This window comes from uncultured Parvibaculum sp. (assembly GCF_963975745.1).
Taxonomy (GTDB): Bacteria; Pseudomonadota; Alphaproteobacteria; order Parvibaculales; family Parvibaculaceae; genus Parvibaculum.
Genome location: NZ_CAXBIB010000015.1, coordinates 1 through 93,749, shown reverse-complemented (window position 1 = coordinate 93,749; position 93,749 = coordinate 1). Strand labels below are relative to the sequence as shown.

The following is a 93,749-nucleotide window of genomic DNA, read 5'->3' as shown; positions in this document are numbered from 1 at the left end:
TACAGTCCGTCCCCTTTAGCCACTCGGGCACCCCTCCGTGTCCGATGTCAAATGTTGTGAAATCCCAATAAGTTCGCGGATGTGACTGATCTTGCGGCCTCGTGGGACACGCGCGGCTTTATTCAGGTTTGCCGCCGCTGTGTCAACTAAAATCCCGGTCCCGAAAGCGTGAACACCCCCGCAGCGCGCCTTGGGCCGTTTCGTCCGGCAAGGCGTACTGTCTGGGGGCGATTGCATGAGCCCGAGAGCCGAAATATAAGCGCGGCCATGAGTAGACGCAAGCAATCCTCCCATACCCGCCCCACCGGAGCGTCTTCGCATGGCCCCCGCGCACAAAAACATGGCCGCGGGCAACCCGGAGGCAAGGGAACTCGCCCGGGAGACGACAGCTATCTATATGGTTTTCATGCAGTTCTGGCTGCCCTGCGCAATCCCGCACGCGCAGCCGAACGCCTGTGCCTGACCCGAAACGCCGAAGCCGAACTGGCGCGGCAGGGCGCCGACCTGGGCAAAGACCTTACCGTCTCGCCAGACATTATGGGTAATGATGAGATCGCCGCCCTGCTCCCGCCGGGCGCGGTCCATCAGGGCATTGCGTTGCGAACCTCCCCCCTGCCCGACCGCGACGTCGCCGAGGTCTGCGAGGATGCCAAGCATGTCGTCGTGCTCGATCAGGTCACCGATCCACACAATTTCGGGGCGATTCTCCGGTCCGCAGCCGTATTCGGCGCCACCGCCCTCATTACGACCGATCGCAACAGTCCGCCTTTTGGCGGCGCGCTGGCCAAGGCCGCATCGGGCGGCCTCGAGCAGGTTCGTATTGCCCGCGTCACCAACCTCGTTCGCGCCATTGACGAATTGAAGGAGCTGGGCTTCGAGGTGATCGGCCTCGACGGCGATGGCGAAGCTTCCCTGCCCGACCTTGAGCTCTCGCCCCGCGTCGCACTGGTGCTTGGCGCCGAAGGAGCGGGCCTCCGCCGCCTGACACGAGAGCATTGTGATCTGCTTGCCCGCCTGCCCGCAGCCGGACAGATGAAGAGCCTCAATGTCTCCAACGCCGCCGCTGTCGCCCTTTATGAACTGTTCCGCCGCACCACATGACACTCGCCATCCCGGCTAAATCGACGGCGCCCTCAGTCCATTTTCAGTCAAATATTCTGCGAGCGCATGAATGACCGGCGCCACGGCCGGCCGTGCCATCATCCGCTTGCGCCACGCCGTGAGATGCAGCAATTCCGGATCTGGCGCGCCTCCCATGAACGCGGTGAAGAAGCTGGCGCAGATGAAGGCGATGTCGGCATAGGTGTAGTCGCCGGCAATGTAGTCACGATCCGCCAGCAAGGCGTCCATTTCCCGATAGTAGGCGGTGATCTTCGCCAGGGCCGATTGCGTTTCCGGTTCCTGTGTATCGCCAAGCGCCTGCAGCAGAACGGCAAAGGACGGAAAGAAAACCTCGTCGGACTTCAGTTCCATCAGCCGCGCAATGGCGCGCGCCTCAACGCCCGACGGCCACAGTGCCGGCTTCGGAAACTTGTCTTCGAGGTATTCGAATATCTGCGTCGAATCGAAAATCTCGACCGGCCCGTCGATCAGCACCGGGACCTGCTTTTTCGGATTTACGCGCAGCACATCGGGATGAAGCGGCGAGTACCGATCCTTGAGGGTGAAAGACACCATCTCGATCTCGCAGTCGATGCCCTTCTCGGCAACGGCGATCTGCGCCTTGGCGCCGAACATGCTCAACGGACCCGACAAGAGCTTCATGGCTTTCTCCGGAACCTATCGGCCCGCAGCGAGACGCAGCAATTGCATCCAGCCCCCCAGACTTCGCCGCGCGCGCCGCAAAACCACGCCTGAATCCTGAAAGAAAGCAATGCGTTCAACGGCCTGCCCGTCCTTGAAAAGGAAACGATCCACGCTGTCCCACGATAGCGGCATACCGCCTACCGTCGCCGTGAATGTGAGTTCGATGAACAGTACGTCGCCCGATGCTGCCCAGCGCTTCGATTTCGCCGTGAGATCGGGAAAAGCCTCGAAGGCGCGCTGGAAAGCTCTACGGCCCGCAGCCTTGCCACGCGAAACGGGCGGTCGCGTCGGCGCTTTGAGCACGATATCTTCGCTAAGAAGCGCGAGAAGACGCTCCAACCGTCCCCGCGGCGCTTCCCATACCTCGTCGAAAACCTGCACCCATTCGGCAACGCTGCCGCGCTCGCCTGTTCGCACATCCAGCACCACCGTTTCGGTTCCGCCCATGGCCACCTCCATTCGATTGAAAAGCCGGGTCATACTTGGGCGCGGTGCAGTCCCTTTGCAGGGTCCAATTCCGGGAACAGATACATACCAAGTCGGGCGGGCCACCGAGGCGCCGCTTGCCGCCGGGCCGCGGCACCACTATCTTGCGCGCACGGTCGCCCTTGTAGCTCAGTTGGTAGAGCACCTGATTTGTAATCAGGGGGTCGCGGGTTCGAATCCTGCCGGGGGCACCGTCACCCTCATGTCTCGTTTGACGGCGGACCGCTGCTGGCCGCAATGCCGCCGCGTCTCAATTGATCGGCACGTTCATTTCGGCGAGAAGTCCGCGCGCCTGAAGCATTTGCCGCATCGTCGTGCCGACAGCCTGGGGCGAAAAGCGGTCGATCATGAGTTGCCGGCCACGCAGGGCCTTGGCATGCGCCGCATCCCGGTCCGCCTCGATTGCGCGCAGCAAGCGGGCCGCATCGTCGATCCGCGGCTCCGCCCAGACCTGATCCTGCCAGTCCACGTAGTGCCCTTCGGCGACCGGCACGAGATCATAGGCCACCGGATACCCGGTCGATGCCGTCACGAAATCCGTACTGCCGGAATAGTCGGTGGCAACGACGGGCTTGCCGGCCGCCATGGCCTCTGCCGGCCCGAATCCGAACCCTTCCGAGCGGTGCAGGGAAACAAAGACATCGCAGTCGAAGATCAGACGATCCATCGCTGCTCGATCAAACGTCTTGTCGATCGGAACGACACGCCTGTCCGCTGCCGCAATCCCGGCAAGCCACTCACGCCCATCCTCATTTCCGCCCCCACGCACCTTGATGACCAGGCGGACATCCTGTCGCGACGGCGGGAAGGCAAGCTGGAAAGCCGCCACAACGGCCTCGGGATTCTTCCGTGCCCTGAAGGAATCGAAATCGAGATAGGTCAAAACCGTGAACGGCCGGTCGGCAGATCCAGACATCGCCACATCCGCCGGGATGCGAACAGGCTGCGGCAACAGCGCGACCGGCCGGCCGGTCGCCGCGCGGAACGCTTCCTGCACGAACCGTGACGGCGCCCAGATCTCGTCGAACTTCTCGATGGAAGAAAGACACTGATCCGGAAGCCGGCCAAGTTCCCAGAACGGGTAGAGTATATTGACTCCAGCGGAACTCAGCCGCTCTTCATGCCGCGAAAGCCAGAAAGCCGGTAGAACAAGAATCTGCACGAAGCGATCCATGCGGATGCCGCACCTGTCGGAAAAAGTCGCATCCGACGCACGTCCCGGCAGATGAATATCGAGAAATGTCGCTGGAATGGACGCCGCCTCGCTCGCATAGGCAAGATTGCGTGCCGCCTGTCCGAGCCCGATCTCCGACCTGAAATATCCGGTCAGACACACGCCATCGTTCAGCAATACACGATTGCGATCGAGCGTCCGCCCATGACCGGACTGCAACACGCACAACAGACCGGCTGCGTCTTCGTCGTCCATGCCGGCAACAAGCGACAATGGGCTTTCGGTATCGGTGTAGTCGGGCCGCAGGGTACGAAAGTAGCTGAGAGAGAACCAGGGTGTCGGCTTCCGCTGCTCGCGCCAACCCGACTTCATGTAGTGTTCAAATGGATCGAGACCGTGATCGGCGACATCCTGATAGAAACCGAGATACCAAACGGAGTCGAATGCCCCCAGGTCTTCGAGGCGTCGTCGCAAACGGAGGCGCGCCTGTCGTTCCGAACCGCCCCAGCTGACCCGCCGGCGCAGACGTTTGCGAAAGCCGTCCTTCCATATCGCGACTATCCGATCAACGGACCTCATACAGTCCCTCCCGGAGACTCATTCTCCTGCGTATCTGCAAAACAGCGGTTTTCTGCCTCTTTTGTCTGACACCTTGTTTGTCTGCATCACTCACCGGAGCACGTCCACCCTAAAACGCACCGTCCGGGCTGATCCGGATACCGACGATGCATGCGGCACCCGCGACACGCCGCTTGCCGCCGTGTAGAGAGGCAATTACCTTGCGCTGCGTTTTTCATCAGGAGCTCTTCCCATGACCATGCCGTCGGAGATCAAGGCGCGCGCGGCAGCATTGATTGCGGTTGAACGTGCACGCTTTGTCGAACGGCATCCGGCTTCCCGGCAAATGGCCGCAAATGCGGGGACTCACTTCCCGGGCGGCGTTCCCCTGCACTGGATGCTCGATTGGGAAACACCCTTCCCGATCTTTGTCCGAGAGGCCGCCGGCTCCACTGTCACGGATGTGGACGGCCATCGCCATGCCGATTTCTGTCTGGGCGATACGGGCGCCATGTTCGGTCATTCGCCGGAACCAGTCGCCCGCGCGATCGCCAAACAGGCCCGGCTTGGCCTGACCGCAATGTTGCCATCCGACCTGACAGCCGAGGTCGGCAGCCTGCTCGCAGCGCGTTTCGGGCTGCCTTTCTGGCAGGTGACGGCGACGGCAAGCGATGCCAACCGTGCCGTTGTCCGCTGGGCCCGCGCCCTGACGGGACGTCCGAAAGTTCTTGTTTTCGATGGCTGCTATCACGGCCAGGTCGAGGACGCCTTCGTGAGACTTGAGGGCGACCGGACGGCCATGAAGGCTAGCCTGCTCGGACAGGTAAACGATGTGGCACGCACGAGTGTCGCCGCGACCTTCAACGACCTCGACGCCGTCGAGCGCATGCTGGCGGTCGGCGACATTGCGCTGATCCTGACCGAGCCGGCCTTGACCAATACGGCGATGGTGTTGCCGGAACCCGGCTTCATCGAAGGCCTGATCGCGGCCGCACATCGCCACGGCACGCTGATCTGCCTCGATGAGACGCACACGATCTCCGCCGGCCCGGGCGGCTTCACCCGCGCGCATGATCTCTGCCCCGATTTCTTCGTACTTGGCAAGCCGGTGGCAGGCGGCCTTCCTGCCGCCGTTTTCGGCTTCACGGCGGAGGTCGAGGCCGACATGCGTCGCGTGCTCGAGACGAAAGTACCTGGCTATTCGGGTATCGGCACAACGCTTTCCGGCAACATGCTGGCGCTGGCCGCCATGCGCGCCTGCCTCGCCGAGGTCATGACGGAGGCGACATATGCGCATATGACCGAACTGGCAACAGGACTTGCGGACGGCCTTCGGACCGCTGTCACGCGTCGGACCCTGCCATGGACGGTGACGCAACTCGGTGCCCGTGCCGAACTTGTCTTCAGCCCCCGCCCGCTCCGCAACGGTGCCGAGGCAGCGGCGGCCATCGACCACACGGTCGAACGCGCCATCCATCTCTACCTGCTGAACCGCGATGTACTGGTGACGCCCTTCCACAACATGACGCTCGTCGCGCCGTCGACGACAAAAGCCGATGTCGACAGGCTGGTGACGCATTTCGATGCGGCCCTGTCCCTGCTTTGCGGCGAAAAGGAGATCGCGGCATGACCCGCGCCAATGAAAGGGAGGCGGTCGATTTTCTGGCTGCCCATCCGGAGGTCGTTCAGATTCAGGCCTTCCTGACCGATCCTTCGGGGATCGCGCGCGGCAAGGTTTTGCGGCCGGAGGAGATTCTGACCGCCTATCGCGACGGCCGCCCTCTCCCCTGCTCGATCCAGTCGCTCGACATGCTGGGCGCGGACGTCCTCGAAACCGGCCTCGTCTGGGAAGAAGGCGACAGCGACCGCCCCTGCTTTCCGGTCCCGGGAACATTGACCCACGCACCCTGGCACGCGACGCCGACGGCGCAACTGATCCTCGCCTCCTATGAGCGCGATGGCGCGCCGACACCGGCGGACCCGCGCCACGCACTCGCCCGGGCCGTCGCCTCGCTGGAGGGCAAGGGTCTGAAGCCCGTCGTCGCGATCGAACTGGAGTTCTATCTGGTCGACCGGGCAGCGGCGCAGGCGGGAAAGCCGAAGCCGGCGGCCGCGCCCAACGGATTTGCGCCCGCACATCTGCAGGCCTATCTGATGCAGGACGTGGAGGATTTCGCGCCGTTGCTCGACGAAATCTTCGCCGGCGCGAGGAAGATGGGGCTGCCGGCACGCACCCTGATTTCGGAATATGCACCCGGTCAGTTCGAGATCGTGCTGGCTCATCGCGACGATGCCTTGCGCGCCGCCGACGACGCAATCCTCTACAAGCGCCTCGTCAAGGGCGTCGCCGATCGTCACGGCTACATCGCCACCTTCATGGCAAAGCCCTATGCCGAAACATCGGGCAGCGGCATGCATGTTCACATCTCGCTCGCCGACGACAGCAACCCGAATCTTTTTGCAGGCAATGATCCGGCGCTGACGCCGCTGCTGCGCCACGCAATCGGCGGCCTCGAAGCGACCATGGCCGATGCCATGGCACTATTTGCACCAAACGCGAATTCCTTCCGGCGCTTCCGCCGCAATTCCTATGCGCCGCTGTCACCGGCCTGGGCGATCGACAATCGCTCGGTGCCGCTCCGCGTAACCTCGGGGCCCGCCGAGACACGCCATCTCGAACATCGCGTCTGCGGCGCCGACGCCAATCCCTATGTCGCGCTGGCGGCCGTACTGGCGGGAATCGAGGAAGGAATCGACAGGAAGCTGCAACCCAGTGAGCCGATCGTCGGCGATGGATACGCGCGACGCAAAGCGACGCTTCCGATGAATTGGTGGAAGGCACTCGAAGTCGCGCGCCGCTCCGACTTCCTGCGCGAAAGACTCGGTGAAAAATTCGTCGATATCTTCCTGACCATCAAGGAAGTCGAATGCGACCGCTTCTTTGCCGAAATCAGCGATGTCGATTTCGACTGGTATCTACGCAACGCCTGACAGGGTCGATCTATTCTTCACAGGGATAATTGGCTGCCAGCGTCCGCGCGCCCATCTCGAAGGCGGTGCGGCTATACAGATCCGGATGTTCCGGTGCGAAGGCGATGACTTGCTGTGCGAATGTCTCGAAGGCCAGTTGGTCCGGCAGTCGGAAGCAGACTTCTTCGTCCATGCCGGGCCCCAGGCGACGCACGATAAGCGGCGCGCCCGCCTCGACCGACGCATAGACCCCGGCCGCAAGGCCGGCCAGAAACTGGTGGCAGGATGCCCGCGCGATGCGATCATCGGCATCGGCCCCGATACCAGCTGCAATTGTACAGGCCGAGACAAGTTCGGCCCCGGTTGTGATGCGAGGCGATTGCGCCAAGGCGAACCCCGACGGAAGCATCGAAGCCGCAAGTGCCAGGGCCGCAATCCTGTTGATCTTCGTCATGTGGGTCTCCCTTTCCCGATTATTGTTTGATTATACGCCAGATCTTCGGGGAATGCATGGCGCCCAATGACGCATGCGCAACCGGTTCCTGGATGCAAGGCGGCCCACCAGCCGGCCCTGCCGGAATGGCACCATCAAGCGCCGGCTAGTCTTTGCTCCTGGCCTGTTTCAGCGGATCTTTGAGCGGTACCTGACTTTGCTCCGAAAAGCGCTGTCGCGCCTTCTGCTGCTCCGCAGAGCCGCCCTGATCGACAATCTGGCGGCCCAGCGCCACGACATTCGGAATCTCGTCGTCGCTGAGTTCCTTCATGAACTGCTTCCGCTTCATCGCCTTCTCGACATAGGGCGCAAGTTCCTCGGCCTTCTTCTTCTGGCGTTCGTCCTCATGCTCCTTGAATTCGGGCATGACATCGCTGGCGAACATTTCAAGCGCCTCGCAGATATCCTCATGGCGGTTGCGCCCGCCCTGCTGGATGAACGACACCTGGTCGACACCCGCCTCGGCAAACCCGCGCAGATGTTCGCGCATCTGATCCGGCGTCCCGATACCGCGATTGCCGCCTTCCTCGGGCAGATGCGGCCGCGCCTTCTCGAAGGCTTCCCAGATGTTGGTCCGGCCCGGCTTGTGCTCACCGAAAATGTAGTGATGCCCCAGCGCGTAGCCGAAGAAGCGGAAACCGTCCATGCCGCGGCGCTTGGCTTCCTCGGCATCCTTGTTCAACGAGAAACCCGTCACCATGGCGACATTGGGATTGCAGGCACGGCCGATCGGCACGGCCTCTTCCTTGAAAATGCGATAATAATCGTCGACCCATTGCTTGGCCTCCGCCGGATCGACAAAGGCGAAGGTGAGCGCCCCGATGCCGAGCCGTGCCGCAAGCTTGATCGTCTCGCGGTTCGAGCAGGCAACCCATAGCGGCGGATGCGGTCGCTGCACAGGCTTCGGCACGACATTGCGGCAAGGCATCGAGAAATACTTGCCTTCGTAGCCGGGATAGGGATCCATCGCCATCATGTTGGCGCATTGTTCCACGGCTTCGCGCCACTGATCGCGCTTCTGATCGACCGGCACGTTGTAGCCGCCAAGTTCGAGCAATGCCGAACTCTCGCCCGTGCCCCATTCGACACGCCCGTTCGAAACGAGATCGAGCGTCGCAATGCGCTCGGCGACGCGTGCCGGGTGATTGTAGTTCGGCGGCATCAGCGTGATGCCATGTCCAAGCCGGATATTCCTGGTCCGTTGCGAGCACGCGGCCAGAAAGACCTCGGGCGCCGAGGAGTGGGAATACTCTTCGAGAAAATGATGCTCGACTTCCCAGGCGTGATCGATGCCGATCCGGTCGGCAAGTTCGACCTGATCGAGGGCATCCTGAAAAAGCTTCAACTCATCGCCGTCGTTCCAGGGCCGCGGCAACTGATGCTCATAGAAAATGCCGAAACGCATGACGCATCTCCCTTGTTCTTGCTTTTCTTCAGTCGAATACCTTGATCTGATCGGGTGTCTTGTAGACCGCACCGGCAAGGGCCGGGCTCTCGCTGGCCCGCAAGAAAGCGGCTTCGATATTGCGGGCACGCTCGGCGAAGAGCGGCGCCATGTCGGGATGCGTGAAGATATAGAGTTCGCCGGCTTGCACCGCCTCCACCACGCGCGCACCAACGCGTTCGGGGTCGAGGCCGCCGAGAATGAGTTGTCTGGCCGCCTCGACACGTTCGGGATCGCGCTCGTCAGCGGCGGGCCCGAAGCGATCCTGCCGCGCCCTGGCACTTTCGTGAATGCGCGTCCGGACGAAACCGGGACACAGCACCGACACACCGATATTCTCCGGCGCCAGTTGCCCCGCCCACCCTTCCGACATGCCGACGACCGCATATTTCGACGCCGTGTAGGGTTCCATGCCGGGAATGGAAATGAGTCCGGCCATCGATGCCGTGTTGACGAAATGACCGCCCTCGCCATGGGCACGGATATGCGGCAGGAACGCTTCCGTTCCGTAAACGACGCCCATGAGATTGACGGCAATCGTCCAGTCCCAGTCGCCGGGCTTCAGCGTGCCGATGGCACCGCCCGCACCGACGCCGGCATTGTTGCAGACGACGTGAACCTTGCCGAACGCCGCAACCGTTTCGTCGGCGGCCTGCTCCAGCGACTTGCGGTCGGCGACGTCGCAGCGAACGCCGGCCACCTTGATCTGCCGCTCCCTCAGTTCGTCGACAGCCGCACCGAGATCGTCCTCATTGATGTCGGCCAGCACGACATTCATGCCCGCCGCGCCAAAGGCCCGCGCCATTGAAAATCCGATGCCGCTGGCGCCGCCGGTAATGAAGGCGGTCTTCCCTTGCAGCTCCTGCATCACGCGGCCCTCGCGATATCGTCGAGCGCATCGAACTCGGCAAAGAGCCGGGCACCCTCCGGCACCTTCGTCAACCCGGTGCGAATCGCTTCCCGCGTCTGTTCGCGCGAGAAATCGGCCTGGGTCACGGCATGCCAGTACACCATGCCCTCCCAGATCGGGTCGATCAGGTCGCTGCCCTTGACACGCGACCCGTCGACACCCTTGAAGGTGAAGCTGCGCATCTCGGAGATTGCCGTCTGCAGGTAGCCGACATGAATGGCTTCATCGGTCCGGATACGCTCAACCATCTCGGCGGCAAGTGCCGCCGCTTCGCGGCGGTCGGGGAAAGCCGCCGGGTCGCGCATGATCTGACAACAGAACGAGAAGAAGCTTTCGGCTCTCACCTCGATCATCAGCACGTTCATCAGCAGCAGGATCAGCTGCTCGAAGCCGGCCGGAAGCTGTGGCATCAGGCGGCCGGTATCCGGTCGTCCGATACTCTCGGGAATCTCGGGCACGGGATAGCGGTCCTTGCCGAAACAGAGGTCGCGCGCGGCAAACCACATCTGGTCATGCGCACCGAATTCGGGCGCGGCGGGATCGCCGCCCTCATCGGCGCCATGCGCATAAAGCAATCCCTTGTGCAGATGCCCGGTGCAGGTCTGCGAAATATCCTCTTCGATGATCGTCTGGAAATCGGGTGCCTGAAGTTCGCAAAGGAGTTTTCCCCGCGCCTCGATCACGCCGGTGATCGTCAGCGAGTTCCAGAACGGTTGGCCGATACCGTGCGCGAGGAGGAGCTTCTCTTGCGGGATGTTGGGGTAGTTGCCGCGCTTCAGAAGTTGCACCGTCGCGTCGATCAGCGGATAGCCGCGCGCTTCCAGCGCGGCGGCCCATGCCCGCACAGCCGGCCAGCGATGCAGCACACGTGGCGAGATATAGGTGCCGGTGGCATCGAATCCACCATGCAGCCTGTAGCCGACCTCTTCGTGCGGCCGCGCATATTCGTGCGAAGCCATCAGCTCGTCTCGCGTGTATGAGAGCCTTGTCATTTCGCCTCCTCCGGTCCGGCCTCTTTTGCGGGCCGCTTTCATGTTGTCGCTATTTTTTCAGGGCACGAATGAAAAGCCGGGCCATGCCGTCAATCAGCACATCGCGTTCGAGCTTCTGACGGAAGCCATAGGCCCCGCCCTGCTTGATCGCACCGACAATGAGATATCCGGCAAGCCTTGTGTCGAGATCGGCAACGGCCTCGCCATCCGCTTTCCAGTGCTCCAGCGCTGCGATCCAGCCCTCGGCCCAGCGGTCGGCCGGCATCTTCCGGCCCGTATCGCCCTTCGAGAGCACGCTGACATCGGTCAGTGTCGCCGCCAGAACGCCGGGATTGGCATCGGAATACTCGAAGATCGCCAGCAGGATTTCGCGAATGCCGTCCTCGAGCGAGCTGGCACGGGCAAGGTGATTCTGCAGAAAGACTTCGAGCTCGTTGGCGGCCTCCTCGGTGAAGGCCAGGAAGCAATCGAGCTTGTCTTCGAAATGGAGATAGAACGTGCCGTGGCCAACACCGGCCTCGCGCGAAATATCCTGCGGGCGCGTCTCGTGATAGCCGCGCTCGACAAACAGCTTGCGCGCCGCGGCCATCAGCTTGCGGCGGCTTTCAAGCTTGCGCCGCGCGGCACCCGACACACCGCCCTCCGCCTTCCCGGCAATGGGCGCCTGCATCTTTTCGTCATCTCCCAGGACGGCCGCTTCTGCGGCTTCTCGGGTCCCGGAACCCGTTTCCTCCGTGATCATGGAGAAAGCGTTGCCCCGAAATGACAAAATGTCAATAAATCCGGACGCTCTTTGTGGAGATTTTGTGCCGCCGCCCGGCCTACTCCGCCGCCTTGCGCCCGCCTTCGATGATCTGCCAGAGCTTCAACGGCGTCACCGGCATGTCGATCTCCTCGATGCCGTAAGGCTTCAGCGCATCGATCACCGCATTGATGAAGGCTGCCGGCGCGCCGACCGTGCCGGCCTCGCCCGCCCCCTTGACGCCGAGCTCGTTCGATAGCGCCGGGAACTCGTTGTAGCTGACATCGAATGACGGCACATCGTCGGCCCGCGGCATCCAGTAATCCATGAAGGACCCCGTCACGAGCTGCCCCGATGCATCGTAGAGCGCATGCTCGCCCATCGCCTGGCCGAGCCCCTGCACGATGCCGCCATGCACCTGTCCCGCCACGATCAGCGGATTGATGATCTGCCCGAAATCGTCGACTGCCGTGAACTTGACGATACGGAATTGCCCGGTTTCGGCATCGATCTCGACCTCGCAGATATGGGCGCCGTTGGGAAACGTGTTCTTGTCCTGCTTGTATTCGCCGTCGCCCGCAAGCGCACCGAGATCGGCCTGTGTCGCCGCGATGCGCGCCACCGCAAAAAGGTCGATCGTCTTGTCGGTTCCCGCCACCGCGAAGACCGGCTGGCCATCGGCACCGCGATATTCGATATCGGCCTTCGCCGCCTCGAGCTCGTTGGCCGCGATCTCGCGCCCCTTCTCGATCAGCTTGTCGGAAGCATCCGCCATCGCGCCATTGGCGAGATAGAGCGCCTTCGAGCCGCCAGTGCCGGCACCGCCTGGCAAGATGTCACTGTCGCCGAGATGCACCTTGATCTTCTCGGCATCGACGCCGAGCCGCGACGAAATCAGCTGCGTCCAGACCGTCTCATGGCCCTGCCCGTTGGTCTGCTGGCCGGTCCAGACATGCACCATGCCGTCCGCGCCATCGACGGCGATGCGCGCATAGTCGCTCATGCCGGCCGCCGTACGCTCGACATAGTAGCTGATGCCGATGCCGCGCAGCTTGCCGTCTTTCGCCGCCGCCGCGCGTCGCGCCTCGAAGCCCGCATAGTCGGCGCGCTTCATCGCATCGTCGAGATTGAATTCGAAATTTCCGGAATCGAAAGGCAGCGATGGCGGTGCATTGAGCGGCATCGCGCTTTGCGGCACGAAATTGCGCTTGCGCAATTCGGCGGGCGACATGCCCATCTCTCTTGCCGCCTTTTCCATCAGCCTTTCGATGACATAGGAGGCTTCCGGCCGCCCGGCGCCGCGATAGGCGTCCACCGGCACGGTGTTGGTGTAGACGGCGCGCACGTGATTATAGAGCGCTGGCACCATGTAGACGCCGACATGCATGCCGCGCGGCGCGAGCGAGGGAATGAAAGGCCCGAACTGGCTCTGATAGGCACCGAGATTGGCGATGGTATCGACCTCGACGGCGAGGATTTTCCCGTCCTTGTCGAGCGCCAGCGCCGCTTCGGTCACATGGTCGCGCCCCTGGCTGTCGGTGACGAAACTGTCGGAGCGGTCGCCGACCCACTTGACCGGCCGCCCCAGCATCTTCGAGGCGAACAGCACCAGCGGATATTCGGGATAGACGAAGGTCTTCATGCCGAAGCCGCCGCCGACATCCTCGGTGATCACGCGCAGCTTCTCGACCGGGATTTTCAGCGAATGCAGCGCGATATTGTTGCGCATCCCGTGCACGCCCTGGCTCGCCGTATAGAGCGTGTAGTGATCGCGTTCCGCATCGTAGTTCCCGAGCGCCGCGCGCGGTTCCATCGCCGCGACGACGATCCGGTTGTTGACGAGCTTGATGCGGGTCACATGATGCGCCGCCTTCATCGCCTCTGCGACCTGATCGGCTTTGCCGATCGACCAGTCATAGGCGAGATTGCTGCCGTTCTCCTCCCAGATCACGGGCGCCCCGGGCGCAATGGCCCCCGCCGTATCGGCAACCGCCGGCAGGTCCTCATAATCGATGATCAGAAGTTCGGCTGCGTCGCGCGCCTGCGCCGCCGTCTCGGCGACGACGACGGCCACCGTGTCGCCGACATGGCGGACATGGGTTCGCGTGATGAGGTTGCGAACCGTCTTGAAGATCGGCGTCCCGTCCCTGTTCTTCAGCATGTCGGCCGCCGGCGAATAGACGGTGCCGAGCCCGGCCGCTTCGGCATCGGCGCCGGTATAGACCGCGAGCACACCCGCCGCCGCCTTTGCGTCGGTCGTGTCGATATGCGTGATCAGCGCATGCGCGCGTGGAGAGCGCACCATATAGGCATGCGCCTGTCCCGGCAGCGACACGTCGTCCGCATAGCGTCCCTCGCCGGTGATCAGCCGCAGATCCTCGACGCGACGCGCCGGTTGTCCCACACCGAACTTGACCATGAACGGACCTCTTCTGATACCGATTGATGAAGCGGCGCCGATGGCCTGCCGGCATCAGCCCCGCAAATGAAATTCGCCAATGCGCGCGCGGGCCGGGTCAGTGCCGGTAGGACGGATCGATCCGGTCGAGCGTGCGCAGCAGCGCCGGCCAGGCGAGATTGCCGATGCCGTGCTTCTTGTGGAACATGCCCTGCTCGGCGGTCTTCTCCGGCACGCCCTGGTTCGGCATGGTGAGCTTGACGCCGCCCGAAAGCGCGCGCACCTGCATCGTGCAGGCCCGCTCCAGGAAATAAAGCCTGAGGAAAGCGTCGGGACAACTCGCGCCCGCCGCCAGCAACCCGTGATTGCGCAGGATCATGCAATGCTTGTTGCCGAGATCGCGCACCAGCCGCTCGCGCTCGTCATGTTCGAGCGCAATGCCCTCGTAATCGTGATAGGCGAGGTCTTCGAGCACGATCATCGCGGTCTGGCTGAGCGGCAACAGCCCGTCCGCCTGCGCCGACACCGCGACGCCGTCATCCGAATGCGTATGGATCACCGCATTGGCATCCGGCACCGACATATGCACCGCGCTGTGAATGGTGAAGCCCGCCGGATTGACCGCATAATCGGTCGGCATGACGATATTGCCGTCGAGATCGACCTTGACGAGGCTCGACGCGGTGATCTCGTCGAAGCTCATGCCATAGGGATTGATCAGGAAGTGATGTTCGGGCCCCGGCACGCGCGCCGAAATATGCGTGTAGATGAGGTCGCTCCAGCCGTAATGCGCGACAAGCCGGTAGGTCGCGGCAAGATCGACGCGCACCTGCCATTCCTCCGCCGACACCTGCTTGCGCACCGAAGCGCCACTGAAATCTTCCGCCACCGACATGGGGCCCGCCTTCCTTCGCATGCTTGAAAAACCGGATTCTCTGTTCCGGTCAGTCTGCCATGCAAGGCGGCACTCCGCAAACGCGACCCTATTCCGCCGCCTTCGCCTGTGGAACCGGCGCCAGCACCTTTCCGGGATTGAGGATGTTCTTCGGATCGAGCGTGCGCTTCAAGAGCCGCATCAGCGCCACTTCTTCCGCGCTGCGCGACCAGTCGAGATAAGGCCGTTTCTCGAGCCCGATCCCGTGTTCGGCCGAAACCGATCCGTCCCGCTCGCGCAACTCGCCATAGACGATCGCCTCGACGCCGCGCCGCGTCTCGGGGCCCGCATCCGGAAAGCGCCCCGGAATGACATGCAGATTGCCGTCGCCCAGATGCCCGAACACCATCAGCGAACTGCCGGTCCATTTCGCCGCCAGCGCATTCTTCACCTCGCCGATATAGCTCTCCATGTCGGCGATCTTGAGGCTGACGTCGAAGGTGAACATCGGATAGGTGTGCACCACCTGCCCCACATCGTCGCGCAAGGCCCACATCGCATCGCGCTCGGCCTGGCTCTTGGCGATCACGGCATCGGAAATCATGCCCTCTTCCAGCGCCGCCATCATCGCGGCCTCGAAGCGCGCGCTGTCGGCTTCCTGGTCGCCGCCCAGCGACTCGACCAGCACATAATAGGGATGCCCATGCGCGATCACCGGTCGCCCCTTGGCAGGCTCACTGGTGACGAGCTTGTAGAAATCCTCCCACATCACCTCGAAGGCCGACAAGGCCCCGCCCAGCGCCCGCTCCATATGCCGCAGGAATTTCGGCAGCGCCTCGAAACTCTCGACCGCGACAAACCCCGTATCCTGCGACGACGGCTTCGGCCGCAGCCTGAGCACCGCCCGCGTCACGACGCCGAGCGTCCCTTCCGAGCCGATGAACATCTGCTTGAGGTCGTAACCGGCATTGTTCTTGATCAGCTTGTTCATCGAGGTCATCACCGTGCCGTCCGCCAGCACAACCTCGAGCCCCAGCACCATGTCGCGCGTCATCCCGTAGCGGATCACGCGGTTGCCACCCGCATTGGTCGAGATATTCCCGCCGATGGTCGCCGAGCCGCGCGCGCCGAGATCGAGCGGAAACATCAGGCCCTTCGCGTCCGCCGCCTCGCAGACCGTCTGCAACACGCAGCCCGCCTCGACGCTCATCGTCCCGCCGACAGCGTCGATCTCCTCGATCCTGTTCATGCGTTCGAGCGACAGCGCGATATGTCCCTGCGCCTCGCCGCCCTCGACAAGCCCCGTCTTGCCGCCCCACGGCACCACGGCTTCACCGGCCGCATGGCAAAGCTTCAACGCCTTCGACACGTCCTCGGTCGATGCGGGCCTGAGCACCGCCGCCGGCACGCCAAGCTTGCTCCAGCCGCCCTGCGCCTTCTCCTCGGCGTCCTTCCCCGTCAGCACGCCCTGCGGGCCCAGCGCCGAAGTCAGCTTTTGAATGAGTTCATCCGAAGCCATGTCATCCTCCCGGGATCACGTTCTTGCGCAGGACTATAGCGCGAAAGCGGCCGCCGCGCGCCTCACCCGATCACCCGCTTCACACTGGCCTGCCACCGCCCGTAGCGCTCCGCCCGCTCGCTCTCGGCCATCTCCGGCTCGAAGCCGCGTTCGCGCCGCCAGTGCTGCGCCACATCTTCCATGTCGCCGTAAAAACCCACCTGCATGCCCGCCAGATAGGCAGCCCCCAGCGCCGTCGTCTCGGTCACTTCCGGCCGCTCCACCGGCCGCCCGATAATGTCGGTCAGGTTCTGCATGAACCAGTTGTTGGCCACCATCCCGCCATCGACCCTGAGCGCCTGCGGACTTGTCAGTCCTGCCGCCGTCATGTCGGCCCCCATCGCGTCCATCAGGTCGCGCGTCTGGAACGACACGCTTTCAAGCGCCGCCCGCACCACTTCCTTGGCGCCCGTGTCGCGCGTCATGCCGAACAGCGCCGCCCGCACATCGGGCTCCCAATAGGGCGCGCCGAGCCCGGTGAAGGCCGGCACCAGCACGGCCTGGCTGTTGTGATTGGCCTCGCGCGCCATCTCCTCGCTCTCGGCCGAACTGTCGACCAGCTTCATCTCGTCCCTGAGCCACTGCACGATGGCGCCGGCCATGAAGATCGAGCCTTCCAGCGCATAGGTCGTCTTGCCGCCGATCCGGTAAGCGACCGTGCCGAGCAGCCGGTTCTGGCTCTCGACGCGCCGCGCGCCGGTGTTGACCACCGCGAAACAGCCTGTGCCATAGGTTGACTTCATCAGCCCCGGCTCGAAGCACGCCTGCCCCACCGTCGCCGCCTGCTGGTCGCCCGCGACCCCCGCCACCGGAATTTCGGCACCGAAGAGATCCTTCGCCGTCACGCCGAAATCGGCGCAGCAGTCGAGCACCTCCGGCAGCACTGCTTTGGGAACATCGAACCAGCCGAGGATTTCGGCGTCCCAGTCCTGCCTGTCGATGTTGAAGAGCAGCGTCCGCGAGGCATTGGTCGCGTCGGTCACATGGCGCTTGCCGCCGGTCAGGTTGAAGATCAGCCACGAGTCGATGGTGCCGAAGCAAAGCTCGCCCTTGGCCGCGCGTTTGCGCGCCTCCGGCACATTGTCGAGCAGCCAGGCGAGCTTGGTGCCGGAGAAATAAGGGTCGAGCAGCAGCCCGGTCTTGGCCTGCACGACCGGCTCCTTGCCCTCGCCTTTGAGCTTGGCACAGAGCGCCGCGGTCCGCCGGTCCTGCCAGACAATGGCGTTGTAGAGCGGTTTACCGGTCGCGCGCTCCCACAGCACCGTCGTCTCGCGCTGGTTGGTGATCCCGATGGCCGCGATATTGGCCGCCGTCGTGCCGCCCGTCAGCACGCCGCGGCAGACCTCCAGCACCGCCGCCCAGATTTCGGCCGCGTCATGCTCCACCCAGCCGTCCTGCGGAAATATCTGCCGCAATTCCTTCTGCCGGACCCGCATCGGCGAGCCCGACGCATCGAAGAGCAGCGCCCTGGTGCTGGTCGTCCCCTGATCGATCGACAGAATGTAACGCACGTCTTCCGCCACCATCGGCCGCTCCCCTTGATCTTCCGGACCGGGAGGCTACCCCGCCCGGCGACCCCGCAAAACCCCTTGCATTCAGGGGGCGAAATCCGACTGACCCGATGCTATATTCCGGTCATGGACCTCGACCGCCCTCTTTCCCCGGCCGCACCGCCGATGATCGACCCCTTCGGCCGGGCAGTCACCTATCTGCGCGTCTCGGTGACCGACCGCTGCGACTTCCGCTGTGTCTATTGCATGTCGGAGCACATGAACTTCCTGCCGAAGCCCGAATTGCTGACGCTGGAAGAACTCGACCGCGTCTGTTCGGCCTTCATCCACAAGGGCGTCCGCAAGCTCCGCCTGACCGGCGGCGAGCCGCTGGTCCGCCGCGATGTGATGACGCTGATCCGCGCCCTCGGCCGCCATCTCGAAACCGGCGCGCTCGACGAACTGACCCTGACCACCAATGGCAGCCAGCTGGCGCGCTACGCGGACGATCTCCACGCCGCCGGCATCCGCCGCATCAACGTCTCGCTCGACACGCTGAAGCCCGATCTCTTCGCCGACATCACCCGCTGGGGCCGCCTGCCCCAGGTGCTTGACGGCACCGAGGCCGCAAGGCGCGCCGGCCTGAAGATCAAGATCAATACGGTCGCCCTGAAAGGTGTCAACGAGGCCGAAATCCCCGCGCTGATCGAATGGGCGCATGGGGAAGGCCACGACATCACGCTGATCGAAACCATGCCGATGGGCGACATCGACGGCGACCGTACCGATCAATACCTGCCGCTCTCGCAAGTCCGCCGCACGCTGGCCGCGCGCTGGACGCTCGACGAAACGGATTTCCGCACCGGCGGCCCCGCACGCTATCTCCGCGTCAGGGAAACGGGCGGCCGCCTCGGCCTGATCACGCCGCTCAGCCACAATTTCTGCGAGAGCTGCAACCGCGTCCGCCTGACCTGCACCGGCACGCTCTATATGTGCCTCGGCCAGGAAGACGCCGCCGATCTGCGCGCGCCGGTCCGCGCCAGCACCGCCGACGATCTGCTCGGCGCCGCCATCGACGAGGCGATCTCCCGCAAGCCGAAAGGCCACGACTTCGTCATCGACCGCGACCATCGCGGCCCGGCCGTTGCCCGCCACATGTCGCTGACCGGCGGCTGAAGATTCCGCCGCAGTCCTTTCTTCCCACCCGCCCCTTGGGGGAGGGTCAAAATTTGCAAGGCAAATTTTGGGGGTGAGGGGTGTTTCGCAAAGCGAACAAAAAGGTCCGATGGACCTTTTTGAACCCCGAACGTAAGCGTCGAATCTCAGCGCATAACCGGATTCACCACGCTGCACTTCCCCTCACCCCTTCGTCTGCCGCCGCGCCCAGTCGAGATAATCCGCATTGCCCTGAAGGATCGGCAGCACCAGCAGCGCCGGCACTTCATAGGGGTGCAGCTTGCGTGCCGTCGCCATCACCGCGTCGGCCAGCACGGCCCGCGTCTTGATGAAGACCGCCGCCTCGTCCTCCACCACCACCTCCTCGCCCCATTCATAGACCGGCCGCAGTCCCGGATGGATGTTGACGCAGGCCGCCAGCCGCGCCTCCACCAGCGCCCGGCCCAGCGTCTCGGCCGCCGCCGCCGATGGCAGCGTCGTGTAGACAAAGACGAATTCTCCTTCTTGCGTATCGGCGCTCATGGGCTTACCTCCTTGTCTCTGCGGCCATTATGCCGCCTCATCGGACAAAAGCCTCCGGGATAGCGCGATGAAATTCGAAAAGATCGCCTTCGTGGCGACCGACATGCCCGAGGCCCAGGCCGCACGCCGGGCGCTGGCCGCCCGCTATGGCGACGTCTCCCCCGACAAGGCCGATGTCATCGTCGCGCTGGGCGGCGACGGACTGATGCTGCAGACGCTGCACGCGCATATGGCGCGCCGCCTTCCGATCTACGGCATGAACCGCGGCTCGGTCGGCTTCCTGATGAATGAATATCGCGACAACGATCTGCATGAACGGCTCGAGGCCGCCGAGCTTGCCACGCTGCACCCGCTGCGCATGAAGGCGACGCTCGCCTCGGGCGAGAAGCGCGAGGCGCTGGCCATCAACGAAGTCTCGCTGCTGCGCGAAACCTTTCAGGCGGCCAAGATCCGCATCTCGATCGACGGCAAGACGCGCATGGAGGAACTGATCTGCGACGGCGTTCTGGTGGCGACGCCGGCGGGCTCCACCGCCTACAACCTCTCGGCCCAGGGCCCGATCGTCCCGATCGACGCGGCGCTGCTGGCGCTGACGCCGATCAGCGCCTTCCGCCCGCGGCGCTGGCGCGGCGCCCTGCTCTCGCATCGCGCGAAGGTCCGCTTCGAGATTCTCGAGGCCGACAAGCGGCCGGTCAGCGCCGTCGCCGACCACACCGAATTCCGTTCGGTGCGCGACGTCGAGGTCGAGGAAGATGCCTCGATCGACTTGCTGATGCTCTTCGATGCCGACCACTCGCTCGACGAACGCATCCTGACCGAACAGTTCTTGTACTGAAGTCCTGACGATTCCTTTTCTTCCCACCCACCCCTTGGGGGAGGGTGGAAGGTCAGTGACGAGCGAAAACCCTAAGCCTTCGGCTTGGCCACATTGGCCACCGCTTCCAGCGGTTCCTCGGTGACGGGATAGCCCGCCTCCGCCGGAATCCGCAGCACCGGCTTGCCCGCCTCGTTCTTGGTCACCACCGGCTCGACCGTGACCACCGGCGCGCCCCGCGCCGCCTCGATCGCCGCCGTGACGTTCGGGCTGTAGCCGAGCTTGGCCACATTCATCCGTGTCGGGAAGATGATGGTCCGCGTCCCGGCCTCGGCTTCCTTCAGCGCGATCTCGGGCCGGATCCACACCGAGTCGACCGACTCGTGCCCGTCATGCACGGCCAGGTGATCCTCCGGCGCCGCCGCCACATAGAAGCGCGTGTCGAAACGCTTCGGCATCATGTTGGGTGTGATCCAGTGCGCAAACGGCGTCAGCATGTCGCCGGCCAGCCGCAAGCCCTCGCGTTCGAGAAAATCGGCGATCCCGATCTCGCCCCGGTTGAGCGGATCGCGATAGGGATCGAGCGCCTTCAGCCGCCCCGCGTCGACGACCTTGCCGGTCCGCTCCTCGCGCGCCAGCAGCACCGAGGACTCCTCGAAAGCCTCGCGGATGGCCGCCACCCGCATCGAGAATTCCCAGTCGTCCAGCCCCTCGCCGCCGTCGAAGCGCCCGCGCACGCCTTCGGCACGGTCCAGCGCGTCCACCTTGCCGCCGGGAAAGACCAGCGCGCCGCTGGCAAAATCGATCTGGTGATGCCGCACCACCATGAAAACCTCGATCCCCTCCGCGCTGTCGCGCACAAGCAGGATCGTCGCGGCCGGAATCAGCCCGTTTGCTGCCGGTTGGGTCATTTTCGCACTCCCATTCGCTTCAATTCGAAGCATTGTTTTTATCTTTTGGCGACCTTGTTGGCCGCTCGCCCGCGCCGGTTAAGCACTCGGAAAGATACACCCTGCGAGGCTGGACATGACGCAGAATGCGCACCGTCCGGGAATGAGATGTACAGCAGTTCCTTTCGCCTGACCAACCGCGACATCGACCTCGCTTTCGAGGCCCGCCATCTTTTTCTGGTCTGCCAGCCGAAGATCGCGCTCGAAACCGGCGCGGCGCTGGGCGCAGAAGCCTATATCCGCTGGAATCATCCCGACTTCGGTCTCTTGCCGCCCGGACTCTTCCTCGCCTTCTTCGAACGCCGCGAACGCAGCGGCGAACTGACGCGTTACGTCGCGTCAGCCGCGGCCGATGCGATGGTCGAATGGCAGGCGGCCGGCTGCGACTGGCCGCTCTCGATCAATCTCGGCGCAGCCGACCTCGCCGACCGCCGCCTGCCTGGCGATCTCGACGGCATCCTGGGCGAGCGCGGCATCGACCCGTCGCAGCTGACGCTCGAAGTGCCGGAAGGCGCCTTTGCCCGTCATGGCGAAACCGCCGGCGACATCATCCGCGAATTGCGCCGCCTCGGTTTCCGCACCGCGCTCGATGGCGGCGGCGCGGTCATCGTCCCCGACGATGTCGTCAACCGTGACTGCTTCGACGAGATCAAGATCGGCGGCACCGCCATCATCCAGTTCGCCGGCCGTCTGCGTCATGCCGGCCTCGGCTTTGTCGGACGCCGCGTCGCCCTGGCCGCCTCGCGCGGCCTCGAGGCAACCGCCGTCGGCGTCGAGGACGAGACGACCCTGGCCGCTCTGCCCGCGCTCGGCTTCACCGCCGCGCAGGGCGCCCATATCTGCCGTCCCGTTCCGTTGGCCGAGCTGACCGGCTGGACCGCGCCGAAACGCCGCCCCGTCGTCGAACGGCCCGCCGAACCGGAAGCGACGCCCGGCGACGACGGCGCAGCCGACGAGGATGTTCTGCTGCTGACCAACCCGATCGAGGAAGAGCCATCCGCCATCGCCATGCCCGCGGAAACGCCGGCGCCGGAACCGGTCACCGATACGGCGCCGCAAGACATGGCGATATTGCAGGCCGAGGCGGCTACGCCCGAACCTCCGGAACCGGCCGCCGAAACGGCGCCGGACGAGACCATGACACTGCAGGTCGAACCGGCGGCGCCCGAAATCCCGGAAGAAGCGCCGGCTTACGCCGCCATGCCGACAGCCGACACCGGCATCCTGATGTCATGGGACGAACTCGACTTCCATGTTCCGGGCGAGGAAGTCCGCGCCGTTGCCTGGCGCATCGACCGGGTCTGTCTTTCCCCCGACCGTCATCTGGTGGCGAAGCTCCGCAAGCCGCGCAGCCGCAAACCCCGGCCGGCGGCAGCGAAACCGGCACCGGCAAAAACCGCAGCACCGCCGGCCCCCGCGCCGCGTCCGCGCCGCATCCGCCGTCCCCGCGCACCGGCGGGACTCGTCACCCGGCCGAGCTTCGTCCAGCTGGCGCTGGGCTTTTAGCGCAACAGCCTGGCCACTCTTCCCACCCGCCCTGGGGGGCGGGTCGAAAAATTCGAGCGAAAGCGAAGAATTTTTCGGGGCGGGGGAAAGCGTTGCATGCAATGCGCACTGCCGACGAAGGAACCGACCGTATGCGTCGCGACCCCGCCCGAAATTCTCCACGCTGCGGTCCGCAGATTTCGTCCCTCCTTCAGGAGGAGGAAGAGAAAGCCGGTTCACAAAACGTCGTTCACACCCGTTCGATCACCATGGCGATGCCCTGCCCGACGCCGATGCACATGGTGCACAGCGCATAGCGCCCGCCGCGCTTCTCCAGTTCGTACATCGCCGTCGTCACCAGCCGCGCCCCGCTCATGCCCAGCGGATGGCCGAGCGCGATTGCGCCGCCATTCGGATTGACATGTTCGGCATCGTCGGCGAGCCCGAGATCGCGCATCACCGCAAGCCCCTGGCTGGCGAATGCCTCGTTGAGTTCGATGACATCGATATCGCCGATATTCAGACCGGCCTTTTCGAGCGCCTTGCGGCTCGCCGGCGCCGGGCCGATGCCCATGATGCGCGGCGGCACGCCGGCCGTCGCCATCGCGACGATCCGCGCACGTGGGCGCAGCCCATGCGCCTCGGCCGCATCCGCTGAAGCGAGGATCAACGCGCAGGCGCCGTCATTGACGCCCGACGCATTGCCGGCCGTCACGCTGCCGCCCTCGCGGAAGGGCGCGGGCAATTTACCGAGCGCCTCGAGCGTCGTCTCGGGGCGCGGATGTTCGTCCCGGTCGACCACCGTCTCGCCCTTGCGGCCGGCGATGGTCACCGGGACGATTTCCTGCGCGAAACGGCCCTCTTCCATGGCGCGGCCGGCCTTTTGCTGACTGCGCCACGCAAACGCATCCTGATCGGCGCGGGAAATCTGGAAATCCTCGGCCACGTTCTCGGCCGTCTCCGGCATCGAGTCGACGCCATATTGCCGCTTCATCAGCGGATTGACGAAACGCCAGCCGATCGTCGTGTCGTATATCTGCGCATCGCGCGAATAGGCGCTGGTGGCCTTGCCCATCACGAACGGCGCCCGCGACATGCTCTCGACGCCGCCCGCGACCATCAGCGCGGCTTCGCCGGACTTGATCGCCCGCGCCGCCGTACCGACTGCATCCATGCCCGACCCGCAAAGCCGGTTGATCGTGCTGCCCGACACTGTTTCGGGCAGTCCCGCCAGCAGCGACGACATCCGCGCCACATTGCGGTTGTCCTCGCCCGCCTGGTTGGCGCAGCCGAACACCACATCGTCGACCCGCTCCCATTTGACGTCCGGATTGCGTTCGATCAGCGCCATCAGCGGCACCGCGCCGAGATCGTCGGCGCGCACGCCGGCAAGCGATCCGCCGTAACGTCCGATCGGCGTCCGCACCGCATCGCAAATGAAAGCGTCGTTGATCTGATGGCTCATCGGCCGGCCTCCGTTGAAATCGAAGGCCGCAAACTAGTCGATTTCGGGAGAAAGGAAAACGTTGCCGTTCAGGCGACGTGCTGGCGGCGCACCGCCGGTACCGGCGCGACGAGGCGGCCGAGCTTGTCGATCATCGCATCGAGATCATCGGCTTCGATCTCCTCGAAGGTCTCGCGCAGGCCTTCCAGCACATGCTGCCGGAAGAACGGCAGGTCGAGCGTCCCGTCGCTGCTGCGAACGGCATGAAACGTGTCGAGCATGGCACGGAAGGCCGGATAGAGGGCCTCCGGCATCCCCGCCCGCGCATAGACGGCGCGAAAGCCCAGTGCGCCGACATCGTGAATGAGCCGCCAGATGCGCTCCTGCGGCACGCTGGTCAGTGCGGCAAACGCCTCTTCGACGAAGCGCATGTTGCCGGCACAGGCCGCCCGCAGGATCAACGTCGCCGTCAGGCGCTTGTTCTCGATCAATTGGGCCACAAGGGCTTGAATGGCCGCATCGCTCATCTGCACGATGGCGTCCGTTGTCGTGCGCTCGCGCGCCTGTTCTTCCAGCGTTGCGGCAACGCGGCCGTCCATTTCATGATGTTCGATCAGATAGTCGCGCATCTGTTCCGACACCATCGCGATCAGCCGCTCGACCAGCGTTCCCGGAAGTTCCGGCCGCTGCACCAGCGGCGCAGCGATATCGGCATCGTCGGCATAGCGCTCGACCAGCATCGTCGCGGCTTCCTCGTTGATCACCGCGCCGGCATTGGCGATCAGCCGCAGCACGGCCGCGCGGTCGCCCTTCAGCGCAAGCGCCTCCGAAACCGGCGCGGCGACAAGCGGCCGCCCGGCAATGGCGGATTGCTTGGCCGGACTGCCGTAATAGACCAGCCCCACCAGATCTTCGTCGGTCAGCACCGGCGACATTTCGAGAACCGGAATGGCAACCGCGTCGATGTCGCGCGCCAGTTGCAGCACGATGTTGCGTGGCGCATTGGGCACGTCGTTGAGGCAGCGCGACAGCGCCTCGCGCACATTGACGGCGACGTCATGCACCAGATAACCGAGAATTTCATGAGCAAGCTCGCGCTCGCGCGGCGCAAGTGCGATGTCCGTGAACTGGGTGGCGACCTTGGCGGCAACTTCGGCCCGCGCATCCTCGGAAGGATCCGAAAGCAGCCGCTCCACATCCGCGATTGTCAGCTTCTTCTCGCTCATCCGGCCCCCCGGGCTCCATATCGGCGGACCGCCCGGCCCCGTTCGGGGCCGGCACAAATCCACCCCCGAGCCTAGGCGGAACTGGTTACCGGGCGGTTTACGTTAATGCCTGTGGACAATGCAAACGGGCATGATCCTGCGGGTTTTTGACTCCTTCGCCGTTTCATGGATGATCCGGGCCAATCGAAAAAAGCAGAAAACGGGGATCGCAAGTCATGCTGGAGGGCCTCAAGGTCATTGAAATGGCCACCTATATCGCCGCACCGGGCGCCGGCGGCATTCTGGCCGACTGGGGCGCCGAGGTGATCAAGATCGAGCCGCTGGCGGGCTGCCCGATGCGCTACACCATGGCCAATATGGGCGCCGACCACCTCAAGGGCAGCCCGATCTTCGATCTCGACAATCGCGGCAAGAAGGGCCTGGCCATCAACACCGCAACGCCCGAAGGTGTCGAGGCCGTGAAGCGCCTGGTCAAGGACGCGGATGTCTTCATCACCAATGTCCGCCCCGGCGGCCTCGAACGCGCCGGCCTCGATTACAGGTCTCTGGCCGCCGTCAATCCGCGCCTGGTCTATGCCAGCGTCACCGGTTATGGCCTTGAAGGCCCGGACCGCGACCGCCCCGGCTTCGACATCGCCGCCTTCTATGCCCGCTCCGGCATTGGCTGGCTGCAGACGGTCAAGGGCGCCGAGCCGACCACGCTGAGGACCGGCATCGGCGACCACACCACCAGCATGGCAACCGTCGGCGGTATTCTGGCCGCCATCTTCGAACGCCAGAAGACCGGCAAGGGCCGTCTCGTCGAAGCGTCGCTGCTGCGGGCGGGCGTCTACGCGGCCGGCTCCGACACCGCGGTGCAGTTGCGCTACGGCAAGCTCGGTTCGACCAAGCCGCGCCATGAGACCATTGCCCCGCTCAACAATTTCTTTCACACCAGGGACGGCTGGATCGTCATCGTGCCGCGTCAGGGCACGGTCGACTGGACCGCGATCTGCCGCGCCATCGGCAAGCCGGAACTCGAGAAGGATCCGCGCTTCGACAATCCGAAGGTCCGCCGCGCCAATGCCGCCGAACTGGTCGACATCCTCGATGCGGCCTTTGCCGCGCACGACACTGAATACTGGCGCGCAAAGCTCGACGCCGAAGACATGATCTGGGCACCGCTGATGCGCCCCGCCGATGTCTATGCCGATCCCCAGGCCCATGCGGCCGGCGCCTATGTCGAGGTGAAGGAGGAAGGCGGCGAAGGCACCTATCTCGCACCCGCCTCGCCGATCCGCTTCCCCGGCGCCGATCCCGAAGGCCCGCGCGCCGCGGCGCCGATGCTCGGCGAACACACCGTCGAAACCCTGAAGGCGGCCGGCTTCGCCGACGCCGAAATCGAAACCCTTCGCAAGGCCGGCGCCATCGCCTGAGCTTCGGCCCGCGCACAATCGGCGCCGCAAATCGCGGCAACCGGACACAAGGAAACCTGTCGATGACCGACACAGAATACACGCCGCCGAAAGTCTGGACCTGGAACCGGGACAAGGATGCTGGCCGCTTCGCCGCGATCAACCGACCCGTCGCCGGTCCGACGCACGAAAAGGAACTGCCGGTCGGCAAGCATCCGTTCCAGCTCTATTCGCTGGCGACGCCCAACGGCGTCAAGGTGACGGTGATGCTGGAAGAGCTGCTGGCCGCCGGCCACAAGGGCGCCGAATACGACGCCTGGCTGATCAACATCTCCGAAGGCAATCAATTCGGTTCCGGCTTCGTCGCCGTCAACCCGAACTCGAAAATTCCGGCCCTCATGGACCGCAGCACCAACCCGCCGACGCGCATCTTCGAAAGCGGCGCGATGCTGCTCTACCTTTCGGAAAAATTCGGCAGCGCCTTCATGCCGAAGGAACTCACGAAGCGCGCCGAAGTTTATTCATGGCTGATGTGGCAGATGGGATCCGCGCCCTATCTCGGCGGCGGCTTCGGCCACTTCTATGCCTATGCGCCCTTCAAGAGCGAATATGCAATCAACCGTTTCGCGATGGAGGTCAAGCGCCAGCTCGACGTGCTCGACCGCCGTCTCGCCGAAAGCGAATACATCGCCGGCCCCGACTACACGATCGCCGACATGGCGATCTGGCCCTGGTACGGCGCGCTGGCGAAAGGTCTGCTCTACGAAGCGGGCGAATTCCTCAGCGTCCATGAATACAAGCACGTCAATCGCTGGACCGACCAGCTCGCCGAACGTCCGGCGGTGAAGCGCGGCCGTATGGTCAATCGCGGCTGGGGCGATCCGGCAAGCCAGCTCCCCGAGCGCCACGACGCGTCCGATTTCGACAAGGTGGGCAAGACAGGCGACGCTTAGCCCCCGAGAGGCGGAGCCTCAATGGCAGGACCTGCAAGACGGCGGCCCCTCGGCCGCCGTTTTTTCGGCCCAATCTCATGACAGACAACGGCGCCCTGGCATCGGGTCCGGCGGCACAGCGAACGGGATTTCCTCCTTCATGAGTTCAGCGGCTTTCCGTTCCGACATTCAGGGGCTGCGCGCCGTCGCGGTTCTGCCGGTTCTGGTCTTTCATATCTGGCCGCAGGCCATGCCCGGCGGCTATGTCGGCGTCGACGTCTTCTTCGTCGTCTCGGGCTTCCTGATCACCGGTCTTCTGCTGGGCGAGCTGGAGCGCGAAAACACCATCCGCATTGCGCGATTCTATGCGCGCCGCGTCCGCCGTCTGCTGCCCGCCTCGACGCTGGTGCTGGTCGCGGTCGCCGGCCTGACGCTGACGCTGCCGCCCTCGCAATGGCGCGGCGTCGCCGCCGAGATCGTGGCAAGTGCCCTCTATTTCGAAAACTGGTGGCTTGCCGCCCAGGCCGTCGACTATCTTGGCGCCGAAAGCGCACCGAGCCCGCTGCAGCATTTCTGGTCGCTCTCGATCGAAGAGCAGTTCTATTTCGTCTGGCCCCTGATGATGGTCGGCACGGGCGCGCTCTGTCTGCGCCGCGGCTGGCGCCTGCGCCCGGCCCTCGGCGCAGCCCTCGGCACGGTCTTTGTCGTCTCGCTTGCTCTCTCGGTCCATGAAACCATCCATGCGCCGCAAGCCGCCTATTTCGTCTCGCACACGCGCTTCTGGGAACTGGCGCTGGGCGGGTTGCTGGCCGTGGCGGGAACCCGCGCATCGATCGCCGGCGAGACCGCGAAGATCCTTGCCGTCACGCTGGGTCTTGCCGCCATCGCCGTCGCCGCGATCTTCTATTCCGGCGCCACGGCCTTTCCAGGCTACACCGCCCTGCTGCCGACGCTCGGCACGGCGCTGGTCATCATGGGTGGCGGCGCGGCGGCGCGCTTCGCCCCGCACCGTCTGATCGAAAGCCGCCCGGCCGTCTGGATCGGCGATCTTTCCTATTCGATCTATCTCTGGCACTGGCCGTTGATCGTGTTCTATCGGACATGGACCGGGTACGTGCCGGGTCTCTGGGACGGTCTTGCCCTTGCGGCGGTGTCGATCCTGCTCGCCGCCCTCTCCAAGCGCCTTGTCGAAGACCGCTTTCGCGACCGCGCTGGATCGCCGGCCATTGCACGCAGCCTCGCCGGCGGCCTCGCCTCGATCCTGCTCTGTCTGGCGGCCGCCGGTGTCGTCTTCGCAGTCATCGCCGCTCAGCGTCCCGGCGAACTGACGGCAGCCACCCATCCGGGTGCCGCCGCCCTCACCGATGCGGTGCCGGTGCCCGCAGGCATCCCGGCGGCGCCGCCGCTGGCCTTCGTGCTGGACGATCTGGCAGCGGCCTATGGCAATGGCTGTCATCTCGATCTCGACGAGGACGCGCCGCGCCCCTGCCGCTATGGTGCCGCCGATGGCAGGTTTCACCTGATGCTGATCGGCGACTCCCATGCCGCGAGTTGGCTGCCGGCGCTGGAAAGCCTCGCCGAAGCGCGCCGCTGGCGCATGACGGCGCATACGAAATCGGCCTGTCCCATGGTTCTCGGCAAGCTGGCCAAGGACCCCTCCTGCCCGCGCTGGGGCGAAAACATGCTGGAAGAAGTCGCGCGTGAAAAACCCGACCTGGTGCTGCTGGTCATGTCGGCCGACAACATGATCGCCGGCGCCGGCACGCGCGAGGCGCGCTTTCCGCAGCTCGTGGCGGCGCTGCGCCGGACGGCGGCAGCGCTGCATGACAAGGGAACCACGGTCGCGGTGCTGCGCGACACGCCGCGCTTTCCCTTCGACCCACCGGAATGTCTGGCGCGCGACCAGGACTGCCAGGCACTGGAAATCGAAGCCTTTCCGCTGCCCGATCCGATGTCGGCGGCCTTCGGCAACGATCCCGGTGTACCGGTGATCGACATGACGCATGGTTTCTGTGCCGACGGCGTCTGCCCCATGGTGATCGGCAACGTCACCGTCTGGCGCGATTACCATCACTTCACCGCCACCTATGCGCGCACACTGGCACCCGCCCTCGGGCGCGAACTCGACAGGATCACGGCAAGACTGGAGACCGGCGCCCGTTGACCCGTCACTGAACGGGACAGGCACCCCTGCGTTCCGGATCGTGCAGGACCGGCTTGAAGAACATGCCCATCTGCAGGCTTTCGGCAATACGGCCAGCCTTTTCGGCGAAACGGTCGGCGGCTTCGGGCGCACAGACCGCGTCGGCCGTCTCGCGGAACAGTTTCAGCCAGCGCTCGAAATGCGCCGGCGTCACCTGCTTGAGCTTCAGATGGGCGCGCATCGGCTGACCCTTGTAGCGCCCGGTCGTCAGCATCACCGACGACCAGAAGTCGATCATCTTGAGAAGATGCGGCTCCCAGTCATCCCCGATGACGCCGTCGAAGATCGGCCCGAGCACCGCATCGGCGCGAATGCGCATGTAGAACGTCCGCACCAGCAAGGCGATCTCGGCCTCGTCGGTGACGGGCGCATCGCCATCCTTGTGCGGATTGCCAGGATTGTCCGTCATTGCCGTCTCCATAACATGCATTCAAGATGCATATTAAACTTGGACGCTGCGGCCTCCGAAGACAAGACATGCCCGAGCGCCGCGGCTGCGGCAAATCGTCGGCGGAAAGACGGGAGGAAGGACTCAGCCGTAGCTGAAACCGGAATGCGGCAGCAGCCGCGCCCGCTCGCGCCGCTCTTCGGCGCGCGCCTCCTGGCGCCGCTCCTCGCTGCGCTCGCTGTCGCGCAGCGTCGCGCTGCCCTGCGGGATCGGATCGAGCGATGCCAGGATTTCGACGACGGCCGGCGTCAGCTTCAGCGGCGCACCATAGCGCGATGCGCCGCCCGACGCGGCAGCCGGGGATAAACCCGGGGACAACACGGCCGCGCCGCGAGTCGCATAGCCCTTCTGAGCCCGGTTCGAGGGTCCCTCGAAATGGCCGTCCGGACGATTTATGACAGTTTTGTGACGGTTGCGTGACAGAGGGGGGGGTACGGCTGTCGCCTGCTGCTGTGAAGCATCGGTATTTTCATGCTTGCTGACCAGGTTTTGATAGACCTCGGCGGCACTCCGCGCCTGTCCGGAGCGGTCGTAGAAGATCGATTTATTGGCAGCCGCCGCGGCCGGAAAAAGCATGTCAGCACGGGCACTTGGCGTCTCTTCCGCAGCCGAGATCAGCTTCGCCGCGCCGCCCGCGCCAAGGAAATGTGCGATATAGAGCTCGCCCTCGCTGGTCGACCGTCCGAGACGGTTTTCCAGCACGCCCGCACTCTCCTGCGTATAGGCCCCCGCCATCAGCGCCGATGCCTTGGCATCGAACCGCAAGGCAAGAATTTCCTGCCGTTCGGCAGCATTTTCCACGACATAGCGGCCACTTGGCGTCTGGCTGATCGCCGCCGCGTGCTGCCCGAGCCCGAGTTCGGCACCGTATTTCTTGAGCGTACCGAGCCAGCTTTGCTCGGTGAACTGGAACAGCCCGGATGCGCTGGAAGTATTTGATTTCGCTTGATGATCCAGGCTCGACTCGCGCATGGCGGTCTTCAGCAGATAGTCGAAATCGGCGCCCGTCCGCTCGCTTGCATGAACAAGCGCGGCATGGATCGTCTGCGGTCCGCCAATGATTTCGACAAGGCTCATAAGGCCGTTCCCTTCACGTCTCGCAGAACGGGTCGCAAGGGCCGTGCCATCGCTGTTTTGGCAGAACTCCGGCTTTTTCACGCGCGCGGATCACGGCAATAGCGTTAAGCTTGTTCAAAAGCGCCGAAGGCGCATGAAGGCACTGCAAAGGGAGGGGATGAGGAATGGCCGAGGTCGACGTCGCGGCGGAAGTCGAGGAGGAACTTCACCATCCGAAAAAGGATGTGGTCGAAAAGCCTTATCCCAAAGCCATTTACGGCTGGTACGTCGTTGCCGTGCTGGTCCTCGCCTACACCTTCTCCTTCATCGACCGTCAGATCCTGAGCCTGCTTGTCGGTCCGATCAAACGCGATCTGGGCATCTCCGACACCCAGATGAGCCTGCTGCAAGGCTTTGCTTTCGCTGCCTTTTATTGTGTTGCCGGCCTGCCCATCGGGCGCCTGGTCGACCGCTATCACCGCGTCAATATCATCGCCCTTGGCGTCTTCATCTGGAGCGTGATGACGGCGCTCTGCGGCACCGCGCGCGGCTTCTGGCAGCTTTTCATCTTCCGCGCCGGCGTCGGCGTCGGCGAAGCGGCGTTGTCGCCAGCCGCCTATTCGATCATTGCCGACTATTTTCCGCCGAAACGCTTGGGTTTCGCACTCGGCGTCTATGGCATGGGCGTCTATATCGGGGCCGGACTCGCACTGATCATCGGCGCCGCGGTCATCGCCCTGGTCTCGGAAGGCGGCAGCATGACCCTGCCGCTGTTCGGCGAGGTCTTTGCCTGGCAGATCACCTTCTTTGTTGTCGGCCTGCCCGGCATTCTGGTCGCGCTCTGGGTCTGGACGCTGCGCGAACCTGATCGCCGCGGCCATGTCAGGCAGGAGGTCGGTACCGACGGCATCAGCCGCCGGGTCGAGGTGCCTGTCGCGGAAGTCTTTGGGTACATGGGCAGAAACTGGCGCACCATGGTGCCGCTCAATCTCTGCTACGCGCTCTCGGCCATGATGGCCTATGGCGTCGCGGCCTGGATTCCGACCCTCTTCGTCCGCACCCATGGCTGGTCCTACCCCGAAGCCGGCTTCTGGTACGGCATCATCATCGTGATTTTTGGCACCTCCGGGGTCATCGCCGGCGGCTGGATGGGCGATTTCCTGACCGGCAAGGGCATCCGCAACGGCCGTATGATGGTTTGCGCCTTCACCGGCCTGGCCGCGTTTCCCTTCACGGTCGCCTATCCGCTGCTCGACGATCCCTGGATCGCCCTGCTGCTCCTCTGTCCCTCGACCTTCTTCGCCACCTTCACGACCGGCGCCGGCCCGTCGGCCCTGCAGGAGCTGATGCCCAACCAGATGCGCGGCTTCGCCTCCGCCGTGCTGATTTTCGTCGTCACGATCATCGGCCTTGGCCTCGGACCGACCTCGATTGCGCTGGTCACCGACTATGTCTATGGCGATGAGATGATGCTGCGTTACTCGCTGGCCGTCGTGCCGGCCATCGTGCTGACGCTGGCAATAACGGCAGGATTGTTGGGCCTCAGGCCCTATATCGGCAGCCTGGACTACCTGAAGCGCTGGAGCTCCGAGAACGAGAAATAATTAACGAAATCAGTCGATTGAGTTAATTGTTCAACGTGAAACATCAACATATAGGTGACCAAGGCCACCCCATACAATATCAAGGGCCATTAACAACATATAGTATTGTCAATGACTTGCCGGCTGATAGCGGGTAATCACATTAACCAGCAAGGCCAACAGACCGAAATCGCAGGACCGGCGCCGCGTTGCGCGAATTGTCCTGCACCAGCCGGGGCTTGTCCTCCGGCGGCCGTAGCCGCCGCCTTGTCCGCGCCTGCGCCAGCTTGAAGCGCAGCAGCGAAATATCGAAAGGCCTCACCAGATAATCGTCCGCGCCGGCGTCCATGGCCCCGCGCACCCCTGCTGCGCCGCCATCGGCGCTAAGATGAATCAAACAGGCATCTGAGATCCGGCGGATAGCGGCGATCGCCAGCGCCCCATCGGCTGTTTCGAGCCGGGCATCGGCCAGCACCAGATCGGGCGCGAGCTCTTCCGTCAGCGACAATGCTTCAGCGGCGGCAGCGGCCGTCACGACCTGAAAGCCGAGGCTCTCAAGCATTTCGGCAGCAGCTTGCCGCGTGGCAGTCGAGGGATCGGCAACAAGGGCGATGGACAAGGGTCCGGCTCCGGCATGAATCGCTTGCGTTCGCCGGAAGACTAGGACCCGAGTCTTAAACCAATCGTTAACCGTGAAGCGCCTGCGCCAGCTTCGCCGCCAGCGCCGCCGCCTCGGTTTCGGCATAGGGCTCCGCTGTCCCGACACCCCAGACCGGCGACGGCCAGGCCGCATCGCCGGAAAAGCGGGCGATGACATGCACATGGAGCTGCGGCACCATGTTGCCCAGCGCCGCCACGTTCATCTTGTGGGCAGCGGTCGCCTGCCGCAGCACCGCCGAGGCCAGGTCGATCTCGGAATGGAAATGCGCCTTCTCGGCCGCCGCCACATCGTCGAAATCGCGCAAGCCCTCGCGTCGCGGCACCAGGATAAGCCAGGGAAACCGCCGGTCGTTCATCAGCAGCACCCGGCACAACGTCAGATCTGCGACCCGATACGAATCAGCCGTCAGCCGTTCATGAAGTTCAAAGACCATGTGAGGCGCCTCAATAGGATTTCGGCAGGTCAAGCACCCGCTCGGCGATGAAACTGAGGATCAACTCGCGGCTGACCGGCGCGATTCGCGCGATCATGATTTCGCGCATATAGCGCTCGACATGGAACTCCCGGGCATAACCCATGCCGCCATGCGTCATCACCGCGGTCTCGCAGGCCCGGAAGCCGGCCTCCGCAGCCAGATATTTGCCGGCATTGGCCTCCGCGCCGCAATTCTCGCCGGCGTCGTAAAGCGCCGCCGCCTTGAACACCATCAGGTTCGCGGCCTCGAGCTCGGCCCAGCACCGCGCCAGCGGATGCTGGATCGCCTGGTTCTGCCCGATCGGCCGACCGAACACCTCGCGTTCCCGCGCATAATCGGTCGCCTTCTTCAGCGCGATGCGCCCGACACCGACCGCCTCGGCACCGATCAGCACCCGCTCGGGATTGAGCCCGTGCAGCAGATAGTGAAAGCCCTTGCCCTCCTCGCCGATCAGATCTTCCTTCGGCACACGCAATCCGTCGAAGAAAACCGCGTTGGAATCGACGGCCTTGCGTCCCATTTTCTCGATCTCGCGCACCTCCGTCGCGCCGCCGCGGTCGAGATCGGTATAGAAGAGCGACAGCCCTTCTGTCGCCTTTTTGCATTGCTCCTTCGGCGTCGTCCGCGCCAGCAGCAGGATCTTGTTGGCGGTCTGCGCGGTCGAGGTCCACATCTTGCGGCCATGCACCACATAGGCCTTGCCGTCCCACTCGGCCCTGGTCGAGATTGCCGTTGTGTTGAGCCCGGCATCGGGCTCCGTCACGCCGAAACAGCAACGGTCCTCACCCTTGATCAGCGGCGGCAGGTTCTTCTGCTTCTGTTCGTCGGTTCCGAACACCACCACGGGCATGGGCCCGAAAAGATTGATATGGATGGCCGAGGCGCCGGAGAGGCACGCCCCGGATTCGGCAATGGTCTGTGCCACGATTGCGGCCTCGGTCACGCCGAGGCCCGCGCCGCCATAGGCTTCCGGCATGGCGATCCCGAGCCAGCCGCCGCCCGCGATGTCGCGCACAAAATCGTCCGGGAAGCCACCCTCCTTGTCGCGCTTCAGCCAGTAGGCGTCATCATAGCGTGTGCAGACACGTCCCACCGCGTCGCGGATCGCCTGCTGCTCCTCGCTGAACCTGAAATCCATCCCTTACCCTTATGCGCTTTTCGTTTTCTGGATCGACGGCGCTATAACCTAACCCAAGGGCGGGCAGCGAGACAGTCCGCGAAAACAGGACAGGAACGCACGATGCCGGGACTCTACTACGAGGAATTCAAGGAAGGTCAGGTCTTCAAGCACGCCATTCGGCGCACGGTCACCGAGACGGACAACGTGCTCTTCTCGACCATGACCATGAACCCGGCCGCGCTGCATCTCGACCACCACTATGCCGAGACCGAAACCGAGTTTCGCAAACCACTGGTCAACAGCCTCTTTACCCTTGGCCTGATGATCGGAATCTCGGTGCATGACACGACGCATGGGACGACGATTGCCAATCTCGGCATGACCGATGTGGTCTTCCCGAAACCCGTCTTTCAGGGCGACACATTGAGAATGGAAACGACCGTCATGGCCAAGCGCCGCTCGAAATCGCGCGCGGGCGCCGGCATCGTGACCTTCCAGCACAAGGCCTTCAACCAGCGTGGCGAGGAAGTGGCCTCCTGCATCAGACAGGCCTACATGCATGCCAGCGGCACGGAAGAGGCGTGAAACATGAGGTCTTTTCTCTTCGTCCCGGCAGATAGCGAACGCAAACTGGCCAAGGGCGCAAGCTCCGGCGCCGATGCGCTGATCCTCGACCTGGAGGACTCTGTTGCTCTATCCAACAAGGAAGCGGCACGAAAATCGGCCGTGGATTATCTGAAATCGGCCGATCGCAATGGCCCGAAACTCGTCGTCCGCATCAACGCACTCGACACGCTCTTCTGGCGTGCGGAACTCGAGGCCGTGATCCCGGAAAGGCCGGACATGATCCTGATTCCGAAGACATTTTCGGGCGAATGCGTAAACAGGGTCGGACAGGTCATCGACATGCTTGAGCGCGATGCCGGCATCGCGCCCGAAGGACATGTCGGCATCGGCTGTGTCGCGACGGAAACGGCGGCCTCGCTCTTTGCACTCGGCACCTATGCCGGTGCGCATCCACGCCTGACCTTCTTGACCTGGGGCGCCGAAGATCTTGCTGCTGCCCTCGGGGCACGCGACAACAAGGACGAAAACGGCGTTTATACTGGTCCCTACCAGCTCGCCCGCACGCTGACGCTGCTGGGCGCTGTGGCCGCCGGCGTCGCACCGATCGATGGCATCTGCAAGGACTTCAGAGACGAGAAAGGCCTTGAAGCCGAAGCGCGTGCGGCGGTCCGCGACGGCTTCACCGGCAAGGTCGCGATCCATCCCGGTCAGATACCGGTCATCAACGCGGTCTTCACCCCGAGCGAGGACGACCTAGCCCATGCCCGCGCTGTGATCGAGGCATTCGAGAAGGCCGGCGATGTCGGCGTCGTCGCGCTTGACGGCGTCATGCTGGATATCCCGCATCTGAAACAGGCCCAACGTCTGATCGACCGGGCGGCCGCTATCCGCTCATGATAGCAGCTTGATCGCAACGCCGAGCACGGCGGCAATGCCGAGCACCGGCATCATGCCGACATGGAAGCGCAGCATGGCGACGAGTGCACCGACGCTCAGGAAAAGTGCCCAAAGGTCGATCGTTATGAGATCGGGTACCCAGAGCCGGAACGCCGAAACGCGCACCTCGTCGACCGTGCCGAACAGCACATGCAGACCGAACCAGAGCGCGAGGTTGAGAACGACGCCGACAACGGCCGCCGTGATGGCAGCGAAAGCAGCGTTGAGCAGCACGATCTTGCGCAACCGTTCGACATAGGGCGCACCGAGAAATATCCAGAGAAAACAGGGAGTGAAAGTGACCCACACCGTGATCAGCGCGCCGATGATGCCGGCAAGCACCGGATCGAGCCCGCCCGCTTCGCGATAGGCCGCGAGATAGCCGACAAACTGCAGCACCAGAATGAGCGGACCCGGCGTCGTCTCGGCAAGCCCGAGCCCGTCCAGCATCTCACCGGGATTGAGCCAGCCATAGAACTGCACCGCCTCCTGCGCCACATAGGCGAGCACCGCATAGGCCCCACCGAAGGTGACGACGGCCATCTTGCTGAAGAAGACCGCCTGCTGCGCGAACACGTGTCCCGCCCCGAGCGCCAAGACCAGCGCTGTCACCGGACCGAGCCACACGAGGCCTCCAACCAGAGCAACGGTGATGGTGCGCCGCGCCGAAGTCCGCGTATGCGCCGGCGCCACAGTCGCTCCTTGACCGCCGCCGTCGTCCGGCGTTGCCAGCAACGAACCGAAAATCGCTGGTGCCATCCGGGCCGCAATCAACCCGAATACGGCGGCCGCGCCGACGACCAGCGGAAAGGGCACGTCAAAAAAGAAGATCGCAGCGAACGACGCGAACGCAAGAGCATAGAGTGCGCCGGATTTCAGCATCCGTTTCGAAATCCGGACAAGCGCCTCGATGACGACCGCGAACACGGCGGCCTTGATGCCGAAGAACACAGCTTCGACAAGGCCGAGATCGGCAAAGGTGACGTAGAGGATGCTCAACCCCAGCATCACGGCAACGCCCGGCAGAATGAACATCAATCCCGCCGCAAGCCCGCCCTTGATGCCGTGAAGCAGCCATCCTGCATAGGTGGCCAGCTGCTGCGCCTCCGGTCCCGGTAGCAGCATGCAGAAGTTGAGCGCGTGAAGGAACTGCGGCTCGCTGAGCCACTTCTTTTCTTCGACCAGTATCCGGTGCATCAGCGCGATCTGCCCGGCCGGACCGCCGAAGCTGAGCAGCCCGATCCGCGTCCAGACACGAAGGGCATCGGCAAAGGCGACGGCGGGTGCGGCACTCATATCGTTAATCGGGCCTGAATCGCGTTGTTTCGGCGCATCGCGCGACTATGCCACCTCTGTCCGGAAGGTCCAGCATTGACGGCCAAGGTCCGGCTGTGCAGTTTGAGGACCACATCGCCCATATTTCAGAGAAAATCGGATTCAAATTGGCCAACGAAGCACCCGCCGTCCCCGAAATTCCCGAGCGCTACCAGCAGGTGCTCGACCTGATGAAACAGGGCAAACGGGCGATCGCCGAGAAGAAGGCGCGCGAAATGCTGGCCGCGACGCCCGAAGACGGCGATACGCTGACCTTGCTCGCTTCGATCATTGTAGAACGGGGCGCCTTCGACGAAGCCGACCGGCTGCTGAAACGTGCGCTGCAATTGTCGCCGATGGAGCCGACGCCATGGCTCAATCTCGGCCGGCTGTTCCAGCAGCGCCGGCGCTGGGGCGATGCGCTCACCCATTACGAAACCGCGGTCAAGGTCTTCCCCGATCACCCGGCCATTGCCGCGACCTATGGACAGCTTCTGCAGCGGGCCAACCGCTTCGCCGAGGCCGAAACCCAGTATCGCCGCACCATCGAATTCGACCCACGCCCGGTTCACCAAGTATCGCTTGGCATGGTCCTGCTGAGGCAGGAGCGCGTCGATGAAGCGATCGAGGCATTCCAGACGGCCATCGCCGGCGATCCGAATCTGTCGGCGGCCTATGGCAATCTCGGCAATGCCGAGCAGAAACGCGGCAACATCGAAGCGGCGTCGGCGGCCTATGAAAAGGCTGTGGCGCTCAACCCGCAGGACGTTCTCTCCTATGTCAGCTTCGGTCTGACACAGCTGCGCCTCGGAAGGTCACGCGAAGCGGCGGAGATTTTCGAACGGACGCTGGCGCGCATGGGACCGGAGCGGCGTGCCGCCGCCTGGTTGCCTTTCGCGCGCGCGCAGGAATTCGGCGAAATGCCGGCCGGCTACCGCGCCGAACTGGGCAAGCTCGTGACACGCACCGCCCTGGCGCGGCCCGAGGGATATGACAGCATGGCCGCATTCAATGCCGCGCTCGCAGCAGCCCTGCAGGACGACACGTCCCTTGTCTGGGAACCGCAAGGAAAGGCAACGCGCAAGGGCGGACAGACAGGCTTGTTGCTCGACAACCCGCGCGAACCCTTCATCGCCTTCGAGAAGATCCTGCGCGCCGCCATCGATGCGCATTTCGACAGCATCAAGCGCGAACCCGGCCACCCCTATCGCGGCCAGATTCCGCAAACCTATCAGCTCGATCTGTGGGGCACGGTACTCTCGGAAGGCGGTCACCAGCATTCGCATATTCATGTCGGCGGATGGATGAGCGGCGTCTATTACGTGGCGCTCCCGCCGACCATGGGCAAGGGCGAGACGCATGACGGCTGGATCGAGTTCGGTCATCCGCCGCCGGAGTTCGAGGCGAAGTTCGAGCCGCAGACCCTACTCTACGAACCGCGTGCCGGAGATGCCTTTTTCTTCCCGTCCTATCTCTTCCATCGGACCCTGCCCTTTTCGGGCGATGCGCCGCGCATCAGCCTTGCCTTCGACGTCAAGCCGACAAGCTGGCGCGACTGAAGGCTAGCGCGGTCGCCTGAGCGTGAAGACCTCCTCGACCACGGCATAATCGTGATAACCGAGGCGGGCGATGGGCTTCATGGCGGCGGTATCGACCATGCCGTCTGCAACATAACGATCGTCGATGTGAATGCCGACGACTTCGCCCAGCACCATGTAATAGCTGTGTCGCCCGTCGCGCGCGACCAGCGGAACGGTCCTGAGCCAGACACATTCGAAATGCGCCGGCGATCCCTTGACCCGCGGCGGCTTCACCAGCTGCGATGCTTCGGTTTCCAGCCCGGCCAATACGAACTCGTCGACCTCGGGACCGACTGTCGCCGAACTCGCATTCATCGCCTCGCGCTGGTCCCAGCTTGCGAAATTGCAGACGAACTCGCCTGTCGCCTCGGCATTGCGCTGGCTGTCCTTTCGCCCGGCGCTGGCAAACATCACGATATGGGGGTCGGTCGAGACACCGTTGAAAAAGCTGTAGGGCGCCAGATTGAGCACGCCATCGGGACCCAGGGTCGAAATCCAGCCGATCGGCCGAGGAACGATCAGCGCCTTGAAGGGATCGTGCCGGAGCCCGTGATCGTTTGTCGCGGCATCGTAGAACATGAACGGATGAGCTCCGGGATATGGACGACGGGAGCCGGAAGCGTATCATGCCGGACAAGACAGAAAAGACAGACCGGAAGCGAAACATGAACCAGGAAGACCAGGCCCGCCACGTCGCCGCGATCGAGGCGCAGGGATACACGATCGTCGAAAATGTGCTCGAACCCGAACTCGTCGACGAGTTGAACGCAACCCTGCTGCGTCTCGAGCGCGAGATGAACGTGCTGCCGGCGAAGAACACCTTCGAAGGCCACCGGACCGTGCGGATCTACAATCTGCTGGCGCTGGCACCAGTCTTCCAGCGCATTCCGGTCCATGCCGGTGTGCTGCCGGTCGTCGAGGGCGTGCTGGACGAGGGCTGCCTCGTCTCGTCACTGTCTTCCATCTCGATCGACCCGGGCGAAACCGGACAGCCGATCCATGCCGACGACCAGGCCATGCCGGTGGCAAAGCCCCATGCCCCTTTCGTCTGCAATTCGATGTGGGCGCTGACCGACTTCACCGAAGAGAATGGCGCGACGCGGATTATCCCCGGCACGCACAAATGGGACCATTCCCCGGTCTATGGTCAGCACTATGACAGCATTCCGGCCGAAATGCCGAAGGGCTCGGTGCTGATCTGGCATGGCAGCCTCTGGCATGGCGGCGGCGCCAACAAGTCCGACAAGCGCCGCGTCGGCATCGCCATGAACTATTGCGCCGGCTATATCCGCCAGCAGGAGAACCAGCAGCTCGGCATTCCGCTCGAACTTGTGAAGTCGTTCGAACCGCGCCTGCAGGAGCTTTGCGGCTTCGGCGCCTATCGCAACCTGATCGGCCACATCGACAAGAAGACGCCGGCGCAACGCCTGCTGGGCGCCAAGCGCGACTTCAGGTCGATCTGGGATCGCTAGCGCGCGATTTCATCAAGCAGCGCCGGCAGGTCGGCAATGCTGTCGATCACATGATCGGCGAGCGGCGCAAGGTCGCCACGCGCACTGGTGCCGGTCAGCACACCGATTCTGAGCGCGGCACCGGCGCGGCGTCCCATCTCGAGATCGTGACTGTTGTCGCCCACAACGGCGATCCGGTCGGGCGACAGGCCGAGCGCCGAACAGAAGGCGAGCGCCATGCCGGGTCCCGGCTTTGCGCCATGACCGCTGTCATAGCCGGCCGCAAAATCGACCAGGCCGTCGATGCCGAAGCGCGTCAGCGTTGCGCGGGCGGAAGCCTCGACATCGTTGGTGGCGATGCCGAGCGAAAGCCCTCGCTCCTTCATGCCGGCGAAGAACAGCGGCAGGTCGGTGACGGGCAGCGACCGCTCCGGCGCAAGCCGCACGAACAACCGGTCCATTTCGGCGATCAGCGCCGCCCGCTCCCATCCGCCGGCGATCGCGCCCCAGGCATCGGCAAGACCATGCGTGTCGCCGCCGCCTGCAATGCTGCCGGGCCCGATCCGGCCGGTGGCCGTATCGAAACCGATCGCCTCCAGCATCGCCGGGACCAGCCCCGGACGTCCGCGCGCTGCGACCTGCGCGGCTTCGACCAGGATCGGCCCCCAGGTACCGTGATATTCGAACAGCGTACCGTCCTTGTCGAACAGGATGCCCAGCAACGCCCCGTCCCCTGTCGCGCCCTGCCCGGTCACGGCGCCTCCGGCATCCAGTCCGAGACGATATCGGCAAGCACCGGCCGAGGCCGCTCGTCCTTGGCGACGCTCTCGCTGCCGAGATAGATGAAACCGGCGACGCGCTCGTTTTCGCCGAGGCCGAGCGTCCGCCCGATCTCCGGATCGAACGCATACCATTCGGTCAGCCACTGCGCGCCGAAGCCAAGCGCCGTCGCGGCGACCAGCATGTTCTGGCAGACGGCGCCGGCCGAAAGAACCTGCTCCCATTCGGGGATCTTGATCCCGGGAGTCACGCGCGAAATCACCGCCACCACCACCGGCGCCCGCAGAAAGCGATTGGCTTCGAACTCGAGCTGATCGTCGCCCGCATTCGGTTGCACCCTTGTATAGACCGCACTCAGTATCGCGCCGAAGGCACGCCGCGCCTCGCCCCTGAAGACGATGAAACGCCAGGGCGCCAGCTTGCCGTGATCGGGAACCCGGGCCCCGATCCGCAGGACCGTCTCGAGCGCCGCCGCATCGGGACCGGGCTCGACCATGGTCAGCGCCTTGGCCGAGCGCCGCGTCAGCAAGAGGTCGATGGTTTCCTGGGAACGGGGCAAGGCAGATCCTCTTTTTGGCGGCAGCGCCGGAAATAGGGCAATCGGAGCCTCTGGTTAGGCCCGGCACTTTACACAAACAAGCCCACGCATCACCATCGGGCGGGATGACGGAGGGGGAAGATTGCGGCAGGGACACCCGCGAAGCCAACGAAATTTCGCCTGGGCGGCATGTGCCATCGCCCTGTTCCCGATGGCCGACCATGCCGGCGCAGGCGGCTGGCCGCTGCCGCCGGGCGACGGCGAGATCATCGCCACATTGTCGCGGATGCAGGCGAATGAGAGAACCGAAGACAGGATCGACCCCGCCACCGGGGTGCCGTCGCCCTATCGCTACAGGAAAGTCGAATTGTCCGTCTACGCTGAATACGGATTGACGAAGAACCTGACGGCAATCGGTGAACTGGCCTTTGTGAACGAAAAGACCGATCTCAGCGTCGGAAGTTTCAGGAACATCGGCCTCGCCCGCATCAAGTCCGGTACGCGATATGCGATCGGAACCTGGGAAGAGACGCTGTTCTCGGTGCAGCCTCTTCTCACGCTGCATCTCGAAGATGTCAGCGACAATCCGGCCATGATCCAGCGCGGCGATGTCGACATCGAATTGGCCCTTGTTCTCGCCCGCAACGAGAAACTCTTCGGACGCGACATCTTCGCCGTCCATGAAATTGCATGGACCCATACGGACAGCGGCCGGCCGGATGAGATACGCGCCGACATAACCCTCGGCACGCGGCCCCGGCCCGGCACCATGCTTCTCTTGAAGAGTCTCAACACCGCCGCACTGGATCCGGTCGCCAGCGAAAAGGCCTACCGCGCCAGCAAGCTGTCACTCTCCGTGGTCTGCGAATTGTCCGGAAACAGCCGTCCCGGAACCGCGCTTGAAGCCGGCGTGGAGCGCCTGATCGACGGACAGGGCACCATCGAGGACACGGCCTTCCGCATCGCCCTCTGGTATCGTTTCTAGATCAGGGGAGCGCCGGCGAAACGGCCTCCGCCGCCTGCACCGCATCTTCGGTCAGACCGGCCGTCGCGAGAAGCGCGCCCATGACATCGGTATCGGGCGGCGCGTCCCACCCGCTGCCCGCAACGCCGCGCTGGAGATCGGCCAGGGTAAATCCCATCGCCGCATCATAGGTGCGCTCGGTCTGGTTGCGCAGCCGCTGCTGCGCTTCGTACCAGGCGCGTTTGACGTCGCCGTCGGGACAAGTCGCAAGCTCCTCGGCCGAACGCGCGCCCCAACGCAGCTCGGGACAATGATGGGGATCGAAGGAAAAGTCGAAGACCCGCTGCCGGGCCTCGTCGAAACTCAGCACCCGCTCCGAACCGTCGCTGGCGACATAGGCAACCCTGCAGGCGCCGGCTTCCTCCCGGTAAGCCCGCTTCAGATCGCCGGCGAGGTTTGTGCCGGCATGATCGAGCTTTGCATCGCCGGCTTCGGCCATCGCCACGAAGCGCACCACCTGATCGCGCAACTCGGCAAAGGAGGCTTTCAGCCGCGCATCGCGCGACGGCGTGGAATAGGTCTCCCAGTCGCCATGGGTGCCGTAGATATTGTCCGGCAATCGCGCCGGTTGTGCCCGCCGGTGCAGCCCGGCCTTGACCGCGATGTCGACCGAGATGGCGCGATAATAGAGATCGTCGCAGAGCTCGCGCACCATAGCCCGCGTTTCGACAACCGGATCGTAGGTCACGTCGCGCCCGGCCACCGCTTGCCGCACATAGTCGTAATAGTCGAGCCGTTCGCCCTGATGGACGAAGGCTGCCGCCGACCAGCTCGCCGGACGCGGACTTTCGGTGCCGTAGAACTGCTCGTCCGACCAGTCGGCAAGCTCGTCGTCGCCGGCCAGCACGACACGGCCACCATGCCAGGTGCCGTCGGCGCCCTGTTGCGCGCCCACGAGCTTCATAGGCCGCCAGTTCTTGAAGCCCGCCCCCATCGGCGGCGAGGCGCGCACGAAGCGCTTGCCATAGCTGCCCCGCGTCAGCGAATTGTCGGGATGCGTGTCGATGAAGCGGATGCGTCCGTCGTCATCGACGCTGTAGACGACCGCAACATGCCCGTTCGGATCGTAGATCACGGTGCCGGGCCGGATGCTCTCCTTCTGCAGCTTGACCGGATAGAAGTCGAAAATCTCCCCGCGCCTCGGCTCGGGCGCAAACCGGAACATCGCCGTCGAAACCACATTGTTGATTGCATTGAGCGCCGTCCGCGCATTCGGAAACGCGCCTTCGGCCTGCGGCACCACATCGCTGCGGCGCACCGCGTAGTTGCCGTGGCGCGAATAGCGCAGGTCCCGGGATTGTCCGACCGGCGCAACGCCGCTGACATAGGAAAACGGCAAGCCGTTCTTCCAGGCGAAATAGGCCCTGAGCGCATAGGGCAGATCGGCGCAATCGGCATAGAAGAACATGCCTTTGGGATCGCTCGCCCGGTAGATGTTCCACGGGCCTTTGAGGCATTCGTCATAGGTACGGCAATTGCTGTTGCCGATCGCGGCCACGAATTCGCCGAAGGCGCGTTCGTCACTTTCGGTCCAGGCGAGCCGGGTCACGCGCCAGCGGAATGCTTCCGGCGTCACCGTCAATGCCGGGTCGACATGTTCGGCGCCGCTGGCAACCGGTGCCATGGTGGCCGTGTCGCCCGAGGCATGGATCTCTGCCGCTGCCCCGCTTGCCCAGAAGACCAGCCCGGCCGCGGCCAGCGCGCCCGGCACCCATTTCCGAAAATTCATTCTGGAGGCTCCACCGGCGTCCAATTCAGCACCTCGCCACCGAGTTTAACCATAAGGCGCCCTCCTTTGTCAGGAGACCCCGTCGATCTTTAATTTTCGTCTTGACTTAATTAAGTATATTGGCAAACTAGAAGCCATGGAAAGCTTCACCGCCCTCGCCGACCCCACCCGCCGCCAGATCGTCGAAATGCTCGGCGCTGGCGAAATGCCGGCCGGCGAGATTGCGCGCCGCTTCGACATCAGCGCACCGGCCGTCTCGCAACATCTGAAAGTGCTGAAATCGGCGCATCTCGTGCGCATGCGCGTCGACGCGCAGCGGCGCATATATTCGCTCGATCCGTCGGGATTCGAAGGACTGGAAAACTGGCTCGCCAACATCCGCCGCTTCTGGGGCCCGAAGCTCGACGCACTGGAACATGCATTGAATGCAGCCGCCGAAAAGGACAAGCAGCAATGAAGGATGCAAAGGCCTACGGCCAACTGATCGACAACCAGACCGTCCGTTTCGAGCGCCTGTTGCCGGGACCAATCGAGCGCGTCTGGAAATATCTGACCGACGCCGAGCTACGCGGCAAATGGTTCGCCGGTGGCCCGATGGAACCGCGCGTCGGCGGCAAGATGGATGTCGTCTTCGAGAACTCGAAGCTCGGCGCCCATCCCTCCACGCCGCCCGAACGTTTCAAGAAATATGCAGGTCCCTTCGACAGCGAGCATGTCGTGACGATCTATGAGCCGCCGCACCGCCTCGGCTTCACCTGGGACGACGACATGGACCCGAAGGGCTCGGTCGTCGAAATCGAACTGACGGCGGAAGGCGAGAAGGTCCGCCTGGTCCTCACCCATCGCCGCGTCTCCGGCGTCAGCGACGCGATCAACTTCTCGGGCGGCTGGCACACCCATCTGCGGATGCTCGAGGAACAACTCGAAGGCAATGTGAAGACACCCTTCTGGGAAGCCTTCGACGGCATCGAGGATGAGTACCGCCAGCGCTACACCGGAAAGGCAGGCGAATGACCGGCACGACGATCCGTCCCTTCCTGATGTTCGAAGGCGCCGCCGAGGAAGCGATGAGCCTCTATGTCTCGCTCTTCCCCGGCAGCCGCATCGACAGCATCGCCAAATACGGTCCGGGCGAACCCGGCCCTGAAGGCACGGTGCAGCTCGCAAGTTTCACGCTGGCCGGCCAGACGGTCATGTGCATCGACAGTCCGGCGAAGCACGCCTTCACCTTCACGCCGTCTTTCTCCTTCTTCGTCGATCTCGAAACGAAGGAGGAACTCGAAAGACTGGCCGCCATTCTCGGCGAAGGCGGCGCGGTGATGATGCCGCTCGACAATTACGGCTTCAGCCGCCGCTTCACTTGGCTCAGCGACCGCTTCGGCGTCTCCTGGCAGCTGAACTTGCCGTGATCGCATCGCCCGAATTTTCAGACACCCCACCCAAAACGTCATGGCCCGCCCACCTTTATTGCAATGGAGGACCGGGTCATGACGTCATTTTGTTTTTGGAGAGACCTACCGCAAATCCGGCGGCGTCGCTTCCGCCACCAGCGCGGCGATCGCCTGGTCGAGCGGCAGCGTCTCCTGCTGCTGCGAGCCGAGCCGGCGAATCGACACGGTGCGCTCCTCCGCCTCGCGGCGGCCGGCCACGAAGATCGCCGGCACCTTGGCCACCGAATGCTCGCGCACCTTGTAATTGATCTTCTCGTTACGAAGATCGATCTCGGCGCGCAGCCCCGCCGCGCGCATCGCCTGCAGCATTTCTTCGGCATAAGGATCGGCGTCCGACGTGATCGTCGTCACCACCGCCTGCACCGGCGCCAGCCAGAGCGGGAACTTGCCTTCGTAATTCTCGATCAGGATGCCGATGAAGCGTTCCATCGATCCGAGGATCGCCCGATGCAGCATCACCGGCCGGTGCCGCGCGCTGTCCTCGCCGATGTATGAGGCGTCGAGCCGCTCCGGCAGCACGAAATCGAGCTGGATCGTGCCGCATTGCCACGTCCGTCCGATCGCATCCTTCAGATGAAACTCGAGCTTCGGCCCGTAGAACGCACCCTCGCCCGGGGCCACCGAATAGTCGAGCCCGGCCGCCTCCACCGCATCGGCAAGCCCCTTCTCGGCGCGGTCCCACACCGCATCCTCGCCGGCCCGCACATCCGGCCGCGTCGCCAGCCGCACCTTGACCTCGTCGAAGCCGAGATCGCGATAGACGCTGAGCAGAAGCTCGCAGAAGGCGACGCTCTCCGCCGTGATCTGGTCCTCGCGGCAGAAGATATGCGCATCGTCCTGCGTCATCTGCCGCACGCGCATCAGCCCGTGCAGCGCCCCATGCGGCTCGTTGCGGTGGCAGCAGCCGAACTCGGCCATGCGGAGCGGCAGGTCGCGATAGGATTTGACGCCTTGCTTGAAGATCTGCACATGCGCCGGGCAATTCATCGGCTTGATTGCCATCAGCTTGGCCTTGCCCGATAGCACCGGTGCATCTTCCTCCGTCGACGGAATTTCATCCGGCACCACGAACATGTTCTCGCGGAACTTCGACCAGTGCCCCGACTGCTCCCAGAATTTCGAGTCGAGCAGCTGCGGTGTCTTGACCTCCATATAGCCGGCCGCGTCGATGCGGCGGCGGATATATTGTTCCAGCGCCTGCCAGATGCGATAGCCCTTGGCGTGCCAGAACACTGAGCCCTGCGCCTCTTCCTGCAGATGGAACAACTCCATCTCGCGGCCGATCTTGCGGTGGTCGCGGCGCTCGGCCTCCTCGACCATCGTGAGATAGGCCTTGAGGTCGTTGTCGTTGGCCCAGCACGTCCCGTAGATCCGCTGCAGCATTTCGTTGCGGCTGTCGCCGCGCCAATAGGCACCAGCCAGCTTGGTCAGCTTGAAGGCCTTGCCGAGCTTGCCCGTCGACGGCAGGTGCGGGCCGCGGCAGAGATCGAGCCAGTTGCCCTGCCGGTAGATCGACACATCCTCGCCCGCCGGAATGCTCGCAATGATCTCGGCCTTGTAATGCTCGCCGATCTTTTTAAAATGCGCCACAGCGTCGTCGCGCGTCCACACTTCGCGCGTGATCTTCTCGTCGCGGTCGACGATCTCGCGCATCCGCTGTTCGATCCTTTCGAGGTCTTCGGCCTTGAAGGGTTCAGCGCGGGCGAAGTCGTAATAGAAGCCGTTCTCGATCACCGGCCCGATCGTCACCTGCGTGCCGGGAAAGAGCTCCTGCACCGCTTCGGCCATCACATGCGAGGCATCGTGGCGCAGGAGGTCGACACCGTCGGGCGTCTCGCGCGTCACGATTTCCACTTCGGCATCGCGGTCGATCAGCGTCGTCAGGTCTTTCATCTCGCCGTCGAGCTTGATCGCAACCGCCTTCTTGGCCAGCGACTTGGCAATGCTTTCGGCAAAGGCGAGCCCGTCGAGCGGTTTGTCATGTTCACGGACGGAACCGTCGGGAAGTTTCAGCTTGATCATTGTCTTTCTCTCAATGCGTTCCGTGCGTGCATTCCGATGGCGCCGGCGGCATCCGCCAGCGCCCGTATCGCCACGGCGCCCAGAAGGGCTGGTCATCCAGCCGCTCCGGCACCGGGTCGAAACCGTGGCTCCCGTAAGGATGGCACCGCGCGATCCGCGCCAGCCCCAGCCAGAACCCGCGCCACCCCCCATACCGCTCGATCGCCTGCATCGTGTAGTCCGAGCAGGTCGGCAGATGCCGGCAGGAGGGCCCCAGCAGCGGCGAAATGAACCACTGATAGAACCGGATCAGGCCGCGCATCGCGAGCGATAGAGGGTCGCGCCGCATGGGAAACCACGTCGTTGTGACACGCACTTGTTAGCTTTTAATCGCAGGAGGCACAACCAAGCGCCGATGGGCGCCCGATTGCCTGCGACCGATTGATTCGTTTGGGAAAAGCCGCCCGGGCGCGGGTTGCGCGGGAGCGGTCGGGCCCGGCGCGTTTCAGGCGGCCGGGCCGGTGCTAGTGGCGGTACCGGTCTGCGCGGCAGTCCCACTCCCCCGTTGGGCGGCAAGCGCGGTCTCGACCGCCTCCTCCACCGCATCGAATACCAGCAACGTCGAGGCATGGCGCGCCTTGTAATCGCGCACCGGCTCCAGCACTTCGAGGTCCTTCCACTTGCCGCCGCAAATCGCGCGCGGCGGCTCGGCGCCCTCTTTCAGCATCGCCCGCATCGCGGCGCCGACTTCGTGCAGTTCGGCGGCACTGGCGCCGATCACATGCCGCGCCATGATCGACGACGACGCCTGTCCCAGCGCGCAGGCCTTCACATCGGCGCCATAGGCGACAACCTTGTCGCCCTCGAGCTTGACGTCCACCGTCACCTTCGAACCGCAAAGCTTCGACACCGCCGTCGCCGAAGCGTCGGGCGCGTCGAGCCGCTCGCTGAACGGAATATCCGCCGCGAGTTCGAGAATGCGCTTGTTGTAGATCTCGTTGAGCATCTAGCTCGCCACTCTCCAGCTTGTGCCTTGCGGACCATCTTCGATGGCAACGCCCATATCGGCAAGCGCGCCGCGAATCCGGTCGGCTTCGGCGAAATCCTTGGCCTTGCGCGCGGCATTGCGCGCCGCGATCAGCCGCTCGACCTCTTCCCCATCGATATGGGAAGCCGCCCCCGCCCCTGCAAACCAGGCCTCGGGCGTCATTTCGAGGAGCCCGATCAGCCGCCCGGCGCCGATCAGCGCCGCCTTGAGTTGCGCCCGCGTGCCCGGATCGGTCGCCGTATTGGCCTGCTTGGCCAGATCGAACAGCACCGCCAGCGCCTTGGGCGTATTGAGATCGTCGGTCAGCGCCGCCATGAATTCGTCCGGCGCCGCGTCGTTGGTCGGCTCCGCCTTGACATCGGCAAGACCGCGCAAGGCGCCGTAAAGCCGGTCGAGCATGCGCTTGGCCTGGGCAAGCCCCTCATCGGTCCAGTCGAGCGGCTGGCGGTAATGGCCGTTCAGAAGGGCCAGCCGGATCGCCTCGCCGGGCGCTTGCTGGATGAGATCGTGGACCAGCAGCACATTGCCGAGCGATTTCGACATTTTCTCCGCGCCCATGTTGACGAAGCCGTTATGCAGCCAGACCCGCGCCAACGCCGCGCCGCCATGCGCACAGGTCGATTGCGCCAGCTCGTTCTCGTGATGCGGGAACTGCAGATCGATGCCGCCGCCGTGAATGTCGATCGTCTGACCCAGATGCTTTTCGATCATGGCCGAGCATTCGATGTGCCAGCCCGGCCGCCCGCGGCCCCAGGGGCTCTCCCAGCCGGGTTGATCGGGCGTCGAAGGCTTCCACAGCACGAAATCGGCCGGATCCTTCTTGTAGGGCGCCACCTCGACCCGTGCCCCGGCGATCATGTCGTCGCGCTCGCGTCCCGACAGACGTCCATAGTCGGCAAAACTCGGTACATTGAAGAGGACATGGCCCTCTGCCGCATAGGCGTGTCCCGCCTCGATCAGCCGTTCCATCATCGAGATCATCTCGGCGACGCTCTCCGTCGCCTTTGGCTCGATGTCGGGCGCCAGCACGCCGAGCACCCGCATGTCGTCGCGATAGATCTGCGCGTATTTCTCGGTCACGACCGAAATCTCGACGCCCTGCGCCTTGGCGGCGGCGATGATCTTGTCTTCGATATCGGTGATGTTGCGCGCATAGATGAGATGCGGGTAGAGCCGCCGCAGAAGCCGCGCCAGCACGTCGAACACGACGGCCGGCCGCGCATTGCCGATATGGGCGTGATTGTAGACCGTCGGACCGCAGACATACATCGTCACGCGGTTCGGATCGGCTGGCGCGAAGACTTCCTTCTTGCGCGTCAGCGTGTTGTAGAGCGAAAGCTTGTGTCGGTTGGGTTGGGCGTTCATGGATCGGGCCTTGATGTCGTCGTCAGGGGCTTCGCTTGGCGGGCCCGCGCGAAGACGGGCCTCAGGCGACCGGGCAGCCGGTCGCGCAACGGGTGGTGGTGCCACCCGTGGTCGGCGAAGTTCGACAACATGTCGTCAGGCGAACCATGATCCTGAAAGCTCCGGAATCCGCGAATCGCATGCCGGTTGCCCGGCGTTTCGTCGCCTTTATTAGGCGACCCTATCCTGCCCGGCAAGCCTTTAAGAATTAACCAATAACCCGGCACTGGCCCCTGCATTTTGCGCCGCTGCGGTGTTCGGCCACCCTTGATAGGCCGTTTCTGCAAGGCTATATGCATGGTTGAGACGATGTCACATCAACTTCAGCATGGCATAAGACCCCGTGCTTGATGGGCAAAATAGGCAGCTTTCCTCAGGAAATCGGCCTGTGACTTGAACCGGCAGCCCGCCCTCTGCGTAGAGGGAAGACGGTCGGGAAACCCCTAACGAGATTGGTCGAATGGACATGAATGCTGTAGTTGACGGGCTTCGCGCCCGGACGGATGACGACCGCCTGGCAGTGGTCACCAAGCCGAGCCGCGAGGAGGCCGAGGCGGCCGTCCGCACCCTTATCGCCTGGGCTGGCGACAATCCCGATCGCGAAGGCCTGATCGACACGCCCGGCCGCGTCGTGCGAGCCTATGAAGAGTTCTTCGAGGGCTACAATGTCGACCCCTACAAGGAACTGACCCGCACCTTCGAGGAAGTCGAGGGTTACAACGACATGGTGATGCTGCGCGACATCAACATCGAGTCGCATTGCGAGCATCACATGGTCGCCATCCTCGGCCGCGCGCATATCGCCTATGTGCCGACCAAGAAGGTCGTCGGCATTTCGAAGCTCGCCCGTGTCATCGAGATCTTCGCCCGCCGCCTGCAGACGCAGGAAACCATGACCGCGCAGATCGCCGACACGATCAATGCCGCGCTGCAGCCCCAGGGCGTCGCCATCCTGATCGAGGCGAAGCATCAATGCATGACGACGCGCGGCATCAAGAAGCCGGATGTCGCCACCATCACCACGCAGTTCACCGGCGTCTTCCGCGACGATCCGCGGATGGAAGCCCGTTTCATGCAGATGATTCGCGGATATTGAGCCTTACAAGCCAAGTGCTTTGACAAAAGGCCCCGCCTTCATCTGAATGGCGGGGCCTTTTCAATTCAGCCAGATGAAATCTGGCCAATGAAATCTGGAACGACGTCATGACAGGCACATCCCCCTTCGCCCCGCGCGGCACCGCCCAGGAAATCGAGGAAGGCACGGCCTTCGCGCCGAAATTCGATCGCGACGGCCTCATCACCGCCGTGACGACGGACGCGACGACCGGCGAACTTCTGATGGTCGCATGGATGAACGCCGAGGCGCTGGCCCGCACCATCGAGACCGGCGAGGCCTGGTACTGGAGCCGTTCGCGGGGCGAGCTCTGGCACAAGGGTGACACCTCCGGCCAGATTCAGACCGTGGTCGAACTCCGTACCGACTGCGACCAGGACACGGTCTGGCTGAAGGTTGACGTCGCGGGCGATGGCGGCTGCTGCCATGTCGGCTACCGCTCCTGTTTCTACCGGCGCGTGCCGGCAGGCGAGCCCGGCAAGCTCGAACCTGTTGGCGCTGCGAAGCTCTCCCCCCACGGTCACGGCTGAGCGACGCTCGAATTCCGTCACATTTGACGTCCACACAAGGCGCCGTGTCGTCCGATGCCGTGACGTCTGGCAAGCGGGGCGGCATTGTTGCATTGTCTTGAGTGTCGCAATTGATGAAGCAGCTTCGCATGTCTCGTCCGAAAATCGGCATCGCACTGGGCGCCGGCGTGGCGCGAGGATGGACGCATATCGGCGTCCTGAACGCGCTGACGCGCGCCGGCATCGAGGCCGACATCATCTCCGGCACGTCCATCGGAGCGCTGGTCGGTGGTTGTCACGTGGCGGGCAAGCTCCCGCCGCTGGAAGAATTCGCGCGCTCGCTGACCCGGCGGCGCATGCTCTCCCTTCTCGATTTCCGCTTCCGGTCCTCCGGCCTCATCGGTGACGCCAAGCTCGCCGAACTGATGCAGGAACATCTTTCCGACATCGACATCGAGAATCTCGGAAGACGCTTCGTCAGCGTCGCAACCGAACTCACCACCGGTCACGAACTCTGGCTTCATCACGGCAACCTCATCCAGGCGATCCGGGCCTCCTACGCGCTGCCCGGCGTCTTCGCGCCCGTCGCTGTCGATGGCCGCTGGCTCATCGACGGTGCGCTCGTGAACCCGGTGCCTGTTTCGGTCGCCCGCGCCCTCGGCGCTCGTGTCGTCATCGCCGTCAATCTGAACAACGATCCCTTCGATCCGGCCGCCCGCCGCCGTGCGCACGAAACGGCCTTCCCCGGCTACATCCGCACTTCCGCACCCATCATGCCCGAAGACGACATCTTTCGTGAACTGGAAGAGCGAATGGAGGAAGAGCAGGAAGAAGAGGCCGAAGCCGAGGTGGAGACAGAAATGCTGGAGGGCACCGCTTCACCCGCCGTTGCCGAGCGTATCCGCAAGCACCTTGGCAATCTCCGCTGGAAGCGCTCGCCCGAGCGCGAACTGATGCGCCGCGTCATCGGCGGCAAGCGGCGCGAACCCGGCATCGCGAGCGTCATGCTCGCCTCGCTGAACATCGTGCAGGACCGCCTGGCGCGTATGCGCATGGCGGGCGACCCGCCGGATGTCATGATTGCACCGAAAGTCGGACATCTGAGCCTGCTCGACTTCGACCATGCGGACGAACTGATCCGGCTCGGCGAAGAGGCAGCCGAAGAAGCGATTCCGCAAATCAATGAGACGATCGAACTGATGCGGTAGGAGAGTGTTTGGAGCGTCGTCAGCCGTTGGCGATGTAGAGCTTCAGCGCTTCGGTCTCCATCACCGTCTCGGCGATCCGGTGCTTCACCACGTCGCCGATCGAGACGATCCCGGCCAGTTCGCCATTCTCGATCACCGGAAGATGACGGAAACGTCCCGCGGTCATCGAATCCATCAGCTCGTCGATTGAATCGTTGAGGCCGCAGGTGATGATGCGTGATGTCATGGCCTCGCGGACAGGCGTCGTCAGCGCCGACGCGCCGATCCGCGCAATCGTCTTGACCACATCGCGCTCCGAGACGATGCCGACGACTTTGCGGTCCTGCAGCACCACGACGGCACCAATGCGACGCTCGCTGAGCAATGTCGTAACCTCGCCCAGCGTCGTAGCCGGATCGACCGTCACGACCTCCGAGCCCTTGGCCTTGAGAATTGCAGCAACATTCATGGCGTACCCTCCCTGTCATGTCCGGCCGTCGAGGCCGCGACCGCAGGCAAATGCCTCGGCCCGAATGATGCGACATTCCGCCGCATCCGGCAAGTCGATGTGAAAAAACGGAAGGAATCCGCGACGTAAGGCCGATGCTTTGACTTGCCGGCCCGCCGCCCGGATACTGCCCGCATACAGAATGTGCGTTTTCCGAGTCTTCCTTCGGCCCTCCGCAACAGCAATCCGGCTTCCCCGCCATGTGGCAACGCGCCTATCTGAACCGGTTGAAGCGCGATCTCGACCTCTGGATCGAGCGCGGCTGGGTGACGGCCGCCAATGCCGAAGCGATCCTGAAATCGGCGGAGGAGCGCCCCACCGCCCGGCGCATGCCCGCCATCCTCGCCATCCTCGGCGCGGTGCTGATCGGTTTCGCGGTGATGAGCTTCGTCGCGGCCAACTGGGCGGAGATTTCGAAGCTCGCCAAACTCGTCATGATCTTCGGCGGCATGTGGGTCGCCTGGCTCGCGGCAATCCCGCTTGAACGGCGCGGCCATCCCGCCTTCGCGCAGGCCGCCGTCCTGATCGGCCTCGGCCTGTTCGGCGGCGGCATCATGCTGATCGCGCAGATCTATCACATCGTCACCAACGATCCGGGCGGCGTGCTCGCCTGGTGCATCGCCGCGCTCGCGGCCGCTTGGCTTCTCCCCTCCCGCCCGGCCCTGGCGCTCGGCATCCTCCTTGCGGTGATCTGGACGGGCTTCACCCTCAGTCTCGAAGAAACGACGCCTCACTGGGCCTTCTGGTTGCCATGGGCGGCAGCCTTTGCGCTTTCGCTTCGCCTGTCATGGCTGCCGGGCTTCCATCTCGCGCTCATCGCCGGCTTCGTCTGGCAGGCGATATGGGGGCCCGCCATCGCGGAGAGCTTTCGCGTCGACGCGGCGTGGCTCATCCTGTTCTATCTCCTCGAGGCCTTGGCCATTTGGCTTGCGGCCCTTTTCTTCGCGGGCCGCGCGCCGCGCTTCGCCACCGCCGCCGGCGCCTATGCGATCGTCATCGCCTTCGTTCTCTTCTGGACCTGGCAGTTGAACCCCGATCGTGTGCTCGGCGAAAACGCCGTCCTCTATGCACCCCTGCTTCTTGCCATGCTCGGGTTGGTTGCCGTCCTCGCGGCGCTCGCTGTCGCACGCGGTCTGCTGGAGCTCCGTCACGCGGCCGGCATCGCCACCCTCGCCCTAGCCTCGCTCGCCTTTCCCGCGCTCGACAGCGCTGCGCCCGCGCTGGTGCCCTGGGTCTATGCGGCGCTCTTCCTCGCCCTCGCCGCCTGGCTTGTTGCCTACGGCACGGCACACGAGTCCCGCTTTGCGGTCAATTTCGGCTTCGTCGCCTTCGGCGCGGAAGTCCTCTACCTCTATTTCGAGACCCTGAACACGCTGCTCGACACGGCGCTCTTCTTCGCGCTGGGAGGCGTACTGCTGATCGCCGGCGCCCTGATCATGGAGCGCATGCGCCGCCGTCTTGTAAGACAGGCGGAAGGAGGGGCCGCATGAACCGCTTCGCGCTCGCCGTCATCGCCCTCCTGATCGGCCAGTCGCTCTTTCTCGGCGCCATGGTCTGGGACCGCGTCTCGCTGCTTCGCTCCGGAGACGTCGTCACGCTCAGGACGGCGCCTGTCGATCCGCGCGACATCTTCCGTGGCGACTATGTCATTCTCAACTACGACATTTCGCGTCTCCACATCGCCGAACTCGGCGGCGACGATGAATTCGCATATGGCGACGATATCTTCGTCGAGCTCGCGCCGGATGGCGCAACATGGGATGCGGTCGCGATCTGGCGCGCGCCGCGCGAACCGCAGGAGGGCCACCTCGTCATCCGCGGCCGGGTCAACAGCATCGTCGGTGAAACCCGCCCCACCGGCATTCCCGAAAGGGATTCCATCCCCTGCCCCAATTGCGGCACGGTCGGAGTCGATTACGGCATCGAGAGCTATTTCGTTCCTGAAGGCGAAGGCCGCGAACTCGAGAATATCCGCAACGACGGCAAGCTCACCGTCGATGTCGCCCTCGGGAAGGACGGCACACCCGCCATCAAGCAGCTGCGCATCGACGGCGCGCCGGTCTACGAGGAACCGGTTTTCTGATTCGGATGCCGCACCCGTCTTTGGACCGGGGATAACTTGCGGGCATTTTTTGCGCCGCAATATCGAAGCCGGGGATAAGTGCGACTTATCCCCGCCTCCGAAACCTCATCTGTCAGCGCCCCGATCCAGTTTGTGACAGTTTTTTTGACAGTTCGATGACAGTCGCTGCCAAAAGCGGAGATAAACCGCCTCAGTTGGCATTCCGCCAGTTGCCATGAAAGCCGTAAGGCACGCGCGTCGGCATCTCGACACGTGCGATCGGACCCTTCGAAAGATCGTCGGTGTCGAGCACCACGAAATCGCTGAGATTGCGCGCCGTGTCGTAGACCAGCGACACAAGGAAGCCGTCGCCCTCTGCCGCGCCTTCCTTGCGCGGCACGAAAACCGGCTCATGCACATACTTGCCGGCACCCGGTTCCCATTCGCGCCGCTTGCCGTTCGACAGATCGATATGGACGAAAGTATCGAACGACGATCCCGGCTCGGGCGGACGTTTCGTCGCCGCGTAGTAGCCGTGCCGGTAACCGAGTCCGGCGAAGCGTTCGTCGAGACGCGGAAACTCGCCGCCGAGATCCGTTAGCGCTTCTTCGCTGTAGCTGTCCGAATTGCTGTCGAGATCGAACGTCCAGCGCACCAGCTGACCTTGCTCGTCGCTGAGGCTGGGCGGCGCCTTCTTGCCGTCGGCGCTCGGGAAGAGCGGCACGCGGCTGTACTTCATCATGTCGGCAACGACGCGCGTGCGCCCGCCTTCATGCGTCGTATAGGCGTTCATCGGGTGATAGACATAACAGGGCTCGCCCTTGAACCAGCGGATTGTATCGGTGCCCGCATTGCGCGCCATGATGCCGATATGCGTGCCGGCATCCGGATCCCAAGCGATCACCGGCCCGCCCTTCATGATGCGCTCGACATCGATCGTCGCCGGAAAGATCGGAAAGATCACATGTTCGTCGGTCGTGATGAAGTCGTGGACCATGCTGGCATAGGGCGCCTTGAAGGTCTCGCTGCGCGTCAGCTTTCCGGACGCATCGACGACCTGGTAGGAAATGTCGGGCGATCCCGGCCCCGCCGCCATGTAGCCGAAGAAAAGCATCTCGCCGGTTTTCGGATCGAACTTCGGATGCGCCGTCATCGGCCCCAGATATTTTCCTTCGAAGGTCCATGGGCCGCTGGTCTCCAGCGTGTCGCCATCCATCGCGACAGGTGAACTGCCTTCGTCCAGCGCCAGCAGCTTGCCGGCATGCCAGACGACATTGGTGTTGGCGACATTGTGTTTGATCTGTTCGCCGCCCGGCCGTGGCGGCTCGCCAAAGGCAGTGGACAGCAGACGCTCGCCCGCCTTGCGTTGCGCCTCGTACTGCGCGGTCCGCACCCAGCGGTTGCGATAGCTGGCCTTGCCGTTCTCGACATGAACGGCGTGGATCATGCCCTCACCGAGAAACCAGTGATGCTGATGGCCGCTCGGCGGATACATCGGATTGGGACCGTTGCGGTAAAGCGTACCGGCAAGCGTCGCCGGCAATTCGCCGTGAACGACGAGCTCCGGCGCATCGCACTCGGCCATCACAGGCGCGAAATTGGCCTGCAGGAATGGATTGTTCGGATAGGGCTTGGACATTGTGCGCTCCTCCCGGATCTGGCAGCATGCCAGAATTATAACACTGTTATAGTGGTGTTATAGTTAGCGCTGGACAGAAGGTCAAGCCTGCCCGATAGAGAAACGCATGAACGCCGAAACAACATCGAGCTCCGCCGAAAACCGCCGCAACGCCCAACGCGACGCCCTGCTGGACGCTGCGAGCGAGATGCTGATGCATGGCGGGCCGGATGCAATTTCGCTGCGCAAGCTGGCGACGAAAGTCGGCGCCTCGACGATGGCGGTCTACACGGCCTTTGGCGGCAAGGAAGGTCTGATCACGGCATTGTTCGAGGAAGCCTTTGATCGCCTGGCGGCCGCACAACAGGCGGTGCCCCGCGATCCCGAGCCGATCCTCTGGCTCGCCAATCTCTCGCGTGCCTATCGCGACTTCGCACTGAAGAACCCGTCCTACTATGCGCTGATGATCAGCGCGACATTGCCGGTTCCGGCCGCGCTGCGCCACAACGAACCTGCGCCGAACGAACCGGCGGCACGCAGCATCGCGCGCCACCCGTCATATCAGAACCTGCTGGATGCGATCGAGGCCTGCATCGCGGAGGGCAGCATGTCGGCCGACGCCGATCCGGCTGTCATCGCCGACGCGCTCTGGGCGACGGTGCACGGATTGTGCAGCCTCGAACTCGCGGGCTTTCACCTGAGCGCCGAGGCCGCCGAAAGACGCTTTGGCGTCACGGCCGGCGCCATCCTGCGCGGCCTGCTGACGCCAAAGGGCCTGGCAAAATACGAAGGCTTCAGCCGTCGGCGCTGACCGACGGAAACTTGCCGAGCGGAAACGGCTTGTCCTCGCGGGCGAAAATCACGAAGGCAAGGCATTCCCAGACATATTGCACGAGATTGCGGCTGAAGGCGCGCAACTCCTCGTTCTTCTCACCCGTCACAAGAATGACGACGAATTGCACGGCGCCGAGAAAAATGGCGACCGAGAAGGCGACATTGCCGAGAAACCAGAACACGACCATATAAAGCAGCCGCATCCACAAATCGCGGCGGCCGGATGCCGGCGTCGCACCATCGGCTTGCGAGGTGTCCGGATGCGGCTCCGAATGGGCTGATGTGTCGCTCATGGGGGGTCTCCTCCTGAATATCTGCGCCCGTCAAAGGCCACGCTATTGATGTGGTTACGGAAGCGCGAGAATCAACTGCCGCCGCTATTCCTCGCGATCCTTGCCCAGCCACTCGCCGTAATCGACATTGCCGGGACCGCCCGAGGCCGAATAGCGGATCGGATCGAACAGGCCGAAAAGCAGCAGACCGGCCAGGAAGCCGCCGAGATGCGCTTCCCAGGCGACTTGTGCCGTCACGCCCAATGCGCCGGAGAGCGCCGTCGCCCCGAAAAGCCAGTTGAGGCCGATCCAGACGCCGACAAAGATCAGCGTCCGCTTGTCGGTGAGCGAGGCGAGGATACCGGCACGGCGCCGCGGCGCGCCGCCGATCCCCTGCCCACCGAGAGCGCCGAGCGGCCCGTCACCGAGAAACACGAAACGGGCCGCGCCACCCATCAACCCCGAGATCGCAGCCGACGCACCGACCACCGGTATCGGCGAGGCGGGATAGATCGCCACATGAAGAAGCGCGCCGGCCGCACCGCAGATGAAATAGAAGACAAAGAAGCGCGCCGCGCCGAAACGCCGGGCGATCGGCGCGCCGAAGGCGAGCAGCCAGACCGAATTGACGATCAGGTGTGTCCAGCCCCCATGCAGAAATGTATAGGTGATGGGCGTCAAGAAATCGGCGGCAAGCCCGCCCGGCAAGCCCTCCACCCCGCCGGCATAGCGCAGAGGAAACAGCGCAAAGAGAAAAAGCACATCGCGCTGTGCTTCGGACGGCAGCCATTCGATCAGCAGATGAATGCCGACAATGGCCGCCAGCAGTGCCAGCACGGCGCCCGGCGCATTGAACGCCGGCGGTTCCCTGAAGGGCTGAACCTCGCCCATCCGCGGATCAGCCATGCGTCAATGCCGCCTCGACCAGTGGCAACCGGTCATTGCCGAAATACATGTCGGTCTTGTTGACGAACATGGTCGGCGATCCGAAACCGCCACGCGCGATCAGTTCCTCGGTATTGCCGCGCAACCGGTCCTTGACGTCGCTCTCCTTGATCCGGCTGCTGACCGTTTCCCAATCGAGCCCGACCGTGGCACAGATTTCGGCCAGCACATCCGGCTGGCTGATATCCTTGAGATCGCCCCAATAGCTGCGGAAAGTCGCCCAGGCAAAAGCTGGCAGCTTGCCCGCGTCCTGCGCCACGATCGCAGCGCGCATTGCATCGACCGAGCGGACCGGGAACACCGGCGGGCGGCCGATCTCGATGCCGCAATAGCGCGCCCAGTCGGCCAGGTCCTTGACGTAATAGCGGCCCTTGACCGGGTGCGGATTGGCCCGCGCCTCGTAGACGCTTTCGTTAACCGCGTTGAAGACGCCGCCGACCAGGATCGGCCGCCAGTCGATCGTCGTTCCCGTCCGCTCGGCCAGCGCCTCGATGCGGCTGAAGGCGAGATAGGTCCAGGGGCTGGAGCAGTCGAAGAAGAATTCGAGCGTCGCCAAAACCGTCGGCTCCTTGGTCGTTAAGGTTTACAAATTCGCGCGGAGTTTCACCCGCATGACGCGATCCCGCAACCGGCATTCATTCGAACGGGCGGCGATTGTATCAATGCTGCACGGCGTTAACGCCTTGTTTACGTCTCCAGGCGGGACGCAAACCCGACCGGCCGCGGCAACATGATTGCCCAACCGCGAGATATTAACTGGCCGGGCGCCGAAAATGCCCGAAAACCGCGACTCTTTCGCAAGTCTTAATGAAACGTAACGGCTGGCACACCGGTTGCAATCCCCTTGGCAACCGAACGGTCGGCGGCGCGCCGGCAGAATCAAAAAACAATGATCGCCAGCGCCAACCGGACGACCGATGACCATCAGGAGGCCAAAGTGTTTTCAACGGCTCTGTCGATCGCGACGAACAAGGGACTGCCCAAGCGGACGTTGGGCGCCCTTGCCATGGCATTCGCCCTCACCGGCTGCGTCAGCGCAAACGCCGGATCGGATGGCCGCTATGCGACGCCGATCGGAAACGCGCCGGTCATCACCAATGAAACGCCCTATTCGAACGCACTGCGTTGCCTGGCCGGCCATGTTCCGGGCACGGCCGCAGCGACGCGCATCGCGGTCGGCAACATTCGCGACTACACCGGCAAGCAGGAAGCCGACGGCACCGGCATGAAGATCACGCAGGGCGCCTCGCTGATGGCGATGTCGGCACTCGGCAAGGCCGGCGTGCCGCTGGTCGAGCGCTACGACACGGCGATCACCGAGCTCGAACTGAAATACACCAACAACAAGTTGATCGGCGACGGCGGCCCGGAAGACGATTACCGCAAGATCTATGCGGGCGAGATCCGCGGCAGCGACTATTACCTCGTCGGCGGCATTACCGAACTCAACTTCAACATCCATTCGGGCGGCATCAATGCCGGCTTCGCCGAAGGCGGCGACATGGGCGCGGCGGCCAATGCATCGGCCTCGGCCTTCGTGATGAATATCGGTCTCGACCTGCGCCTGGTGAACAGCCGCACGCTCGAAGTCGTCGACTATGTTTCCTACCAGAAGCAGATCGTCGGCCGCGAGATCCGCGCCGGTGTGTTCGACTTCTTCGGCGGCAACCTGTTCTCGATCGGCGCGGGCAGCGGTGGCCAGGAGCCGATCCAGCTCGCCGTGCGCTCGGTCATCGAACGCGCCGTGCTGAAGCTGCTGGTGCCGCTTTACGGCGCCAATCCGAGCGACTGCGTGCGCTTCCCCGGCAACAAGGATCCGATGGGCCAGATCGACTACCGCCAGGCCAATCCGCAAGCCGTGCAGCCGGCCGCCAGCCGCCAGCGCGTTGCCGAAGCACCTGCCGCGGCGGCCCGCCCGGCCCGCGCTGCCAGCGTCGACAATGATCCGTATGCCTATTACAGCGAACCGGTCTTCGAAAGCGGCAGCCTGCGCGGCGGCCTGAACTGAAGTCTCAACCCCGATTGCCGATGACACCGAAACGAAAATCGAGCGCGGTGTCATCGGCTTCCCCCCTCATCCCGTCTGCACCTGGTCGGCCTCCGGTCAGACGATGAGAGCCCGCGCGGAGCTTGTCCGCCAAACCGATGCGGCACGAAACGGTTTCGTTCCGCCCACGGAAGATCACTCGGGGAGGGCTTGGCCCTCCCCCTTTTTTTGTCCGAAACGACAGCGGAATCGACAGCAGACCCCCCCTCTGTCACGGAACTGTCAAAAAACTGTCACAAATCAACTTGTCCCCGGGGGTCCGGGCGGGGACAAGTACCATTTATTCCCGCTTCACCGCCGACTTGTCCCCGTTTCAAGACAGCAGGACTGACCTGTCCGCTACCGGCCGGTGAGGGCTTGGCAAACTCGCCGGATGCGCATATATTGGCACTCGTAATGTCACTATATGACCGGAGTACGGAACATGGCATTTCGATCGACCGCAGCCGCGCTGCTGCTCACAGCGACGCTGACCGTCCCGGCGGCAGCCGCCGACAGCCATTCGCCCGTCGGAACGTGGCGGATGCTCCACCCACAGACCGGCGCCGCACACATGATCATCGAGATCGCCGACAAGAACGGTGAACTCGAAGGCCGGATCGCCGAACTTGCGGACGGACCGGCCGATGCGGTCTGCTGGAACTGCGTCGGCGAGCGCAAGAACCAGCCGCTGGCCGGCATGGTGATTCTCTGGGACGTCACGCCGGTCAGCGGCGGCTGGAACGCCGTCATTCTCCGCCCGGCCACCGGCATGATCAACGGCGCCCGGATCGAACTCGAAAATGGCGGCAAGGCGCTCAAGATCATCAGCGGCCGCGGACCGCTCCGCGTGGCGCAGACCTGGGACCGTATCGAGTGACGCGACCGACAACCGGGAGACAGACATGACCATGACAATGCGAAGCTTCGGCACCGCCCTGCTGCTGACCGCGGCACTGGCCCTGCCGGCGGCCGCCGACACCTCATCGCCCATCGGCAAGTGGCGTACCTTCCATCCCGACACCGGCGCCCCCAACACGATCGTCGAGATCGCCGAAACGGGCGGCACGCTCGAAGGCACGGTCGTCGAACTGCTGGCCGGCGCCACCGAAACGAACTGTGCGAAATGCGAGGGTACACGGAAGAATCAGCCGCTTGTCGGCATGGTGATCCTGTGGGACCTCAAGCCCGAAAGCGGCGGCTGGGGCGGCGGCACGATCCTCCGGCCGGCAACCGGTGGCACCGCCAAGGCCAGCATCGCCCTGGCGGACGGCGGACAGAAGCTCGACGTCAAGGGATCGCGCGGCATGATGAGCCGCACCCAGACCTGGGAACGCGTCGAGTAAGCAACGGCAAAACGGCGAACGGTTCCCTCCACCGTTCGCATGGCTCTCGTCTGTGCCGATTCCCGCGGCTTCACGCTTCCCGTCTTCGGGCGAGCATCCGGGACAGGCGAGAGCTACCCCCGCGCCCAGCGCAGACAGAGCCTTAGTCCCGGCGCAGCAGATGCGCGCCCGGCCCCTGTTTCGACAGGACGTCGTCCGGATTGCGCAGCGGACAGGCGGCGACCGAAAGGCAGCCGCAGCCAATACAGCCATCCAGATGATCGCGCAGCGCGACCAGACCCGCGATGCGCTCGTCGAGTTCGGCCTTCCAGCTTGCCGACAGTCTTTTCCAGTCGGCGGCGGTCGGCGTCCGCCCTTCCGGCAGCGACCGCAACGCCTCGGCAATCTGGGCGAGCGGAATACCGAGACGCTGTGCCGCCTTGATGACGGCGACATGGCGCAACACGCCGCGCGCATAGCGCCGCTGATTGCCGGCGGAGCGCAGGCTCTCGATCAGCCCCTTGCTCTCATAGAAATGCAGCGTCGACACGGCGACACCCGCGCGTGCCGCCACTTCGCCGACGCTGAGCAATTGACCGGGTTCCTTTTTCGCCGCTCGCGCCATGCCGATTTATCCTTTACCTCAAGTTTAGTTGAGGTTTTATAACACAGGCTCCCTCGTTCGATGCGTAAAAAGGAGCACGCAATGAAACAGATCTATCCCGACTTGTGGCAGACGGCGCCGGAACAGCCCGTCGCGGAGGCGCCATCGCTGGTCACCCATGCTTTCCTGCTGACACGCGAGGACGGCAATGTGCTGTTCTACAGTTCCGGCCATACCGCCGAGCATCGGCGCATCGCGGAACTGGGCGGCCTTCGCCGTCAGTATCTGAGCCACCAGGACGAAGTCGGCCCGGCACTCGCCGAAATCAAGGAGAAGTTCGGCTCCGAACTCGTCAGTCACGGCGCGGAGAAGCAGGAAGTCGGCAAGGCCGTCGCGCCGGATCGCACCTTCGACGCGCGCGAGACTCATCTCGGCAATATCGAGATCATCCCGACCCCCGGCCACACGCGGGGCAGCACCTGCTATCTGGTGCGCTCACCGCACGGCAAGACCTATCTCTTCACCGGCGACACGCTCTTCATGGACAGCAATGGCCGCTGGCAGGCGGGGCTTCTGCCCTTCAGCGACGCCGCGAAACTGAGATCGAGCCTTGAACTGCTGCGGACGCTGACGCCCGACGTCGTGATTTCGAGTGCCGCGCCGGACGGCAAACACCCGGTCAACGAGGTGACGCCGCAAGACTGGCGTGCGGCCGTCGGCGACGCGCTGGAAGGGATGCAGGAAAAAGTGTCCGCATAACAACAAGGGGAGAGGTGCACAGCCTCTCCCCGTTCGCTTTTCCGTTGCCGCGCCATATGATCGTCGCCGCCGCGGACCCGCGCCGGCTGGAGGGGAGCATGACCGAAGGCATCCGCATCAGACGTCTCGACAGGATCGGCCCGCGCGAAATCGCGGGCCTCTCCGACGTGCTGATCGACTGCGTGGAAGGCGGCGCTTCGGTGAGCTTCATGTGGCCGATGACGCGCGACAAGGCCGACGCCTTCTGGCGCGACGTGGCGGCAAGCACGGCGCGCGGCGAACGCGCGGTGCTCGTCGCCGAGGCCGATGACGGGATCGCCGGCACGGTCCAGGTGATCTGGGCCGGCCCCGAAAACCAGCCGCATCGCGCCGATGTCGCCAAGATGCTGGTGCATCGCCGCGCGCGGCGGCGGGGCCTTGGCGATGCGCTGCTGGCAGCCGCCGAGGCCGAAGCCCGCAAGGCGCAAAAGAAATTGCTGGTGCTCGACACGGTGACGGGGAGCGATGCCGACCGCCTCTATGTGCGCGGCGGCTGGCAACGCGTCGGCGAGATCCCGGACTACGCCCTGATGCCGGACGGCACGCCTTGTCCGACGACGGTGTTCTACAAGGCCTTGCGGGACTGAGCGCCGCACGCCACCCGATCGTCCGAACGGAAACGGGGAGGACTTCCGTCCTCCCCGCCCCGCTCCAGATTGCCGCCAATCAGAACGTGAAGCTGATATTGGCGCCGACGCCCAGGCCGTCGGTGTCGTCGCGGCCGAAATTGTAGCTGACGTCGATACCGCCCGAGATCGGCCCCTCGCCGAAGAAGCTCACGCCGGCATTGGCGATGAACTCGTCGCGGTCGTCGGAGGGCAGCGGCGCCGCGATGATGCGCTCGCGCTCGACGTCATGCACATAGGTCAGGCCGATATAGGGCAGCATGCCGTCGGTATAGTAGCTGACGCGACCCGCCACCTGTAACTGGCCGAGATCGGATTCGGTCTTGGCAACCGGCGTTGCCGTGCTGTCGATATAGGCATCGTTCTCGCTGTGCGAATAGCTGTAGCCGACGCGGCCGGTCAGACCGACATTGTTGTCCAGCCATTTGGTCGCCGAGAGATTGACCGCACCGAACCAGGTCGAGGCATCCTGCTCGCCCGTGACGGGGACACCCAGAACCAGACGGCGATTGTCAATCTGGCTGAAGGTGTAGCCAACCGTCGCATCCACCGAGAAAATATCGCTCAGCGCGACCGAGACATAGGGCCCGACCGAGAAGGAATCGGTGTCCGATCCGCCGCCGTTGAACGGCGTTTCGGTGTCGATATTCGAATAGGACAGGAAGGCACCGACATTCACCGTGTCGCTGACCTTGTAGTCGAGACCGACAGAAACGCCATAGGTATCGGCATCATAGGCGATGCCCGGGAAATCGTTTTCGGCATTGTTGTAGTTGACCGAAAGCCAGGCGCTGAGCGCTTCGGTCAGCGCTGCATCGCCGGCGGAAAGACCGGTCGTGCCGATATCGGCGGTATTCATGGCGCCGCGCCCGCTGCGCCGGAGATTCAGGCGGTCGAAGAAGGACCGCAGGGTCTGATCGCGCTGCTGCTGCTGTACGTCCTGCAGCTTCGACCCGACCGCATCCTGTGTCGGCGTGAACTCGTCGACACCATGATGCGGCGGCGGCGCCGCGAACGCAGCCGTCCCGGCCAACAGAGACACCGACACCGCGCCGGCGCCAACCTTCAAGATCCTCTTCAACATTTCAGCCACTCCCAGCTCCCTAAAAGCGATATTGACCCGTTCGGCCATACCCGGACACGCAATGCGTGCGACCCGGTCCTGACGATACCCTAGAAACGAAACTCCCGCTCTGCACTTGCCCCCGAGGCCGGCGGCCGCGGACCGTAACGAATCTTCAACACCGATTGCCCTTTTGCCGGCGGTCGCGCCTCGGCAAAGAGCACCGGCCAGCCGGCAAAATCACGCGACGTGATTGTGAGGGTGCGCCCATCAAACATCGCCTGCGCCTGACCGTTCGGCGGCAGGCGGTCGAGCGCGAACAGAACGACCCAGCAGTCGGCACCGCGGACCTCGTCCGGCGCCACCGCAAGTTCGCTCATGGCCGCCATCGCCTCGCCCCAGGTCTGGAACGTCTGCCAGTCCGCCATCGAAGCGCGCGCTTTCGGCACGAGGTAGAGCATCCAGCGCGGGCTTTCCGGCATGACCGTGTAGAGCGACATCCGGCGTATTGTCATCGCATCGGCCGTGAACCCGTAGTCGATCGTGAAGCCTTCCAGTGCCGCCCGCCCGGCCTCCTCGACGAAACGGAGCGTCCCGACAAGCTTGCGCCCCTGCTTGCCACCCGCCGGCTCCAGAATTGCCGACAGGCCGAAACGATCGGCACTGAAGTCCGGCAGGGTTGTCGTCGGCTTCGCCAGCGAGGCCATGACGCCGCGTTCGAACGTGACCGGCCGCAAGGCGCGCTCGTCACGCACGCCCCTGGCGAGCAGGGCCGCCGTGCGGATCGCGACACGAACGTCTTCCGGCAGCGTCGCTTCGTCGACCACGGCGTCGGACTGAAATCGACCATAATCGACGGCGGACGGGCTCGCAGTCTGCGCCAGCGCGCCGCCGGCCAGCGCCACAAGGACGGTCAGCAGCGAAACGAAGGGCAGGAAAACGGATCTGTTCATGGCCATGCCCGGTCTCACCTTTCGAGCTGATATTGCTGGCCGGGCGGGAACGGCTGTTCGTACCGCCACGCGTCGGGACGCGGTTCGCCAGCGATCTCCCCCAGCGCATAAAGCCCGCTTTCGGCAAAATTGCCGATCAGGTTCGATGCCGCATCGATGTTCATGGCGACCAGCACCTTGACGCGCTGCGTCATCTGACCGAGCGACTGCGCCAGAAGCGGATTACTTTTCAGTGCCTCCGCCAGCTTGCCGCCGGTCAGATTGATCGAAACATTGACGCCCGCCGCCCCGAACCCGCGCAACATGGCCTCGGTTTCGGTAGCACCGCTTTCAAGAGCCGCAATATAGGCGTTGAAGAAGCCGCGGCTGCCGCCCAGGATCGCCCCGGCCACCGGAAACGCGGTCGACCCGATGAAGATGCCGGCCTCAAGGCCGATATTGGCAATCCCATGCGCAAGATTTCGCGTTGCCGCCGCACGCTCCTCGTCGCGCATGGCAAGCCCCTTCGAGTAATCGACTGCGGCCGGATCGTGGGCCGGCAATTCAAGACCGAGATGCTCGCGCAGGTTGAGGGGAATCTCTTCCGGCGGAAGATGCGAATAGTCTTCCTGCTGGCGCACTGGCTTGCGTACCGGCTCGCGTACGGGCTCTGGCGCCGGCGGCTGCGGCTGTTCGACCGTCAGGTCGAGCGTTCCCACCCCTCGACCGGCGTCGTCATAAGGCCAGCCCAGCTTGCCGCTGGAGTTGTCCCACTCTGCCGACCATCCATCCGCATTCTGCGGATAGTCGATCCCGAGATCTCCGGGTGAGACCCAGTAGGTGACTTCCCATTTATCGCCCAGCGCACCGGTATATTTTTTGGTGGCGAGGAAAGCGCCATTGGTCGCGGTCACGGACAGATAGGTGGGCTTGGTGTCGCCGGTCTGCTGCTTCATCAACTCATTGAGCGCATGCACCGCCGTGCCCCGCTCGTGATAGCCCGCCGGCCAGAGCGGCGGCATGCCTCTGCCGGCCCGCTCCTGTCTTGCTTCAGGCGACGCCACCGTCGGACGCGCAAATCCGTCCGGCCGGCTCCGCTCGATCTGTTTCTGTTGCAGTTGCTGCTGAACCGGCGCGGTCGGCTGCTTCGGAACCGGCGGCGCCGGTATCGGCCCGTGATGCTGCGCCAGAGCGCTGCCCGCAAGCCCCGCCGTCAGAACCAGAAGTAATATGCCCCGCCCCGCCCGCATCTTCGATGCACCGTGCAAAATTCAACTGCTGTCATCGATATGATGCCCGTGCCGTCAATACGTCAATATACGCCGATGCCGCAGGCACGATGCGCAAGTGTCGCAGGTGAAACGGCGAGTGCAGACAAAACGGGGAGGACTCGCGCCCTCCCCGTTCAGGATACGGATCAAATGACCGGAAAGGTCAGTAGCCGACTCCGCCGGTGAAGAAGCCACCGCCGGCATCGCTGGACGAGACCTGCTCGTGGCGGCTGCTCTTGCGGATCAGCACTTCGGCATAGGCCATGCGGGTCGCCTGCGGGATGCGGCTCATCGACGGCTTCTGCTGCGGCACGCAGGCCAGCATGCCGTTGGAACCGTGACGCAGCGCCTCGCCCGGACGGCATTCGATGACATAGCCGCCGAGATAGTCGGGCGTCTTGCCGTCGGCGCCGGCCATGCGGCCGATCGTGGCCACCAGCATGTCGCCGGCGACGCAATGGAAGAGTTCGACATCCTGGCCGGGCGTCACTTCGGTAGCGGCCGAGCTCATGCGCGCGGCTTCTTCAAGCCCCTTGGCGCTGACGCAGATCGCCTTGACCGGCTTTGTCACATGCTTCTCGCGCACGATGACATTGAGCGCACCCATCGGTGCCGCCGGTGCCGCGGCCACGAAGTAGCCGCCACCGCCACCGCCGAAGCCGCCGCCGCTGCCATTGCCGATCGCCACCGCGCTGCCGCGGTCCATCGACTGCGAGGCGCTGTCGGACGCTGCATTGGCATTGGCGATCGCCGTCGCCGTGGCGCTGGCCTGTGCCGAGGCATTGACGTGAACCTCGACATTGACGTTGTTGGTGTTGGTATTCGTATTGGTGTTGGTGTTGGTGTTCGTATTGGTGTTGGTGTTCTGGTTGTAGTTCTTGTTGTAATTCTTGTTGTAGTTCTGATTGTAATTCTTGTTGTAGTTCTTGTTGTAGATCGACCCGTAATCAGGCTTGGGCGGCGTGTAGCCGCCGCAACCGCTGTCGCAGCTGCCGGACAAGGCGGGCGCCGCGCCCATCGAGGCGTAGAACAGGGCGGCGGCCAGCGCCAGGCCGCTCGCGCCCAGCCCGCGGCTGGAAAGGGTAAACTTCATCTGCTTCTTCATTCTGACACTCCCGGCCCTCGGGGGGCTCGTTGGCCTGCGTCTCAAACCCGTACTCGCTCAGTACAATGCAGAAGCCGTGCCGGACGTCCCAAGGCCGCCGCACAGCCCGCCCCTCGCCCCGTTGCAAGCGCCCGGCCTTCCGGATCCGGCACAGAACGGGCGCCACATTAACCAATGAGGCACCGCAAGACGTCGGCATCTTTCTCCTATCCCATTGTTTTAAAAAGAATAATCTGGCCATCGGCGGCGCTGCACCTGGCGGCGGCGGCCGGGCATTAACGTCTGGCACGGTTTCTGCTCCCTCTCGCCTGTCCGCCCCGCATGGCCCGTCATCCCGTACCGGATCGGTACGGAACGGCCGCAAGGGACCGGATCGAGACGGCGAGACCTGAAACGGGACGACCCGTTTCGAATGAGCTAGTATCCGGCCGGGCATCAGGGGGTATCCCCCGCCGGGCGGAGACAACGCCGAGGCGAGGGATGAGGGCGATGAAGCACAAGACCACACAAGCGCTGTTCGACTACTGGAACGCGATCCGCGCCGGCCGCCCGGCACCGCGGCGCAGCGAGATCGAACCCGGCGACATGCGCGCCGTCCTGCCCTATGTCTTCATCCTCGAACGCAAGGACCGAGACACCTACCGTTTCCGCCTGGCCGGCACCGGCCTGTGCAACGTCTACGGGATGGAGTTTCGCGGCCACAACATGATTTCGATGTGGGGCGACGATTGCGCCGAGACCATCAAGGACGCGCTCGAGGACGTGACCGCCAATGCCGGCGTCGCGGTCGTCGAATATACCGCCGCGACCACCGACGGGCGCGAAGCGACCTTCGAGATGGTGCTGCTGCCGCTGCTGCATGAAGACGGTTCGCTGACGCGCGTCCTCGGTGCGGCCGTACCGGTCGACCGCCAGTCCTGGGTCGGCGACCGCCTGCTGGCGCGGCAATGGATCGACCGCCTGCGCCGCCTCGACCCCGAACGCATGCCCAAACGCGCGCCGGCCGCCCAGATCGCCGCCCGCCGTCTTGTCAACGAAAAGCCACCCGTCGCGGTCGCCCATATCGGCAAGCGCGCCCCGCAAGGCGCCCCGCTGCGCGGCGAGCGCTCCTATCTGCGGCTGGTGAAATCGCCGCTGGGCAATCAGGAAGAGCACGGCTGAACGTCGGCCCGCCGCCTGTGGAGGGCAGCAAGAGAGACGTCACACACAGAAAAGCCGGTGTCGAAAGACACCGGCTTTCCTGCAATCGGGCAAGCCCGGATCAGGCGGCGTGGCCGACCCGGTCTTCGGCAATGGTGACGTTTTCGGCCGGCAGCGGCGCCTTGCCCAGCATGTCGTCGGAAATCTTTTCCGCGATCATGATGGTCGGCGCATTGGTGTTGCCGCCGACCAGCGTCGGCATCACCGAGGCATCGACGACGCGCAGGCCCTGCAGCCCGTGCACGCGGCACTTCGTGTCGACCACCGCCATCGGATCGTTACCCATCTTGGCCGTGCCGACCGGGTGATAGATCGTCTCGGCGGTCTCGCGGATCCAGGCATCGATCTCGGCATCCGACTGCTTGTCGGCACCCGGCCAGAATTCGGGCCCGCGATAGGGGTCCATCGCGCGCTGCGCAATGATGTTGCGCACCATCCTGACGCCGTCGCGCATCACCTTGCGGTCGGTCTCGGAGGCCAGATAGTTGGGCTGGATCAGCGCATGATCGGCCGGATCGAGCGACTTCAGCGCGACATAGCCGCGGCTTTCGGGACGCAACTGACAGATGTGAACGGTGAAGCCGTGACGGTCGGACTTGACGCGCGCATGGTCGCGCATCATCGCGGCCACGAAGTGAAGCTGGATGTCGGGAATTTCAAGCTCCGGCCGCGTCTTCAGGAAGCCGCCGGACTCGAGCCCGTTCGACGTGGCCAGCCCCGATTTCAGGAACGTGTACTGCATGCCGGTCATGATCTGCTTCAGCGGGTTGCTGACCTGGCTGTGCAGCGTGATCGGCTGCGTGCATTCATTGAGCACGACGCAGTCGAGATGATCCTGCAGGTTCTGGCCGACGCCGGGCAGATCGGCGACGACATCGATGCCGAACTTGCGCAGATAGTCGCCCTTGCCGATGCCCGAAAGCTGCAGCACCTGCGGTGAATTGACGGCGCCGCCCGAAAGCACGATTTCGCGGGCCGCGCGCGCGACCTTCGTCTCGCCCTTCTGCGTGTATTCGACGCCGACGGCCTTCTTGCCGTCGAAGAGAATGCGCGACGTCAGCGCCTCGACCTCGACGGTGAGGTTGGGACGGTCGAGCACCGGCGTCAGATAGCCCTTGGCGGCGCTGCAACGCTGGCCGTTCTTGATGGTGAGCTGGTAAGGACCGACGCCTTCCTGCTGCGGGCCGTTGAAGTCGTCCGTGTAGGGATGACCGGCCTGTTTGCCGGCCTCGACAAAGGCATCGAACAGCACGTTGGTCTTGCGCGGATTGGAGACGCCGAGCGGACCGTCGCCGCCATGGAAGGCGCTGTTGCCGTTCTCGTTGCCTTCGGCGCGGCGGAAATAAGGCAGCACGTCCGAGAAACCCCAGCCCTCGAGGCCGAGCTGACGCCACATGTCGTAGTCGCGCGCATGGCCGCGAATATAGATCATGCCGTTGATGGAGGACGAACCGCCCAGCACCTTGCCGCGCGGCCAGAAGAGCTTGCGGTTGTTCAGGAAAGGCTGGCCTTCGGTGTAGTAGTACCAGTTGGCCATGTCGGTGCCGATCAGCTTGCCGACGCCGGCGGGCATGTGGATCATGAAGTTCTTGTCTTTCGACCCCGCCTCCAGCAGCAGCACCTTGTTGGCCGGATTTTCGGACAAGCGGTTGGCCAGCACGCAGCCCGCGCTGCCGGCACCGATGATGATGAAATCGAAATCGCTCATGAGACTGTTCCTGCCCGTTGAATTTGATTTGCCAGACGCAGCGCCACGCGGGACCGCAAGGTCCGCCATGCCCGGCTCCGGCCGCCTCTGGCCCCGATTCCCTGATTGATCGGAATTTGACGGCGATTGTCGGGAATCAGCGAAGCTGACGCAAGCGTCAATTTGTGCGGCATTCCGGCAAGCCCTTGCCGGAACGAGAAAAATATTGGTTTCAGTGTGTGCCTGCGGTAAAAATTCATTAACCGTGACGGGGCTATTCTTTGCCCGGAAAGGCCGGTGCCAGGAGCACGGGACCGATTCATCGACAATCCGGGCCGGGTACAGATGCAATCCGACGAAATCGAGCATGACGAGCGGCGCAAGCACCAGCGGGTGGCCTTCGAAGCCAAGGGCCGCTTCCTGGCGCCCGATGGCGGCGAACATACCTGCTCGCTTCGCGACATGTCGCTGGGCGGCATCGCGCTCAGGACCGACATCGCGGTCGAAGTCGGCGATCCGGTCATTGTCTATCTCGACGAATTCGGCCGCTTCGAAGGCAAGGTCGTGCGGACCTTCGAAGGCGGTTTCGCCATCGAGACGGCGATCAGCGGCCCGCGCCGCGAGCGTCTGGCCCAGCGTCTGGAAGCACTGGCGCGCGGCGAAAAGATCGAGGTTTCGGCGCGGCGCAGCTTTGCCCGCTATGCGCCGGGCGAGGCCGGCCTCGAGGAAAGCTCGGTACTGACCATGGGCGACGGCACCACCATGCCCTGCCGCATCGTCGACATGTCGCTGGGCGGCGCCCAGGTGGCCGTCGATCCGCGCCCGCCGATCGGCACCGATGTCTCGATCGGCCGCATGACCGGCCGCGTGGTGCGCCATACCGAGGCAGGCATCGGCATCCAGTTCACCAATATCCCCGAACGCGCCAGCGCCCTTTCGCGCCCCTTTGGCTGATTTCGGGGCTGATCCCGTCTCGGCTTTTGCGCCGTCATCGCGCTAGACTGGTTCCCGACAACAAGGGAGCCGCCCGTGAGCACGTCCATTCTCGCCTATTCGCTCGACAGCGACATCGCCACCCTCGCCATGGATGACGGCAAGGCCAATGCGCTGGGCCATGCCATGATCGATGCGATCAACGCCGCCCTCGACACAGCCGAAAAATCCGCGAAGGCCGTGCTGATCGCCGGCCGCGAAAAGCGTTTCTGCGCCGGCTTCGACCTCGAGGTGATGGCATCGGGGCCCGAAAACGTCCGCAGGCTGGTCAGCGCCGGCGCCGAACTGCTGATGCGGCTCTATGAATATCCCCTGCCCGTCGTCATGGCCTGCAGCGGCCATGCACTGGCCGCCGGCGGCTTGCTGCTGCTGGCGGGCGATGCCCGGATCGGCGTCGACGGCGCCTTCAAGATCGGCCTGCCGGAAGTCGCCATCGGCATGACCATGCCGGTTTTCGGCATCGAACTGGCCCGCGACCGGCTGGCGCGCAACCGTTTCACGGAGGCCGTCACACAGGCCCGCACCTACGGGCCCGCCGAGGCGGTGGCGGTCGGCTATCTCGACGAAACAGTGGCGCCCGACGCGCTGATCGAGATCGCCCGGGCCCGCGCCGCGGCGCTGGCCGCGCTGGCCCAGCCTGCCTTCGCCAATACCAAGCGCAAGGAACGCGCGGCGACGATTGCCCATATCCGCGACACGCTGGCGGCCGATTCCGGCAGCTTCGACGGCGCCCGCAGCGGCTGAAAGGCGTCCGGCGGAAAAATTTTCTGAAAAATGCCGGACGCGAAACAAGTCCGGCCCGCGCGCCGCAAGGCCGCCAACGCGCGCCGTCCCGACCCGCCGACGGGGCGGAAAGACCTGTAAACAAAGGCATTTCCGGCGCCGCCCGATCGACGGCATTTGACTAAAATTCGATTGATTCAAATTTTATCCAAAGGCGATTCAAACTCGCCGCGAATTCGTTTCAAATGCGATTCCCGTATTTAAACGCGCGCCAATGCCTCGCTGCCATCCTGCGCTCATGAGCCCATCAGGCCGGGTTCGTAAGCGATCGGGGTGGCAAGATGTCGTGGCGTAAAAATCTTCTTCTGACGACGGGTCTCGCACTGGCGCTTGCCAGCTGCCAGGCGCCGGACCGCGTGGGAAGCATCGGCTTCTTCAACAATGACGGCCCGCGCGAATATCGCGTTGCCGCCGCGATGCCGACCGGTCAGCAGGCGCCGCCCCCTTACGGCTATATCGGCTTCTGCATCCGCAACCCGGATGAATGCGCCGGCGGCACCGACGCGCCGCAGAAAATGGAACTGACGCCCGCGCGCTGGGCGGAACTGGCCGAGGTCAACGACTGGGTCAACCGGACGATCCCGCAGGTCGACGACATGGTGCTCTACCAGCGCGCCGAATGGTGGGCGATCGCCGACGAACGCGGCGGCGACTGCGAGGACCTTGCGCTGCTGAAACGCAAGCTGCTGATCGAACGGGGATGGTCGCCCGACCAGCTGCTGCTTGCCGTGGTCCGCGAATGGAACGGCGACGGCCATGCGGTGCTGCTGGTGAAAACCGACCGTGGCGAATTCGTGCTCGACAACAAGAACTGGGAGATCGTCGCCTGGAACGACGCGCCCTATCAGTGGATCAAGCGGCAATCGCGCGAGCGGCCGTTCGTCTGGGTCAATCTCGACCAGAAGACGTTCCGCAGCATCGCGCAGACCGACTTTCCGCCGCTGGGCGAAACCGCACCGTTCCTGGCCGCCCTTGAGAGGAACATGCCCGCCGATCTGCGTCCGGGCATCGCCGAAGGCCAGACAGCGAGCCGCGAAGCGTTGAAGGAGGAACCGACAGCCGCGCTCGCTCTCAACTGACCTGCCGACCGGTCCCCTTTGCCCCCCATCCGGGGCCGGTCATGTCGAGGCCGGCTCTGCTGCTCCCCCCGCAGCAGGGCCGGTTCTTTTTTTGCGGCGCCTATTTGCCTGTCCAGTTCGGCTTGCGCTTTTCGGCGAAGGCGCGCGGGCCCTCGATCAGATCCTCGCTCTTGAAGAGAGCGTTGACCGCCGGATATTTCGCCGTCACCGCCTCGTTGAGATTGGCGATGTCGAGGCCCTTGTAGACCGACTCCTTGGAGGCGCGGATCGACATCGGCGAGCATTCCATGATCAGGCCGGCCCAGCGCTTCGCCGCCGCCATCAGCTCGGCCGCCGGCACCACCTCGTTGACGAAACCGAGTTCCTTGCCCTCCGCCGCCGGCACCTGGCGGCCGGTCAGGATCATCCCCATGGCCTGCTTGACGCCGATCTGGCGCGGCAGCCGGTGCAGACCGCCCGCCAGTGCCGCGAGACCGACCTTCGGCTCCGGCAGGGCGAACTTCGCATTGTCGGAGGCAATGATCAGGTCGCAGGCCAGCGCGATCTCGAAACCGCCGCCCATCGCCACGCCATTGACCGCGGCAATGACCGGCTTGGCGAGATCGAACCGCGCGGTCAGCCCGGCAAAGCCCGTCGCCGGCACTTCGAGCTTGTTGCCCTCGGCCTGCCAGCGCAGGTCGTTGCCGGCGCTGAAGGCGCGATCGCCCGCGCCGGTGATGATCGCAACCCACAGATCGGGATCGGCGGCGAAATCGTTGAAGATGCCTTCCAGTTCGAAATTGGCCGGCGGATGCAGCGCATTCATGCGCTCGGGACGGTTGATGGTGACGATCAGCAGATGGCCGTCGCGCTCGGCGGTGCAGAATTCGGTCATGACGTTTCCCGGTGATGTGAATGTGCGTTTCCCGCACGTTGCCGCGACTTTGCCCCGACCGCCGCGAGGCGGCAAGCGCCGGTTTGTTGACGTTGCGGTAACCAAAACACCGTAAACATGAATGTCCGAAGCGGCGCGCATGGCGCCTTGTACCCCGTATGAAACCGAGATCATGGCACAACCGAACGAAATTTCCGCAGTCCACCCGGCCGACGCCGACCCCGCCGAGCTGCGCTGGGTGCTGAAATATGGCGACCGCGTCTACGGGCCCTACAGTTTCGCGGCGATGACGGCCTATGCCGCCGAGGGCCGCGTGGCGCCGCACAGCCTGGTGGCGCCCGAAGGCACGCCGGCCGGCGCCGGTACATGGCGCGCGGCGGGCGATCTGCCGGCCTTCGCCGTGCTGTTCGGCAGCACGCCCGAGCCCGAGCCCGATGCCGCGCCGCAGCCCGATCCGGTATCGGCCGACAGGCCGGCCGCCGAACCCGAAGCCCGCACCCCCGCCGAACCTGCAGAACCCATCGAACCGGCGACGCCGCAGCCCGATGCCGCAGCCACCGCGCCCGCCGGGCAGCGCCGCCAGCCCTATGGTCCGGGCAAGGGCCAGATCGACCGCCGCGCGCAGCCCGACACCGCCAATTTCCTGATCGTGCTCGACGTCAAGACCCGCTTCGCCGGACCGCTCGAAGAGGCGATCATGTCGCTCGGGCCTGCCTACAAGCTTGCGCCCAATGTCTGGTGCGTCAACACCGACGGAACCGCGCCGGGCCTGCTCAACGATCTCAGCGTGCATATCGGCAAGACCGACACGATGTTCATTGCCGACACGACGCGCGACCGCACGGCCTGGAGTTCGATGGGTCCCGAAGTCGACGCAAAAATCCGCCGCGTCTGGCGCCGCACCTACTGACGCAGGGCATTGCGCGGCGCCGCAAGGTGGCCAAACGCGATCGCCGATGCTAGGCTTTCGATCATTGGGGCTTTCAGGCATTCGCTTGAGAGCCCCTTTCTTTTTCGCCGATTTCCAATCATCGAAACGCAAGGGCAGAACAATGGCAGCAGCAAACGGCAACACGGTGCGTGTGCACTACACGGGCTCACTGAACGACGGCACCGTGTTCGACACGAGCCGCGGCGGCGAACCGATCGAGTTCGCGGTCGGCGGGCGCATGGTGATCGCCGGCTTCGAGAATGCCGTTCTCGGCATGGAACCGGGCGACAGCAAGAAGCTGACGATCCCTGCCGGCGAAGCCTATGGCGAACACGACCCGCGCCTGGTGCAGGATGTGCCGCGCTCGGAACTGCCGCAGGGCCTCGAACCGCAGCCCGGCATGCAGCTGACCGCCAGCGGCAATGACGGCCGCGAGATCGCGCTGGTCATCACCGAAGTCACCGGCGACACCGTGCGGCTCGACGCCAACCATCCGCTAGCCGGCCAGGATCTGACCTTCGAGATCCAGCTGGTCGAGGTCGCCTGAGCGGCGTCAGGAACCGGGCCGCGGCAGTGGCAGCGGCGCCCGGTGCAGCGGCCCGACGCGGATTGAAATATCGGGCGCAAAATCGGTCGGCCCCGCGGCGTCGGGCCGCGACAGCGGCAGGCCGTGCGGCGCGGCCGCTCCGGCGGCCGGTGCCGTTCCGGATTGATCCGGCGCCTCGGTCGCGCTTTCGGCCTCGACCGGCGCGATCGTCACGCCGCCGGCCCGCGCGATCTCGGTCATGATCGCGGCGGCGCGGCGCCAGCGCAGGATCAGCGGCGCCCCGAGTGCACTGACATCGGCGCATTTGGCCGCCGGCGTCTCGCCGCGGTCGCACAGCGCCGTGGCGCGCACGATTTCGAACTGGAACTGCGCCCGCCGCAGGAATTCGGGAAAGACGCTGCTCTGCTGCGCTGCGCCGACCAGCGGCAGATAGGCCGCGCAGTCGCTCTGCTGGCGTTCCATCATCTCGGCAAGCCGTGCGGCCGCCGGCGACCCCGCCACCGGCGCCGCCTGACAGAGACGCCACATCAGTTCCGCCGTCGCATGATCGTAGAGCAGGATCAGCCCGCGGCTGCGATCGTCGAGCGCGGCATAGAGCCGGGCCGTGTCGCGCGGGTCCCAGCGCCGGAACCGGTCGATGAAGGTGATGAGGTCGACCGCGCCATCGCCCGGCGCCGGCGCGAAGCGGCTTTCGGGCTGCGCCGGCACCGCCGGCCGGACGCCGCGCTTCAGGAACGAGAATTCCCGCGAGGCCGCAATGTCCGGCGTGCCGTCGGGCCGGGTCGGGATGAACAGCAGCTGCAGCCCGAGCGGGCGTTCCTCGATATGGAACAGCGCCGCATCGGCCGTCGCCCCCGACAGGCGCAGCACACCCTGCACCTCGCCGGTATCGACCGCCGCCCGCTCGCCATTGATCGTGTAGGTGCTGCCGCCCGGCGTCGTCAGCCGTCCGACAACGCGGGTCCCGGCCTGCTGCAGCGTCAGCGCCATGCCGGCCGCGTCGCCAATGCCGTCATAGCCACCGGTGAAGACGGCCGCCCGGCCATGCGCCGGCAGCAGCAGCACGCAGAGCGCCACCGCCGCAACCAGCCTCGCCGCCAATGCCGCGCGCCGCACGGCAAGCCTCCGCATCTGCTGTCCTTGCGCCCTTCCCGGCCCGGCCGCACCTATCGCCCGGTGAAGCGCGGCTCGCGTTTCTCGATATAGGCGGTCATGCCTTCCTTGATGTCGTCGGTCCGCATCAACGGCAGCAATTGCAGATAGACGTGATGCACATGCTCCGGGAACGGCTCGTTGAGCCCCATGCGCATCATCCGCTTGGCGGCGCGCACGGCAAGGGGCGCATTGCCGGCGATCTCGGCGGCCAGGGCGCGCGCCCGCGGCATCAGCTCGGCATCGGCAACGACTTCGGAGGCAAGCCCCCATTCGACGCTCTGCTCGGCCGAGAGCGTGCGGCCAGTGAAGATCAGCTCGGCCGCCTTCGACCAGCCGATCAGCCGCGGCAGGATCCAGGTGCCGCCCGATTCCGGCAGCAGCCCCCGCTTGCAGAAGGCGGCGGCGAACTTGGCCGACTTGGCCATCACCCGGATGTCGCAACCCAGCGCGGTGTCCATGCCGTAGCCCGCCGCCCCGCCATTGACGGCGCAGACGGTCGGCGTCTCCATCGCATGCAGCACGGTGGGCGGCGTGTAGCTGAGATCGAGCGACGTCGAGGTGACGCCGCCGCTCTGGCCGATGGAGAGATTGCCCGAAGCCTGCGGCCGAAGATCGAGGCCGGCGCAGAAGGCCCGGCCGGCGCCGGTCAGGATCACGCAGCGCACCTCCGGGTCGCGATCGGCCTGCAGCAGCCGCTCGGTCAGCTGGTTCAGCATCAGCCCGGAGATCGTGTTCATCCGCTCCGGCGCATTGAGCGTGATGGTCGCGATATGGTCGGCAACCTCGTAAAGAACTTCATCCGCCGCTTCGGGCGCCTGTCTGGCCTGGCTCATCGGTCTCTCCCTGTCCGGATTATGGTTGGCCCGAGCTTAGCCCATTCGCCTCGCCGCAAACAGCCGCTCCGTCGGCGCCGAACAACGGGTGCCGGACATGATCGCCGGGCGCGATGCCGAGCGCCGCCGCCCGCCCCCCGGCAATCTCGAGCACGCCATTGACCGGCACGCCGGAAGCGCGGATCTCGAGCGACTGCGGTTCGGCCATGGCCGTGATCCGGGCGATCCGCCCGTCCGCCTCGATGAAGATCATGTCGAGCGGGATCAGCGTGTTCTTCATCCAGAATTGCGCCAGCCGGCATTGCTGATAGAAGAAGAGCATGCCGGCATCGTCGGCGAGGCTTTCGCGGAACATCAGCCCGCGCTGGATTTCCGCAGGGCTGACGGCAAGCTCGACCGTGAAACGATGCGTCGCCCCTGCCGCCGTTTCGATGGTGAGGGCGCTTCCGGCGCGCGCCGGCGGCACACAGGCGAAAAGCGTCAGCCCGGTCAGCAGCGCGGCGAGGAGCGCGGCGGCGCGCATCAGTCGAGGCGCTTCAGGCCGGCCGCATAGCGCTTCCAGTTCTGCACATAATGATCGGAAGACAGCCGGAGCGCCTCGGCTGTTTCCTTGTCGAGCGTGCGGATGACCTTGCCCGGCGCGCCGAGCACCATCGAATAGTCCGGAATCTCCTTGCCCTCGGCGATCAGCGTGTTGGCGCCGATCAGGCAGCCCTTTCCGATCCGTGTGTTGTTGAGGATGATGCTGCCGATGCCGACCAGACTGCCGGCGCCGATGCTGCAGCCATGCAGCATCACCAGATGGCCGATCGTCACGTCGCGTTCGATGGTCAGCGGCGAACCGGGATCGGTATGCAGCACCGAACCGTCCTGCACGTTGGAATTTTCGCCGATGCTGATGAGCTCGTTGTCGCCGCGCAGCACGGCGCCGAACCAGACACTGGCGTTCCGGGCCAGCTTCACATTGCCCATCACCTGCGCATCGGGTGCGATCCAGTATTCGCCTTCCGGCGGCAGAACCGGCTTTGCCTCGCCAATGGCGTAGATGGCCATGAACAGATCTCCCCGTCATTCGATTGCAGTGTCCGGACTATGCCACGGCCGGCGCCCGGAAACGAGACTTGCGAAGCGCGCGGCAAATGGGGTGTCATTCGCACGTCAAGGGCCGCCCCTATCGTCGGTCCGCAGCGCCGGATGGAGACAGGACGGATGACGCAACGGAAAGAGCGGGAGACGGCCGGGATCGGCGAAGCGATGGACGCGGCCGAAAACCGGCCGGTGGCACGCGCCATGGCGCCGACGCTTGACGAAATCTGGAAGCGCCGCCTCGCGCGCCGCGACGTGCTGAAGGGGATCGGCAAGGCTGCGCTGCTCGCGTCGGCCAGCACGCTGCCGCTGGCGGCCTGCAGCGATGCTCAACCCGATTTCGCGCCCGACGACATCTTCGGCTTCGAGGAAGTGCCGCACGGCGTCGATGAAACGCATCATGTGGCGGGCGGTCATACCGCCGACATCCTGCTGCGCTGGGGCGACCCGGTGTTGCCCGGCGCACCGGAATTCGATCCGCTGAACCAGAGTGCCGAACGGCAGTTGCAGCAATTCGGCTACAACAACGACTATATCGGTTTCGTGCCCCTGCCCTGGGGATCGGGTGCCAGCGATCGCGGCCTGCTCTGCATCCAGCACGAATACACCAATGACGATCTGATGCATCCGGGTATGGTGCCGGCGCCGGGACAGAACCCGCTCGAACTTTTCACCAGGGAGATTGTCGAAATCTCGATGGCCGCACATGGCGGCACCGTCGTCGAGATCGGCCGCGGCAAGGATGGAAAATGGAACGTCGTGCGCGACAGCGCCTTCAACCGCCGCATCACGCCACTGACCACGCCGATGGACATTTCAGGCCCCGCCGCCGGTCATCCGCGTCTGCAGACGTCCGAAGACCCCCAGGGCCGCACGGTGATGGGCACCGTCAACAATTGTGCCGGCGGCATCACGCCCTGGGGCACATGGCTGATGTCGGAGGAGAATTTCAATTTCTACTTCATCGGCACGCCCGACGATCCGGCCGAAGCGGCAAACCATGCGCGCATCGGCCTGCCGGCCGGCCGCGCCTATCCCTGGGGCGCCTACTACAAGCGTTTCAACCTGTCGGCCGAACCGCGCGAGCCCAATCGCTATGGCTGGATCGTCGAGGTCGATCCCTTCGATCCGGCTTCGACGCCGGTCAAGCGCACGGCGCTGGGCCGCTTCAAGCATGAGGGTTGCGAGAACGCCCTGACGAAGGATGGACGCCTCGCCGTCTATTCGGGCGACGATCAGCAATTCGAATACATGTACAAATTCGTCAGCCGCGACAGGGTGAATTTCGAGGATCGCGCTGCAAACGCCGGATTGCTCGATGAAGGCATTCTCCATGTCGCCCGCTTCGACGACGACGGCACCGGGCGCTGGCTGCCGCTGGTTCACGGAACGAACGGTCTCGACGCGAGCAACGGCTTTGCCTCTCAGGCCGATGTCGTGATCGAGGCGCGCCGCGCCGGCGACATTCTGGGCGCGACGCCGCTCGACCGGCCGGAGGATGTCGAACCGCATCCGGTGACGGGCAAGGTCTATGCCGCGCTGACCAATGCCCGGGAGCGCACGGCCGACAAGGTTGACGGCGTCAATCCGCGCGCCGGCAATCTCTGGGGCCAGATCGTCGAACTGACGCCCGATGACGGCGATCACGCCTCGGAAACCTTCACCTGGACATTGCTGGTCAAATGCGGCGACCCGGCTTTCCCGGCAATCGGCGCGGCATGGAACGAGGAAACGTCGGCCGACGGCTGGTTTGCCTGTCCGGACAATGTCGCGATCGATGCGCGCGGTCGCCTCTGGGTTGCCACCGATCAGGGCTCGGGCTGGCACACGGCATCGGGCACGGCCGACGGGCTTTATGCGCTCGCGACCGCCGGCGACAAGCGCGGCGTCGCGCGCCAGATCTTCCGCGCACCCGTCGGCGCCGAAGTCTGCGGTCCTGTGTTCACGCCCGACGCATCGGCCCTCTTTCTCGCCGTGCAGCACCCCGCCGCAGACGGAACCGTCAATTTCGCCGGCTTCGAACGCCGCTCGAGCTTCGCCGATCCGGCCACGCGCTGGCCCGATTTCGACGACAATATCCCGCCAAGACCCTCGCTTCTGGTCATCACGGCCGACGGGAACGGCCCGGTCGGCGGCTGAATTCGCCGCGGCGGGTTGCACCCGCCGGGATGATGGCCCAAGCTCGCCTTGCGGCGATATCGGCGAGCGCACGACCGTGCGGACACCGAGTGCAGTGAGGGCGTATCGGCATGCGATTTCTGTTCAACCTGGCGGTTCTTCTGCTGATCCTGCCGGTCGTCTTCATGCTGACCTATCAGCACGGGCTGCTCGATGATTATATCCCGGAAGATGCCATCGACCCCGAGCCCTTCATCAAGGCCGAACTGGCAAGCGTCACCGACGGGGCCGATCTGAGCCGCCGCGTCGACGAAGCGCTCGATGCCAAACTCTATGACGACGCGGTCATGTATGCCGAGATCGCGGACTACATGAATGTCGAACTCGAAGCGTCGACCCGGGCGCGCCTGCTTGGCGAGGACGCGCCGGCCCGACGCGCGGCGCGTGGCGCCGGCAGTTTCCTCGAAGGATTCGTGACAGGCTACGGCAGCGACACCGCTGGCTTCATGGGCGCCATCGCCTCCGATCTGACGGTGGTCGGCGATGTGCGCGACATCGGCGCGGAAGGATCGAAGCTGGCGCGCGGCGAAGATTATTCGAAGCTGATTCTGGGCCTTTCCGTCGTCGGTCTTGCCGCCACCACGGCGACCGTTGCAACGGGCGGCGGCGGATTGCCGGTAAAGGTCGGCGTCTCGCTGCTGAAGGTCGCCGAAAAGGCAGGCACCATTACGGCCCGCTTTGCGCGCGACGTTTCGAACGCGCTGCAGGAAGCTGTCAATTTCGAAAAGCTGCGTGGGCTGCTGCGCACCACCGATCTCGGCGACAGTGCCGCGACGCGCCGTGCGATCGTCGAATATGCCGACAGTGTGTCGCTGGCGCGCGTCACGCCAATTCTCACCGACATGGCCGCACTTGAACGCGCCGTCGGTCCGGCCGAAGCGGTGCGCTTGATGCGGCATGTCGACAGCACCGGCGATCTGGCCCGTGTCGGGCGCATGGGCGAAACGCTCGGCACGAAGACACGCGGCGTGATCGAACTGACCGGAAAGACGAGCCTGCGAGCCTTCAAGACGGCCTGGAACCTGCTGCTGCTGGCCCTGCAATGGGTCTGGGCCATCGTGGCGGGTCTTGGGGCGCTGCTGTTGGGATCGCTGGGCCGGCGCGCCATGCGGCGCCCGCCCCCGCGCAAGGAGCCGACCTAACCGGCCGACAGGAAAATGCCCAGCAGGAAAACGCCGGAGAGAAAACTCCACATCACGGCGATGCAACTCGACAACAGCATCCAGTGCGGCGGGCGGTTTTCGAAGACCTGGGCGCGCAGCGCATTGCGCAGGATGACCGTCGGTCCGGCAAAGATCAGCGTCACCAGCCCGGCGACCTGAAGCACCATCGGCTCCGATGTCAGCTGGAAGCTCGGCGGTTTGTTGGTGATCAGCCGATAGAAGCTGCTGGTAAGTCCGGCCGCGACGAACCCGGTCGCGATCGAAAAGAAGAATGCCCCGAATGCCGACATGTGCCCCGCCAACCCCTGTTATCGTTCGAGCGGACCGCGCACCGCGCGGCCGGTTTCGATACCGTCAATGAAATGAGATGCCATGGCCGCCAGGCGCGCCTGCGCCATGACCACGACAGTGTCCGGAACGACCTGCTGGTCGAGTAGATTGACAAGGCGCGGCTCGGTCAGCGCCGCCTTCAGATCGGCCGCCGGATTGCCGCGTGCCCGGAGCGCGATCTCGGTCAGCAGCGGCGAGCGCGCGCCGAGTTCGAATTCGGCCCCGCCGAGCCGGCAGACGCCGAGATCGGAGTCGCAGACAAGGCTCGGTACCGCCAGCGAACGATCGTCGCCCGGCAGGGGCAGGTAGCCCCCGAAGAACAGGAAGGCGCCCAGAACGATCAGCGATTTGAAAATGAACTGCATCATGCCGCTCTGTCCGCAAGCGCCATACCAGCGCCGGGCAACCAGGCAAGATTTTGAAATGATCTTTTAATTTCAGTGGGTTATAAGAAGAAGATGCACTGCCGGAGAGGGTCTCCGGATGGCGGCTCGCCGCCGGACGTACCGGATTGCGCCGCCGCTGTGCCAGCGCGGCACAGCATTGGACGCCCGGCTGGAAAACGACAACGGGGGATGACAGTGGCGCGCGACAGTCAATCGGACGATGAATATGTCCGCGAGCGCCCGGCCTGGATTATTCCGGGTCTGGTTCTGATCGGCGTACTGACCTTTTCAGGCGCATTTCTCTACTATTATTTCGGCCCGACGCCGAGCGAACTGCTGGGCCTCGACCCGCGCGCCAGCGCCGCCGACCGCAAGATCGAAACCTTCATCGCCGACCGGCGCTTCCTGATCCCGGAACATTACACGCGATATCCGAGCCAGCGCGGCGGCGGCCGGCGCACCAATGTCGACATGCATGCCCTGCTCCCAGATTTGACACCTTACGATGCGAGCCTGCAGGAACGCTTCATCGACAATTCGGCTGGTTCCAGCGTGATCTATTTCACGCTGGCCGAAACCGCGACGCCGCTCAGCTCGGCGCGACGCCTGCGGGATATCTATTCGAAATATCTGGCCGCGCCCGAGCCGGAACAGGATCGTGCCGGCCTGCAGCGCTTCACCTTCCGCGACGATTCGGGCTATGCCAATCAGGACCTGCTGGTCGGAAAGGACGATGAAGAGCGCATGGTGCTGCTGCTCTGCGATCGTCCGGGTAGGCTTGTCGACAGTCCGAATTGCACACGCTCGCTTCTGCTCGGGTCCCGCCTCGAACTGAGCTATCGTTACAAGCGCAGCCGTCTCGACGACTGGAACGAAATCGACCGTGCGGTGATGAAACTGGTCGGCGAGTTCGAAACCCGCGAACAGGTCGATGAGTTGCAGGGGCCGATCTTCGATTAACCATCAATCGGGCAGATCGATGTCGAGGATCGCCATGTTGAAGGCGTAGGAGACCTCGCCCTCTTCGTCATCCTTGAAGATGACGCCGATGAATTCGTCGCCGATATTGACCTCGGCCGAATCGTCCTTCTGCGGCCGCGCCTTGACGGTGATCGACGGCAGCTTGAACTTCTCGCGAAGATAGCTCTCGATGCGCTTGATTTCGATCTTGTCCAAGAAGTTCTCCCGTCATCGGCATTGCTGATCTGCCCGTCTATCGGGCGCGCCCGGCCGTTTTAACGGCTTGGGCCCTCCGGCGCAAACCGGACCTGCGCCCGGTTGCCGCTGCGGCGCTTCGTCCAATTGGCCGGCGACGGGCAGATGTGAGAGCCTTTTCCGTCGGAAATCCGCCCCGGAACAGGATCATGTCGGGACGCATGCGAAAATGCCTGGCCGCCTTTACCGTCGCGCTGACGCTCGCTGCGCTGGTGGTGCTGCTTGGTCCGGCACGGCACGCCACACCGGACGTCCATGTTCATGCTGCCATCGCGGTGCCTGAACGCTAGCGCGTCGTGTAGCCGCCATCGATCACCAGTTCCGCGCCAGTCATGAAGGCAGCCTCCTCGGAGGCCAGGAACACGATCCCGTTGCCGATGTCCTCAGGCGCACCGAGTCGCCCGATCGGATGCAGCATGGTCAGCATCTCGACCATTTCATTCGAGCCGATCTGCACGCCGCCCATTTCGCCCCGCTCGATCACCGATTCGACCATGGGCGTGCGGATATAGCCCGGATGCACCGAGTTGACGCGAATCCGATAGCCGGCCTGCGCGCATTCGAGCGCCGCCGATTTGGTGAGCAGCCTGACGCCCCCCTTCGCCGCATTGTAGTCGGATGCGCCGGGTTGACCGACAAGCCCGAGAATGGAGGACACATTGATGATCGAGCCGCTCGGCCCGCCCCTGGCCGTCGTCTTCTTGATGGTTCGGATACCGTGCTTGCAGCCGAGAAATACGCTGTCGAGATCGACGGCGATGGTGTGACGCCAGCTTTCAAGCGGCTTGTCCTCGATCGTGCTCGGCTCCGGCGCGATGCCGGCATTGTTGACGAGTATGTGCAAGGCTCCGAATTTCTCCTCGGCCAGCGCAACCGCGCGCTCCCATTGCGCCTCGTCGACCACGTCATGGCGCATGAACAGCGCCTCGCCACCGGCCTGCGAGATTGCATCGACAACCTTCAGCCCGGCCTCTTCGTCAAGATCGGTGCAAAGCACCTTCGCGCCTTCTTGCGTCATCAACCGGGCGCTGATCGCGCCGATGCCCTTCGCCGCGCCGGTCACGATCGCGACCCTGCCTTCAAGACGTCCCATTCGCTTCTTCCCTGTTCTGCGCCGGATTCCGTCTCCGGCTTTGACGGTCATTCTGCCGCGGCGCCAAGAATACGCAAAGGGCGAAAGCGCCGCATCTCTGTGCTATAGAGCGAGACGCATGCCCGAACAGACAAGACCCGAAACAAACCGGAATGGAAAATGCCCGTCGCCCTCGAAATCACCTTCACAACCAGACAGGCCGATCACATCATGACCCAGCTCCGCGCCTACAAGGAGCGTGAGTTCGACCGCAACCCGCCCCGCGGCTTTCTCGGCGCCACGATCGAGGACCATCCGGACAAGGGCACCGTCGTGTTCCGCAGCGAGTGGGAAGATGACGATGCCCTCGAATTCACCCGCGACAGCGCGCCTTTCGAGGCTTGTCTCGATCTCTGCGACATCCATGCCGACGGGCGTGACGACCGGAAAATGGACATCGGCTGACGCACATGACCGCTCCCGCCTACCCGTCCTCATGGTATGCCGCAACGGCCAAGGCACTGCCGGTGCAGCCGCCGCTGGCCGGCGACACAAGGGCTGACATCTGCATCGTCGGTGGCGGCTATACCGGCCTTTCGGCGGCGCTGCATCTGGCCGGGCGCGGCTATGCGGTCACCCTGCTCGAGGCCGAACGCATCGGCTGGGGCGCCTCGGGCCGCAACGGCGGTCAGCTCGGCACCTCGCAGCGCAAGGATCAGCGCAGCCTTGAAAAAATGCTCGGCCCCGAATGGGCCCGCCGCCTCTGGGAGCTTGGTCTTGAGAGCAATGCACTGGTCAAGCAGCTGATCGCGGCCCATGACATCGATTGCGACCTGAAGCCGGGCCTGCTGCACGCGGCATGGAAACGCGGCGATGCGGAATGGCTGCAGGAAGATACCGACTATCTCCGTGCTCATTACGACCATGACAGGACGCGCTACGTACCGCGTGACGAAATGCGTGAGATGGTGGCGTCCGATCGCTATTGGGGCGGCGTGTACGATGCGGATGGCGCGCATCTCCATCCCTTGAATTATGCACTCGGTCTTGCCCGCGCCTGCCTGGCGAAAGGAGTCAAGATTCACGAGAACACCCGCGCACTCGACATTTCGCCGGCCGGCGTGAAGACCGCAAAGGGCTCGGTCGCGGCGGCCCATGTCGTGCTGGCCTGCAACGGCTATCTCGGCCGCCTCGAACCGCGCATCGCGCCCGCGATCATGCCGATCAACAACTTCATCATCGCAACCGAGCCGCTGGGCACCCGGGCGCGCGAGCTGATCCGCGACGATGTCTGCGTCCAGGACACCAAGTTCGTCATCGACTACTATCGCCTGTCATCCGACGGACGCCTGCTCTTCGGCGGCGGCGAGAACTATTCGCCGCGCTTCCCGGCCGACATCGCCGCCTTTGTCCGAAAGCCGATGCTGCGCGTCTTCCCGCAACTGAAGGATGTCCGCATCGATCATGCCTGGGGCGGCACGCTGGCGATCACCCTGAAGCGCCTGCCGCATTTCGGCCGTCTCGCCCCGAATGTGATCTTCGCGCATGGCTATTCCGGTCAGGGCATCAACATCGCGACGCTGGCCGGCAAGCTGATCGCCGAGGCCGTGGCCGGCCAGGCCGAGCGCTTCGACTGGATGGCAAAGATCCCGGCGCCCGATTTCCCGGGCGGTACATGGCTGCGCTATCCGGGGCTGGTTGCCGGCATGCTCTTCTATGCGATGAAGGATCGATTGCCCTGAAAGGCGCGCGGCCTCAGATGCCGTCGCCCTCTTCCTTGATCATCTGATCCATGGCATGGGCCGGCTTGTCGCAGCCCGCGCAGCCGACGATCTTGGCCGGCACGCCGACGGCCGTGCAATGCGCCGGCACATTGTGCAGCACCACGCTGCCGGCGCCGATGCGGCTGTATTCGCCGATCTCGATATTGCCGAGCACCTTCGAGCCGACCGAAATCAGCACGCCGCGCCGGACCTTCGGGTGACGGTCGCCCTGCTCCTTGCCGGTGCCGCCCAGCGTCACGCCATGCAGCATCGACACGTCGTCCTCGACCACCGCCGTTTCGCCGATGACGATGCCGGTCGCATGGTCGATGAAAATGCCCCGCCCGATCCGCGCCGCCGGATGAATGTCGACCGAGAACAGATCCGACACGCGGTTCTGGAGATAGAGCGCCATCGCCTTGCGGCCCTGCCCCCACAGCCAATGCGCCACGCGGTAGGCCTGAAGCGCATGGAAGCCTTTGAAATAGAGCAGCGGCTGGATATAGGAATGGCAGGCCGGGTCGCGTTCGTAATAGGCGACGATGTCGGCCCGATAGGCCTCGCCGATTTCCGGTGCCTCGCGCAGCGCCTCGTCGAACAGCTCGCGCAACTGCATCGGATGCACTTCCGCATTGCCGAGCTTCTGCGCCAGGTGATAGGCGACCGCGTCGTTGAAGGCGCGATGATTGAGAATGGTCGAATAAAGGAAGCTGGCGAGAATCGGTTCGCCCGATGTCATGTCCTCGGCTTCGCCACGCACGCGCTCCCAGACCGGATCGCAGACGGCAAGCGGCTGGTTCCTCTCGACGGACTTCGACATGGGTCCACTCCTCGCCGGTTCGATGCGGACGGCCGCGCATCCTCCCCTGAGGACCGGCCCCACATGGCGAAATGCCGGCAGAGCGAAGCATGCCGACAGTTTCAGGAAGCCTAACACATGGGCGGCATCGGAGCGAGTTCAATAGGAGAACCCACTTTTCCTGGACCCCATGTTAAGCTTTTTCGAAAGCCGCTTCAGGGAGCCAGGCCATGCCCTTCGCCAGGGTCGGCGATATCGAAATCTGTCACCAGCGTGTCGGTGCCGGCCCGCGCCTGCTGTTCATTTCCGGCACAGGCAGCGACCTGCGCATCCGCCCCAATGTGCTGGATGGTCCTTTCCCGAAGCATTTCGACATGCTGGCCTATGACCAGCGCGGCCTCGGACAGACGTCGAAGCCCGACCGCCCCTATTCCATGGCCGAATATGCCGAGGATGCCGTCGGCCTGATGGCCGCCATCGGCTGGGGCTCGGCGCTGGTCGTCGGCGTCTCCTTCGGCGGCATGGTCGCGCAGGAACTGGCGATCCGCCATCCGCATGTCGTCGAGGGACTGGTGCTGGCCTGCACCTCGCCCGGCGGCGCCGGCGGCGCCTCTTACCCGCTGCACACGCTGCAGCAGATCGACCGCGAGGCCCGCGCCCGCCACATGATCCCGATATCCGACACGCGCCACGACGCGGCATGGATCGAGAAGAATCGGGATGCTTACGAACAGATGGTCGCCTTCGCCGCAAATGATCCCTATGCGGACGAACCGGGCCACGCGATGGGCCAGCACCGCCAGCTCGAGGCCCGCGCCGCCCACGACACCTGGGACCGCCTCGGCGAAATCCGCTGCCCGGTGCTGATCGCGGCCGGCAGATATGACGGCATCGCGCTGCCCGAGACACAGCACAACATGGCCTCGCGCATCCGCGGCGCCGAACTCCGCTTCTACGAGGGCGGCCACCTCTTCATGCTGCAGGACCGCACGGCGCTGCCCGCAATGATTTCCTTTCTAAAAGGCGAGGACTTGCCTCCGGCCACCGCCTGACCTAAAAAGTTAATGCAGGACATTAGAAACGGGGGCGGCGTCTATGGGCCGGAAGATCCTTTTCATCACCACCGACCAGATGCGCTTCGACGCCATCGGCGCCAACGGCCAGAAGGTCGCGCGCACACCCGCCATCGACGCCTTGGCCGCCAACGGCATCAACTACACCCGCGCCCACAACCAGAACGTCGTCTGCATGCCGGCGCGCTCGACCATGATCACCGGGCAATATGTCTCGACCCATGGCGTCTGGATGAACGGCGTGCCGCTCCCCGCCGATGCGCCTTCGGTCGCGCAATATCTCAACGAAAAAGGCGGCTACAGGACGGCGCTGATCGGCAAGGCGCATTTCGAGCCCTTCCTCGACCTTCATCAGCAATTCTACGAAAGCCAGATGGCGCGGCTGGGCGAGAACGGGCCACATCGCGGTTTCGACTACATGGAACTGGCCACGCATTCGCCGCTGATCCTGCACTACAATGAATGGATGAAGAAGCACGACCCGGAAGCGCTTGCCGGCTTCTACCAGAACCTCAACGAGAAATTTCAGGTCAACGCAGCCGGCGGCGGCGACACCGGCGCCTGCCAGGTGCATTTCAATCCGGTTTCCCGCGCGCATTACCACACCGACTGGGTCGCCGACCGCACCATCGACTGGCTCTCTTCCATCGGCGCCGATGACGACTGGTTCTGCTGGATGAGCTTCCCCGATCCGCACCACCCCTGGGATCCGCCGCAATCGGAACTTCACCGCCATCCCTGGCGCGAAACGCCACTGCCGGATTTCTATCCGGGCTCGAAGGAAAGGATCGAGCAGGTGCTGAAGGACAAGCCGCGCCACTGGATGGAATACTACACCGGCGAACGCGTGACGAATTACGAGGCGCCGCCCGACTTCCGCGCCTGCGAGATGACCGCCGACCAGGTGCAGGAGATCAACGCCTTCACCCATGTCGAGAACGAACTGATCGACGAGGCGGTCGCGAAAGTGATGGCCTATGTCGAAAAGCGCGGCTGGGGCGAGGATGTCGATATCGTCTTCACCACCGATCACGGCGAATTCCAGGGCGAGTTCGGCCTGCTCTTCAAGGGCCCCTATCATGTCGACGCGCTGATGCGCCTGCCGATGATCTGGCGCCCGGCCAAATCGGCGAATGTCGCGCCCGCCGCCGTCGGAAAGCCGGTCGGCCAGGTCGACCTCGCGCCGACCTTCTGCGAAATCGCCGGCCTGCCCGTGCCTGAATGGATGCAAGGCAAGCCGATGCCGAAAACCGATGCCGAAGGCGACGCCCAGGGCCGCGAGCGCGTCTTCACCGAATGGGACTGCAAGCATGTCGACGGCACCACCGTCGGCCTGCGCACCATCTACCGCGACGGCTACACCATCACCGCCTGCCTGCCCGGCACCATCCATGACGGCAGCGAAGGCGAGCTCTACGACCACGCCAACGACCCGCGGCAATACCGCAACCTCTGGAACGACCCGGCTTACGCCAAGCTGAAATCCGACCTGCTGGCCGACCTGAAGGACAACCTGCCGCCGGTCCGCGAGCCGCAGCTCGAATACGTCGCACCGGTTTGAGGCACAAGCATCAGCTCAAAAACAAGTGTCACCCCGGCGAAAGCCGGGGTGACACTATTTGTTGCGGACCGTGCCGATAGCATCACGCCTGTTGCCAGTACCCCGCCGCGCCTGTATCCCAGACGGCAGTCGAGCATCTGATCCGGGAACAGTCCGTTGTCCATCTCCTCCCCCACGCCCCGCATGATCGCCGAGAAGACCGGCGCCATCGGCTGGATGATCTTCAACAATCCCGAACGGCTGAATGCCGTCGGCCTCGACATGTGGCAGGCCGTGCCGGAAATCATGCGCGCCTTCGACGCCGATCCGGAGATCCGCGTCATCGTGCTGAAGGGCGCGGGCGACCGCGCCTTCGTCGCCGGCGCCGACATCTCGCAATTCGGCGAAAGCCGTTCCTCCGCCGAAGGCATCCTGGCCTATGAACAGGCGACCGAGATCGCCTTCGATGCGATCGCCCATGCGCAGAAGCCGACCATCGCCATGATCGACGGCTACTGCATCGGCGGCGGTCTCGGCATCGCCCTGTCCTGCGATCTGCGCATCGCGGCGGAACATTCGACCTTCGGCATCCCGGCCGCGAAGCTCGGCCTTGCCTATGGTGCAAGCGGCACCGGTCGCCTGGTTCACATCGTCGGCCCGGCCTTCGCCAAGGAAATCTTCTTCACCGCCCGCCGCTTCACGACCGACGAGGCGCTCGCCATGGGCCTCGTCAACCGCGTGACGACGAAGGAGGCGCTGGAGACCGTCACCCGCGACACCTGCGCCGCCATCGCCGAAAACGCCCCGCTGACGGTCGCCGCCGCCAAGCAGGTGGTCGACGAGTTCGCGAGAGCGCCCGGCAATTTCGATCACGAGAAATGCGACGCGCTGATCGCCCGCTGCTTCGCCAGCGACGACTACAAGGAAGGCCGCGCCGCCTTCATGGAAAAGAGAAAACCGAATTTCGAAGGAAAGTAGACCCCTCTTCCCACCCTCCCCTTTGTTTGTACCGGGGAGATAGCTAACAGGCGTTCGGGGACATGGTTGACACTTCTG

General features: G+C 64.3%; 95 protein-coding genes and 1 tRNA gene. 45 read left to right on the top strand and 51 right to left on the bottom strand.

The features are described from left to right. Positions 1 to 267: 267 nt before the first annotated feature. Positions 268 to 1,101: a 23S rRNA (guanosine(2251)-2'-O)-methyltransferase RlmB gene (gene rlmB / locus AAC071_RS12800; protein ID WP_339833067.1), complete on the top strand. Its 834-nt coding sequence runs from the start codon at positions 268 to 270 to the stop codon at positions 1,099 to 1,101. Between the two features lie 15 nt (positions 1,102 to 1,116). Here the strand turns inward: rlmB and AAC071_RS12795 are convergent, their stop codons facing one another. Next, positions 1,117 to 1,764 (bottom strand): glutathione S-transferase family protein, encoded by a 648-nt coding sequence (locus AAC071_RS12795; RefSeq protein ID WP_339833065.1) that lies wholly within the window; start codon positions 1,762 to 1,764, stop codon positions 1,117 to 1,119. 15 nt (positions 1,765 to 1,779) lie between these two features. After that, on the bottom strand, positions 1,780 to 2,253 hold the full coding sequence (locus AAC071_RS12790) for a nuclear transport factor 2 family protein (RefSeq protein WP_339833064.1): 474 nt from the start codon (positions 2,251 to 2,253) through the stop codon (positions 1,780 to 1,782). Between the two features lie 157 nt (positions 2,254 to 2,410). Between AAC071_RS12790 and AAC071_RS12785 the strand changes: the two genes are divergently transcribed. Then, a tRNA-Thr gene (locus tag AAC071_RS12785) sits at positions 2,411 to 2,483 on the top strand. Between the two features lie 59 nt (positions 2,484 to 2,542). On the opposite strand, the gene AAC071_RS12780 is transcribed toward AAC071_RS12785, so the two are convergent. Next, on the bottom strand, positions 2,543 to 4,045 hold the full coding sequence (locus AAC071_RS12780; RefSeq protein WP_339833062.1) for a glycosyltransferase family 4 protein: 1,503 nt from the start codon (positions 4,043 to 4,045) through the stop codon (positions 2,543 to 2,545). A gap of 232 nt (positions 4,046 to 4,277) precedes the next feature. Here AAC071_RS12780 and AAC071_RS12775 point away from each other — a divergent pair, with 232 nt between their 5' ends. Next, positions 4,278 to 5,654, top strand: a complete 1,377-nt coding sequence (locus tag AAC071_RS12775) for an aspartate aminotransferase family protein (RefSeq protein ID WP_339833061.1) — start codon at positions 4,278 to 4,280, stop codon at positions 5,652 to 5,654. Beyond that, positions 5,651 to 7,015 carry a glutamine synthetase family protein gene (locus AAC071_RS12770; RefSeq protein ID WP_339833060.1) on the top strand — a complete coding sequence of 455 codons (1,365 nt, stop codon included), beginning with the start codon at positions 5,651 to 5,653 and terminating at the stop codon, positions 7,013 to 7,015. The genes AAC071_RS12775 and AAC071_RS12770 overlap by 4 nt, the downstream gene beginning before the upstream one ends. 10 nt (positions 7,016 to 7,025) lie before the next feature. Here the strand turns inward: AAC071_RS12770 and AAC071_RS12765 are convergent, their stop codons facing one another. From AAC071_RS12765 to glpK, 9 genes are all read right to left on the bottom strand, one after another. Next, a complete protein-coding gene (locus AAC071_RS12765; RefSeq protein WP_339833059.1) occupies positions 7,026 to 7,448 on the bottom strand; it encodes a Rap1a/Tai family immunity protein in 423 nt (140 codons plus the stop codon). A gap of 145 nt (positions 7,449 to 7,593) precedes the next feature. Beyond that, entirely contained in the window at positions 7,594 to 8,892 is a 1,299-nt protein-coding gene (locus tag AAC071_RS12760) for an LLM class flavin-dependent oxidoreductase (protein WP_339833057.1), read from the bottom strand. A 28-nt stretch (positions 8,893 to 8,920) separates the two neighbouring features. Continuing rightward, positions 8,921 to 9,799, bottom strand: coding sequence for an SDR family NAD(P)-dependent oxidoreductase (locus tag AAC071_RS12755; RefSeq protein WP_339833055.1), 879 nt, complete (start codon positions 9,797 to 9,799; stop codon positions 8,921 to 8,923). Further along, positions 9,799 to 10,833, bottom strand: coding sequence for a hypothetical protein (locus AAC071_RS12750; RefSeq protein WP_339833054.1), 1,035 nt, complete (start codon positions 10,831 to 10,833; stop codon positions 9,799 to 9,801). Before AAC071_RS12750 ends, AAC071_RS12755 begins: the two co-directional genes overlap by 1 nt. A gap of 49 nt (positions 10,834 to 10,882) precedes the next feature. After that, positions 10,883 to 11,503 (bottom strand): TetR/AcrR family transcriptional regulator, encoded by a 621-nt coding sequence (locus tag AAC071_RS12745; RefSeq protein ID WP_339833053.1) that lies wholly within the window; start codon positions 11,501 to 11,503, stop codon positions 10,883 to 10,885. A 151-nt stretch (positions 11,504 to 11,654) separates the two neighbouring features. Then, on the bottom strand, positions 11,655 to 13,994 hold the full coding sequence (locus AAC071_RS12740) for a xanthine dehydrogenase family protein molybdopterin-binding subunit (protein WP_339833052.1): 2,340 nt from the start codon (positions 13,992 to 13,994) through the stop codon (positions 11,655 to 11,657). A 97-nt stretch (positions 13,995 to 14,091) separates the two neighbouring features. Then, positions 14,092 to 14,868 carry a class II aldolase/adducin family protein gene (locus AAC071_RS12735; RefSeq protein ID WP_339833051.1) on the bottom strand — a complete coding sequence of 259 codons (777 nt, stop codon included), beginning with the start codon at positions 14,866 to 14,868 and terminating at the stop codon, positions 14,092 to 14,094. A gap of 88 nt (positions 14,869 to 14,956) precedes the next feature. Next, positions 14,957 to 16,366 (bottom strand): FAD-binding oxidoreductase, encoded by a 1,410-nt coding sequence (locus AAC071_RS12730; RefSeq protein WP_339833049.1) that lies wholly within the window; start codon positions 16,364 to 16,366, stop codon positions 14,957 to 14,959. A 62-nt stretch (positions 16,367 to 16,428) separates the two neighbouring features. Continuing rightward, positions 16,429 to 17,931: a glycerol kinase GlpK gene (glpK, locus tag AAC071_RS12725; protein WP_339833047.1), complete on the bottom strand. Its 1,503-nt coding sequence runs from the start codon at positions 17,929 to 17,931 to the stop codon at positions 16,429 to 16,431. Positions 17,932 to 18,042: 111 nt separating this feature from the next. On the opposite strand from glpK, the gene moaA reads away from it, so the two are divergent. Further along, the gene (moaA, locus tag AAC071_RS12720; protein WP_339833046.1) at positions 18,043 to 19,071 is read left to right on the top strand and encodes a GTP 3',8-cyclase MoaA; all 1,029 of its coding nucleotides are present in this window, start codon (positions 18,043 to 18,045) and stop codon (positions 19,069 to 19,071) included. Between the two features lie 183 nt (positions 19,072 to 19,254). Here the strand turns inward: moaA and cutA are convergent, their stop codons facing one another. Beyond that, positions 19,255 to 19,593: a divalent-cation tolerance protein CutA gene (gene cutA, locus AAC071_RS12715; RefSeq protein ID WP_339833044.1), complete on the bottom strand. Its 339-nt coding sequence runs from the start codon at positions 19,591 to 19,593 to the stop codon at positions 19,255 to 19,257. Positions 19,594 to 19,660: 67 nt separating this feature from the next. On the opposite strand from cutA, the gene AAC071_RS12710 reads away from it, so the two are divergent. Next, the gene (locus tag AAC071_RS12710) at positions 19,661 to 20,428 is read left to right on the top strand and encodes an NAD kinase (protein ID WP_339833042.1); all 768 of its coding nucleotides are present in this window, start codon (positions 19,661 to 19,663) and stop codon (positions 20,426 to 20,428) included. 71 nt (positions 20,429 to 20,499) lie between these two features. Here AAC071_RS12710 and AAC071_RS12705 read toward each other — a convergent pair whose 3' ends face one another. Next, positions 20,500 to 21,318 carry an NUDIX hydrolase gene (locus AAC071_RS12705; RefSeq protein WP_339833040.1) on the bottom strand — a complete coding sequence of 273 codons (819 nt, stop codon included), beginning with the start codon at positions 21,316 to 21,318 and terminating at the stop codon, positions 20,500 to 20,502. Between the two features lie 147 nt (positions 21,319 to 21,465). Between AAC071_RS12705 and AAC071_RS12700 the strand changes: the two genes are divergently transcribed. Further along, positions 21,466 to 22,863 (top strand): EAL domain-containing protein, encoded by a 1,398-nt coding sequence (locus AAC071_RS12700; protein ID WP_339833038.1) that lies wholly within the window; start codon positions 21,466 to 21,468, stop codon positions 22,861 to 22,863. A 229-nt stretch (positions 22,864 to 23,092) separates the two neighbouring features. Here AAC071_RS12700 and pcaF read toward each other — a convergent pair whose 3' ends face one another. After that, on the bottom strand, positions 23,093 to 24,295 hold the full coding sequence (gene pcaF, locus AAC071_RS12695; protein ID WP_339833068.1) for a 3-oxoadipyl-CoA thiolase: 1,203 nt from the start codon (positions 24,293 to 24,295) through the stop codon (positions 23,093 to 23,095). A gap of 80 nt (positions 24,296 to 24,375) precedes the next feature. After that, positions 24,376 to 25,512, bottom strand: a complete 1,137-nt coding sequence (locus AAC071_RS12690; RefSeq protein ID WP_339833036.1) for a DUF2336 domain-containing protein — start codon at positions 25,510 to 25,512, stop codon at positions 24,376 to 24,378. Positions 25,513 to 25,727: 215 nt separating this feature from the next. Here AAC071_RS12690 and AAC071_RS12685 point away from each other — a divergent pair, with 215 nt between their 5' ends. The 3 genes from AAC071_RS12685 (at position 25,728) to AAC071_RS12675 (ending at position 30,002) form a co-directional block, all read left to right on the top strand. Further along, a complete protein-coding gene (locus AAC071_RS12685; protein ID WP_339833034.1) occupies positions 25,728 to 26,927 on the top strand; it encodes a CaiB/BaiF CoA-transferase family protein in 1,200 nt (399 codons plus the stop codon). Between the two features lie 62 nt (positions 26,928 to 26,989). Next, complete coding sequence (gene yghU / locus AAC071_RS12680) at positions 26,990 to 27,859, top strand: glutathione-dependent disulfide-bond oxidoreductase (RefSeq protein ID WP_339833033.1); 870 nt, start codon at positions 26,990 to 26,992, stop codon at positions 27,857 to 27,859. Between the two features lie 139 nt (positions 27,860 to 27,998). Then, positions 27,999 to 30,002, top strand: coding sequence for an acyltransferase family protein (locus AAC071_RS12675; RefSeq protein ID WP_339833031.1), 2,004 nt, complete (start codon positions 27,999 to 28,001; stop codon positions 30,000 to 30,002). Positions 30,003 to 30,006: 4 nt separating this feature from the next. On the opposite strand, the gene AAC071_RS12670 is transcribed toward AAC071_RS12675, so the two are convergent. Both AAC071_RS12670 and AAC071_RS12665 read right to left on the bottom strand, forming a co-directional pair. After that, positions 30,007 to 30,450 carry a group III truncated hemoglobin gene (locus tag AAC071_RS12670; RefSeq protein WP_339833030.1) on the bottom strand — a complete coding sequence of 148 codons (444 nt, stop codon included), beginning with the start codon at positions 30,448 to 30,450 and terminating at the stop codon, positions 30,007 to 30,009. Positions 30,451 to 30,573: 123 nt separating this feature from the next. Then, positions 30,574 to 31,566 (bottom strand): hypothetical protein, encoded by a 993-nt coding sequence (locus AAC071_RS12665; protein WP_339833029.1) that lies wholly within the window; start codon positions 31,564 to 31,566, stop codon positions 30,574 to 30,576. Between the two features lie 164 nt (positions 31,567 to 31,730). Between AAC071_RS12665 and AAC071_RS12660 the strand changes: the two genes are divergently transcribed. Continuing rightward, positions 31,731 to 33,149: an MFS transporter gene (locus AAC071_RS12660; RefSeq protein WP_339833027.1), complete on the top strand. Its 1,419-nt coding sequence runs from the start codon at positions 31,731 to 31,733 to the stop codon at positions 33,147 to 33,149. 142 nt (positions 33,150 to 33,291) lie between these two features. Here AAC071_RS12660 and AAC071_RS12655 read toward each other — a convergent pair whose 3' ends face one another. The 3 genes from AAC071_RS12655 to AAC071_RS12645 form a co-directional block, all read right to left on the bottom strand. Beyond that, positions 33,292 to 33,747: a response regulator gene (locus tag AAC071_RS12655; RefSeq protein ID WP_339833025.1), complete on the bottom strand. Its 456-nt coding sequence runs from the start codon at positions 33,745 to 33,747 to the stop codon at positions 33,292 to 33,294. 67 nt (positions 33,748 to 33,814) lie between these two features. Beyond that, entirely contained in the window at positions 33,815 to 34,222 is a 408-nt protein-coding gene (locus AAC071_RS12650; protein ID WP_339833023.1) for an HIT family protein, read from the bottom strand. A 10-nt stretch (positions 34,223 to 34,232) separates the two neighbouring features. Then, entirely contained in the window at positions 34,233 to 35,402 is a 1,170-nt protein-coding gene (locus tag AAC071_RS12645) for an acyl-CoA dehydrogenase family protein (RefSeq protein WP_339833021.1), read from the bottom strand. A gap of 102 nt (positions 35,403 to 35,504) precedes the next feature. Here AAC071_RS12645 and AAC071_RS12640 point away from each other — a divergent pair, with 102 nt between their 5' ends. Both AAC071_RS12640 and AAC071_RS12635 read left to right on the top strand, forming a co-directional pair. Beyond that, positions 35,505 to 35,969, top strand: coding sequence for a MaoC family dehydratase (locus tag AAC071_RS12640; protein WP_339833019.1), 465 nt, complete (start codon positions 35,505 to 35,507; stop codon positions 35,967 to 35,969). Positions 35,970 to 35,972: 3 nt separating this feature from the next. Beyond that, positions 35,973 to 36,848 carry a CoA ester lyase gene (locus AAC071_RS12635; protein ID WP_339833017.1) on the top strand — a complete coding sequence of 292 codons (876 nt, stop codon included), beginning with the start codon at positions 35,973 to 35,975 and terminating at the stop codon, positions 36,846 to 36,848. Here the strand turns inward: AAC071_RS12635 and chrA are convergent. Next, complete coding sequence (gene chrA / locus AAC071_RS12630) at positions 36,843 to 38,183, bottom strand: chromate efflux transporter (protein ID WP_339833015.1); 1,341 nt, start codon at positions 38,181 to 38,183, stop codon at positions 36,843 to 36,845. The two genes, AAC071_RS12635 and chrA, sit on opposite strands and share 6 nt — an antisense overlap. A 146-nt stretch (positions 38,184 to 38,329) precedes the next feature. On the opposite strand from chrA, the gene AAC071_RS12625 reads away from it, so the two are divergent. Next, a complete protein-coding gene (locus tag AAC071_RS12625) occupies positions 38,330 to 39,760 on the top strand; it encodes a tetratricopeptide repeat protein (RefSeq protein ID WP_339833014.1) in 1,431 nt (476 codons plus the stop codon). A 3-nt stretch (positions 39,761 to 39,763) separates the two neighbouring features. Here AAC071_RS12625 and AAC071_RS12620 read toward each other — a convergent pair whose 3' ends face one another. Next, the gene (locus AAC071_RS12620) at positions 39,764 to 40,360 is read right to left on the bottom strand and encodes a flavin reductase family protein (protein ID WP_339833012.1); all 597 of its coding nucleotides are present in this window, start codon (positions 40,358 to 40,360) and stop codon (positions 39,764 to 39,766) included. An 86-nt stretch (positions 40,361 to 40,446) separates the two neighbouring features. Between AAC071_RS12620 and AAC071_RS12615 the strand changes: the two genes are divergently transcribed. Next, positions 40,447 to 41,253 (top strand): phytanoyl-CoA dioxygenase family protein, encoded by an 807-nt coding sequence (locus tag AAC071_RS12615; RefSeq protein WP_339833010.1) that lies wholly within the window; start codon positions 40,447 to 40,449, stop codon positions 41,251 to 41,253. On the opposite strand, the gene AAC071_RS12610 is transcribed toward AAC071_RS12615, so the two are convergent. Both AAC071_RS12610 and AAC071_RS12605 read right to left on the bottom strand, forming a co-directional pair. After that, entirely contained in the window at positions 41,250 to 41,987 is a 738-nt protein-coding gene (locus AAC071_RS12610) for an HAD family hydrolase (RefSeq protein WP_339833009.1), read from the bottom strand. The two genes, AAC071_RS12615 and AAC071_RS12610, sit on opposite strands and share 4 nt — an antisense overlap. Then, positions 41,984 to 42,571 (bottom strand): nitroreductase, encoded by a 588-nt coding sequence (locus AAC071_RS12605; protein ID WP_339833007.1) that lies wholly within the window; start codon positions 42,569 to 42,571, stop codon positions 41,984 to 41,986. The genes AAC071_RS12610 and AAC071_RS12605 overlap by 4 nt, the downstream gene beginning before the upstream one ends. A 121-nt stretch (positions 42,572 to 42,692) precedes the next feature. Here AAC071_RS12605 and AAC071_RS12600 point away from each other — a divergent pair, with 121 nt between their 5' ends. Continuing rightward, entirely contained in the window at positions 42,693 to 43,535 is an 843-nt protein-coding gene (locus AAC071_RS12600; protein WP_339833005.1) for a hypothetical protein, read from the top strand. 1 nt (position 43,536) lies between these two features. On the opposite strand, the gene AAC071_RS12595 is transcribed toward AAC071_RS12600, so the two are convergent. Beyond that, complete coding sequence (locus tag AAC071_RS12595; protein WP_339833003.1) at positions 43,537 to 45,303, bottom strand: hypothetical protein; 1,767 nt, start codon at positions 45,301 to 45,303, stop codon at positions 43,537 to 43,539. A 136-nt stretch (positions 45,304 to 45,439) separates the two neighbouring features. Here AAC071_RS12595 and AAC071_RS12590 point away from each other — a divergent pair, with 136 nt between their 5' ends. From AAC071_RS12590 to AAC071_RS12580, 3 genes are read left to right on the top strand one after another with little or no spacing between them, the layout of a single operon-like run. Then, complete coding sequence (locus AAC071_RS12590; protein ID WP_339833002.1) at positions 45,440 to 45,760, top strand: metalloregulator ArsR/SmtB family transcription factor; 321 nt, start codon at positions 45,440 to 45,442, stop codon at positions 45,758 to 45,760. After that, positions 45,757 to 46,317 (top strand): SRPBCC family protein, encoded by a 561-nt coding sequence (locus AAC071_RS12585; RefSeq protein ID WP_339833001.1) that lies wholly within the window; start codon positions 45,757 to 45,759, stop codon positions 46,315 to 46,317. Before AAC071_RS12590 ends, AAC071_RS12585 begins: the two co-directional genes overlap by 4 nt. Next, the gene (locus AAC071_RS12580; RefSeq protein WP_339833000.1) at positions 46,314 to 46,712 is read left to right on the top strand and encodes a VOC family protein; all 399 of its coding nucleotides are present in this window, start codon (positions 46,314 to 46,316) and stop codon (positions 46,710 to 46,712) included. The genes AAC071_RS12585 and AAC071_RS12580 overlap by 4 nt, the downstream gene beginning before the upstream one ends. A 105-nt stretch (positions 46,713 to 46,817) precedes the next feature. On the opposite strand, the gene thrS is transcribed toward AAC071_RS12580, so the two are convergent. From thrS to cysS, 4 genes are all read right to left on the bottom strand, one after another. Beyond that, positions 46,818 to 48,776, bottom strand: coding sequence for a threonine--tRNA ligase (gene thrS, locus AAC071_RS12575; protein WP_339832999.1), 1,959 nt, complete (start codon positions 48,774 to 48,776; stop codon positions 46,818 to 46,820). Between the two features lie 10 nt (positions 48,777 to 48,786). Further along, positions 48,787 to 49,104, bottom strand: coding sequence for a membrane protein insertion efficiency factor YidD (gene yidD, locus AAC071_RS12570; RefSeq protein WP_339832998.1), 318 nt, complete (start codon positions 49,102 to 49,104; stop codon positions 48,787 to 48,789). Positions 49,105 to 49,260: 156 nt separating this feature from the next. Next, positions 49,261 to 49,761: an iron-sulfur cluster assembly scaffold protein gene (locus AAC071_RS12565; protein WP_339832996.1), complete on the bottom strand. Its 501-nt coding sequence runs from the start codon at positions 49,759 to 49,761 to the stop codon at positions 49,261 to 49,263. Then, the gene (cysS, locus tag AAC071_RS12560) at positions 49,762 to 51,168 is read right to left on the bottom strand and encodes a cysteine--tRNA ligase (protein WP_339832995.1); all 1,407 of its coding nucleotides are present in this window, start codon (positions 51,166 to 51,168) and stop codon (positions 49,762 to 49,764) included. Between the two features lie 505 nt (positions 51,169 to 51,673). On the opposite strand from cysS, the gene folE reads away from it, so the two are divergent. From folE to AAC071_RS12545, 3 genes are all read left to right on the top strand, one after another. Continuing rightward, entirely contained in the window at positions 51,674 to 52,303 is a 630-nt protein-coding gene (gene folE, locus AAC071_RS12555) for a GTP cyclohydrolase I FolE (RefSeq protein WP_339832993.1), read from the top strand. A gap of 107 nt (positions 52,304 to 52,410) precedes the next feature. Beyond that, a complete protein-coding gene (hisI, locus tag AAC071_RS12550; RefSeq protein ID WP_339832991.1) occupies positions 52,411 to 52,851 on the top strand; it encodes a phosphoribosyl-AMP cyclohydrolase in 441 nt (146 codons plus the stop codon). A 128-nt stretch (positions 52,852 to 52,979) separates the two neighbouring features. Continuing rightward, positions 52,980 to 54,038 (top strand): patatin-like phospholipase family protein, encoded by a 1,059-nt coding sequence (locus AAC071_RS12545; RefSeq protein ID WP_339832989.1) that lies wholly within the window; start codon positions 52,980 to 52,982, stop codon positions 54,036 to 54,038. 19 nt (positions 54,039 to 54,057) lie between these two features. Here the strand turns inward: AAC071_RS12545 and AAC071_RS12540 are convergent, their stop codons facing one another. Next, positions 54,058 to 54,486: a CBS domain-containing protein gene (locus AAC071_RS12540; RefSeq protein ID WP_339832987.1), complete on the bottom strand. Its 429-nt coding sequence runs from the start codon at positions 54,484 to 54,486 to the stop codon at positions 54,058 to 54,060. A 239-nt stretch (positions 54,487 to 54,725) separates the two neighbouring features. Between AAC071_RS12540 and AAC071_RS12535 the strand changes: the two genes are divergently transcribed. Together AAC071_RS12535 and AAC071_RS12530 are read left to right on the top strand one after the other, a co-directional pair. Next, positions 54,726 to 56,015 carry a DUF2157 domain-containing protein gene (locus AAC071_RS12535; RefSeq protein ID WP_339832985.1) on the top strand — a complete coding sequence of 430 codons (1,290 nt, stop codon included), beginning with the start codon at positions 54,726 to 54,728 and terminating at the stop codon, positions 56,013 to 56,015. Then, positions 56,012 to 56,608 carry a GDYXXLXY domain-containing protein gene (locus AAC071_RS12530; protein WP_339832983.1) on the top strand — a complete coding sequence of 199 codons (597 nt, stop codon included), beginning with the start codon at positions 56,012 to 56,014 and terminating at the stop codon, positions 56,606 to 56,608. The genes AAC071_RS12535 and AAC071_RS12530 overlap by 4 nt, the downstream gene beginning before the upstream one ends. A gap of 190 nt (positions 56,609 to 56,798) precedes the next feature. Here the strand turns inward: AAC071_RS12530 and AAC071_RS12525 are convergent, their stop codons facing one another. Next, the gene (locus tag AAC071_RS12525) at positions 56,799 to 58,226 is read right to left on the bottom strand and encodes a carotenoid oxygenase family protein (protein ID WP_339832981.1); all 1,428 of its coding nucleotides are present in this window, start codon (positions 58,224 to 58,226) and stop codon (positions 56,799 to 56,801) included. 106 nt (positions 58,227 to 58,332) lie between these two features. Here AAC071_RS12525 and AAC071_RS12520 point away from each other — a divergent pair, with 106 nt between their 5' ends. Beyond that, positions 58,333 to 59,016 carry a TetR/AcrR family transcriptional regulator gene (locus tag AAC071_RS12520; RefSeq protein ID WP_339832980.1) on the top strand — a complete coding sequence of 228 codons (684 nt, stop codon included), beginning with the start codon at positions 58,333 to 58,335 and terminating at the stop codon, positions 59,014 to 59,016. On the opposite strand, the gene AAC071_RS12515 is transcribed toward AAC071_RS12520, so the two are convergent. From AAC071_RS12515 to AAC071_RS12505, 3 genes are all read right to left on the bottom strand, one after another. Continuing rightward, positions 59,000 to 59,332 carry a DUF4389 domain-containing protein gene (locus AAC071_RS12515; protein WP_339832978.1) on the bottom strand — a complete coding sequence of 111 codons (333 nt, stop codon included), beginning with the start codon at positions 59,330 to 59,332 and terminating at the stop codon, positions 59,000 to 59,002. The two genes, AAC071_RS12520 and AAC071_RS12515, sit on opposite strands and share 17 nt — an antisense overlap. An 84-nt stretch (positions 59,333 to 59,416) precedes the next feature. Further along, positions 59,417 to 60,217 (bottom strand): rhomboid family intramembrane serine protease, encoded by an 801-nt coding sequence (locus AAC071_RS12510; RefSeq protein ID WP_339832977.1) that lies wholly within the window; start codon positions 60,215 to 60,217, stop codon positions 59,417 to 59,419. Then, positions 60,210 to 60,812: a 2-hydroxychromene-2-carboxylate isomerase gene (locus tag AAC071_RS12505; RefSeq protein ID WP_339832976.1), complete on the bottom strand. Its 603-nt coding sequence runs from the start codon at positions 60,810 to 60,812 to the stop codon at positions 60,210 to 60,212. The genes AAC071_RS12510 and AAC071_RS12505 overlap by 8 nt, the downstream gene beginning before the upstream one ends. Before the next feature lie 381 nt (positions 60,813 to 61,193). Here AAC071_RS12505 and hfaB point away from each other — a divergent pair, with 381 nt between their 5' ends. The 3 genes from hfaB (at position 61,194) to AAC071_RS12490 (ending at position 63,628) form a co-directional block, all read left to right on the top strand. Next, positions 61,194 to 62,264, top strand: coding sequence for a holdfast anchoring protein HfaB (gene hfaB / locus AAC071_RS12500; protein WP_339832975.1), 1,071 nt, complete (start codon positions 61,194 to 61,196; stop codon positions 62,262 to 62,264). A 463-nt stretch (positions 62,265 to 62,727) separates the two neighbouring features. Next, on the top strand, positions 62,728 to 63,162 hold the full coding sequence (locus AAC071_RS12495) for a DUF2147 domain-containing protein (RefSeq protein ID WP_339832973.1): 435 nt from the start codon (positions 62,728 to 62,730) through the stop codon (positions 63,160 to 63,162). 25 nt (positions 63,163 to 63,187) lie between these two features. Next, the gene (locus tag AAC071_RS12490) at positions 63,188 to 63,628 is read left to right on the top strand and encodes a DUF2147 domain-containing protein (RefSeq protein WP_339832971.1); all 441 of its coding nucleotides are present in this window, start codon (positions 63,188 to 63,190) and stop codon (positions 63,626 to 63,628) included. A gap of 142 nt (positions 63,629 to 63,770) precedes the next feature. On the opposite strand, the gene soxR is transcribed toward AAC071_RS12490, so the two are convergent. Continuing rightward, positions 63,771 to 64,232 carry a redox-sensitive transcriptional activator SoxR gene (gene soxR, locus AAC071_RS12485; RefSeq protein ID WP_339832969.1) on the bottom strand — a complete coding sequence of 154 codons (462 nt, stop codon included), beginning with the start codon at positions 64,230 to 64,232 and terminating at the stop codon, positions 63,771 to 63,773. A gap of 81 nt (positions 64,233 to 64,313) precedes the next feature. On the opposite strand from soxR, the gene AAC071_RS12480 reads away from it, so the two are divergent. Beyond that, entirely contained in the window at positions 64,314 to 64,970 is a 657-nt protein-coding gene (locus AAC071_RS12480) for an MBL fold metallo-hydrolase (protein WP_339832967.1), read from the top strand. A gap of 98 nt (positions 64,971 to 65,068) precedes the next feature. Continuing rightward, on the top strand, positions 65,069 to 65,596 hold the full coding sequence (locus tag AAC071_RS12475) for a GNAT family N-acetyltransferase (protein ID WP_339832965.1): 528 nt from the start codon (positions 65,069 to 65,071) through the stop codon (positions 65,594 to 65,596). A gap of 79 nt (positions 65,597 to 65,675) precedes the next feature. Here AAC071_RS12475 and AAC071_RS12470 read toward each other — a convergent pair whose 3' ends face one another. The 4 genes from AAC071_RS12470 to AAC071_RS12455 all read right to left on the bottom strand — a co-directional run bounded on the left by AAC071_RS12470 (position 65,676) and on the right by AAC071_RS12455 (position 70,006). Further along, positions 65,676 to 66,719, bottom strand: coding sequence for an autotransporter outer membrane beta-barrel domain-containing protein (locus AAC071_RS12470; RefSeq protein WP_339832963.1), 1,044 nt, complete (start codon positions 66,717 to 66,719; stop codon positions 65,676 to 65,678). 89 nt (positions 66,720 to 66,808) lie between these two features. Further along, positions 66,809 to 67,651 (bottom strand): hypothetical protein, encoded by an 843-nt coding sequence (locus AAC071_RS12465; RefSeq protein WP_339832961.1) that lies wholly within the window; start codon positions 67,649 to 67,651, stop codon positions 66,809 to 66,811. A gap of 14 nt (positions 67,652 to 67,665) precedes the next feature. Then, complete coding sequence (locus AAC071_RS12460; RefSeq protein ID WP_339832960.1) at positions 67,666 to 68,880, bottom strand: hypothetical protein; 1,215 nt, start codon at positions 68,878 to 68,880, stop codon at positions 67,666 to 67,668. Between the two features lie 184 nt (positions 68,881 to 69,064). Continuing rightward, positions 69,065 to 70,006 (bottom strand): hypothetical protein, encoded by a 942-nt coding sequence (locus AAC071_RS12455; RefSeq protein WP_339832958.1) that lies wholly within the window; start codon positions 70,004 to 70,006, stop codon positions 69,065 to 69,067. 489 nt (positions 70,007 to 70,495) lie between these two features. On the opposite strand from AAC071_RS12455, the gene AAC071_RS12450 reads away from it, so the two are divergent. Then, on the top strand, positions 70,496 to 71,167 hold the full coding sequence (locus tag AAC071_RS12450) for a PAS domain-containing protein (RefSeq protein ID WP_339832956.1): 672 nt from the start codon (positions 70,496 to 70,498) through the stop codon (positions 71,165 to 71,167). Positions 71,168 to 71,267: 100 nt separating this feature from the next. Here AAC071_RS12450 and AAC071_RS12445 read toward each other — a convergent pair whose 3' ends face one another. Further along, a complete protein-coding gene (locus AAC071_RS12445) occupies positions 71,268 to 72,914 on the bottom strand; it encodes a choline dehydrogenase (RefSeq protein ID WP_339832955.1) in 1,647 nt (548 codons plus the stop codon). Positions 72,915 to 73,190: 276 nt separating this feature from the next. On the opposite strand from AAC071_RS12445, the gene AAC071_RS12440 reads away from it, so the two are divergent. The 3 genes from AAC071_RS12440 to AAC071_RS12430 all read left to right on the top strand — a co-directional run bounded on the left by AAC071_RS12440 (position 73,191) and on the right by AAC071_RS12430 (position 75,748). After that, a complete protein-coding gene (locus AAC071_RS12440; protein WP_339832953.1) occupies positions 73,191 to 73,847 on the top strand; it encodes a PilZ domain-containing protein in 657 nt (218 codons plus the stop codon). A 75-nt stretch (positions 73,848 to 73,922) separates the two neighbouring features. Next, positions 73,923 to 74,630 (top strand): crotonase/enoyl-CoA hydratase family protein, encoded by a 708-nt coding sequence (locus tag AAC071_RS12435; RefSeq protein ID WP_339832951.1) that lies wholly within the window; start codon positions 73,923 to 73,925, stop codon positions 74,628 to 74,630. Positions 74,631 to 74,950: 320 nt separating this feature from the next. Then, the gene (locus AAC071_RS12430; RefSeq protein ID WP_339832949.1) at positions 74,951 to 75,748 is read left to right on the top strand and encodes a transglutaminase-like cysteine peptidase; all 798 of its coding nucleotides are present in this window, start codon (positions 74,951 to 74,953) and stop codon (positions 75,746 to 75,748) included. Positions 75,749 to 75,848: 100 nt separating this feature from the next. On the opposite strand, the gene AAC071_RS12425 is transcribed toward AAC071_RS12430, so the two are convergent. Next, positions 75,849 to 76,622 (bottom strand): enoyl-CoA hydratase-related protein, encoded by a 774-nt coding sequence (locus AAC071_RS12425; RefSeq protein WP_339832947.1) that lies wholly within the window; start codon positions 76,620 to 76,622, stop codon positions 75,849 to 75,851. Positions 76,623 to 76,794: 172 nt separating this feature from the next. On the opposite strand from AAC071_RS12425, the gene AAC071_RS12420 reads away from it, so the two are divergent. Next, on the top strand, positions 76,795 to 77,532 hold the full coding sequence (locus AAC071_RS12420) for a GYF domain-containing protein (protein ID WP_339832945.1): 738 nt from the start codon (positions 76,795 to 76,797) through the stop codon (positions 77,530 to 77,532). A 142-nt stretch (positions 77,533 to 77,674) separates the two neighbouring features. Further along, positions 77,675 to 78,100: a peptidylprolyl isomerase gene (locus AAC071_RS12415; protein ID WP_339832943.1), complete on the top strand. Its 426-nt coding sequence runs from the start codon at positions 77,675 to 77,677 to the stop codon at positions 78,098 to 78,100. Positions 78,101 to 78,106: 6 nt separating this feature from the next. Here the strand turns inward: AAC071_RS12415 and AAC071_RS12410 are convergent, their stop codons facing one another. The 4 genes from AAC071_RS12410 to AAC071_RS12395 are packed head-to-tail and all read right to left on the bottom strand — an operon-like array spanning position 78,107 to position 81,141. Continuing rightward, a complete protein-coding gene (locus AAC071_RS12410; RefSeq protein ID WP_339832941.1) occupies positions 78,107 to 79,231 on the bottom strand; it encodes a hypothetical protein in 1,125 nt (374 codons plus the stop codon). A gap of 35 nt (positions 79,232 to 79,266) precedes the next feature. Further along, positions 79,267 to 80,088, bottom strand: coding sequence for an enoyl-CoA hydratase-related protein (locus tag AAC071_RS12405; RefSeq protein WP_339832939.1), 822 nt, complete (start codon positions 80,086 to 80,088; stop codon positions 79,267 to 79,269). Positions 80,089 to 80,107: 19 nt separating this feature from the next. Beyond that, positions 80,108 to 80,611, bottom strand: a complete 504-nt coding sequence (locus AAC071_RS12400) for a DUF192 domain-containing protein (protein ID WP_339832938.1) — start codon at positions 80,609 to 80,611, stop codon at positions 80,108 to 80,110. Further along, positions 80,611 to 81,141: a gamma carbonic anhydrase family protein gene (locus tag AAC071_RS12395; RefSeq protein WP_339832936.1), complete on the bottom strand. Its 531-nt coding sequence runs from the start codon at positions 81,139 to 81,141 to the stop codon at positions 80,611 to 80,613. Before AAC071_RS12395 ends, AAC071_RS12400 begins: the two co-directional genes overlap by 1 nt. 156 nt (positions 81,142 to 81,297) lie before the next feature. Here AAC071_RS12395 and AAC071_RS12390 point away from each other — a divergent pair, with 156 nt between their 5' ends. Both AAC071_RS12390 and AAC071_RS12385 read left to right on the top strand, forming a co-directional pair. Then, positions 81,298 to 83,313 carry a PhoX family phosphatase gene (locus tag AAC071_RS12390; protein ID WP_339832935.1) on the top strand — a complete coding sequence of 672 codons (2,016 nt, stop codon included), beginning with the start codon at positions 81,298 to 81,300 and terminating at the stop codon, positions 83,311 to 83,313. Between the two features lie 110 nt (positions 83,314 to 83,423). Beyond that, positions 83,424 to 84,494, top strand: coding sequence for a hypothetical protein (locus AAC071_RS12385; RefSeq protein WP_339832934.1), 1,071 nt, complete (start codon positions 83,424 to 83,426; stop codon positions 84,492 to 84,494). On the opposite strand, the gene AAC071_RS12380 is transcribed toward AAC071_RS12385, so the two are convergent. Together AAC071_RS12380 and AAC071_RS12375 are read right to left on the bottom strand one after the other, a co-directional pair. Beyond that, the gene (locus AAC071_RS12380) at positions 84,491 to 84,805 is read right to left on the bottom strand and encodes a hypothetical protein (RefSeq protein ID WP_339832932.1); all 315 of its coding nucleotides are present in this window, start codon (positions 84,803 to 84,805) and stop codon (positions 84,491 to 84,493) included. The genes AAC071_RS12385 and AAC071_RS12380 overlap by 4 nt on opposite strands. 18 nt (positions 84,806 to 84,823) lie before the next feature. Then, a complete protein-coding gene (locus AAC071_RS12375; RefSeq protein WP_339832931.1) occupies positions 84,824 to 85,213 on the bottom strand; it encodes a hypothetical protein in 390 nt (129 codons plus the stop codon). A 213-nt stretch (positions 85,214 to 85,426) separates the two neighbouring features. Between AAC071_RS12375 and AAC071_RS12370 the strand changes: the two genes are divergently transcribed. Then, entirely contained in the window at positions 85,427 to 86,191 is a 765-nt protein-coding gene (locus tag AAC071_RS12370) for a hypothetical protein (RefSeq protein WP_339832930.1), read from the top strand. A 3-nt stretch (positions 86,192 to 86,194) separates the two neighbouring features. Here the strand turns inward: AAC071_RS12370 and AAC071_RS12365 are convergent, their stop codons facing one another. Continuing rightward, on the bottom strand, positions 86,195 to 86,407 hold the full coding sequence (locus AAC071_RS12365) for a DUF3126 family protein (RefSeq protein WP_339832929.1): 213 nt from the start codon (positions 86,405 to 86,407) through the stop codon (positions 86,195 to 86,197). A 188-nt stretch (positions 86,408 to 86,595) separates the two neighbouring features. Between AAC071_RS12365 and AAC071_RS12360 the strand changes: the two genes are divergently transcribed. Continuing rightward, positions 86,596 to 86,736 (top strand): hypothetical protein, encoded by a 141-nt coding sequence (locus AAC071_RS12360; protein ID WP_339832928.1) that lies wholly within the window; start codon positions 86,596 to 86,598, stop codon positions 86,734 to 86,736. Here AAC071_RS12360 and AAC071_RS12355 read toward each other — a convergent pair. Next, complete coding sequence (locus AAC071_RS12355) at positions 86,733 to 87,539, bottom strand: glucose 1-dehydrogenase (RefSeq protein WP_339832927.1); 807 nt, start codon at positions 87,537 to 87,539, stop codon at positions 86,733 to 86,735. The two genes, AAC071_RS12360 and AAC071_RS12355, sit on opposite strands and share 4 nt — an antisense overlap. Positions 87,540 to 87,698: 159 nt before the next feature. On the opposite strand from AAC071_RS12355, the gene AAC071_RS12350 reads away from it, so the two are divergent. Both AAC071_RS12350 and AAC071_RS12345 read left to right on the top strand, forming a co-directional pair. Further along, positions 87,699 to 87,983 carry a hypothetical protein gene (locus AAC071_RS12350; protein ID WP_339832926.1) on the top strand — a complete coding sequence of 95 codons (285 nt, stop codon included), beginning with the start codon at positions 87,699 to 87,701 and terminating at the stop codon, positions 87,981 to 87,983. 5 nt (positions 87,984 to 87,988) lie between these two features. Next, complete coding sequence (locus AAC071_RS12345) at positions 87,989 to 89,260, top strand: FAD-binding oxidoreductase (protein ID WP_339832925.1); 1,272 nt, start codon at positions 87,989 to 87,991, stop codon at positions 89,258 to 89,260. A 13-nt stretch (positions 89,261 to 89,273) separates the two neighbouring features. Here AAC071_RS12345 and cysE read toward each other — a convergent pair whose 3' ends face one another. Beyond that, positions 89,274 to 90,101, bottom strand: coding sequence for a serine O-acetyltransferase (gene cysE, locus AAC071_RS12340; RefSeq protein WP_339832924.1), 828 nt, complete (start codon positions 90,099 to 90,101; stop codon positions 89,274 to 89,276). A 209-nt stretch (positions 90,102 to 90,310) separates the two neighbouring features. Between cysE and AAC071_RS12335 the strand changes: the two genes are divergently transcribed. The 3 genes from AAC071_RS12335 to AAC071_RS12325 all read left to right on the top strand — a co-directional run bounded on the left by AAC071_RS12335 (position 90,311) and on the right by AAC071_RS12325 (position 93,671). Beyond that, positions 90,311 to 91,132 carry an alpha/beta hydrolase gene (locus AAC071_RS12335; RefSeq protein WP_339832922.1) on the top strand — a complete coding sequence of 274 codons (822 nt, stop codon included), beginning with the start codon at positions 90,311 to 90,313 and terminating at the stop codon, positions 91,130 to 91,132. A 43-nt stretch (positions 91,133 to 91,175) separates the two neighbouring features. Beyond that, positions 91,176 to 92,714: a sulfatase-like hydrolase/transferase gene (locus AAC071_RS12330; protein WP_339832920.1), complete on the top strand. Its 1,539-nt coding sequence runs from the start codon at positions 91,176 to 91,178 to the stop codon at positions 92,712 to 92,714. A 156-nt stretch (positions 92,715 to 92,870) separates the two neighbouring features. Continuing rightward, complete coding sequence (locus tag AAC071_RS12325) at positions 92,871 to 93,671, top strand: enoyl-CoA hydratase (RefSeq protein ID WP_339832918.1); 801 nt, start codon at positions 92,871 to 92,873, stop codon at positions 93,669 to 93,671. Positions 93,672 to 93,749: the final 78 nt, after the last annotated feature.

What these genes read in the sequence shown, in the direction of transcription:
- AAC071_RS12400 (WP_339832938.1), bottom strand. Translation starts at nt 80,611, where the DNA reads ATGCGCGCCGCCGCGCTCCTCGCCGCGCTGCTGACCGGGCTGACGCTT.
- AAC071_RS12460 (WP_339832960.1), bottom strand. Translation starts at nt 68,880, where the DNA reads ATGCGGGCGGGGCGGGGCATATTACTTCTGGTTCTGACGGCGGGGCTT.
- AAC071_RS12530 (WP_339832983.1), top strand. Translation starts at nt 56,012, where the DNA reads ATGAACCGCTTCGCGCTCGCCGTCATCGCCCTCCTGATCGGCCAGTCG.
- AAC071_RS12465 (WP_339832961.1), bottom strand. Translation starts at nt 67,651, where the DNA reads ATGAACAGATCCGTTTTCCTGCCCTTCGTTTCGCTGCTGACCGTCCTT.
- AAC071_RS12670 (WP_339833030.1), bottom strand. Translation starts at nt 30,450, where the DNA reads ATGACGGACAATCCTGGCAATCCGCACAAGGATGGCGATGCGCCCGTC.
- AAC071_RS12350 (WP_339832926.1), top strand. Translation starts at nt 87,699, where the DNA reads ATGCCCGTCGCCCTCGAAATCACCTTCACAACCAGACAGGCCGATCAC.
- AAC071_RS12545 (WP_339832989.1), top strand. Translation starts at nt 52,980, where the DNA reads ATGTCTCGTCCGAAAATCGGCATCGCACTGGGCGCCGGCGTGGCGCGA.
- AAC071_RS12330 (WP_339832920.1), top strand. Translation starts at nt 91,176, where the DNA reads ATGGGCCGGAAGATCCTTTTCATCACCACCGACCAGATGCGCTTCGAC.
- AAC071_RS12685 (WP_339833034.1), top strand. Translation starts at nt 25,728, where the DNA reads ATGCTGGAGGGCCTCAAGGTCATTGAAATGGCCACCTATATCGCCGCA.
- AAC071_RS12395 (WP_339832936.1), bottom strand. Translation starts at nt 81,141, where the DNA reads ATGGCCATCTACGCCATTGGCGAGGCAAAGCCGGTTCTGCCGCCGGAA.
- AAC071_RS12665 (WP_339833029.1), bottom strand. Translation starts at nt 31,566, where the DNA reads ATGAGCCTTGTCGAAATCATTGGCGGACCGCAGACGATCCATGCCGCG.
- AAC071_RS12775 (WP_339833061.1), top strand. Translation starts at nt 4,278, where the DNA reads ATGACCATGCCGTCGGAGATCAAGGCGCGCGCGGCAGCATTGATTGCG.
- AAC071_RS12390 (WP_339832935.1), top strand. Translation starts at nt 81,298, where the DNA reads ATGACGCAACGGAAAGAGCGGGAGACGGCCGGGATCGGCGAAGCGATG.
- AAC071_RS12475 (WP_339832965.1), top strand. Translation starts at nt 65,069, where the DNA reads ATGACCGAAGGCATCCGCATCAGACGTCTCGACAGGATCGGCCCGCGC.
- hisI (WP_339832991.1), top strand. Translation starts at nt 52,411, where the DNA reads ATGACAGGCACATCCCCCTTCGCCCCGCGCGGCACCGCCCAGGAAATC.
- AAC071_RS12425 (WP_339832947.1), bottom strand. Translation starts at nt 76,622, where the DNA reads ATGACCGAATTCTGCACCGCCGAGCGCGACGGCCATCTGCTGATCGTC.
- AAC071_RS12345 (WP_339832925.1), top strand. Translation starts at nt 87,989, where the DNA reads ATGACCGCTCCCGCCTACCCGTCCTCATGGTATGCCGCAACGGCCAAG.
- soxR (WP_339832969.1), bottom strand. Translation starts at nt 64,232, where the DNA reads ATGGCGCGAGCGGCGAAAAAGGAACCCGGTCAATTGCTCAGCGTCGGC.
- yidD (WP_339832998.1), bottom strand. Translation starts at nt 49,104, where the DNA reads ATGCGGCGCGACCCTCTATCGCTCGCGATGCGCGGCCTGATCCGGTTC.
- AAC071_RS12355 (WP_339832927.1), bottom strand. Translation starts at nt 87,539, where the DNA reads ATGGGACGTCTTGAAGGCAGGGTCGCGATCGTGACCGGCGCGGCGAAG.
- AAC071_RS12705 (WP_339833040.1), bottom strand. Translation starts at nt 21,318, where the DNA reads ATGACCCAACCGGCAGCAAACGGGCTGATTCCGGCCGCGACGATCCTG.
- AAC071_RS12650 (WP_339833023.1), bottom strand. Translation starts at nt 34,222, where the DNA reads ATGGTCTTTGAACTTCATGAACGGCTGACGGCTGATTCGTATCGGGTC.
- AAC071_RS12535 (WP_339832985.1), top strand. Translation starts at nt 54,726, where the DNA reads ATGTGGCAACGCGCCTATCTGAACCGGTTGAAGCGCGATCTCGACCTC.
- AAC071_RS12335 (WP_339832922.1), top strand. Translation starts at nt 90,311, where the DNA reads ATGCCCTTCGCCAGGGTCGGCGATATCGAAATCTGTCACCAGCGTGTC.
- AAC071_RS12565 (WP_339832996.1), bottom strand. Translation starts at nt 49,761, where the DNA reads ATGCTCAACGAGATCTACAACAAGCGCATTCTCGAACTCGCGGCGGAT.
- AAC071_RS12360 (WP_339832928.1), top strand. Translation starts at nt 86,596, where the DNA reads ATGTCGGGACGCATGCGAAAATGCCTGGCCGCCTTTACCGTCGCGCTG.
- moaA (WP_339833046.1), top strand. Translation starts at nt 18,043, where the DNA reads ATGGACCTCGACCGCCCTCTTTCCCCGGCCGCACCGCCGATGATCGAC.
- AAC071_RS12410 (WP_339832941.1), bottom strand. Translation starts at nt 79,231, where the DNA reads ATGCGGAGGCTTGCCGTGCGGCGCGCGGCATTGGCGGCGAGGCTGGTT.
- AAC071_RS12415 (WP_339832943.1), top strand. Translation starts at nt 77,675, where the DNA reads ATGGCAGCAGCAAACGGCAACACGGTGCGTGTGCACTACACGGGCTCA.
- AAC071_RS12760 (WP_339833057.1), bottom strand. Translation starts at nt 8,892, where the DNA reads ATGCGTTTCGGCATTTTCTATGAGCATCAGTTGCCGCGGCCCTGGAAC.
- cysS (WP_339832995.1), bottom strand. Translation starts at nt 51,168, where the DNA reads ATGAACGCCCAACCCAACCGACACAAGCTTTCGCTCTACAACACGCTG.
- AAC071_RS12490 (WP_339832971.1), top strand. Translation starts at nt 63,188, where the DNA reads ATGACCATGACAATGCGAAGCTTCGGCACCGCCCTGCTGCTGACCGCG.
- AAC071_RS12405 (WP_339832939.1), bottom strand. Translation starts at nt 80,088, where the DNA reads ATGAGCCAGGCCAGACAGGCGCCCGAAGCGGCGGATGAAGTTCTTTAC.
- AAC071_RS12765 (WP_339833059.1), bottom strand. Translation starts at nt 7,448, where the DNA reads ATGACGAAGATCAACAGGATTGCGGCCCTGGCACTTGCGGCTTCGATG.
- AAC071_RS12520 (WP_339832980.1), top strand. Translation starts at nt 58,333, where the DNA reads ATGAACGCCGAAACAACATCGAGCTCCGCCGAAAACCGCCGCAACGCC.
- AAC071_RS12510 (WP_339832977.1), bottom strand. Translation starts at nt 60,217, where the DNA reads ATGGCTGATCCGCGGATGGGCGAGGTTCAGCCCTTCAGGGAACCGCCG.
- AAC071_RS12635 (WP_339833017.1), top strand. Translation starts at nt 35,973, where the DNA reads ATGAGGTCTTTTCTCTTCGTCCCGGCAGATAGCGAACGCAAACTGGCC.
- AAC071_RS12780 (WP_339833062.1), bottom strand. Translation starts at nt 4,045, where the DNA reads ATGAGGTCCGTTGATCGGATAGTCGCGATATGGAAGGACGGCTTTCGC.
- AAC071_RS12420 (WP_339832945.1), top strand. Translation starts at nt 76,795, where the DNA reads ATGGCACAACCGAACGAAATTTCCGCAGTCCACCCGGCCGACGCCGAC.
- AAC071_RS12515 (WP_339832978.1), bottom strand. Translation starts at nt 59,332, where the DNA reads ATGAGCGACACATCAGCCCATTCGGAGCCGCATCCGGACACCTCGCAA.
- AAC071_RS12730 (WP_339833049.1), bottom strand. Translation starts at nt 16,366, where the DNA reads ATGGCTTCGGATGAACTCATTCAAAAGCTGACTTCGGCGCTGGGCCCG.
- AAC071_RS12380 (WP_339832932.1), bottom strand. Translation starts at nt 84,805, where the DNA reads ATGTCGGCATTCGGGGCATTCTTCTTTTCGATCGCGACCGGGTTCGTC.
- rlmB (WP_339833067.1), top strand. Translation starts at nt 268, where the DNA reads ATGAGTAGACGCAAGCAATCCTCCCATACCCGCCCCACCGGAGCGTCT.
- AAC071_RS12470 (WP_339832963.1), bottom strand. Translation starts at nt 66,719, where the DNA reads ATGTTGAAGAGGATCTTGAAGGTTGGCGCCGGCGCGGTGTCGGTGTCT.
- AAC071_RS12770 (WP_339833060.1), top strand. Translation starts at nt 5,651, where the DNA reads ATGACCCGCGCCAATGAAAGGGAGGCGGTCGATTTTCTGGCTGCCCAT.
- AAC071_RS12595 (WP_339833003.1), bottom strand. Translation starts at nt 45,303, where the DNA reads ATGAATTTTCGGAAATGGGTGCCGGGCGCGCTGGCCGCGGCCGGGCTG.
- AAC071_RS12750 (WP_339833054.1), bottom strand. Translation starts at nt 10,833, where the DNA reads ATGACAAGGCTCTCATACACGCGAGACGAGCTGATGGCTTCGCACGAA.
- AAC071_RS12620 (WP_339833012.1), bottom strand. Translation starts at nt 40,360, where the DNA reads ATGTTCTACGATGCCGCGACAAACGATCACGGGCTCCGGCACGATCCC.
- AAC071_RS12480 (WP_339832967.1), top strand. Translation starts at nt 64,314, where the DNA reads ATGAAACAGATCTATCCCGACTTGTGGCAGACGGCGCCGGAACAGCCC.
- AAC071_RS12675 (WP_339833031.1), top strand. Translation starts at nt 27,999, where the DNA reads ATGAGTTCAGCGGCTTTCCGTTCCGACATTCAGGGGCTGCGCGCCGTC.
- thrS (WP_339832999.1), bottom strand. Translation starts at nt 48,776, where the DNA reads ATGATCAAGCTGAAACTTCCCGACGGTTCCGTCCGTGAACATGACAAA.
- AAC071_RS12640 (WP_339833019.1), top strand. Translation starts at nt 35,505, where the DNA reads ATGCCGGGACTCTACTACGAGGAATTCAAGGAAGGTCAGGTCTTCAAG.
- AAC071_RS12590 (WP_339833002.1), top strand. Translation starts at nt 45,440, where the DNA reads ATGGAAAGCTTCACCGCCCTCGCCGACCCCACCCGCCGCCAGATCGTC.
- AAC071_RS12525 (WP_339832981.1), bottom strand. Translation starts at nt 58,226, where the DNA reads ATGTCCAAGCCCTATCCGAACAATCCATTCCTGCAGGCCAATTTCGCG.
- cysE (WP_339832924.1), bottom strand. Translation starts at nt 90,101, where the DNA reads ATGTCGAAGTCCGTCGAGAGGAACCAGCCGCTTGCCGTCTGCGATCCG.
- AAC071_RS12375 (WP_339832931.1), bottom strand. Translation starts at nt 85,213, where the DNA reads ATGATGCAGTTCATTTTCAAATCGCTGATCGTTCTGGGCGCCTTCCTG.
- AAC071_RS12755 (WP_339833055.1), bottom strand. Translation starts at nt 9,799, where the DNA reads ATGCAGGAGCTGCAAGGGAAGACCGCCTTCATTACCGGCGGCGCCAGC.
- AAC071_RS12445 (WP_339832955.1), bottom strand. Translation starts at nt 72,914, where the DNA reads ATGAGCGATTTCGATTTCATCATCATCGGTGCCGGCAGCGCGGGCTGC.
- AAC071_RS12795 (WP_339833065.1), bottom strand. Translation starts at nt 1,764, where the DNA reads ATGAAGCTCTTGTCGGGTCCGTTGAGCATGTTCGGCGCCAAGGCGCAG.
- AAC071_RS12745 (WP_339833053.1), bottom strand. Translation starts at nt 11,503, where the DNA reads ATGCAGGCGCCCATTGCCGGGAAGGCGGAGGGCGGTGTGTCGGGTGCC.
- AAC071_RS12385 (WP_339832934.1), top strand. Translation starts at nt 83,424, where the DNA reads ATGCGATTTCTGTTCAACCTGGCGGTTCTTCTGCTGATCCTGCCGGTC.
- AAC071_RS12700 (WP_339833038.1), top strand. Translation starts at nt 21,466, where the DNA reads ATGTACAGCAGTTCCTTTCGCCTGACCAACCGCGACATCGACCTCGCT.
- AAC071_RS12450 (WP_339832956.1), top strand. Translation starts at nt 70,496, where the DNA reads ATGAAGCACAAGACCACACAAGCGCTGTTCGACTACTGGAACGCGATC.
- AAC071_RS12580 (WP_339833000.1), top strand. Translation starts at nt 46,314, where the DNA reads ATGACCGGCACGACGATCCGTCCCTTCCTGATGTTCGAAGGCGCCGCC.
- AAC071_RS12540 (WP_339832987.1), bottom strand. Translation starts at nt 54,486, where the DNA reads ATGAATGTTGCTGCAATTCTCAAGGCCAAGGGCTCGGAGGTCGTGACG.
- AAC071_RS12455 (WP_339832958.1), bottom strand. Translation starts at nt 70,006, where the DNA reads ATGAAGAAGCAGATGAAGTTTACCCTTTCCAGCCGCGGGCTGGGCGCG.
- AAC071_RS12790 (WP_339833064.1), bottom strand. Translation starts at nt 2,253, where the DNA reads ATGGGCGGAACCGAAACGGTGGTGCTGGATGTGCGAACAGGCGAGCGC.
- AAC071_RS12735 (WP_339833051.1), bottom strand. Translation starts at nt 14,868, where the DNA reads ATGTCGGTGGCGGAAGATTTCAGTGGCGCTTCGGTGCGCAAGCAGGTG.
- AAC071_RS12740 (WP_339833052.1), bottom strand. Translation starts at nt 13,994, where the DNA reads ATGGTCAAGTTCGGTGTGGGACAACCGGCGCGTCGCGTCGAGGATCTG.
- AAC071_RS12615 (WP_339833010.1), top strand. Translation starts at nt 40,447, where the DNA reads ATGAACCAGGAAGACCAGGCCCGCCACGTCGCCGCGATCGAGGCGCAG.
- yghU (WP_339833033.1), top strand. Translation starts at nt 26,990, where the DNA reads ATGACCGACACAGAATACACGCCGCCGAAAGTCTGGACCTGGAACCGG.
- AAC071_RS12495 (WP_339832973.1), top strand. Translation starts at nt 62,728, where the DNA reads ATGGCATTTCGATCGACCGCAGCCGCGCTGCTGCTCACAGCGACGCTG.
- folE (WP_339832993.1), top strand. Translation starts at nt 51,674, where the DNA reads ATGAATGCTGTAGTTGACGGGCTTCGCGCCCGGACGGATGACGACCGC.
- chrA (WP_339833015.1), bottom strand. Translation starts at nt 38,183, where the DNA reads ATGAGTGCCGCACCCGCCGTCGCCTTTGCCGATGCCCTTCGTGTCTGG.
- cutA (WP_339833044.1), bottom strand. Translation starts at nt 19,593, where the DNA reads ATGAGCGCCGATACGCAAGAAGGAGAATTCGTCTTTGTCTACACGACG.
- glpK (WP_339833047.1), bottom strand. Translation starts at nt 17,931, where the DNA reads ATGGTGGCGGAAGACGTGCGTTACATTCTGTCGATCGATCAGGGGACG.
- AAC071_RS12645 (WP_339833021.1), bottom strand. Translation starts at nt 35,402, where the DNA reads ATGGATTTCAGGTTCAGCGAGGAGCAGCAGGCGATCCGCGACGCGGTG.
- AAC071_RS12585 (WP_339833001.1), top strand. Translation starts at nt 45,757, where the DNA reads ATGAAGGATGCAAAGGCCTACGGCCAACTGATCGACAACCAGACCGTC.
- AAC071_RS12660 (WP_339833027.1), top strand. Translation starts at nt 31,731, where the DNA reads ATGGCCGAGGTCGACGTCGCGGCGGAAGTCGAGGAGGAACTTCACCAT.
- AAC071_RS12710 (WP_339833042.1), top strand. Translation starts at nt 19,661, where the DNA reads ATGAAATTCGAAAAGATCGCCTTCGTGGCGACCGACATGCCCGAGGCC.
- AAC071_RS12690 (WP_339833036.1), bottom strand. Translation starts at nt 25,512, where the DNA reads ATGAGCGAGAAGAAGCTGACAATCGCGGATGTGGAGCGGCTGCTTTCG.
- AAC071_RS12430 (WP_339832949.1), top strand. Translation starts at nt 74,951, where the DNA reads ATGTCGTGGCGTAAAAATCTTCTTCTGACGACGGGTCTCGCACTGGCG.